Below are 111,741 nucleotides of genomic sequence, written 5' to 3'. Positions count from 1 at the left end.
CGGTGCCGGCGCGAAGCTCTCCATCGCCTTCGCCGATGGCGCGGTCGGCGCCACCGCCGATGGCCCCGCCGCCAAGGCCCCGCGCGCGAAGCCCAGGCCGCCCGCGCAGGAGAGCCTGCTGTGATCACCCGTCGCCTGCTGCTGGCCGCGCCCGCCTTGCTGCTGGCCCGGGCCGCCCAGGCCGTCACCTGGACCATGCCGGCGCGGCAGGGCGCGCTGATCGTGGGCGATGCCGCCCCCGGCACGCGCCTCGCCCTCGATGGCCGGCCCGTCCGCGTCTCGACCTCGGGAAAATTCGCCTTCGGCTTCGGGCGGGACCATGCCGCGACCTCCACGCTGCTCATCACCCATCCCGGCGGCCGCGCCGAAACCCGCGCCATCGCGGTGGAGCGCCGGCAATGGGATGTGCAATCCATCACCGGCCTGCCCCCCGCCCAGGTCACACCGGACGAGGCGGCGCTGCGCCGCATCCTGGCGGAGCGAGAGAAGCTGGCCGCCGCCCGCGCCACGGACAGCACGCTCACCGATTTCGCCGACAGCCCGGCCTGGCCCGCGCGCGGCCGCATCAGCGGCATCTTCGGCAGCCAGCGGGTCCTCAACGGCCAGCCGCGCCAGCCGCATTACGGGCTGGATGTCGCGGGCCCCGTCGGCACGCCGATCCACGCCATGCTGGGCGGCCGCGTGACGCTCTCCGACGAGCATTTCTTCTTCGGCAATTTGCTGGTGGTGGATCACGGGCATGGGGTGAACACCCTCTACGCCCATCTCTCCCGCCGCCTGGTGGAGGTCGGCGCCACCGTCACGCGGGGCGAACGCATCGCGGAGATGGGTGCCACGGGCCGCGTCACCGGCCCGCATCTCCATTTCAGCCTGTCCTGGTACCAGACCTGGCTGGACCCGCAGCCGGTGCTGCCCGCGCAGCAACAATAGGCGCGCCGCCGCGTTGGCTCACCGCATCGAGGAACCGCCCATGGCCGACACCCCCTACGCCCGCTACCCCAGCCTCTCCGGCAAGGTCGTGCTCATCACCGGCGGCGCCTCCGGCATCGGGGCGGAGATGGTGCGCGCCTTCGCCGGGCAGGGCGCGAAGCCGGCCTTCCTCGATTTCGACGATGCCGGTGGCCGTGCGGTGGCGGCGGAGACGGGCGCGATGTTCGTCCCTTGCGACCTGCGCGACATCGCGGCGCTGCGCGCCGCCATCGCGACCGTCGCGGGGGCGCTCGGCCCCGTGCAGGTGCTGGTGAACAACGCCGCGCGGGACGACCGGCATGGGCTGGAGACGGTGGAGCCCGACTATTGGGACGAGCGGATGGCGACCAACCTCCGCCACATGTTCTTCTGCGCGCAGGCCGTGGCGCCGGCGATGCGCGCCGCCAAGGCGGGGTCCATCATCAACATGGGCAGCGTCAGCTGGATGGGCGGCCAGGGCGGCATGCCCGCCTATACCACCGCCAAATCCGCGGTCCGCGGCCTGACGCGCGGCCTGGCGCGGGACCTCGGCGTGGATGGCATCCGCGTCAACGAGGTGGTGCCCGGCTGGGTTTTCACGGAACGCCAGGAGCAACTCTGGGCGACGCCGGAAGCCGTGGCGAAGCACCTGGAGGGCCAGTGCCTGAAGCGGAAGGTCATGCCGCCGGATATCGCGCGCATGGTGCTGTGGCTGGCCGCCGACGACAGCGCGATGGTGACGTCGCAGTATTTCGTCGTGGATGGCGGAAAAATCTGAAGACGGTCCAGGGGCGGCACGCCCCTGGCGGATGGGGTCCGGGGAAGGCAGCGCCTTCCCCGTCTCAACCCACCCCGAAATGCCCCGCGAACTGCTCCCTGAGTTTCGTCTTCAGGATCTTCCCTGTCGCGGTATGGGGAATCTCCGCCACCACCACGACATCGTCGGGCATCCACCATTTCGCCACATGCGGCGCGATGTGGTCCAGCACCGACTGCTTCTCGATCACCCTCCCCGCCTTCGGCACCAGGATCAGCAGCGGCCGCTCATCCCATTTCGGGTGCCGCGCCGCCACCACGGCGGCCTCCGCCACATCCGGGTGCCCCACCGCCAGATTCTCCAGCTCGATGGAGGAAATCCATTCGCCGCCGGACTTGATGACATCCTTGGTGCGGTCGGTGATGCGCATGTAGCCATTGGCATCGATGGTGGCGACGTCGCCCGTCTCGAACCACCCATCATCCGTCAGTGAATCGCGCGGCGCCTTGAAGTAGCCCTTCGTCACCGTCGCCCCCTTCACCTGGAGGTTGCCGAAGGTCTCCCCATCCCAGGGTTTCTCGAGTCCATCATCGCCGACGATCCGCATGTCCACGGTGAAGGGCGGAAAGCCCTGCGTCTCCTGCAGATCGAGCATCCCTTCCGCGTCCCGGTCCGCCACCGCCGGCTTGATCCCGCAGATGGTCCCGATGGGGGAGGTCTCCGTCATGCCCCAGGCGTGCATCACCTTCACGCCGCGATCCGCGAAGGCTTTCGTGATCGCGCGCGGGCAGGCGCTGCCGCCGATGATGACGCGCTGCAACGCACCGAGCCCCGCGCCCGTCGCCTCCAGGTGCTGCAACAGGGAAAGCCACACCGTCGGCACGGCGGCGGTGAAGGTCACGCCTTCCTGGGTGATGACCTCATGGATGGAGGCGCCGTCCAGCTTCGGCCCCGGCATCACCAGCCCCGCCCCCGTCAGCGCCGCGCTGAAGGGCAGGCACCAGCCATTGGCGTGGAACATCGGCACCACCGGCATGACCTTATCCACCGACCGCAACCCGAACATGTCCGCCGCCGTGCTCGCCATGGCATGCAGCACGTTGGAGCGGTGGGAGTAGAGCACCCCCTTCGGTTCCCCGGTGGTGCCGGAGGTGTAGCAGAGCCCGGCCGCGTCATTCTCCTCGCCTGCGACCCAGTCGAAATCCCCATCCGCCTCGTCAAGCCAGCTCTCGTAATCCACCGCCCCGGGCAGCGCGGTTGCGGGCATATGCGCGGCATCGGTCAGCAGGATGAAGCGCTTCACATGCGGCAGGCTCGGGAAAAGCTTCTCGGCCAACCCCACGAAGGTGAGATCGAGAAACATCAGACGGCTTTCGGCGTGGTTCAGGATCCAGGCGATCTGGTCCGGGAACAGGCGGGGGTTCAGCGTGTGGTAGACGCCGCCCGCGCCGGTGATGCCGTACCAGGCCTCGATATGCCGCCAGGTGTTCCAGGCCAGCGTCGCCACCCGGTCCCCCGGCACCACCCCCTCCCGCACCAGGCGCTGCGCCAGACGGAGCGACCGCGCGCGGATCGTCCGGTAATCCGTACGGTGGAAGGGCCCCTCCACGCTCCGGCTCACCACCGCCTGGCCGCCATGGTGGCGCGCGGCATGGTCGATCAGCCGGTGGATCCTGAGCGGCCAGTCCTGCATCAGCCCGAGCATCCGCATCCTCCCCTTCGCCTTGGTTGGCGGGAGTCTTGGACGAAGCCGCGCCCTGCGCAACCTCTCGCCATGGCGCCGCCACGGAGATCGGCGCTACTCTGGCTGACGCGACGGAGAGATTGGCGAAAGATGCCGGATGCCGGCGGCGCCCCCGCCCTGCCCACGACGGAACGCAAGCCGCGGCGCTGGCTCTCGCCCCTGCTGCGCCGCATCCTGCTGCTCAACGCGCTGCCGCCGGCGCTGCTGGCGGCCTCGCTCCTCTACCTCGACCAGTACCAGAACGGGTTGCTGGCGGCGGAAGTGGAGGCGCTGCGCACCCAGGCCCGCATCTATGCCGCCGCCATCGGGGAAGCCGCGACGCGCCCGCGGGACGACCGCACCATCCTGGTGCCGGAAGCCGCCCGCCCCCTGCTGCGCCGCCTGGTGGAACCATCGCCCAACACCCAGGCCAGGCTCTTCGACAATACCGGCCTGATGGTGGCCGACAGCCGCGTGCGGGAAGGCCCGGGCGGCGCCATCGTGACCGAACCCCTGCCCCCGCCGGAACCCCGCGGTGCCTTCGCGGGCACCGTCGCCGGCCTCTATGACCGGCTGCTGACCATCCTGCCCCGCCAGGCGCGGGACGAGGTGGTGGTGGATGTGAACCCCGACGCCCCTTCCTTCGACTGGCAGCCCGAATTCGGCGGCGGCCAGGCCGGGAGTGATCGGCGGGAGGAGTTGCGCCTGGCCCTCGAAGGCGGCGTGCGCCCCTATATCCGCCGCACCGCCGATGGCCGCCTGCTGGTCTCCGTCGCGGAACCCGCCCGCCGCGGCGCCGCTTCCGTCGGCATCGTGCTGCTGACGCGGGAGGCGCGGGAGGTCGATGCCCGGCTGCTCGACATCCGCGTCTCCGTCCTCGCGCTGTTCTCCACCGCGCTGGTGCTCACGGTCCTGCTCTCCACCTACCTCAACCGCACCCTCGCCACGCCGATCCTGCAGCTTGCCCGCGCGGCGGCCGCGATGCGCGAAGGCGAGGGCCGTGGCGGCAGCGTGCCGAAGCCCCTGCTGGAACGCCCGGACGAGATCGGCGTGCTGGCGCGGGACCTGCAGACGGCGGCGCGCGCGCTCTGGGCACGGATCGACGCCAATGAGCGCTTCGCCGCCGATGTCGCCCACGAACTCCGCAACCCCCTGACCAGCGTGCGCAGCGCGATCGAGACGCTGCGCCGGATCGAGGATCCGGTGAAGCAGCGCCGGCTGCTGGCCATCATCTCCGACGATGCCGTGCGCATGGACCGGCTGATCAACGACATCGCCGACAGCTCCCGCGTCGATGCCGAACTGTCCCGCACCATCGCCCAGCCCGTGGATTGCGCGCCGATCCTGGCGGCACTCGGCGAACTCCACGCCGCCACGCGGGATGAGGAGGACCCCGCCGTCGAGATCGAGGCCCCGTCGGAGGGCCTGATCGTCCGCGGCGTCGAAGGCCGCATCGTCCAGGTCTTCCGCAACCTCATCGGCAACGCCATCTCCTTCAGCCCGGAGGGCGGGCATGTGATGGTCCGCGCACGCCCCACCGGCCACATGGTGGAATTCATCGTGGAGGATGAGGGCCCCGGCATCCCCGATGCGAAGCTGGAGAGCATCTTCGACCGCTTCTATTCGGAACGGCCGAGCGGCGAGCGCTTCGGCCAGCATTCCGGCCTCGGCCTGTCCATCTCCCGCCAGATCGTGGAAGGGCTGCGCGGTCGCATCAGCGCGGAGAACAAGCGCGATGCGGCCGGCACGATCACCGGTGCCCGCTTCATCGTGACGCTGCCGGCGGCCTGATCCCAACCTGATCGATCAATGACCTGCGGCCGGCGCCTGAGGGCCTGGCATGAGCGCCGCGAGGCAGCCGCAACGGAGCCTCCTCGCGAAGGCCGGCGGACGGCGGCAGGAAGGCCGCCATCCGCCCGCCCATCGGCTGGTCATGAAAAAGGCCGGGGCCCTGAGGCACCCGGCCCTGTTCACGCCGTCCGGCAGAATTCAGGCGGCGTCTTCGCGCCGGTCTCGCGCCTTCACATAGGCCACGGCGGCATGCTGGGTGCAGTAGGGTTTGCCGGACGTCGCCTCCGCCGTGCAGAAGCGGAAATCGGGGGTGCCGGGCTCCCCGATCGGCCAGCAGCAGGTCCGGGCGGAGCCCAGGCGCGGGAAGGCGCGCACCACCGCCGTCGGCGCGGCGGGGGCCGTCATCGCGGCCACCGGGGCGGGCGCAGGCACAGCTGCTACCGGGGCAGGGCTCGGCGACAGGGTGCTGCGCGGCGCCGGGCTGGCGGGGCGGGCGGCGCGCACGGGCGCGGCGGCGGGCTTCTCGGCCACCGCCTCGCGGCGGATCGGGCTCGGCCGCGCGGGCAGGTTCAGGCGGTGCGCCTTGCCGACCACGGCATTCTTGGACACACCCATCCGGCGCCCGATCTCGGCCGTCGAATGGCCTTCCGCCCAGAGCGCCCGAAGCCGCTCGATCGCTTCCGCAGACCAATCCATCGAAGTCTCCCGCTGCGCCCCAGACACAAGATAGGGTAGTGCAACGCAGGGGGGGGCCACAAGTTGTGGAGTGGTCAACGGCGCATGAATCCTGTGGACAGAGCGGGACGAATCTCCCGCCCTGCCATCAGCCTGGGCAGAATCTCAGAACAGAAGACCCTTTCTTAGCAACCCATGAACGCCCTTCTCCCCGTTCACGGTTTGCGTCACCCGGAAATCCACCGCCAGCGAACACAGCTGGTAGGCATCGGCGGCGGAGACGTTCATCCGCGCCACGATGAAGGCGATCATCTCCCTGAGCGCCTGCTTCATGGCGAGGTCGAGATCCTCGTTCATGCCCATGGAGACGTAGTGGGTCTTCGTCTCCGCCTTGGGGAACTTCAGGATAGGGTCCTTGGCGCCGCCGCCCTTTTCCAGGGTCAGGCGGAAATGGCCGGTCAGGCACATCTCCAGCGCGTTGATGCAGACCTCGCCATCGCCCTGCACGCCATGGCCGTCACCGGCCGAGAAATTGGCGCCGGCGACATGCACGGGCAGCCACAGCGTGGTGCCCGCCGTCAGTTCCTTGTTGTCGAGGTTGCCGCCATGGGCGCGCGGCTCCTTCGTGCTGATCGCCCCCCATTCCCGGGGCGGCGCCACGCCCATCACGCCGAAGAAGGGGCTGAGGGGCAGCGTCACGCCGGGGCCCACGGGCACCTTCCCCGTCATCGTCTCCTTGTCCACGGGAATGTGCAGCATGCGGTGGTAGGGAAAATCCTCCGGCAGCGTCCCCCCCAGCGGGCGAAACCCGCAAAAACCCCAGTCGCAGCCAAGGTCGATGCGCTCGATGTCGATGCGCAGCGCATCGCCGGGCTCGGCGCCCGCCACCGCCACCGGGCCCGTGAGGATATGCGGGCCAAGGCGCGGCGGCTTGCTGGCATGGATGGCGGCCAGCGCCGCCGGCGGCACCAGGCCGGAGGAAGCCGGGGGCATCACCTCCGGCGCGCCGGAGACGCATTCCAGGACGACGAGGTCGCCCGACTGCACCGTCGCCACCGGGGCGAAGCTGGCATCGAAGGCGCCCCAGCGGATGGATTCGGGTGTGGCGGCTATGCAATGGATGTCGGGCACGGACGGACCTCTGGCGGTGTCTGGCGTCAACCAAGCCCGGTCAGGCCACGCGGGTCAATCCGGGGCCGGTCGCGCTTTCGCGCCCCTCCCCGCGGCATTGCCCAAGCCGCAGGCATATGGCCCCGTCAATGCGCCCCGAAGGTGAAGCGGATGCGGCGCTGGTCGCCCGGGCAGACCCGGCCGAGGCGGCGGTATTCCTCCGGCGAGTCGATCTGGGCGTGCTGCGCGGCGCGGGCCTGGCGCAGCCGTTCCAGCACCGGCTCCACCGCCGCCGCCAGCTGGTCCTGCAGCAGCAGGGCGGCGGCGCCGACATCCGGCGCCCGAGCCTCCGCCCGCGCGGCCCAGGCCCGCGCAACGGCGCGCAGCCCGTCCGCGGCCTCCCGCAATGTGCGGCGATTGACCTCGGCATGGCGGCGCTCATGCGCCAGCACCTCCCCGGCCAGGCAGCCGCCGCGGGGAATCTCCCGCGCCAGGCGGATGATGTGCTCGGCATGCAGCAGCGTCACCCGCACCTCCGACGGCACGGCGCAGACCGCGCCCGCGGCGGCCGCGCCGCTGCGCACCGTGATCTCGCTCCGCCATTCCACGCGGGACAATGTCAGGCCCAGGTGATGCAGCGGCGGGCCGATCTCCGCCTCCTCCCCCTCCGCGATCTGGCGCAACTGCCAGGCCGGCAGGGGCGGCAGCACCCGCGGCTCGGGGTCGGAGAGGCTGACATTCAACGCCGGCGTGCCGCGGGGCGGGCAGGCGGGCTGGGCCAGCGCCGCGCCGGCCGAGAGCAGCAGGACCGCCGCGAGGAAGGCCAGCACCAGGTTCAGAGCCAGCCCTTCCGCTTGAAATAGAGGATCGGCAGCGCCGCGGAACACACCATCAGCAGCAGCGCCGCCGGGTAGCCGAAGGTCGAATCCAGTTCGGGCATGTGCCGGAAGTTCATGCCGTAGATGCTGGCGATCAGCGTCGGCGGCATCAGCGCGACGGAGGCAACGGTGAAGGTCTTGATGATCGCGTTCTGCTCGACATTCAGGATGCCGAGCACGGCATCGAGCAGGAAGTTCGCCTTGCCGTTCAGGAAGGCCGCGTGGTCCACCAGGCTGCGCACGTCCCGCACCAGGGTCTTCAGAAGGCTCTGGTTCTCCTTCCGCACCGCGGTCGCCTTCTCAGCCCCCACGAAGGACAGGATGCGCGTCAGGCCCAGCAGCGTCTCATTCGCCCGCGTGGTCACTTCACCCACCTGCCCCAGGGTGATCAGCGCCTCCCGCAAATCATGGTCGCGCGTCGTCGCCTTCACCTTGCTGCGCGCGGAGCGGAAGGAGGCGGCGGAGGCGCGGTCCATGTCGCTGCCGACACGCTCCAGGATATCCGCCAGGCGATCCACGATCTGTTCGAACAGATGCAGCATCACCGCATCGGGCGTCGCCAGCAGGCCGGGGCTGCGCTGGCAGCGCAGCGCGAAGCTGCTGAAGGCCTTGGGCGTCGCGTAGCGCACGGTGACCAACGCGCTGTTCGACAGCACGAAGGTGATCGGCGTCGACCCGTATTCGCCGCCCTCCACGCCGTAAAGGAAGTTGGCGGTGAGGAAGAGGGCGTCATCCTCCCGGTAGAGGCGCGAGGAGCTTTCGATCTCCTGCATCTCCTCCCGCGTCGGGATTTCGAGCTTGAGCGCGTCCTTGACCGCGCGGCCTTCTTCCGGCGTGGGGTTCAGCAGGTCGATCCAGACAGCACCCGCCAGATCCCCCACGGGCAGGATGCCGTCCCGCATCGCGAGGCGGCCATCCGCGACGGTGTAGGTCGTCATCATGTCGCGTACTCCCGCCCCGGGCCTACCCGTCTCGAGCCGTCGGCATCTAGCGCGCCCTGGCGGCCGATGTCACCCGCCGGGATGCTGCATTGCGACAGAGGCTGTCAGGGCGTGGCAGGAAGGCCGCAAAGCGCCGCGACGGCGGGAAAGTCGGGCGCTTCCCGGTGACGGCCGGAAGGCACCGCCGCATCGGCCGGCCGGACCAGCTGGCAGGTGCCGAGGCCGCTCGCCGCCGCCGCATCCAGCTCCTCCGCCACGTCGGACAGGAACAGGATCGAGGCCGGGTTCGTGCCCAGCGCGGCGGCGATGGCGGCGTAGGAACTCGCCTCGCGCTTGTGCCCGACCTTCGTGTCGAAGAAGCCGGAGAACAGCGGCAGCAGATCCCCCGCCTCGCTATGCCCGAACAGCAGCTTCTGCGCCGCGACGGAGCCGGAGGAATAGACCGCGAGCCGCAGCCCCGCCGCGTGCCAGGCGCGCAGGCAGGGCGCGACGTCGGGCCAGAGATGCCCGCGCAGCCGCCCATCCCGGAAGCCCGCTTCCCAGATCATCCCCTGCAGGGTCTTGAGCGGCGTCGCCTTGACGTCATCCGCCATCCAGCCGCGCAGCGTCGCTGCCGGGTCGGCGCCCGGGACCTCCGCCAGGATCGCCGCGACCTCGGCATCCCCGCGCCGGGCTTCGAGAAACCCGTCCAGCGCCTGCTCCGCGAAGGGGAACAGCGTCTCCTTCACGAAGGCGATGGCGCTGGTCGTGCCCTCGATATCCGTCAGGACGGTGGTGATGGTCACGCCGTCGCCGCGGGGAAACGCTCCGCCATGTCGGTGCCGGTGTAGTGCGGCGTCCAGCCGGTGGTGTCGGTGAAGACGCGGACGACGGCGAAGTTCGGCTCCGTCCCCGCATCGAACCAGTGCCTGGAATTGGCGGGGACGCTGATGAGGTCGCCTGGGCCGCAATGCGCGTCGAAGACCTTCCCATCCACATGCAGCACGAAATTGCCGGTACCGGCGTGGAAGAAGCGGACCTCGTCCTCGGTATGCGTGTGTTCCGACAGGAACTTGGCGCGCATCGCATCCTTCATCGGGTGGTCCGGCGTCAGCTTGATGACATCGGCCGTGCCGGCGCCGGTGCTGGACAGGAAGGCATCCAGCTGCGGGCGGTAGGCGGCCAGGATGGCGTCCGCATCCGCATCCGCCGGCAGGTCGGCCCTCGGCCATTGCTCGAACCGCACGCCGATCGCCTTGAGGTTGCCGGCGATCTCGGCGGGGTCCTCCGTCACCAGGACCTGGCTGTTGGACGAGGCGTCCCAGATGGTCAGGCGGCTCATCGCATCCTCCTTTCCTGCATCTCGCAGGCCAGCATGAATTCCAGGGCTTCGAGGCGCGCCAGCGCCCCCGGCATGTCGGCGGCCCAGACATAGGAGCCATGGCCGCGGATCAAGTAGCCCGGGGGCGGCTCTGCCATGCCGTCCCACAGCAGGTCCAGCCCCTGCTGCATGCGGGGAATATCCTGGTCGTTCTCCACCACCGGGACAGCGATTTCCGCCTCATGCGTCGGCAATCCGGGGAAGGCTTTCAGCAACTCGTATCCCGCCAGCGTGATGGATTCACCCTCCGCCGCGCGGGACATGACGGTGTTGGCGATGGAATGGCCGTGCAGCACGGCGCCCGCTTCCGGGAAACGGCGGTAGATGCCGCAATGGAGCAGGGTCTCGGCGGAGCTGCGCTTGCCCGCCGTCAGCGGGCGGCCGTCGATGTCCACCACCATGACGTCACCGGGGCGCAGAAACCCCTTGTGGCGGCCGGAGACGGTGACAGCGAGCGTCCGCGCATCCAGCCGGATGGAGAAATTGCCCGCCGTCGCCGGCACCAGCCCCTGCCGGTCCAGGCGGCGGCCGACCTCGATGATGGCGACCTCGACATGGTCAGGAATCAAGCCAGCCGCTCCTCCGGGAAGGTCCGGCGCTGCCAGAAGACCAGGCCGGCGCAGATGGCAAGCCCCGCGACATCCGTGATGCCTTCCGGGATCATCAGCGCGAGCCCCCCGGCGGCGGCGGCCAGGCGGAGCGGCAGCGGCAGGTGGCCGTTCATCATCCAGCCCTCGGTCGAGCACGCCAGCAGCCAGACGCCGAGGCCGGCGGTGACGAAGGATTGCAGGATGGGCAGCAGATCCCCCTGCGCCAGCAGCGCAGGGGACAGCCAGAACATGAAGGGCACGATGAAGGTGGCGAGCCCGAGTTTCACCGCGATGACGCTGGTACGCCACATGTCGGCGCCCGCCATGGAGGCGGCGGCGAAGCTGGCAAGCGCCACCGGCGGCGTGATGGCCGACAGGATGGCGAAGTAGAAGATGAACATGTGGGCGACGAGCGGATCGACGCCGATCCGGATCAGCCCCGGCGCCACCACGGCGGCGGCGATGGCATAGGCCGCCGTGGTCGGCACCCCCATGCCGAGGATGATCGCCACCACCATGGCGAAGAGCATGGCGAGGAAGACGGAGGCGCCGGCGATGTCGAGCAGCATGGTGGCGAAGCGGCCGCCCACGCCGGTCAGGCCGATGACGCCGGCGACGATGCCCGCCGCGGCGCAGACAGCAATCAGCTGCATCGTCTCCTTCGCCGAACCGCTCAGCGCGGCCTCGATGGCCTTCAGCGTCTCCCACGCCGCGCCGCCGATGGCGCCGCCGATCCCTTCGCCACGCAGCGCCATGCGGTGCACCAGCGCGGTGCCCAGCATGATGACGATGGTGGCGGCGATGCCGATGGCGGCGGCGCGGAAGGGCGAATAGCCCATCAGCAGGATGACGATCAGCAGCACCAGCGGCGCCGCCATGTAGGCACGGCGGCCGAGATCGACCCAGCGCGGCAACTCCTCCCGCGGCAGGCCGCGGATGCCGGCCTTGCGGGCGTTCAGGTCGCAATGGATGTAGTTGGCGAGGTAGAAGAGCAGCGCCGGGATCAGCCCCGCCAGCGCGATGTCGGCATAGGCGCGGCCCAGCACCTCCGCCATAATGAAGGCGCCCGCCCCCATGACGGGGGGCGTGATCTGGCCACCTGTGGAGCTGGTCGCTTCCACCGCCGCCGCCGTTTCCCGGTCATAGCCCACGCGCCGCATCATCGGGATGGTGAAGGCGCCGGAGGCGACGACATTGGCCACCGCGCTGCCGGAGATGGTGCCGAAGAGGATGCCGGACACCACCGTGACCTTGGCCGGCCCGCCGCGGGCGCGCCCCACCAGGGCCAGCGCGAAGTCGTTGAAGTAGTCGCCGGCCTTGGAGGCCTGGAGGAAGGCGGCGAAGGTGACGAAGAGGATGATGAAGCTGGCCGAGACCTGGATGATGGTCCCCAGCACGCCGTTGTTGCCGAACAGCTCCACCAGCACCTGATCCCAGGCGACGCCGCGGTGGTAGAGGATGCCGGGCATCCAGGGGCCGACGAAGCAATAGGCGATGAAGACGATGGCGATCAGCGGCATCACCGCGCCCGCCGTGCGGCGCGCGAATTCCAGTACCAGCGCCATGCCGACGCCACTCGCCAGCAGGTCCTGCCAGTTGGGCCCCATGAAGGACCGCATCTCGATCCCGTCCGCGTCCAGGATGTAGTGGGCGGGCACCAGCAGGCACGGGATCATCAGCGCCCAGTCATACCAGGGCACCCGGCGTTCGACCTCGCCGGCACCGACGGCGCGCGGCGCGAACAGCGCGAAGCCCAGCGCCGCGCCCAGGAAGACATGCACGGCGCGGGAGATGGTGGGATCGACCGGATCGACCAGCAGGATCCAGAGGTGCCAGAGCACGAAGCCCGCCGCCGCCGCCCGCCAGGCCAGGCCCTGCCAGCCCGCCAGGTCCCGGCGGGCGGAGGCGAATTCCATGTCGTCGATGGCGACCACACCCTCCGCCGAAGCGGGCGCAGCCTGCCCTTGGCCGTTCGTTGCCGGCGGATTGACCATGGAAGACCCCCCAAACGCGACGCGCCGGCCCCGGCGACGGGGTCGGCGCGCGGCCCCGCCATCGGACGGGGCTCGTCATTGCGCCGGCACCCTAGGGCCGCCGGCGGCTATCATCAACCACGCCCCGGACCGGGGCTGCGCCTGGGCGTTGCCCGGGCGCCCGCCGATCAGGCGGCGGGGCGGGACGGGTTGGCGGCCTGCGCCGTGCCGGTCGTCTGCGCGCCTTGCGGGGCGCCCGGCGCGGCGATGGAGCCGGCCGGCTGCGCGGGGGTCTGCGCCGCCGGGTCGGCCGCCATGGAGGCGTCCTTCACGTCGTCTTCCTTCATGTTCTGCTTGAAGGACTTAATGCCCTTGGCCAGGTCGCCCATCAGGCCGCTGATCTTGCCGCTGCCGAAGAGCAGCAGGATGACCAGCAGCACCACGAGCCAGTGCCAGATGCTGAAGGAACCCATCGTGACGCCTCGATCCCAAAGGGGCCTGCCTCCAGGGTGAACCCCTGGGGCGGGCCGGACAATTTCCAGGCGGGAGACTAGTGCGCGTCCCCGCCCGGCGCAAACAGACACATGGCGTGTCCGTCATCTTCACACAACGGGGGGGATGCCATTTCGCTGCAACCCCGGCCTCTCCTGCCCGGCACGACGCCGCGCTGCCCGCCACACCCAGCAGCGCCCGGCATAGGGGTGCGGTTAACCTTTTGCCCGCATGATGCCGGCATAGGGCCGGAATCCGAAAAGTGACCCGCGTTCGAGGCCGATTTTGATGGATCAGGGATTGCTTACGCGTAATGCCTCCCCTATCACGGCGCCGATCCGGGCCCCTCTGGCGTTCGGGCGCCGCGCGCCTTAGGCCCGCCGCGCCCGCCGCGATGTCGGATCGCCAGAGAACAACGCACGACCCGGCCCGGATCGTGTCCGCGCCGGGACACCCCAATCACGCCTTGCGGCCATCCCCACGGGTTGGCCCCATCGGTCCGGAGCGATAGAGCATGGAATTCCTGATGGCCGAGTGGATCGGCAAGCCGGTCTGGATGTGGGCCGGTTTCTTCACCATCGTCTTCACGCTGCTCGCCTTCGACCTGGGCGTGCTGCACAAGGACGACAAGGAGATGGGGATCGCGGAAAGCCTCAAGCTCTCCGCCTTCTACATCGGCTTCGCCATGATGTACGGCGGCGCGATCTGGTGGGCCTATGATGCCGGCTACATCACCACGGAAGACGGCACCCATGCCGGCCTGACCTACTTCACCGGCTTCTTCATCGAAAAGGCGCTGTCCATCGACAACGTCTTCGTCATCAGCCTGATCTTCGGCTTCTTCGCCATCCCGCGGAAGTACCAGTACCGCGCGCTCGTCTGGGGCATCATCGCCGTCATCGTGCTGCGCGGCATCATGATCGGCATCGGTGCCGCCCTGGTGCAGGAATACAGCTGGATCCTCTACGTCTTCGGCGCCTTCCTGATCGCGACCGGCATCAAGATGCTGGTGGTGCCGGAAGGCGACCAGGACGTGTCCAAGAACCCGGTCGTGCGCTTCCTCAAGAAGCGCATGCGGGTGACGGACGAGCTGCATGGCGAGAAGTTCTTCGTCCGCCAGCCCGACCCGAAGACCGGCAAGGTCGTCGCCTGGGCGACGCCGCTCTTCCTGGCGCTGGTCGTCATCAACATCGCCGACCTCGTCTTCGCGGTGGACAGCGTGCCGGCGATCTTCGCGATCACGACCGACACCTTCGTCGTCTACACCGCGAACATCATGGCCATCCTCGGCCTGCGCGCCCTGTACTTCGCGCTGGCCGCCATGGTGCACCGCTTCCACTACCTGAAGTTCGCGCTCGCGATGGTGCTGGTGTTCATCGGCGGCAAGATCTTCTGGAACCAGATCTTCGGTAAGGTGGACCCGGCCATCTCGCTCGGCGTCACCCTGGCAATGATCGCGGGCGGCATCTTCTACAGCCTGTGGAAGACCCGCAACGATCCGCCGGTCGCCCCGGCCGCCTGATAGCGCGGACCCCCGCAGGGTCCGAGACACGGGGGGCCGGCCGGCAGCAATGCCGGCCGGCCCCTCTGCATTCCACCCCCTGGCGTTCCGCCAAGGAAAGCCCGCGCCGCCTCCTGCCCGCCGGCGACAGCACGATGGCAACGCGACGGACGCGTTCGGTATTGATATGAATTTTCCTTCATTAAACCGCCCCTTAATGTTACACGCAGCTCATGACCAAACCGCCGATCCTGCTGGTGACGCAGAACTTCCCGCCAGACACGGGCGGCATCCAGGCCCTGATGGGTGCCCTCACCCAGGCGCTGGTCCAGTCCGGCCATCCCGTGGAGGTCTTCGCGGACCGCATCCGCGGTGACGGTGCCGATATCGAATCGCGGGACTTCGCGCTCCGCCGCTTCGGCGGCCCGCGGCCCCTTCGCCGCCTCGTGAAACGCCTGGCCGTCGCCCGCGCCGTGGCGCGGCACCGCCCGCAGGTCATCCTCTGCGACAGTTGGAAAAGCGTCGAGACCCTGCCCAGCAGCCCGACGCCCATCCTGGCGCTGGCGCATGGCATGGAATTCCCGGCCTCCCCCTCGCCCCGCAAGGAAGGCCGGATTCGCCGCGCGCTGGCGCGCGCCACCGCGGTCGCCCCCAATTCCCGCTACACCGCCGGTCTCGTGCAGCCCTACCTCTCCCCGGGCACCGCCTGCGTGCCGATCGGGCTGCCCATCCCGCCCCAGCCGGCCCCCGGCAGGGCCGAGCAGCTGTATCTCCGCGATCTCGCCGGCGGGCGCGCCCCGCTGCTGCTGACCATCGGCCGCCTCGAACCCCGCAAGGGAATCGACGCCGTGCTGCGATCCCTCCCCGGCCTCGTCGCCCGGCATCCCGGCCTGCAATACCTGATCGCCGGAGAGGGACCGGACCGGCCCCGGCTGGAAGCGATGGCGCGGGCCCTCGGCGTCGCCGACCGCGTGCATTGGCTGGGGCGGGTGGAGGAGGCGATGAAGGCCGCGCTCTTCAGGGCCGCCGACCTCTTCGTCATGCCGACGCGGCGTGAGGGCGATTCGGTGGAGGGCTTCGGCCTGGTCTACCTGGAAGCCGCCTGGCATGGCCTGCCCGCCCTGGCCGGGATCGATGGCGGCGCCGCCGATGCGGTCGAGCACGGGGTGACGGGCGCCCTGTGCGACGGCGCCGATCCCGCCGCGGTGGAGGCCGCGATCGCTGACCTCCTGGCGGCGCCCGACCGCCTCAAGGACATGGGCGCCCAGGCCGCGGCGCGGGTCCGGTCCGACTTCGCCTGGGACCGCACCCTGCCGCGCTACCTGGAACTGGTCGGGCTGTAGCGCTCAGCTTTCCGGGCGCACGCCCAGGCGGCGGATCAACCCGCCCCAGCGCTCGATCTCCGCCTTCTGCAAGGCGGCGAAGTCGGCCGGGCTGCTGCCCACCGGCTCGAACCCCGCGGTTTCCAGGATGCGGCGCTGGTCCGGATTCTCCAGCGCGATGCGCGCCTCCGCCGCCAGGCGGGCGACGCGGTCCGTGGGCATGCCCGCGGGGCCGAACAGGCCGATCCAGGCCACCACCGGCTCCCCGGTCGCGCCGGCCTCCCGCAGCGTCGGCACCTCCGGCAGTTGCGGCATGCGGGCCGGCCCGGTCACCGCCAGCGCGCGCAGCGTCCCTTCCCGCACATGGCCCGCCACGCCGGCCAGCGGCGCCATGAAGACCTGGATGCGCCCCGCCACCAGGTCCAGCACCGCCTGCGCGACACCGCGGTAGGAGACATGCTCCGCCTGGAACCGCTCCGACGCCGCCAGGTCCTCCGTCGCCAGGTGGGACAGCGTGCCGGGGCCGGTGGAGCCGTAGTTGAGCTTGCCGGGATTGGCGCGGCCGTATTCCGCCAATTCCCGCACCGTCCGCGCGGGGACCGAGGGATGCACCACCAGCACGAAGGGCAGGCGGGCGAGGAGGGAGATGGGCGCCAGGTCCGTGGCGGGATCATAGCCCAGCGCCGGGTTCAGCACCTTGGCCGTGCTGCCCGGGCCGCCGATCGTCACGCCGATCGTGTGGCCATCGGTCGCGCGCACGATCGCTTCCGTGCCGATATTGCCGCCGCCGCCGGCGCGGTTGTCCACCACGAAGGGCTGGCCGAAGACGGTGGCGAAATGCCCCGTGACGGCGCGGGCCGCCATGTCCGGCGTCGACCCGCCGGGGAAGGAGACGATGACCCGCACCGGCCGGTCCGGCCAGGCAGTCTGGGCGGCCCCTTGGGCGACAGACCATCGCGGTGCGGCGACCAGGGCGGCGGCGGAGGCGGCGGCCAGGCCGCGGCGGGTCAGGTGCATGGAGAATCCTCCCGGGATGTTGGGCGGGAGAATGCCTGACTGCGGCCCCCGCCTCAACGCGCCGCCGTGTCAGCGTCCGGCCATCGCCATCTGGGAATGCACGAAACCCCGCGCCGGAAAGGCCGTGGTGCCAAGGTCGTTGATCCGCGGATACCAGACCCGGACCAGCGACCAGTCGTTGCGCGGCGATACATCGACCACGCGCTGATCCGTCGCGATCCGCCCCCGCGCGGCGCCCGACGCCCAATTGGCGTGGTCCACCGTCACTTCCCGGCTGTTCACGACGCGGGAGACGACGGCCACATGCCCCGATGGCATCCGCGCGGTGCGGTTGATGACCAGCACGCTGCCCGGCCGCGGCGCCCGCCCCCGATCATACCGCCCGGCCGCCGCGTCCCACCACTGCCAGGCATCCCCCGCCAGGCTGATGCCCGACCGGGCCCGCGCATAGGGCACGCAGGAAATCGGCTCGCCGAGTTCCCCCCGGTGCGGCGCCAGCGCGCCCGTCGCCGGGCCCGCCTGGCGGGAGGACCCGCAGGCAGCCAGGCCGAGCAGCAGCATGGCAAGGACGGCACGCATGCGCTTGTTCTAGCGCCGCAATCATGGCGGCGCCACGGCGTAATCAGGCTGCGCGCGCCGCCGGCACCGCCCGCATCCGCCCGCCCGGCAGCGCGCCCGGGATGGCGGCGGCGAAGTCGGCAGCCTCCAGCAGCGCCTTCCAGTCGATGCCCGTGCCCACGCCCATCCGGCGCATCAGCCAGGCCACATCCTCCGTCGCCACATTGCCCGTGGCGCCCGGCGCGAAGGGGCAGCCGCCCAGGCCACCGGCCGCGCTGTCGATCACGCGGCAGCCCACCTCCCACGCCGCCGCGCAATTGGCGACGCCCAGGCCGTAGGTGTCATGCCCGTGGAAGGCCATGCGCGGCTTGCCATCCGCGCCGGGCCAGGACCGGATCGCATGGCCGAAGACCCGCCCGACCTGGTCCGGCGCCGCATTGCCGGTGGTGTCGCAGATCGCGATCTCGATGGTGGGGTCCAGCGCCACGACGCGCTCCACCCAGTCCAGCGCGTCATGCTCCGGCACCACGCCCTCGAACGGGCAGTGGAAGGCGCAGGAGAGGTTGAACCGCACCTTCATCCCCGATGCCACGGCATCCCGCACGATGCCGGAGAGATCGGCGAAGCTTTCCTCCCGCGTGCGGTTCACATTCGCCTTGTTGTGGCTCTCGGTCACGGACATGAAGACGCCGACGCGATGCGCCCCGGCATCCCGCGCCATCTCGAACCCGCGGCGGTTGGGGGCGAGCACGGTGCTCTCCAGCCCCGGCAGGGCGAGCGCCGCCTTCAGCACCGCGCCCGTATCCGCCATCTGCGGGATCGCCCGGGGGCTGACGAAGCTGCCGATCTCCATCCGCCGCAGCCCGGCGGCGTGGAGCTTCCGCACCAGCTCGATCTTCGTCTCGGTGGCCACGAAGGGGCCGATGGATTGCAGCCCGTCGCGCGGCGCGACCTCGCTGATGATGGCTTCCATCGCGGTCATTCCTCCCCGAGCAGTTCACGAAAGACATGGTCGTTGTGCGCGCCGACCGCCGGCCCCGTCCAGCGCACCATCTCCCGCGGCGCGATACCGTCGAAGCGGAAGGGTGCCGCGGGATGCAGCAGCGTCTCCCCCACCAGCGGGTCCGCCACCTCCATCACCGTCTGCCGCGCGCGGAAATGCGGATCCTCCGCGCAGTCGCGCATGTCGAACAGGCGGGAGCACGGGACATCCACCGCCTCCAGCCGCTCCTGCGCCTCCGCCGCCGGCAAAGTGCGGGTCCAGGCGCCGATGGCGGCGTCGAGTTCGCGCGCATTGGCACAGCGGCCGCGATTATCGGCCATGCGCGGGTCGTCGCGCAGATCCTCCCGCCCGATCAGCGTCATCAGCCGGTGGTAGATCAGGTCCGAATTGCCTGCCACGCAGAGCCACTTCCCATCCGCGCAGAGATAGGTGTTGGTCGGCGCCGCCGTCAGGATCGCCGATCCCGCGGGCTGCCGGATCGCCCCCGTCAGCCCGTATTCCGGCAGCATCCCCTCCATCAGGGAGAAGACGGAGGAGACGAGGTCGACATCGATCACCCGCCCCTTCGCCGCCGGGTCGCCCTTCACGCCCCAGCAGGCGGAAGCCACCGCCAGCGCCGCATACATCCCCGCGAGGTCATCGCTGATCGAAACGCCGCAGCGCGGCGGCGCGTGTTCCGTGACGCCGGGCGTCGCCGTCAGGTGACGCAGCCCGCCCATCGCCTCCCCGATCGCGCCGAAGGCGGGCTTGTCGCGATAGGGGCCGTCCTGCCCGTAGCCGGAGACGCGGGCGATGATCAGGCGCGGATTGGCCTGGTGCAGCGCCGCCGGCCCCAGCCCGACGCGCTCCAGGTAGCCGGGCCGGAAATTCTCCACCAGCGCATCGGCCCGCGCGCAGAGCTTGCGCAGCCGCTCCCGCCCCTCCGGCTTCTTCAGGTCGAGCGTGACGGACAGCTTGTTGCGGCCATGGATGCTGAACCAGACGGGATGGCCATTGTGCCGGCTGCCCCAGCCGCGGATCGGGTCGCCTTCCGGCGGCTCCACCTTGATGACCTCGGCGCCCAGATCGGCCAGCAGGCGCGTGGCGAAGGGCCCGGCGATGTAGTGGCCGAGTTCCACCACCTTCAGCCCCTCAAGCGGCAGGTTCCGCGGCGTCGTCATGCTGTATCCCGTCCCGGCGTGGTCCCGGCCCTCCCTTACCGCAAAGCGGGCGGATCGCCAGCCAGGGGCCGCTCACGCGAATTCGATGGCCGCAAGCGAAAAGTTGGCCCCCCGGAAAGGATCGGGAAACCTCGCTGCGCGATAACACCCATGGGTTGCCGATCTTCGCAGCCCGTCTCTCCCTCCCGGGTGCTGGCCACTTCCCCCCGATCTTGCCGGCACCCACCAACTTGGCCGGGGCTTCCGAAAGGGGGCCCCGGCTGATTTTTTCTCAGCCCTTCCGGCCCATCCAGGCCACCAGCAGCGCGGCCACCGACAGCGCCAGCCCCGCGCCGAACACCGCCGCGTGGCTTTCCGCCGTCGCCGCGAACAGCGCCGCCAGCGCGAAGGCCGTGCCCGCCTGGGCAATCGCATAGCCCGCCGTCGCCCGCACCCAGACGATGGTGGCCTGCACGCCCGCAACCTCCCGCGCCGCCGCCAGCGTCACCGCCGTGGCGCCGACACCGGCAAAGCCGCCCAGTGGCGCGGCCAGCAGCAGCGCCGGCCACCACGGCACCAGCGCCGCCGACAGCGCCGCCACCTGCACCACCATCCAGGCCGGCAGCGCCCGCCGCCCGCCGATCCGCCCCGCGATCCGCCCGCCGAGCAGCGTGCCCGCCACCGCACCCGCGCCGAACAGCACCCAGACCAGGCTGCCCGACATCACCGCCAGGCCCCTGCCCCGCACCGCCAGATCCGCCAGGTAGACCATCGGCGCCACCATCCCCGCGCCGGACAGCCCATAGGCCAGCAGCAGCCGCACCGCCCGGGGCACGGCCTCTCCCACCCCCGGCGCGGGCACGGCGGCGGGGTTCGGCCACCAGGGGCGCACCGCCAGCCAGATGGCCAGCACGGCGACCGACAGGCCAAGCCAGGCCACCGCCAGCCCACCCTGCAGCAGCAGCGGCACCAGCAGCCCCGCCAGCATCACCCCGGTGCCCGCCCCGGCCATCACCATGCCACCCGCGAGTCCCCGCGCCTCCGCCGGCACGCTCGCCTGCACCGAGGGCCCGGACAGCGCCATCAGGAACCCGCCCGCCACGCCGGCCAGCGCCCGCCAGAGGCAGAACCAGGCCAGCCCGCCCTGCACGGCACAGGCCGCGAAGGACAGCGCCGCCAGCGCCATGCCCGCATCCAGCGCCCGCGGCACGCCGACGCGCCGCGCCAGCCCCCGCCCCGCCAGGACACCCGCCAGGTAGCCCGCCAGATTGGCCGCCCCCAGCAGCCCGCCGCCCCCGCCATCCACCCAGCCGGCGGCGACCATGGCCGGGAACAGCGGCACATAGGCGAAGCGCGCAAGCCCGATGCTGGCGCAGATCGCCCCCCAGCCCGCGACCGCCGGCCGCCACCACTTCATGGGAAGAAGCGGGCCCTATCCCCGGCCCTATCCCCCCTGGGCGTGGGCCGCCCGCAGCGCACGGCGCAGCTTGGCGATGCCAGTCCGGATATGCCCGCTGTCGCAGAGCCGAAGCCCCTCCGCCGCCAGGGCCATGGCCTGCTGGTCCGCCCCCTGCTGGGCCGAAAGCCGGGCGGCGAGCAGCCCGCAATACTCCGGACTGTCGGTGGTGACGCGCAAGGGCTGGTCCGCGATCGCGGGGGCGGCAAGGGCAACACCGAAGAGCAGGGACGGCAAGCGCATGCCCGGATCATGGCAAATCTCACCCAGGCCAACCCGTGGCCTGCCCGTGAAACCGGCGTCATGCGGCAATTCGCAGGCGCAACGAACCGGCCCTTGGCATCATCCCGACGGCAGGCGCAGCCGCACCGTCAGCCCCGGCGGCTCCCGCCCCCGCACCGTATCCTCCAGCACCACATCCCCCCGATGCAGCGCCACCACGGCGCGCACCAGCGACAGCCCAAGGCCGGAACCCGGCGTGTTGCGGGAGGTATCGGCCCGGAAGAACCGTTCCCCGGCGCGGGCGCGATCATCCGGCGCCAGGCCGGGTCCGCTATCCGCGACGGCGATCTCCACCACCCCGTCCAGCACCCGCGCCGACAGCGCGACGCGCCCGCCATCCGGCGTGAACTTCAAGGCGTTGTCGAGCAGGTTCGCCACCGCCTGCAGCAGCAGGTCGCGGTCGCCCACCAGGTTCAGCGCCTCCGGCAGGTCCACCGCCAGCACCTGCTCGCGCGCCTCCGCCGCGGCGCCGTAGAGGTCCGCGGCATCGGCCAGCGTCGGCACCATGTCCACCGGCGCGAAAGCGGCGCGCCGGGCGCCGGCCTCCACCTCAGCGATGCGCAGCACCGCCTTGAAGACCCGCGCGATGCCGTCGAGGTCCGCGATCCCCTGCTCCACCGCCGCGCGCAGCGCCTCCTCATCCGCCGCGTCGCCCAGTGCCTCCTCCAGCTTCGCGCGCGCCCGCGCGATGGGAGTGCGGAGGTCATGCGCGATGGCGTCGGACACGCCACGCACGCCCTCCATCAACTGCGCGATGCGGTCCAGCATGGCGTTCATCGTCATGCCGAGCCGGTCGAATTCATCCTGCCGGTCGGACAGTGGCACGCGGCGCGACAGGTCGCCCGCCCCGATCGCCGCCGCCGTCCCGTAGACCGGCATCAGCCGCCGTTCGAGCGACCGGCGCAGCAGCCAGGCGCCCAGCAGCGCAATGGCGGCAGAGGATGACGCCGCCCAGGCGATCCCCTCGCTCAGCAGCCCGCGAAGCCGCAGCTTCTCCGCCACATCGCGCCCGACCAGCAGCCTGTGCTGCCCCGCGAGTTCGACGCGCAGCATCCGCGCCTCGCTTTCCGTGCCGTCGCGCAGCAGGGGCATGCGGATCCAGGGGGCATCGACATCCGCCTCCCCCGGCCAGACCGCCAGATTGCCCGCCAGCACGCGACGATCCGGGGCGAGCAGGAGGTACAGGCTCTCATTCTGCACATCGAGGGCGAGGCGATCCTCGATGGCCGCGACCAGGCCGGTCAGCCCGGCATCCCGCTGGCGTTCAACCAGCGCGGTGGCGTCGGCGCGGATCGCGGCATCGGTCTGCCGGTCCAGCGCGCCCGCGGTGTTCCACCACAGCACCACGGCCGCCGCGGTGGCGGCGGCGGCGAACATGGCGGTGAACAGCAGCGCGAAGCGGCCCGATGCGCTGCGCAGCAGGCCGATCAGCGGCAGATTGGCCGGCGACGTATTCGGCATCACGCCATTCCCGGCCGGCGATCCGGCGTCCGGCGGTTCAGGCTTCCGCGCGGATCATGTAGCCCGCGTTGCGCACCGTATGGATCAGCGGCTTGTCGAAGCCCTTGTCCAGCTTGTGCCGCAGCCGGCTGACATGCACGTCGATCACGTTGGTCTGCGGGTCGAAATGATAGTCCCAGACCTTCTCCAGCAGCATGGTGCGCGTCACCACCTGCCCGGCATGGCGCATCAGGTGCTCCAGCAGCCGGAACTCCCGCGGCTGCACATCCACCTTCCGCCCGCCCCGCGTCACGGTGCGCGACAGCAGGTCGAGCTCCAGGTCCGCCACCTTCAGCCGCGTGGTCGGCACCTCGGCCGCCGGGCGGCGGCCCAGCGCCTCCACCCGCGCCAGCAATTCGGCGAAGGCGAAGGGCTTCGTGAGGTAGTCGTCGCCGCCGGCCTTGAGGCCCTTCACCCGCTCATCCACCGCATTCAGGGCGGAAAGGAACAGCACGGGCGTGCGGTTGCCCTGGCCACGCAGCGTCTCCACCAGGCGCACGCCATCAACGCCGCCGGGCAGCATGCGGTCGAGGACCAGCACGTCGAAGCTCTCGGACGCGGCCATGAACAGCCCGTCCCGGCCATTCGGCGCATGTTCCACCGTATGCCCCGCCTCCTGCAGCCCCTTCTTCACGAAGCGGGCCACCTCGGCGTCGTCCTCCACCAGAAGGATTCTCATGCCGTTCGCACCAATCCAGAGAGATCGCGGACACTAGTCCTGGGGCGGGCCAGCGGCAACGCCCCCGAAAGCAAGAGCTTACACCGGGCTTTCACCCGGTCTTGGAACGCCGCGGCGGCACCGCGGGCGCCGCCGTCGCCGGCAGCGGCGGCAGCACCAGGTCCCGCAGCCCCGCGCCCAGATGCGCCGCGGGCTCGGAGGGCGGCGCGACGCGGCGGCGCGTCTCCTCCGCCTGCACGCAATCCCGCGTGCGTTCCCGGATGCCCGCCACCGGCCCGCCCTGCGCCAGGGATTGCAGCAGGCAGTCGTCGAAGACCGTCAGCTCGAACCCCGCCCCGCAACCGAAGGAGGACCGGTCCGGCCGCGCCGCCGTCAGCACCACCCGGTTGTCCCGCGCCATCGCCCCCGTGGCGAAGGACCCTGTGTAGCAGCCGGAGGCAACCACCAGCGTCGGCGCGTTCCCGCAGCCGAGTTGCAGCACCTTGTCGAGCAGATTGGGCGTCAGCACCTGGTTGCCCGGCACGAAGACCAGCCCCGCATCCTGCGCGCCATGCATGGTCAGGAACACCAGGCATCCCTCCCCGGCGGCGGGGCGCAGCGACTGGATGGCCTCGATCGTGGCGGGAAGGCCGCCCGGCCGCGCGCCGGATGCCGCTTCCTGCGGCCGGGCGGAAAGCCGCGTGACCTGGCCGGGCACGACGATGCCCGCGGCGGTCAGCCGTTCCGCCAGGGCCCGCGCGGCATTGTCCCAGACGGGCAGCGTGGGATCGCCCGCCACCAGCACCGCCCGCCAGCGGATACCCGCCTGCTGCGCCCCCGCCGGCTGGGCGGCCGCAGGCAGGCCGGACATCGCCAGCACGGCCAGCAGGGCCAACAGGGCTCTCATCCTCATGCGGCACCTCTCATCCCGGACCCGCAGCCTGCCAGGGTACCGGCGCCGCTTCAAATCATCCCTGCGGCTGCGCAGGGCGGCGGCCGACCTGCACGGGCAGCTCGCTCGGCCGCCCCTCCCGCAGGATGGACAGCCGCACGGTCTGGCCCGGCGGGATGGCCGCGATGCCGCGCACCAGGGCCCGGGATGTCTCGACCTTGTCGCCATTGATGGCCAGCACCTGGTCCCCGGGCCGGAGCCCCGCCCGCGCCGCCGGGCTCCCGCGCTCCACCCCCGCCACCAGCACGCCACGCGGCGTGGCGGCCGCGGCGGGCGCGCCGGCTCGCCGCGGCGCCTCCTCCGGCCCGCCCACATCCTGGACCGACACGCCGAGCCAGCCGCGTTCCACCCGCCCGCTGGTGCGCAGCTGGTCGATCACGCCCCGCGCCAGGTCGGACGGCACCGCGAAGCCGATGCCGGCGGAGGTGCCGGAGGGTGAATAGATCGCCGTGTTGATGCCGATCACCTCCCCCGCCGTGTTGAACAGCGGGCCGCCGGAATTGCCGGGATTGATCGGCGCATCGGTCTGGATGAAGTCGTCGAAGGGCCCCGCCCCGATCTCCCGCCCCCGCGCGGAGACGATGCCGGAGGTGATGGAACCGCCGAGCCCGAAGGGATTGCCCGCGGCCAGCACCCAATTCCCGACGCGCATGGACGCCGAGCTTCCCCAGGGCACGGATGGCAGCGCGCCCCGCGCCTCCACCCGCAGCAGCGCCAGATCCGTCAGGTCATCCACCCCGACCAGCCGCGCCTGGTATTCCTGGCCATTCTGCAGCGCCACCACCACGCGGGTCGCGTTGCCGATGACGTGGTTGTTGGTGACGACGAGGCCGGAGGGATCGATGATGAAGCCCGACCCCGCCCCCTGCACCGGCTGGCCGCGGCCACGGAAGCGGTCGCGGAAATAGCGCTCGAAGGGCGTGCCGCGCAGCTCTTGCGGGATCTCGCCCCGCTGTTCGGAGGTGACGGCGATGTTCACCACCGCCGGCAGCACGCGTTCCGCCAGATCGGCGAAATCCGGCAACAACGCCCCCCGCTGCGCCCGGGCGGGCGGGACGGCGCAGCCGACCACGGGAACCAGGGCAAGGCCGGCCAGGGCACGACGGCTGATCGAGGAGGGCATGCGAGCTCCGGCTAGGTAGGACGCGAGCAAGGGCGAGCGTCGATATAGGCACTTTGCCGCCTCGCGCCATGCTGGCCGACCCATGCGCGGGCCGGCACGCCGATTTGGCAGTGCTGCCCAGCGTTACACCAGCGCTCCAGCGGACCAGGCGACGCGTCCCGACACTTCCCGAAGTTCGTTCCACTCCACAATAGTCTTCTGTTCTAAGCCTACTTATTTTCCAGCCGTATCACATAGTTGCGAGGCGTAGCGGCGTGCAGCCCGTTGGCCCGCAGCGCGCAGAATCCAGTCGAGACAGCGCCGCGACCCGCCGCCGGCAACCAAGCGAACGCGGCGCAACGCGGATTGCGTGGCGGTCCTGAGGACCCTGATGCATCTGCACGCCCCCCCTTATCCGACAGCCGCCCCAATCGGCGTGCCGGGCATGCCTTCCTCCCCGCGCCGCGGAATCGTGGCAGGTGCCCTTGCCGCACTCTCCCTGGGCCTGTCCGGCTGCTGGTCGGGTCCATCGACCCAGCCGAACGTCGCGCCGCTGCGGGAAGGGGTCCGCTTCATCGACGACCTGTCCTACGGGCCCGCCGAACGGCACCAGGTCGGCCTCTATCACCCCGTCGATACGCCACCGGTCGGGGGCTGGCCCGTCATTGTCGCCTTCCATGGCGGCTTCTGGCAGACCGGCAGCCGCGACGAATGGCAGATGCACCTGTGCGCCCGCCAACTGGCGGAGCGCGGCACGGTCGTGATCCTGGCCAACTACAGGCTTTACCCGGAGGTGACCTTCCCCGGCTTTGTCGAGGACGGTGCTCGCGCGGTCGAATGGGCAAGCCGCAATGTCGCGCAGTTCGGCGGCAACCGCGACGCGATCTTCACGGCCGGTCACTCCGCGGGCGGCCATATCGCGGTCATGCTCGCCATGGATGACCACTTCCTCACCGCCCACGGCATCCGCCTGGCTGGTGCGATCGGCATTGCCGGCCCCTACGGCACATGGTTTCAGGAGAACTTCCTCGTCTCCGGCGTATTCCCGGTGGAACTGCGCCGGGAAAGCTCCCCGATCGCGCTGGCCCATGCCTCGGCGCCCCCGCTGCTGCTGATCGGGGCGGGCCTCGATGTCATCGTAAGGCCCAGCGATTCGACGGAGCTGGCGGAGAGGGTCCGCCACGTCGGCGGGCAGGCGCGCAGCATCATCTATCCGCTTGCCAGTCACACATCGATCATGATGCCGCCGCCGTTCGGCCCCGACGGCGTCGTGGCCGATGTGTGCGACTTCATCCAGGCCGCGCTGGGCCGGAAGACGCCCGCCCCCTGACGGGCCCCGGCACCGGCCGCGTCAGGCCCGGCCGCGCCGGGCGAGGCGTGCCAGGGCCCGATGCCGCCCGGCAGCGGGATCAGGTCCTGGGCACCGGCGGCTCCGCGGCCCAGGGCTCCTCCGGCCAGGGATGCTTCGGGTAGCGCCCGCGCATGTCCTTGCGCACATCCGCCCAGCCGCCGCGCCAGAAGCCGGCCAGGTCAGCCGTCACCGCCACCGGCCGCCCAGCCGGCGACAGCAGCGCGACATTCAGCCTCACCCGCCCCTCCGCCAGCGGCCGCAGGGTGGCCACCCCGAACAGATGCTGCGCCCGCGCCTCCAGGGTCGGCGTCTCCCGGTCATAATCGATCGCGGCACTCCGGCCGGCCGGCAGATCGAGCCGGGCGGGCAGCGCCGCATCCAGCCGCCGCGCCTGCGCATGGGGCAACATCCCGCGCAGGATGGCGACGAGGTCCAGCCCCTTGGCCTCCGACAGCTTCGTCCGGCCATGCAGATGCGGCGCCAGCCAATCCCCCGCCGTCGCCGCCAGCACGGAATCGGACAGGTCCGGCCACTCCCCCGGCTCCACCCGCGCCATCCAGCCGATTCGCGCCCGCAACTGCTTCGCGCCCTCCGACCAGTCGAGGTCGCGGAACCCCCGCTCCGCGATCGCCGTGGCCAGCGCCGCCGCGACGGTCGCGGCATCGGGGGTCGCGAGGATGTGTTCCTCCAGCACCAGCGGCCCGAACATCAGGCGGCGCCGGGCGAGCACCGCGCCGGCCCGCTGGTCGAAGGCCGCTTCCTCCCGCCACCGCAGCCGGTCGGGGAAGCGCGCCTCCAGCGCCGCGCGGTCCAGCGGCGCCGCCATGCGGATTCGCGCCTCCGTGCCTTGCAGTTCCAGGTCCGCCACCGCCAGCAGCGGTGCCTTGCCCAGCCGGTCCGTGGCGGGGAGCCTCGCGCCCTGGCCCGAGGCCAGGCGGAAGGCGCCCTCCATCGTGCCGCGCCGCGCCGCGATCCGGTCCGGGAACCCCGCCGCCAGCAGCGGCCCGGCCTCTCCCCCCGGCAGGGCATTGCCATGCAGCCGCAGGCGGCGGCGATGCAGCGCGGCCGCACGGGCGATGCGGTGGATCGTCGCGCGGTCCGCATCCCGATGGTCCCCGCCATGCAGCAATTCAAGGCGCAGGTTGATGTCCGCCGGCGCCTCCCGCCCCCGGATCGGGTCGCGTTCCTCCAGCAGCGCGGCCAGATCCGCCGCCAGCGCCTTCTCCCCCTCATCCGTCGCGGCCAGCAGCATCCGGGCGAGCCGGGGGTGGGTGCCCATGCGCGCCATGGCCCGGCCCATCGCCGTGATGCGCCCCGCCTCGTCCAGCGCATCCAGGTCCCGCAGCAGCGCCCGCCCGGCGGCCAGCGCGCCAGCCGGGGGCGGATCGGGGAAGGAGAGCTGCGCCGGTTCCGCCCCCCAGGCCGCGCAATCCAGCGCTAGGCCGGACAATTCGGCCTCCAGGATTTCCGGCCGGTCCTGCAGCGGCAGGCCGCGATGCAGCGCCTCCGTCCACAGCCGAATCGCGACACCAGGCGCGGTGCGCCCCGCGCGCCCCGCCCGCTGGTCCGCCGCCGCGCGGCTGATCCGCACCGTCACCAGCCTGGCGAGGCCCGAGGCCGGATCGAGCCGCGGCGTCCGCCGGAACCCCCCATCCACCACGATCCGCACGCCGGGCACGGTCAACGAGGTCTCCGCGATCGAGGTCGCGAGCACCACCTTCCGCCGGTCGGAGGGGTTCAGCGCCCGGTCCTGCTCCGCCGGCGGCATCTCCCCGTGCAAAGGCAGCACCTCCGCCGCGATCCCGGACAGGCGCTCGGCCGTCCGGCGGATCTCACCCCAGCCCGGCAGGAAGGCCAGCACATCGCCGGGATGGTCGGCCAGCGCGGCCCGGATGGCGCTTGCCATCGCCTCCGGCAGGTCGCGTGCCTCGGTGATGTCGCGCATCCGGTAGTCGGTCGCGACGGGGTATTGCCGCCCCATGCTTTCGACGACGGGGCAATCGCCCAGCAGCGCCGCGAAGCGCCCCACATCCAGCGTCGCGGACATCGCCAGCAGCCGCAATTCAGGCCTGAGTTCCTTCTGCAGGTCGAGGCAGAAGGCCAGCGCCAGGTCGGTATCCAGGTTCCGCTCATGCGCCTCGTCGAACAGCACGGCGGCGACGCCATCAAGGCCCGGGTCCGATTGCAGGCGCCGCACCAGCAGCCCTTCCGTCACCACCTCCACCCGCGTGCGGTCCGACACCAGCCGGTCGAGCCGCGTGGCGAGGCCGATGGTCCCGCCGGGCTGCCCCTCCCCGATCAAATCCGCCATGCGGCGCGCGGCGGCGCGGGCGGCGACGCGGCGGGGTTCCAGCACCAGGATCTTCCCACCCTCCGCCCAGGGCTCCGCCATCAGCGCGATCGGCACCAGCGTCGTCTTGCCCGCGCCTGGTGGCGCGACCAGCACGGCGTTGCTGCCGGCGCGCAGCGCCTCGGTAAGCCGCGGCAGGGCCTCGGTGACGGGAAGATCGGGCAGGTCCATGGGGCCAGGGCGTAACGCCCCGCGAAACAGATGTCACATGGCATGAAACGCACGAAGCGGCGGCGCAACCCCGCGGCATGGCGCGAAGTCGCCCCGTGCGTGGCCTGGTGCAGAAGGGCGCGACGAAGGCGGTCGTGACCGCCGCACCACCAGGAAGACCAGGATCATGCGTATCGCCAGCCTCGCCGCCGCTTTCTGCCTGATGGCCCTGCCGGCCCTCGCCTCCCAGCAATCCAGCCGCGCGCCTGGCCCGCACCGGGACACCGCCGCGCTGTGCCGCGCCGAATGCCTCGCGACCGCGGCCTCCCGCCCCGGCGGCGCGGCGCCGAATGCGGCCCAGGCCTGTTCCGTGCGCTGCGATGCCGCCGTCTCCTACCTCCGCAGCCAGGCGGAGCGCGGCACGGCGGAGGCGACGGGGCGCGGGCGGGATGCGGTGGTGCAGCCCGTGGCCACCGCCCGCATCGCCCGCCCGGCCGCGACGCATGGCGTGGTCTATGGCGCCCGCACCCCTTCCCCGGCCTTCGGCATGGTGGTGGGTGAAGCCGACCGCCTGGCCGCGCATCGCAGCGCGGAGCGCGCCTGCACCACCGCGGGCCCGGGCTGCCGTGTGCTGGCCGAGTTCACCGAGGCCTGCGGCGCGGTGGCGCAAGGCTACAAGCGCAGCCAATGGGCGCTGTTCATCAGCAGCGACCCCAATTCCTATGTCGTCACCAGCCTCTCCGCCGGCGCGGGCCCGCGGCAGGACCAGGCGGAGCGTGCGGCGCTGGCGGAGTGCCGCTCCCGCGACCCCCAGGCGAATTGCCGCGTCGTGGCGGCCGCCTGTGCCGGCCAGCGCGGCTGACGGCTGACGGTCCTGGGGCGTCACGCCCCTGGCGGGGGGTGCGGCCTCGTTACACGCCGAAATGCTCCCTCGCGCTGCGCTGGGCGCATTCCATGCTAGACACCTCCCCATGTCGCGCCTCCCGGCCCTCCTGCTCGGCCTGACCCTGGCTGCCCTGCCCCTGGCCGCCCAGGCGGTGGAAAGCGCGCCTGCCCGTTCCCCCCGCGCCACCGTCACCCTCGCCGCGGATGTCGCCGCCGTGGCGCCGGGCGAGGCGTTCCGCCTCGGCCTGCGGCTGCGCCTGGCGGAGGGCTGGCACACCTACTGGCGCAATGCCGGCGATGCGGGCGCGCCGCCGGAAGTCACGCTCACGCTGCCGGAAGGCGTTTCCGCCGGCGCGATCCAGTGGCCGATCCCGGACCGCATCCCCTACGGCCCGCTGGTGAACTACGGCTACAAGAACGAGGTCCTGCTGCCGCTGCCGGTCAGCCTGCCCGCCGGCTTCACCGGGGATTCGCTGGCCTTACGGGCGGAGGCCAGCTGGCTGGTCTGCGCCGATGTCTGCATCCCGGAGGAGGGGGTCTTCACCCTCACCATTCCGGTCGCGCCGCGTGCCGTGCCCTCTCCCATCGCGGCACCCTGGTTCGAGGCGGCGGAGGCGCGGCTGGCGCGCCCCTCCCCCTGGCAGGCCCGCGCCGGCGCGGGTGGCGGGCGGGCGAGCCTGACGCTGGCGGGCGCCGGCATCGGCCCGGCCGCGGTGAAGGATGCGCTGTTCTTCCCGGCGGAGCCCGGCCTGCTGGACAACACCGCGCCCCAGGCCGTGACGGTGCGGGACGGGTCGCTGACCATCGGCCTGACCCTGGCGCAAGGCGTCGCCACGCCCGGATCGATCGACGGGACGGTCGTGCTGCGCGATGGCGGCGGGCAGCGCGCGGGCTTCGATGTCTCCACCGGCGTTGGCGGCCCGCCGGAGGCCGCGGGCGGCCTTGCGCTGTGGCACGCCATGCTGCTGGCCCTGGCCGGCGGGCTGATCCTGAACCTGATGCCCTGCGTCTTCCCCGTGCTGGCGATGAAGGCCATCGGCCTCGCGCGCCTGTCCGGCGGCGCGGCGCGGGAGGTGCGGCTGCATGCCGCCAGCTACACCGCGGGGGTGCTGGTGTGCTTCGCGCTGGTCGGCGGCGCGCTGATCGCGCTGCGGGCGGGCGGCAGCGCCGCCGGCTGGGGCTTCCAGTTCACCGAACCCGCCTTCGTCGCCGTCATGGCCTGGCTGATGCTGGCGGTGGGTCTGAACCTGTCGGGCGTCTTCGCCATGGGCGCCACGGTCGGCGCGGGCCAGTCGGTGGCGGGGCGCGGCGGGCATCTCGGCGCCTTCGCCACGGGCGGCCTCGCGGTGCTGCTGGCCACGCCCTGCACGGCGCCCTTCATGGCGGCGGCGCTCGGCGCCGCGCTGGTCATGCCGCCGGCGGGGACCATGGCGGTGTTCCTGGCCCTCGGCCTCGGCCTGGCGCTGCCCTATGCGCTGCTTGGCGTCTTTCCCGGGCTGGCGCGGCGGCTGCCCCGTCCCGGCCCCTGGATGGAAAGGCTGCGCCAGGGCCTCGCCTTCCCGATGTATGGCGCGAGCGCCTGGCTGGTCTGGGTGCTGGCGCAGCAGGCGGGGCCGGATGGCGTGCTGTTCGGCCTCGGCGGCGCGGTGGTGCTGGCGGCCGGGCTCTGGGGCCTCGGCCTGGCGCAGCAGGCCGGCGCGCCGCGCGGACGCGTGGCGGGCGCCATCGGCATGGGCCTTGCCGTCATCGTCGCCGTCGCCCTGCTGCCGCGCCTCTCCGCCGCCCCCGCCGCGGCCGCCGCCGCCGATCCGGGCGCCGAGCCCTGGTCCGCCGCGCGGGTGGAGGCCCTGCGCGCGGAAGGCCGCCCCGTCTTCGTCAACGCCACCGCCGCCTGGTGCATCACCTGCCAGGTGAATGAACGGGTCGCGCTCCGGGCCTCCGCCGTCCGGGACGCCTTCGCGGCCCGGGGGGTCGCCTACCTCAAGGCGGATTGGACGCGCGGCGACCCCGCCATCACGGCCCTGCTGCGCGACCAGGGGCGGGATGGCGTGCCGCTGTACCTGTTCTGGGCGCCCGGCGCCGCCGCGCCCGTGGTGCTGCCGCAGATCCTGACCGAGGGCGTGGTCCTCGAAGCACTGGGTGGGGGCGCGTAAACACTCCGGTCATGCCTCCCGCGCAGGGTGCGGCGCATGATCCGCGCATTGTCCGTGCTTCTCGCCCTGGCCGCGTCGTCCCTGCCCGCCATCGCCCAGCAGCCCCCGGCCTGCGGGCCGCAGCGCGCGGGCACGGTCGCCTGCATGTCGGGCAAGCTGTGCGAATGCCGGTATGAGCGTGGCGGCAGCATCACCGGCGTCCAATCCGGCCACCGCTGGGATTGCGGCATCCTCCGCCCCTCCTGCGGCGAGGCCCTGGCCGCGCCCACCCTGCCCAACCAGCAGATGTCGCCCATGCCCTTCCAGCCGCAGATCCTGATCGACCCGCGCCAGCCGCGGGGCGGCTACCCGTACCGCTGAATTGCGCCGGCTCGCGGAGCACCCCTAGCATCCGGGGTGATGCCATCCCCCGCGCCGCGCGACCGACCGAGCAACCACGCGTGGATCATGCTGGGGGGCGCCTTCCTGGCCTTCAGCATCGGCGCCAGCCTGATGCACGCCTACACCGTCTTCCTGCTGGCCTTCATCGCGGAATTCGGCTGGACGCGGGCGGAAGCCAGCCTGGCCTATTCCGTCGCGCAGCTCGTCGCCGGGCTCAGTTCGCCCCTGGTTGGCTACCTGGTGGACCGGATCGGCCCGTCCCGCATGGTGCTGCTGGGATCGGGCCTGCTGATGACGGGCCTCATCGGCACCTCCCAGGCCGGGGCGCTGTGGCAGGTGGTGCTGCTGTATGGCGTGGTGATGACGGTCGGCGCCAATTGCCTCGGCCTGCTGGTCTTCGTCCCCCTGGTGGCCGGGCTGTTCCCGGGGCGGCGAGGGATGTCCATCTCCGTCCTGCAATCCGCCAATGCCTTCGGCCGCGCCGTCTCCGCCCCCGTCGCGCAGATGCTGATCAGCGGCATCGGCTGGCGGATGGCAACGCTGGTGGAGGCCGCGGCGCTGGCTGCCGTCACCCTGCCGCTGGCCGCGCTGTTCCGCCGCAAGCCGCCCGCCACGGATGGCGCAGCGCCGGCGCCGCCCGCCGCCACCGGGCCGCAATGGACCCTGGCCGCGGCCGTGCGCACGCGGCGCTTCTGGGTGCTGTTCCTGGTCTACATGCTGACCAGCGTCGGCAGCTTCCTCGTCTCCCTCCACCAGATCGCCTTCGCGGTGGATGCGGGGTTCGACCCGCTTTATGCCGCGGGCGTCCTGGGTGCCGGCGCCTTCCTGGCGCTGCCCGGCGTGATCCTGACCGGCACGCTGTCCGACCATATCGGGCGGGAGATGTCGGCCCTGCTGGCCTACGGCATTTCCATCATCGGCTGCCTCTGCGCGCTGGCCATTACCGGGCCGGGCGACCATGCGCTGCTCTGGCTGCACGCCGTGCTGTTCGGGCTGACCTGGGGCGCGCGGGGCCCGGCCATCACCGCCAAGACGGCGGACCTGTTCCCGGGCCCGAGGCTCGGCACCATCCTCGGCGTCATCACCGTGGGGTCGGGGCTGGGCGCGGCGCTGGGGTCCTGGGGCGCCGGCCTGGTCTTCGACCTGTCGGGCAGCTACCGGCTCGCCTTCCTGCTTTCCATCGCCGCCTATGCGGCGGGCGCGGCCTGCTTCTGGTCGCTCCGGCGGTGGCCCAGCAGGGCCACCGCCTGAAGGGCGACTACTTGCGCCCGCGCGGCGCGGGCGCGGCGGCAGGCGCCGGCGGCAGGTCTTCCTCAAGAATGCTCAGCGTGACGGCGTAGGAGACCTCGCCCTCCTCGTCATCGCGGTGGACGGTGCCGATCACCTCGCCCTCCACCGCGACCTCCACCGTCAGGCCCGCCCGGGGCGGGGCGATCAGCGTGATCCGGTCCGAACCCAGGATGCGGCGCAGATAGGCCTGCACGCGCGCGATTTCGGTCGGCTTCATCCCGGTAACACTCCCATGACAGCGATCGGGCGCCCCTATGCACCGCCGAACGCCGCCGGTCGAGGCAGCCGCCGCCGCGGGAAGGTTAAGCAGCGTTCAGAAAGCGGGCTTGCCGGTCATCTTCGCGAAGACCATCCGGTCCCGGTTCTCCTGCATCAGCATGGTGAAGCCGGTGATGGTATCGAGGCCGAGGCCCTTCGGCAGGCCGGTATCGGGGTCCGGATGCACGTCGCCATAGGCGGCGCCCGTCATCTTCTCCCACTTACCCGCGGGCTTCTTCACCTCGACATTCACCACCGTCGCCTTGAGGACGAGGCGCACGATCGCTTCCTTGGGCGATCGCGGCTTGGTCAGGCTCGGCATGCCCGCCATCATCGTCCAGCCATTGGACAGCGCCCAGGCCGTGAGTTCTTCCTTGGTCATGGCGCGCGGCCCCCGGTGGTGAACCACCCTCATGGGCCGCGCGGCCCCACGCGGTCAATCGGCCCGGATGTTCCCTTGGCGCACCACGTCCCGCCAGCGGATGCGCTCCGCCGCCACCAGCGCGGCATAGTCGGCCGGCGGGCCGCCCCGGGCCTGCGTGCCGCGCTCCGCCAGTTGCCGTACGAAGCCCGGATCGGCCAGCGCCGCGCGGGCGGCATCCGCCATGCTGTCCACCACCGCATCCGGCGCGCTGCGATGGGCGTGCAGGCCGAACCAGGCTTCCGCCTCGAAGCCCGCCAGGCCGAATTCCTCACCCAGTTCGGACAGCGCCGGCACATCGGGCAGGTCCGGCAGCCGCGCCCGCGATGTCACCGCCAGCGCCACCACCGTGCCGGCGCGGATCTGCGGGATGGCGGTGGGCAGGTTGTCGATGAAGGTATCGACCTCCCCGCCCATCACCGCCGCCATGCCGGGCCCGGCGCCGCGATAGGGCACATGCTGCATCGGCGCGCGCGCCAATTGCGCGATCAGCTCCCCGGTCAGGTGGGTCGAGGTGCCGTTGCCGGCGGAGGCGAAGGTGCGGATCATCGGCCGCGCGCGGGCATCGCGCAGCAGGGCGCGCACATCGCCGCCCGGCACGTTGCGCGCATTCGCCACCCAGACATTCGGCACCGTCACCACCAGCGTCACCGCGCGGAAATCACGCTCGGGGTCGTAGGGCAGGTTGGGGAACAGCGCGGGGCCGATCGCGTGGGACGCGATCTGCGACAGGAACAGCGCATGGTCATCCGCTTCGCGTGCGAATCGCCCGGCGGCCGTGGTGCTGCCCGCGCCCGGCTGGTTCTCCACCACCACGGCGCGGCCGATCCTCTCCCGCATCGCGCCCGCCAGCATGCGCGCGACCACATCCGTGGTGCCGCCCGGCGGAAAGGGCACGATCAGGCGAAGGTCGCGCTGCGGCCAGGCCTGGGCACGGGCGATGCCCGGCAGGGCCAGCAGGGCGGGGGCGGCAAGCAGCACGCGGCGAAGCATTGGTTCGTTCTCCCGTTGTCGTTGCCCGGATGCTCGTCTGTGTCGCGCCGCCTGTCGAGGCTTCCGGCGATGCGTCCGCGCCGATAGCCTGCGCCCAAGCACCGAGGAACGCCGCCATGCACGACCTGCCCCCCACCCATCCGCCGCACGATGCCGGCGGCCGCTACGACGGCCCGGTGGAGCGGGAGGAGCATGAGGCCGCGCATTGGGAGCGCGAGGCGGACGCCATCCGCATGCTGCTGGCCGACGGCAGGCGGCGGCTCTTCACCACCGATGAGAGCCGGCGCGTGCAGGAACAGCTCGATGACGCCACCTACTGGGCGATGCCATACTACGAACGCTGGATCCTCGCCTTCTCATCCCTGCTGCTGGAGAAAGGCACGCTGACGATCGCGGCGCTGGAGGCGGAGGAGGCGCGGCTGCGCGCCGAGGGGCTCGACCGCGTGGAGGACGAGGCCGCCGGGCACCACCATGGTCATGACCACGACCATGACCACGACCATGACCATGACCATGACGACGATCATCCCTACCAGGCGGATCACGATGCCGGGGAGACGGTGCTCTCCCCCCTGCGTCTCCGCGGCATGGCGGTCCGCAACCTCATCGTCGCCAAGGGCGTGCTGACACCGGAGGAAATCCGCGCGGAGATCGAGCGGATGGATGCCCGCAGCCCGCATGACGGCGCCGCGGTGGTGGCGCGCGCCTGGGTTGATGCGGATTTCGCCGCGCGGCTGGCGGCGGATGCGCCGGCGGCGGTGAAGGAGTTGGGGCTGGACGCGGCGGGGACGAAGCTGGCGGCGCTGTTCAACACCGCGGATCGCCATCACCTCGTCGTCTGCACGCTCTGCTCCTGCTACCCCCGCACCATCATCGGCCGCCCGCCCGCCTGGTACAAAAGCCGCGCCTACCGCGCCCGCGCGGTGCGGGACCCCCGCGGCATCCTCCGCGAATTCGGCACGGAACTGCCGCCGGGCACGGAGTTGCGCGTCCATGACAGCAATGCGGAGCTCCGCTACCTCGTCATCCCCGCCCGTCCGGCGGGCACGGAGGGCTGGGAGGAGACGCGCCTCGCCACGCTCGTGACCCGGGATTCGATGATCGGCGTCACCACCGCGCGCGCGCCCTGAGATCAGGCGATCGGGCGCAGGCCTGCCTCCATCGCGGTGGCGATCACCTGCGCCTGGTGCGCCACGCTGCCGCGGCCCAGGCGTTCCATCAACCGGTGCTCCACCGCGGCACCGGCCAGGATGCCGGGCGCCAATTCGCCGGAGAACGCCATGCTCCGTCCCGCGAAGCGGCGGGATGCGATGGGGACGAATTCCAGCAGCCGCACATCCCGGTGCCGCGGGTCCAGCAGGATGCGGTCGAAAGTGTCCAGCACCGCGGGGCCCGGGCCTTCCAGCACCTGCGCGAAGCATCCGTCACCAAGGCAGAGCGCCCCGGTGAGGCAAACACTCCCGTTGCGGGCGCCGGCATGTTCCGCGATCTCCCGCGCCACGCGATGCAGACTGCCGCTGTCAGGTTCCACCGCGCGGCTGACATAGGACAGCGCGAACAGCCCGCCGCGGCCGCCGCCGCCGCCCTCGTGGGGCATCATCAGCGGCGCGGCCCGGCGCCACCCGCTGCCATCACTCCGCCGCGCGGGGCAGCGCGAACCGCGCCGTCAGCTCCCGCTCCACATAGTCCAGGCTCTCGACATCCGCGAATTTCATGTCGAGATCAAAAAGATTGGCGCGATGCGCGCTCGGGCTGCGATCCCCGCAGGCATCCTCCACCAGCACCGTGCGGAAATTGTGGGAGAAGGCGTCCATCGCCCCCGCGCGGACGCAGCCGGAGGTGCTGATGCCGCAGATGATGACGGTATCGACCTCGTCGTAGCGCAGGAACGCCTCCAGCGGCGTCGCGAAGAAGCAGGACGGCTTGTTCTTCATCACGACCCGGTCCTGCTCCCGCGGTGCATAGGCCTCCGGCCATTCATCGGCGCGGGGATCGCGGCTGTATTGGTAATCTCCGGCGGTGCCGAGCTTGAGGTTCCAGATGCCGCGATAGCTGGGATGGGTGCGGTCGTCGCGCCGCGAATAGTAGATCGGCAGGTCCAGCTTGCGGAACAGTGCCGTCAGCCGCGTCAGGGACGCCAGCAGTTCCGGCATCTCCCGCCCGCATTGCGAATAGGCGGGATCGACGAACATGTAGGTGGTATCGATGTTCAGCAGCGCCGGTCGGCGACCGATCCCGATGCGCCGCGCGAAACCGCCCTTGCGATAGGTCTCCAGTTCCTCATCCGGCACGAAGCCCCGCCATTTCGCGAGCTTTTCCAGGTCTTCCGCCATGGCACGTCCCCCTTGGTTGATTGGGGACAGCATAACCCAGCGCGGCGGCGCGTGAAGTCGTGGGTTTGGTCGTCAGAAGGCGCGCTTCAGCCCCACCATGCGCTCGATCGCCAGCACCCCGATCACGGCCGCGATAACGGACAGCGTCGCCGCCGCGGCCGCCGTGGGGTCGAAATCGTAGGTCAGGAAGTCGAACAGCGCGAGCGGCAGCGTGTTCCCGCCAACCGGCTTCAGCAGCAGGGAAATGGTGAACATGTCGAAGCTGACGATGAAGGCGAAGAGCCCCCCCGTCAGCATCCCCGGGCGGATCAGCGGCAGCAGCACGCGCCGGAAGGTGCCGAACCCGCCGGCGCCGAGGCTGGCGGAAGCCTCCTCCATCGCCGGGTCCACCTGTTCCAGCGCCGCCACGATGGCGAGGAAGGCGAAGGGGAAGGCGATGACGACATGCGCGATCTGCAGCCCCGTCAGCGTCTTGCCCAGCCCCAGGCCGTTCAGGAAGAACAGCAGCCCGATCGCCGTCAGCAATTCGGGCAGCAGCAGCGGCAGCGTCATCGCCACGCGGTAGGTGGCGGCCAGGCGGCGCGACAGCGCGCGGTGGCACAGCGCCGCCAGCGTCGCCAGCACCACCGTCACCACCACCGTCGTCACCGCGACCTGCAGCGACAGCAGCAGCGCCTCCCGGAAGGTCTCGCTCGCCAGGAAGCGGGCGAACCATTTCAGCGACAGCCCCTGCGGCGGCACGCGCATCAATTCGCCCGCCGTCAGCGACGCCGCCACCACCGCCACCAGCGGCAGCAGCAGGAAGGCGTAGATCACGCCGAGCACGGCGGCGGAAAGCGCCCGCATCATCCGCGCGTCCGTTCCGCCAGCCGGTGCGTGGCCAGGGTGAAGACCGTGACGACCGCCAGCGTGGATGCTGCCATGATGACGGCCAGCGCCGCGCCGAAGGGCCAGGCGAAGGACCCGATCAATTCGCGCACCACCACCGCCGGCATGTAGGCGATGCCCTGCCCGCCCAGCAGCGCCGGCGTCACATAGGCGGCGACGGACAGCACGAAGACCAGCGTGACGCCCGCCTGCACGCCGGGGAAGGACAGCGGCAGCGTCACGCGCCGGAACGTCTCCCACCCCCCCGCGCCGAGCGAGGCCGAGGCATCGCGCAACTCCGGCCGGACATTGCGCAGCGCCGTCGCGATGGGCAGCACCATGAAGGGCGTGAAGACATGCACCAGCGCCATCACCACCAGGCCCTGGGTGAACAGCACGCGGAACGGGCGCTCGATCAGCCCCGCCGCCAGCAGCCAGCGGTTGAACGGCCCATCCACCGCCACCAGTACCATCCAGCCGAAATTGCGCACCAGCACGCCGATCAGCAGCGGCGACACGATGCAGGCATAGAACACCACATGCCATCGCCCCTGGAGGCGGGAGAGATGCAGCGCCAGCGGGAAGGAGATCACCAGGCAGAGCGCCGTGATGAGCGCCCCCGTCAGCAGGCTGCGCAACAGGGCGCCGGTATAGATCGGGTCGCCCAGCGCGCGGCCGTAATGCATCAGCGTATGGCCGCTGCCGAAGGGCTGGCCGAAGGCCGGGGCCCGGAAGCTCATCGCCACCATCTCGACATAGGGCAGCACGAAGAACAGCGTCAGCAGCGCCACCGCGGGCAGGCCCAGCAGCAGGCGGGGCAGCAGCCGCCTCACTGCGGCCCGCGCGGCAACGCGCCCTTCATGACAGGACATCCGGCATCAGCCAGGCATGGGCGGTATCCACCCGCAGCCCCACCGTCATCCCCGGCTGCACCGGCGCATGCGGGCTGGCCTGCAGGCGCAGCCGCGTGCCATCGGCCAGCGACACCTCGCAGGCCAGGGCGGCGCCCAGGAAGGCGGTGCCGAGCACCAGCGCGGGGATGACGCCCTCCGCCCCCGGATCGATGAGGGAGAGTGCCTCCGGCCGCAGCATCAGCATGGCGGGATCGCCGGGGCGGATGCCATCCACCCCCGGCACGGGCAGCATGACGCCGCCGAAGGGCACGTGGAAGCCGCCATCCGCCGTGCGGTCCCGCGGGCGGGCGGGAATGATGTTGGCATCCCCCGTGAAGCGGGCGACATAGGCTTCCGCGGGGCGCTGGTAGATCTCCCGCGGTGTGGCGAATTGCGCGACGCGGCCGGCCTTCATCACCGCGATGCGGTCGGACAGCGCCATCGCCTCAGCCTGGTCATGCGTGACGTAGAACGCCGTGATGCGGGATTGCTGCTGCACGTCGCGGATCAGCCAGCGCACCTCCTCCCGCAGCCGGGCATCGAGGTTCGCCAGCGGTTCGTCCAGCAGCAGCAGCCGCGGCCGGATGACCAGCGCGCGGGCGAGTGCCACGCGCTGCTGCTGGCCGCCGGACAGGGCGCGCGGCAGCCGGTCCTCCAGCCCCTGGAGGCGCACCATCGCCAGCGCATCGGCCACGCGGGCGCGCTGTTCCGCCTTCGGCAGGCGCCGCACCGCCAGGCCATAGGCGACGTTGTCGAAGACGCTGAGATGCGGGAACAGCGCGTAGTTCTGGAACACCACGCCGAAATTGCGCTTCTGCGGCGGCAGGCGCGTGACACTGGTGCCATCCACCAGGATGTCCCCGGCATCGGGGTCCATGAACCCCGCCATGCAGCGCAAGGTCGTCGTCTTCCCGCAGCCCGACGGGCCGAGGAGGGAGACGAGTTCCCCCTCCCGCGCCTGCAGGCTGACCCCATCCAGCGCCAGCGTGGTGCCGTAGCGCTTGGTGAGGCCGACGACATCGATCTGCGTCACGCCGGCGCCCCCCGCGCCGCGATGCCGTCAGATCGCCCGCGCCCAGCGCTCATTCATCTGCGTCGCCATACGCGCGGCCAGGCCCCAGTCGAAGGTCAGCGTGCGGCGCAGCGCGTCCTGCGTGATGGGCAGGGCATCGGCCAGGTCCTGCGGGATGGCGACGGTGGAATTCACCGGCGCCACGAAGAACTCCCGCGCGAGCTGCAGCTGCAATTCGGGCGAGAGGATCAGGTCGATATACTTCGCCATCGCGTCCCGGTCGGCGGCATTCGCGCTGGCGGCGATGCTGAAGGTCTGGTCGAACATCATCAGCCCGTCCTCCGGCTGGATGATCTCGATCGGCACGCCGCGGCGCTTCAGGGGAATGACCTCCCCGTAGTCCAGCGGCGCGATGGCGACCTGGCCCTGCGCCAGCAGCGGCGCGATCTGGCCGGAGAAGGCGACCTGCGGGAAGGGCTTCAGCTCCGCCATCTTGGCGATGCCCGTATCGAGGTCGTCCGGCCCGCGGCCGAACATGGTGCCCGCCTGCATCAGCAGCATGATCGCCGCGGAATTGGTGATGGAATAGAGGCCGAGCTGCCCGCGGTAGCGCGGGTCCCACAGCTCCCGCCAGCTCCTCGGCGGCACGCGCACCATGTCCGTGCGATAGGCGATCCCGATGGGGGAGATCATGCCGATCACCCCCATCCCCCCCGCCGTGCGCGCCACGGGCAGCACATTCGCCAGGTTCGGGATGGCCGCCGCCGGCAGGGCGGAGAAGAATTCCTCCTGCCGCAGCAGCACGGCGAAGCGTTCATTCGTCATCAGCCCCGGGAAGGGCGGCGTGCCCCGGCCGGCGGCGCGGAAATTCGTCACCCAGCCGCTGCCGACCCCGATGTCGAGCCGCACGGGACGGCCGATGGCCTGGGTCAACCGCGGCACGATGGCGCTGCGCCAGAACTGCTCCCACCGCCCGCCATAGGTGTTGATGACGAAGGGCGCGCCGGATTGCGCCTGCGCGCCCTGGCTTGCGGCCAGCGCCGCGATGCCGCCGAGGGCGGCGCGTCGGGTGAGGTTCATGGCGGGCGATCCTTGGGCGTCGTGACGGGGCGTGGTGGGGCGGGGCATGTCAGGCGTGGCGTCAGGCGGCGGGGGGCTGGCGATAAGCGTAGTTCTTGTTCAGCCGTTCCAGCAGATAGTCGCCATAGAGCACGGGCGGGAAGCGCGGCGGGTTCCCGGCATCGGTGCAGGTGGCCAGGCATTCCACCCGCGCATCCATGTCCATGTCGAAGAAATAGGGGCAGGAATAGCGATCCCCGCCCGACAGGTTCTTCACGCGGTGCGGCGTGGATTGCCAGCGGCCATTGGTCCAGCGCGCCAGCATGTCCGCCACATTCACCACATAGGTGCCGCGGATCGGCGTGGCCTTCAGCCAGGCGCCATCCTTGCGCCGCACCTCCAGCCCGCCCGACATGTCCTGCAGCAGGATGGTCAGGAAGCCGTAGTCGGTGTGCGGCGCCGATCCGAATTCGTCATCCGCGCTGTCCGGCGCCTGGGGCGGGTAGTGCAGCAGACGCAGGAAGGTGGTCGGCTTCTCGAAGAAGGGCAGCAGGAAATCCGGCGCCAGGCCGAGCGCGATGGCGACGGGCCGCAGCAGCCGGCGGCAGAAATCCTCCATGGCGGCCTGGTAGGCCAGCACCGCGTCGCGGAATGCCGGCAGTTCCGCCGGCCACCGGTTCGGCCCCTGCAAGGGCAGGCCGAAGCGCGGATCATCCGGGGCCACCTCATGCATGAACATGAAGCTCTCGGAGTAGTTGGGCTTCGTGACCTTGGCGACCGAGGAGGTGGCGATGACGGAGGTCTTGGGCGCCATGTAGCCCCGGTGGAATTCGTTCATGTCGATGGCGCGCTTGGCGGCATCGGGCAGGGCGTGGAAGGCGCGGGACGCCGCGACGATGGCGTCCTGCTGCGCGAGGGTGATGGGCGTATTGGCGAAATAGGCGAAGCCGATCCCACCGAAGGCCGCGTCCAGCTCCGTCGCGATGGCCTGGTCGCCCTCCGGCGTACCAAGCGCCGAGAGGTCCACCAGGGGAAGCCTGTCCGGAAGCACGGCAGCCTCTGCCACTGTCATGTGCAACCCCTTCGCTGGCCTTAACCGCAAATGCGGTGGGCAGCATGCATCCCAGCGGGCCATGCCTCAAGCTGGGGGTGCGTTCAGCAAACGCCGTGCCGTGGTGCCGTCATTGACCGGGAGGGAAGGCGGAACCCCCCTGCTCATCCCCCGCGCGATCAGTCGCTGCCTTTCGCAACCCAAGGGAAGAATGGTAAACGGACCCGGCAACGGCCTGGGCGAGCCATGATGCGACCTCTCCGCGACCACGCCAGCGAACTCCACGACATGGAGCGGCCGGAAGGCACGGGGGCCGTCGCGCCGGCGCCGGTCCCGCCCGCAGGCGAGGATGCGCGGCCCGGCGCGGCGCCCGTCCCGGGGCGATTCCGCAACATCTCGCTCGCGGAGCTCGCCGCGCAGGGGGTGCAGCCGCCGGAGGCGAGCTTCGATTCCGTCCTGCTGGCCCATGCCGGCGCCCGCGCCCTCGCGGAGATCGAGCAGGCCGCCGCCCCGGCCCTGGCCCGGCTCTCGGCGGCCGCAGCGGGTGAGCCCGCTGCCATGCTCGACGCCATGCGCGCCGTGATCGACCTGCAGAACCGCAGGATCGCCAGCCTCACGGGCCTCGTCTACCTGCTCGACCGGCAGCTGAACGCCCATCACCGCCCGCTGCACGAAGTGCTGCGCATCGATCCCCTGCCCATGGCGCATCTGCCGGGCGAGGAGACGGCGAAGCCGGAGCCGCTGGCCGTGCTCTTCGCCTCCGACCGCCAATTCATCGGTCGCAACTGGCACCCGCGGGAGCAGCAGGGCGCGGTGACGCTGCGCTGGTCCGGCCCCGGCCCGGTCTCCACCGTGCTGGTGCCGAACCTCCGCGGCGGGCGCCTCCGCTTCACCTTCCAGATGTGGTCGCCGCCCTGGATCGATATCCGCTTCCACCTCTCCGCCCGCATGGGCCGCGTCGCGCTCGACCTGGCGCGGGGGCAGGAGGACGGGCTGTGGGAAGCCGTGGTCGATCTGCCGAAGACGGCGGATGAGGAATACGAAGTCCTCTCCTTCACCCTGAAGATGATGGAATCCCCGGCCTCCATGGGCACAGGCGCCGATACGCGGAAGCTCGGCATCGCGATGTCCAGGATCGAGATCGCGAGGGCCTGACCGCCGTGGATGTGGTCTTCGTCACGGATGTCGCCTTCTGGGAACGCTCGCTGGGCAGCGAGGAGCGGATCCACCAGCTCGTCACCGCCCTCGCCCCTTCCGCCAGCGTCGGCGTCTTCTTCATCAACAGGACGCAGCGGGAGGTGCCGAAGGGCACGCCCGTGCCGGTCTTCTCCTCCACCGCGATCGCGGTCCCGCCCACCCAGAAGCCGGAGCAGCCGAAGGGGATCGAATTCGGCTTCGATGCGGCCACCGCGTCCGCCTTCGCCGCCTTCTGCCAGGAACACCGCCCGCAGCTCGGCATCTACGAATACGTCACCACCGCCTATCTCGCGCTCTGCTCCGGCGCGCCGCCCTTCAAGGTGCTGGACACGCATGACGTGATGTCCCAGCGCGCCAGGACCTTCGCGCGCTTCGGCAAGAAGCACCACATCACCATCACCAGCCAGGACGAACTCCGCATCCTGCATCGCTTCGACTGCATCCTGGCCATCCAGCGCGAGGATCTGGACCATCTCGGCCGCGCGCTGGGGCGGGCCCGCGTCCTCTACCTCCCCCTCATGGTCGCGCCGCCGCCGCCGCGCCGCTATCGCAGCCGCCCGGTCTCCGTCCTGTTCGTCGGCGGCAACAGCCCGATGAATGCGGACGGCATGCGCTGGTTCTGCCGCGAGGTCTGGCCCCTCGTCCGGCAGGGCGACCTGCGGCTCGACGTGGTCGGCGCCGTCGGCGCCTCCATCCCCGCGGAGGCGCAGGGCGTGGTGCGGCATGGCCGACTGCAGCGGGAACAGCTGGAAGCCGCCTATCTGGACGCCGACATCGCCATCAACCCCGTCTATTACGGCGGCGGGCTCAAGGTGAAGACGATCGAATATGCCGGCTTCGGCATCCCGGCCGTCGTCACCGGCGAAGCCCTGCGCGGCGTCCCGCACGATCCCGCCACCGCGCCCTTCCTGCTGGCCCGGACGCGGGAGGAATTCGTCCTGCATCTGCGCCGCCTGCTGCACGATCCGACCGCGCGGCTGGAACTGGCGGAACGCGCGCCCGCCTTCATCGAGGCGCGCTACAGCACGCGCCACGCCACGACCATCCAGCGCCTCGTCGCCTGCGTCACCGGCGTCGCGGCATGAGGATCGCGATCTCCGGCGACGTCCTTCGTCCCTATGACCATGGCGGGAACGCCGCCAAGCAGAACGGCAACATCCGCTGGCTGCACACCATCGTCGGCTGGGCGATCGCGGAGGCCGTGGGCGCGCCGGTCGAGCCCATCCTCGGCCAGCCGGAGCACTTCTCCCTGTGGGACGCCTATTCGCGCTTCGACCGGGAATGCAGCGTGCGAAGCTGGGCCGCGCTCTACCACGCGGAACCGACGCCCGCCTTCCTCGACTACGTGCAGGCGATCTACGGCGATGCCGATTTCGTCGTGCTGTTCGAGGGTAACCAGCTTCTGCTCCGCAGCCTCGATCTCCTCGGCATCCCGTTCATCGACGTGGTGCTGCACCCCGTGCGATTCCTCGAAGACGTGGTGCTGGGCTTCCGCAGTTCCGACCCCGATGTGCAGCACCGCCTGACGGAATTCGCCATCGCGGAGGAGATGTTCTTCCGCGAGGCCGCGCTGCTGCGCGGGGGCTTGATGAAGGACACGATCGGCATCCCGAAGGATGTGAGGGTGGTCTTCTTCGGCCAGACAGCCGACGACAAGGTGCTGATCCATGACGGGGCGCTGGTGGACCTCGCCACCGCGCCCCTGCCCTACGACACCAGGCGCTTCCAGACCTTCGAACGGGCGGGCTTCAAGCCCCACCCCTTCAACCACGACGATTTCGGCATCTTCGCGCGGGTGCCCTTCCACCGCGTTGTCCCGGTGGAGGAGAATTTCTACCGGATCGTGTCGAGCGACCAGATCGCCGAGATCGTCTCCGTCACCTCCAGCGTCTCGGTAGAGGCGAGGTATTTCGGCAAGCGCGGCACCCATCTCGGCCGCTTCCCCTATGAATTCTGGCCCGGGTCGCAGGGCGGCGGCGCCTATGTCCCCCTGGCGCATGAATACCTGCATGTCGCCTTCTGGCAGCGCCTGTTCGCCGGCCATCTGCCGGGCGGGGCCGTCCCGCGCGGCTTCCTGGGCCCCAGCAAGATCCGGCTCTCGCTTCGCAGCTTCTGGGGCTTCAACGAGGTGACCCAGCGCGTCGCGGCCGGCATCGCCTGACGGCCGGCGGCCGGACGGCACGATGGCAGGAGGACAGGGTGGAGCGGGCGATGGGAATCGAACCCACGACATTCAGCTTGGGAAGCTGACGTTCTACCTCTGAACTACGCCCGCAGCACTGAGGTGTCCCCCTTCATACCGCGCCCGCCGCACACCCCGCAAGCCATGCCTTGACCCCCACCGCCCCCGCGCCTATCCGTCATGGCGGCGCCCTGGCGCCCCTCGCGATTTGTCCGGCCTGATTGCGGCGAGGTCCCGGTGATGCGGGCGGCGGGCGTTCCGCCGAAAACAAGCGCGCTAAAGGGCCGCCGGGTGGGCCGTGCGCCGCCCGACGTGCCCCGAAAGGGGGGCCGGACGCCGCGTTTCGGCAGCCAGGCTGCCCAGAAGGTGTTCCGATGGCCAAGTCCCTGCCTGACCGTCCCCTCCGCCCCGCGACCCTGCTGGTCCGCGGCGGCCAGATGCGCTCCAACCATGACGAGACGTCGGAGGCGCTCTACCTGACCTCCGGCTTCGTCTATGAAAGCGCCGGCCAGGCGGAGGAAACCTTCCTCGGCACCGTCCAGCACTACCAGTATTCCCGCTTCGGCAACCCGACCACCACCATGCTGGAGGACCGGCTGGCGGCGCTGGAGGGGGCGGAAGCCTGCCGGCTGACGGCGACCGGCATGGCCGCCGTCCATGCCTCCATGCTGTCGCACCTGAAGGCGGGCGACCGCGTCGTCGCCTCCCGCGCCCTGTTCGGGTCCTGCCACTGGATCTGTTCCACCCTGCTGCCGCGCTACGGCATCACCTGCGAGTTCGTGGATTGCGGGGACCTCGGCCAGTGGAAGGCCGCGCTGTCGAAGCCGGCCAACCTCGTGCTGCTGGAAACGCCGTCCAACCCGATGCTGGAACTGGTGGACATGGCCGCGGTCTGCGACCTGGCGCATGCAGCCGGCGCCATCGTCGTGGTGGACAACGTCTTCGCGACGCCCCTGCTGCAGAAGCCCATGCAGTTCGGCGCCGATGTCGTCGTCTATTCCTGCACCAAGCACATGGACGGCCAGGGCCGCGTGCTGGGCGGCGCCGTGCTCGGCCGCAAGAAGTGGGTGGATGAGGTGCTGCAGCCCTTCATCCGCAACACCGGCCCCTCCATCAGCCCGTTCAATGCCTGGGTCATCCTGAAGGGGCTGGAGACGCTGCACCTGCGCCTGCCCGCGATGTGCCGCAGCGCCGCCGCCATCGCCGATTTCCTGGCGGAGCGCAGCGAGATCTCGCGCGTTCTCTACCCCTTCCGCGTGGACCATCCGCAGCATGCGCTGGCCAAGGCGCAGATGGCGGCCGGCGGCAGCCTGGTCACCTTCGACGTGAAGGGCGGCAAGGAAGCGGCGTTCCGGTTCCTCGATGCCCTCAAGCTCGTCGACGTCTCCAACAACCTCGGCGATGCGAAGTCGCTGGTGACGCATCCCGCAACGACGACGCATATGCGCGTGGGCGCGGAGGAACGCGCCAAGCTCGGCATCACCGACGGCACCATCCGCTTCTCCGTGGGGCTGGAGGATGTGGCCGACCTGATCGCCGATGTGTCGGAGGCGCTGGACGCCATCGCCCCAGCCCCCGCGCCGACCCGCCGTGTGCCGATCGTCGAGGTCGAGCCGGTGCCTGCGCCGGAAACGGCTGCGGAAGCCGCGCCGAAGCCGAAGAAGGCCCCGAAGCCCAAGGCGGCGCCGAAGGCCGAGGCCCCCGCGGATGCGACGCTGTTCGAACTGACGGCGCCGCTGCCGGAAGCCCCGAAGCGCAAGGGCGGATAGCGCCGTGGAGCTTTCCACCTGGCTCGCCTTCTGCGCCGCGGCGGCGGTGATGGTGCTGATCCCCGGCCCCACCATCCTGCTGGTCATCGGCCAAAGTCTTGGTGGAGGTAGCCTGGGTGGGGGGCTCCGCAACGCGCTGCCACTGGCGGCCGGGGTGGCGCTGGGCGACCTGGTGGCCATGGTGCTGTCCCTGGCCGGGCTCGGCGCGCTGCTGGCGGCCTCCGCCACGCTGTTCACCGCGGTGAAATGGGGGGGCGCGGCCTATCTGGTCTGGCTTGGCGTCCAGATGTGGCGGGCGCCGGTGACGGCGGAGGCAGCGCCACCGCTGCCACCCTCCCGCGCCTTCCGCCAGGCCTTCATCGTCACGGCGCTGAACCCCAAGGGCATCGTCTTCTTCGTGGCCTTCGTGCCGCAGTTCATCGATGCCCGGGGCGGTTTCGTGACGCAGGCCGCGATCCTGGTCGCGACCTTCGTCACCATCGCCGCCATCAATGCCCTGTCCTACGCGATGCTGGCGGGCAAGCTCTCCGGCGCGGTGCGCCGGCCTTCGGTGCGGCGGCTGCTGAACCGGGCGGGCGGTTCGGTGCTGGTGGCGGCGGGGCTGGCGGTGGCGCTCCGCCGGGCCTGACCATGGCTGGACAGCGCCCGGCGCCGCGTCCAGGATTCGGCACGGGGGAACAACGCCATGGCTGACGATTACAGCGAAACCACGCGGGATATCCGCGTCTCCGTCCGCAGCTTCTACCTGGCGGACCAGTCGGAGCCGGATCGCAGCCACTTCGTCTGGGCCTATCGCGTCACCATCGAGAATCGCGGCCGGCACACCGTGCAACTGCTCAAGCGCAGTTGGCGCATCACGGATGCCCAGGGCCGCACGCAGCAGGTGCATGGCGAAGGCGTGGTCGGCGAACAGCCGGTGCTCGAGCCCGGGCAGAACTTCGAATACACCTCCGGCACGCCGCTCTCCACGCCATCGGGCTTCATGCGCGGCGCCTACCACATGGTCGTGACGGCGACGGGAGAGGCCTTCGACGTGGCGATCCCCCCCTTCAGCCTGGACAGCCCCCACCAGCCCACCAGCCGGGTGCACTGAACCCCGCATCCCACGGTTGCGCCCCGCCCCCCGGTCGGGCATACGCAGGCCATCCCGTCGATACCGCGCGGGAGAGAGCGGGCGAATCGCCCCGGGTCATGTCCCGGACGCGATCATCACCGCCGCCGAAGGCGCAACCGGCCCCCGGAAACGCTCAGGCAGAAGGAACCGCGCGGAGAAGGGACCTCTGGAAAGCCTGCATCCCGAACGGGGTGTGGCACCGACGGAGTAAGGCACCCCCGGAACGGGTCGGGCCGAATCTCTCAGGTCACGGGACAGAGGGGGGCCACGGATCAACCCACGCCACTTCGGCGGGGGCAACGCCTGTGGGGGCACCGTGGCCGAAAACACAAGCAGCGAAACGCTGCTCGAGACTCCGTTGGCATCGCTGCATCGCGAATTGGGCGGCCGCATGGTCCCCTTCGCCGGCTATTCCATGCCCGTGCAGTATCCGCTCGGCATCATGGGGGAGCATCTGCACACCCGCGCCGCCGCCGGGCTGTTCGACGTCTCCCATATGGGCCAGGCGGAGCTGGTCGGGGAAGGCGCGGCTGCGGCGCTGGAAAAGCTGACGCCGGCGGATGTGCAGGCGCTGAAGCCTGGCCGCCAGCGCTACGGCGTGCTGATGACCGAAACGGGCGGCATCCTGGATGATTTCATGGTCGCCAATCTCGGCGACCGGCTGTTCCTGGTGCTGAACGCGTCGCGCAAGCACCTCGACATCCCCGCGATCGAGGCCGTGCTGCCGACGGGCGTCCGGCTCAACCCCCTGCCCGACCGCGCGCTGATCGCCCTGCAGGGCCCGGCTGCCGTCGCCGCCATCGCGACCCTCGCGCCCGGCATCGCGCAGCTCACCTTCATGGGCATCGGCCAGTTCACCATCGCCGGCATCCCCGCCATCGTCAGCCGCAGCGGCTACACCGGGGAGGATGGGGTCGAAGTCTCCGTCCCCGCGGACCAGGCGGAAGCCTTCGCCCGCGCCCTGCTGGCGCTGCCCGGCGTGCAGCCCGCCGGCCTCGGCGCCCGGGATTCCCTGCGGCTGGAAGCCGGCCTCTGCCTCTACGGCAACGACCTCGATGAGACGACGAGCCCGGTCGAGGCCAATCTGGTCTGGTCCATCGGCAAGCGCCGCCGCATGGCGTTCGACTTCCTCGGCGCCGAACGCGTGCGGGAGGAGCTGGACAACGGCCCGAAGCGGCTTCGCGTCGGCATCCTGCCGGAAGGCCGCCAGCCCGCCCGCGGCCACACCCCCGTCCATGCACGTGGGGGCGAGGCGGTGGGCGAGATCACCTCCGGCGGCTTCGGCCCCTCCGTCAACGGCCCCGTCGCCATGGGCTACCTGGCCCGCGCCGCCGCCACGGACAATGCACCGCTCGACCTGATGGTGCGCGGCAAGGCCCTGCCTGGCCGCGTCGCCGCCCTGCCCTTCACCCCCCACCGCTACGCCCGCTGAGAAGGACCCGGACAATGGCCGAACTGCGCTTCACCAAGGACCATGAATGGGTGCGGCTGGAGGGCGATGTCGCCACCATCGGCATCACCGACCATGCGCAGAACGCGCTGGGTGACGTCGTCTTCGTGGACCTGCCCGAGGCCGGCCGCGAGGTCGCGGAAGGCGAGGCCTGCGCCGTCGTCGAGAGCGTGAAGGCCGCCTCCGACGTCTATGCCCCCGTCGCCGGCCGCGTCGTCGAATCCAATGCCGGCGTCGCGGAGAATCCCGCGCTGATCAACAGCGACCCGACCGGCGATGGCTGGTTCTTCAAGCTGACCGCCGTGGACGAAGCCGCCATCGCCGCCCTGATGGACGAAGCCGCCTACGCCGCCTTCCTGGAGACGCTGGCATGAGCGTCCTCTCCGACCTGACCGCGCTGGAGGACAAGGGCGAATTCGCCCGGCGCCATATCGGCCCCTCCGAGGCCGAGATCGCCACGATGCTGGAGACGGTTGGCGCGGAGAGCCTGGAAGCGCTCGCCGCCCGCACCGTGCCCGCGGCCATCCGCAGCACCGCCGCGCTCCCCCTGCCGCCGCCGGCGACGGAAGCGGAAGTGATCGCGGAACTGCGTGGCCTGGCCGCGAAGAACCGCGCCGACATCAAGTCCCTGATCGGCATGGGCTACCACGGCACGCTGACGCCGCCCGTCATCCTGCGCAACGTGCTGGAGAATCCGGGCTGGTACACCGCCTACACGCCCTACCAGGCCGAACTCGCCCAGGGCCGTCTGGAAGCGCTGCTGAATTTCCAGACGCTGGTGACAGACCTCGCCGGCCTGCCCGTCGCCAACGCCTCGCTCCTCGATGAAGCGACGGCGGCGGCGGAAGCCATGGCGCTGGCCCACGCCGCGACCAAGGGCAAGTCGGACACGCTGATCATCGCGTCCGACGTCCACCCGCAGACCCGCGCGGTGGTGGAAGCGCGCGCGGAGCCGCTGGGTTTTCGCGTGACCATCGCGACCCCTGCCGAGATCGTCGCCGCGGCAGCCGCGCAAAAGCCCTTCGCGCTGCTGCTGCAATATCCCGGCACCACCGGCGAAGCCCGTGACCTGACGCGGGAAATCGCGGCGGTCCATGGCGCCGGCGGCCTCGCCATCGTGGCGGCCGATCCGCTCTCCCTCGTGCTGCTGAAGCCGCCCGGGGAGATGGGCGCCGACGTCGTCATCGGCTCCACCCAGCGCTTCGGCGTGCCGATGGGCTATGGCGGCCCGCACGCCGCCTACATGGCGGTGAAGGACGCCCATAAGCGCCTGATGCCGGGCCGCCTGGTCGGCGTTTCCCTCGACGCCGCCGGCCATCCCGCCATGCGCCTGGCCCTCCAGACGCGCGAACAGCACATCCGGCGAGAGAAGGCGACAAGCAACATCTGCACCGCGCAGGTGCTGCTGGCCGTCATGGCCTCCATGTACGCCGTCTGGCACGGCCCCGAAGGCCTGACCCGCATCGCGAAGCGCATCGCGCTGCAGGCCCGCCTGCTCGCCGGTGCCGCGAAGCGCGCGGGCTTCAAGCTGCGCCATCACGACTTCTTCGACACCATCACGATCGAAGCCGGCGCGAAGGCCGATGCGCTGATGGCCGCCGCCCTCAAGCGCGGCTTCAACCTGGCCCGCCACGCGGACCAGGGCATCGGCATCGCCCTCGATGAGACGGTGACGCGCGACGACCTGCTCGCGCTCGTTGCTGCCATCGCGGAAGCCGCCGGCACCGCGGCGCCCAGGCTGGATGCGGTGGATGCCGAAGGCGGCATCCCCGGTTCGCTGACCCGCGCCAGCGCCTTCCTGACCGCGGAGGTCTTCCGCAGCCACCACGCCGAACACGCGATGCTCCGCTACCTCAAGAAGCTGGAGGACAAGGACGTCGCGCTGAACCGCAGCATGATCCCGCTGGGGTCCTGCACCATGAAGCTGAACGCCACGGCGGAGATGATCCCCGTGACCTTCCCCGGCTTCGGCGCCATCCACCCCTTCGCGCCCGTGGACCAGGCGACGGGCTACCTGGAGATGATCAAGCGGCTGGAAGGATGGCTCTGCGCCGTCACCGGCTTCGCCGCCGTCTCCCTCCAGCCCAATGCCGGCAGCGCCGGTGAATATGCGGGGCTGCTCGCCATCCGCGCCTATCACCGCGCCCGTGGCGATACGCAGCGCGATGTCTGCCTGATCCCCTCCTCCGCCCATGGCACCAACCCCGCCTCCGCCGTCATGGCGGGGATGAAGGTCGTCGTCGTCGGCTGCGACCGGGACGGCAATGTCGATCTCGACGACCTCCGCGCCAAGGCGGACCAGCACGCGGAACGCCTCTCCGCGCTGATGGTCACCTACCCCTCGACCCATGGCGTCTTCGAGGAAGCGATCCGGGAGATCTGCGCCCTGATCCATGAGAAGGGCGGCCAGGTCTACATGGACGGCGCCAACATGAACGCGCAGGTGGGCCTGACCTCACCGGCCGCGATCGGCGCCGATGTCTGCCACCTGAACCTGCACAAGACCTTCTGCATCCCGCATGGCGGCGGCGGTCCCGGCGTCGGCCCGATCGGCGTCGCCGCGCACCTGGCGCCCTACCTGCCCTCCCACCCGCTGCTCGCGGAAGCGGGGCCGCAGGCGACCTCCCACGGGCCGGTCAGCGCCGCGCCCTTCGGCAGCGCCTCCATCCTGCCGATCTCCTACGCCTACATCCGCATGATGGGGCCGGAAGGCCTCAAGCGCGCGACGGAAGTCGCCATCCTCAACGCCAACTACATGGCGGTGAAGCTGGCGGAACACTACCCCGTGCTCTACCGCGGCCGGCAGGGCATGGTGGCGCATGAATGCATCCTGGATTGCCGCGGCTTCCAGCAGAATGGCGGCGCCTCGGTCGAGGACATCGCCAAGCGCCTGCAGGATTACGGCTTCCACGCCCCCACAATGTCCTGGCCCGTCACCGGCACGCTCATGGTGGAGCCGACGGAATCCGAGACCAAGGGCGAACTCGATCGCTTCATCGAAGCCATGGTCTCGATCCGCGCCGAAATCCGCGCCATCGAACAGGGCCGGATGGACGCGAAGGACAACCCGCTGAAGAACGCGCCCCACACCGCCGCCGAAGTCACGGCGGAGGCATGGACGCACCCCTACAGCCGCCAGCAGGCCGCCTTCCCCCTGCCCTACGTCGCCCGGCAGAAATACTGGCCGCCGGTCAAGCGCGTGGACAACGTCCACGGCGACCGCAACCTGGTCTGCACCTGCGCACCGCTGGAAGCCTACGCGCAAGCGGCGGAATAGGGGTTTCGCGGGGGCGGCGCCGGTTGCCGCAGGGAGGGCTTTGCCCTCCCCGCACCCCACCCACCAAGGGCCAGCGGGCCCTTGGAACCCATGAGATACAACGACGAAGGGGGAGGGGGCACTTCGGCCCCCTCCCCCTTCGTCGTTATGCCCGCGGTCCAGGGTCCCGCTGGACCCTGGCGGGGGGTGCAGGGGGGCAGCGCCCCCCCTGCGAGGCAACCCGCGACGACCTACGAAGGCCCCATCGCGCGCATCGCGCGGGCGCCCCAGCGCTTCGCCAGGAAGGTCACCAGCGCCACCGATCCGCCGTGCCAGATCAGCACCATCGCGGCCGCGTCCAGGTGGTGCACCAGGGACAGCCCGACGGAGGCGATGGCGGCGGCGGCGAGGCCCGCCAGCGCCGCCACGGGCCCGGGTCGCAGCGGCGCGGCGTGGCGCGTCATCCACAGCATGCCGAGGGTCAGCGGGATGCCGAAGCCGATGATGAAGCGCATGCAGCCGAAGCTGGTGCCGAGTGCCGGGAAGCCCTGGTCCACGAATTCCTGGATGCAGCCCCAGCCGAGGCCCGAGACCCAGAAGGCCGCGAAGGGCAGCGGCAGCAGCGCCCAGCGGTCGCTGCGGTCCGGCAGGGCCAGGTGGAAGGCGGCGATGGCGGCCGCCGTGCCGGTCAGCAGCGCCGCCGCCAGATTCACCTGTTCATGCATCAGCATCAGGCGCTGTTCGATGTCGTGCCGGAAGCCGGAGACCGCGACGCCGAGTGCCACCACGGCCGTCGCCATCGCCAGCCAGCCGAGTGCGGCCAGCAGCGGCGGGGCCACGCGGCGCACCGGCGTCAGCCCGGCGGAAAGCCGGCTGATCAGGTCATCGGTCCGCATCACTCATCCCCCTTCACGCCGAAGCGCTTGCGCAGCGACTGCATCGCGCGATGGGTCGCGACCTTCAAGGCACCGACGCTGAGGCCCGATCGCGCCGAGGCTTCTGCCAGCGACAGATCCTCCAGCTTCGCCAGGCGCAGCGCCGTGCGCTGGCTTTCCGGCAGCGACGATACCGCGTCGCGCAGGTTGCGCGCGGCGATCCGTTCCTCCGCCACCGGCGCGACGGAAGCAGCACCTTCCGGCAGGTCGTCGATGTTGGATTCGCGCCCCGCGCCACGGCCCCGCCGGCGCAGCCGGTCCACGGCCCGGCGCGTCGCGATGGTGGTGAGCCAGGGGCCGAAGGGGCGTTCCGGGTCGTAGGTATGGCGCAGCGCGTGGATGGTCATCAGCGCGTCCTGCACCGCGTCCTCGGCCTCCGCCGTATCGCGGATGCGGGCGCGGCACAGGCTGCGGAGCCGCGGCGTGATCTCCCGCAGCAGCGTGTCATAGGCACGGGCATCGCCGGCCTGCGCGGCGGCCAGCAGGCCACCCCAGCGGGCTTCCTGGGTCGCGCGGGTGGGGGCGGCGTCGCTCATGGGGGTGTAGCCGGCCGAGAGGCTGGCAGCGTGCATGTCACGCCTCGGCCAGGCGGGGCCAGTTCGCCGCTGCCCGCGCGATATGGCCGGGAATGTCGCGCCGCCATTGCCGTTGCACGCCCCGATCGTAGTTGAGGTAGAGCACGCCGGCTTCGATGTGCCACGCCTCCGGGTCGATATCCACCTTGTAGCCGCGGGCGACGCCGAAGGCGCAGTAGCCGCCGAAGGCGGGGGCGAAGGCGGCGGGATCGGCCTCGAACCGCGCCAGGTTGGCGGCGGAGGCGAAGTGCCAGGCGACGCCGGCGTGGTCCGCCTGGAAGGCCGCCTGGCCGCGGCGCGGCCGGCCCTCGGTGAACCAGGCGACCGGGTCATGGCCGCGCAGCGCCACGCCGCCGGCGTTGTTCACCGCGCGCACCCGCGGCGTGGCGAGGGCCGGCTGCACGAAGGGGATGACGGCCAGGGTGAAAAGGCTGCGGCGCAGCATGGCGGGGATCTTCCAATGACAAGGATGCCAGGCGCTTCGTCAGGCGCGGGCCCCTGGTTACGGCCCCTTGCGCGCCCCTGCATCCCAGCGCCACGCTGCCGCATGAATGAAACGCCCCCCTGGACCACCACGGCGTCGGAGACGCTGGTGGAGGATCGCTGGATCAAGCTGCGCGCGGACCGCCTGCGCACCCGTGCCGGCACGGAGATCGCGCCCTGGTACGTGCTGGACTACGCCGATTGGTGCTGCGCCGTGGCCATCACCCCCGATGGCCGCGTCGTGATGGTACGCCAGTGGCGCCATGGTGCGCAGGCCTGGTCGCTGGAACTGCCAGGCGGCGTGATGGACCCCGGGGATGCGGATGCCATCGCCGCCGCGCGCCGCGAATTGCGGGAGGAGACGGGCTATGACGCCCCCGAATGGCGCTTCCTGTACGCTGCCCACGCCAACCCCGCCATCCAGACCAACCGCCTGCATATCGTGCTGGGCACCGGCGCCGTACCCGTCGCCGCCGCGACGCCGGAGCCGACGGAGGAGATCGCCGTGGTGCTGATGACGGTGGAGGAGGTGCTGGCCGCGGTGGCCGGCGGCCGCATCGGGCAATCCATGCATGTGGGCGGCATCCTCGTCGCCCTCGCCGCCGCCGGGCGCATCCGGCAGGAGATCGCGTGATGAGCAGCGTGAACGTCGTCCGCCTGGCGCCGCACCACCGGGAGGCGTGGGAACGCCTCTATGCCGGCTATGCCGCCTTCTACAAGGTGGAGCAGACGCCGGAGATGCGCGCCCGCGTCTGGGGCTGGATCATGGACCCCGCGCATGAGGTGAAGGCGCTGGTGGCGGAGAACGAGTCCCGCGCGGTGCTGGGCCTCGCCCATTACCGCCCCTTCGCGCGGCCGCTTTCGGCCAGCGTCGGCGGCTACCTCGATGATCTGTTCGTGGACCCCGCCGCGCGCGGCCAGCGCGTGGCGGATGCGCTGATCGACGCGGTGGCGGAGGAAGGCCGCCAGCGCGGCTGGACCGTGATCCGCTGGATCACGGCCGACGACAACTATCGCGGCCGCGGCGTCTATGACCGCATGGCGACGCGCACGATGTGGATCACCTACGACCGCAAGCTGGGCTGAGAACGCTCCCTCCCCCGCGCATGCGGGAGAGGGCGGCGCCTCTCAGTTGCCGACGCGCACGAAGCGCAGCGGGAAGTAGTTGTCCGCCAGCTGCTGGAGCTGGATGTTGCTCCGCGCCGCCCAGATCACGGTCTGCTGGTGCAGCGGCAGGTGGCCCACCGCATCGGTGTGGATCTTCAGCGCTTCCTCGATCATCGCCTGGCGCGCCTGCGGGTTGGTCTCCACCGCCATGCTCGTCACCAGTTCATCGAAGCGGGCATTGCTGAAGCCGCCCACGTTGAACAGCCCGCGGTCGCCCCGGCGCGACGCCATCAGGTTGAAGAAGGCGTTGTGGGCGTCATAGGTGTTGGGTGTCCAGCCCAGCATGTAGAAGCTGGTGTTGTAGCGCGGGCCCAGGATCTCCGCGAAGTAGCGGGCGCGGGTCTGCGCGTTCAGCGTGACGCGCACGCCGATGCGCGCCAGCATGGAGACCACGGCCGTGCAGATCGCCTCATCATTCACGTAGCGGTCGTTCGGGCAGTCCAGCGTCACGCCGAAGCCCTGGGGATAGCCGGCTTCCGCCAGCAGCCGCCGCGCCAGGTCCGGGTTGTAGGCCGCCACCTGGTCGCCGGCCGTGGTGTGGCCGTTCACCCCCGGCCCGATCATCAGCCCCGTCGGCCGCGCCTGGCCGCGCATCACGGTCCGCACGATGGCCGCGCGGTCGATCGCGTGGTTGAAGGCCTGCCGCACGCGGATGTCCTGGAACGGGTTGCGCCCCCGCACATCGGATTTCAGCAGTTCCGGCCGCATCTGGTCGAAGCCGAGGTAGATGGTCCGCAGTTCCGCCTGCTGGTGCACGCGGATGTTGGGCGTGCGGGACAGGCGGTCCGTGTCCTGCGGCGGCACGGTATAGACCATGTCCACCTCCCCGCTCAGCAGGGCGGCGATGCGCGTCGCGTCATTGGCGATGACGTTGAACTCGACGCGGGTCAGGTTGTGTTCCGGCCGGTCCCACCAGCCCGGATTCGGCGCCAGCACCGTGCGGCGGTCGGGCTCCCGCGACACCAGGCGGAAGGGGCCGGTGCCCATGGCGTTGCGGGTCGCGAAATTCTCGGCGCCCGTGGTCAGGTCGGCGCTGCGCGTCGCGTTGTTCGCCTCCGCCCAGCGGCGGGACATCATGCCGATGCCGGTGATCTCCTCCAGGAAGATCGGGTTCGGCGCATGGGTTTCCACATCCACCGTATGGTCGTCGACGCGCCGCGCTTCCTTCACGCTGGCGAGCGACCCGCCCACATTCGATCCCTGCGCCTTCGCCCGCACGATGGAGAACACGACATCATCCGCCGTGAAGGGCGTGCCATCCGTGAAGGTAACGCCGCGGCGGAGGTGGAAGCGCCACACAGTCGGCGCGGTCTGCTCCCAGCGCTCGGCCAGCGAGGCTTCGACCTGCAGCTGCCGGTTCCGCCGGACCAGCGGCTCATACACATTCTGCATGAAGCTCAGCAGGAAGGTCTCCTGCCGGGCATAGGGATCCATGGAGTTCACATCACCGTCATTGGCCCAGCGGAACAGATTGGCCTGGGCCGGCGGCGCGGCGAAAGCGGTCGCCGCAAACAGGGCGGCCGCCAGGAAACTGCGCTTCATGTTGCTTCTCCGACATGATGTTGCGGCTAAGTTATCCCGCGCCAGGGCCGGCGACCAGCGCGCACGGCTTGAAGAGACGAAACCGCCACGCCATTAATGTCGTTAACGTTATGTAAGGGCAAAGCCATGGGTCGTTTCATCATCGCCCGCAACAGCGCGATCAACCCGCTGACCGCGCTGAGCAGCATGGAGAATACGTCGCTCCGCACGTTGAACACCGGCACCTTCATCGTGGACGGCACGCTGGGCGGACGCCCGGGGAGCATCGAGATCTATGGCATCGGCTTCGGGGCCAACGGGCAGAACCTCCTCCAGCCCAATGGCGGCGCCATCGTCACCAGGGTCTATGTGGTCGTCGACGGGGTCCGGCTGGTCGACATCAGCGATGTCAGCATCAATGGCAACAACCTCTATCGATGGCTGGCGCTGGGCGACGGCAACGCCTTCGACGCCGCCATCATGTCGGGACCGTCGGAGGTGCGCCTGTCGGACTTCAGTGAGGCCCAGGGCGGCCGCGAAGGCCACGACAGCATGTTCGGCTACGGGGGCAACGACACGCTGCAGGGCGATTCGGAAAACGACAGCCTCTGGGGCGGCGATGGCGATGACGTCCTGACCGGCGGCACGGGCAATGATCTGGTGCTGGGGGAGGCAGGCTTCGACGTCGCGCGCTTCGTCGTCGGCCGTGCCAGTGCGGAGTGGGCGCTGCTCGCCGATGGATCCTGGCGCGTCACCGCCAGCACCGAAGGCACCGACATCATCAGCGGGATCGAGCGGATCGACTTCATCGGCACCTCCGTCATGCTGGGCAACACCGCCCGTCCTCGGGACCTGAATGGCGACGGGCGGGCTGACCTGGCGTGGCGGGGCGCCGATGGCACGGTCGCGCTCTGGACGATGAGCAACCTGTCGATCACCGGTGGCGGCACGGTCGCGCGGGTCGGCAGTGACTGGACGCTGCTGGGCCTGGCGGAGACGGACAGCAATGGCCGCGCCGACCTCGTGTGGCTGTCCAACGCCGGCGCGATCCAGGTCTGGAGCATGAACGGCACCAGCGTCGGCCTCGCCAACGTCCCGGGATCGCGGCCTCTCGGCACCACCTTCCAGGGCATGGCCGACATGACCGGGGACGGCAACGCGGACCTGCTGTGGCGCGACCTGTCGACGGGTGCGGTCAGCATGCAGCGCCTCGACGGCGTCTATGGCGTCAGCGGCTCGCGCAGCGTCGGCACGGTGACGACGGACTGGACCATCGCCGGCCTCGGCGACTTCAACGCCGATGGCCGCGCGGACATCCTGTGGCGCGGGGCGGCCGGGCAGGTCGTTGTCTGGGCGATGGATGGCAACACTGTCATCGGCGGCGGGCAGGTGGCGAATGTCGGGCTGGACTGGCAGGTCCGCGGCCTGGCCGACTTCAACGCCGATGGCCGCGCCGACATGGTCTGGCGCAACAGCACCACGGGCGATGTCGTGGTCTGGCTGATGAATGGCACCTCCATCATCGGTGGCGGCGCGGTCGCGCAGGTTGAGACGTCCTGGAACATCCGCGCGGTGGGCGACGTGAACGGCGATGGCCGCGCGGACCTGATCTGGCGCAGCGGTGGCGGCACGGTGGTGAACTGGTTCATGGATGGCGCGACGGTCCGCGGCGGCGGCGTGGTGCTGGATGTCAGCACCGATTGGCAGATGGTCTGACGCCAGGCGTATCCGCCGATCCTGGAACTGCGGGAGGAGGGGGCCGAAAGGCCCCCTCATCGTTTCGGCCTGTGCGCCGGGGAAGGGCAGCGATGTGAGCCCCCAGCGGCGGGCACGACCAGCGGCGGGCACGAAAAAAGGGGGCCTTGCGGCCCCCTTCTGTCATGACCAGTCGATGAAAGGGGCCGTCAGGCCGCCTTCAGCGCCCGCGGCAGATCCGCAACCGCGGCGTCGATCAGCGTGGCGTCGGCCTGGGCGTCCACCGTCTGGGCCAGCACTTCCCGCGCCGCGACCACGGCGATCTCGGCGGCGGCGTTGCGGACTTCCGCGACGGCACCGGCCTCGGCGGCCGCAATGCGGTCCATCGCCATCCGCTCGCGCCGCCTGGCGGCGGTCTCAGCGTCGGCCGCCGCGGCCTGGGCCAGGCGCTCGGCCTCGGCACGGGCACGGGCGATCATGTCCTCCGCTTCCGCCAGCGCGGCGGCGCGGTCGGCGATCGCCTGCTGGCGCATCGCCTCCGCTTCCGCGCGAAGCTGGGCGGCTTCCGCCAGTTCGGCGCGGATCCGCTCACCGCGGCCATCGAGGCGCGTGGTGATCTGCGCCCAGGCCGTCTTGGCGACCAGCAGGACGAAGAGGACGAAGGAGACCGCGACCCAGAACTTCGGGTCGAGCCAGAAATGCGCGTAGTGGTGTTCCATGGCGCCCTGTCTCCTCAGCCCTGGCCGCGCGCGGCGAGCGCACGGTCCACGGCGGCACCCAGCGCCGCCTGGTCGCTGCGGCCGGTCAGGCGGACCATCAGCGCATCCGCCGTCTCGGTCGAGACCTGGCGCAGCGCGCCCATGGCGGCGTCGCGGGCACGACCGATGCGGGCTTCCGCCTCATCGATCTGCTTCGCCAGCCGGGCAGCCAGCGCATCGGCGCGGGCCGTCGTTTCCGCCTGGGCCGATTGCATCGCTTCCGCGATCGCGGCCTGCGCTTCCGCCCGGGCCTTGGCCGAGGCTTCGCGATAGGCGGCGGTGGCCGCATCGGCTTCCGCCTTGGCGGCGCGCGCGGCTTCGAGGTCACCCTCGATCCGCTGGCGGCGATCCTCCAGCACTTCCGCCACGCGCGGCAGCGCGTAGTTGGAAAGCACGAAGTAGAGCACCCCGAAGATGATCAGCAGCCAGACGATCTGGGCGATGATCAGCGGATTGCCGAACTCGAGCTGCGGCATGGTGTGTCGGGTCTCCTCGGTCTGTCCGCCGGCGCGCCACCGGCAAGGCCACTGGCTAGGATGATGGCGCGCTGTAATCCCTCAGGCCGCAGGCGGGGTGGCCATGGCCACCCGCGCCCCGGCAGGCGGGATCAGGTGAACAGGATGAGGAACGCGATCAGCAGCGCGAAGAGCGCGACGGCTTCCGTGAGCGCGAAGCCCAGGATGCCGATCGGGAACACCGCATCGCGAGCCGCCGGATTGCGGGCCACGCTGGTGATCATCGCGGAGAAGATGTTGCCGATGCCGAGGCCAACGCCGAACAGCGCGATCACGGCGATGCCAGCCCCGAGGGCCTTCGCGGCAGCCACTTCCATCTGTGTATCCTTCCGTCTTGTGTGAACTGGGGTGGGATTGGTCTGAACGGACGCCAGGCCTGCGGATCAGTGCAGGTGCACGGCGTCGTGCAGGTAGATGCTGGTGAGGATGGCGAAGACATACGCCTGGAGGAACGCCACCAGCACTTCGAAGCCGACCAGCGCGATGTTCACCCCGAGCGGCAGCACCGCCACGAAGGGACCGACGGCGCCCAGGCCACCGAGCAGGACGATGAAGGTGGCGAACACCTTCAGCATCACGTGGCCGGCGACCATGTTGGCGAACAGTCGGATGGACAGGCTGACCGGGCGCGAGAGGTAGGACACGATCTCGACCGGGATGATGATCGGCGCCAGCCAGATCGGCGCGCCTTCCGGGAAGAAGTATCCGAAGAACTTCCGGCCATGCAGCATCAGCGCCACGACCGTGATCAGCACGAACACCACCGCGGCCAGCGCGAAGGTCACCGCGATGTGGCTCGTGAAGGTGAAGGCGTAGGGCAGCAGCCCCAGCAGGTTGCCGAACAGCACGAACATGAACAGCGTGAAGACGAAGGGGAAGAAGCGCTTGCCCTCATCCCCCACCTGCCCCAGCACCAGGTCATGCACGAATTCGTAAGAGGATTCCGCCAGGCTCTGCAGCCGGCCCGGCACCACCGCGCGCGCCGACATGCCGAACATGATCAGCGCCGTGATCAGCCCCGCCGCCAGCAGCATATGCGCATTGGACTGCGAGAACCCGACCGAGGAGCCGATCGGGCCCAGCACGGTCGCGAGCTCGAACTGGCTCAGCGCGTCGATCGTCTTACCTTCGGCGGCCACTCTCGATTCCCCCGGTCGCCGCATCCGCGGCAGCCTCGATCCCTACCCAGCCCGCCAGGGACAAGTCCCCGGGGCCTATTTCCGTGCCGCATCGCGTGGCTTGAACAGCCGGTAGACGTTCAACACGCCCGCGACGCTGCCGAAGACGAAGAACAGCAGGAAGAGCCACGGCCAGGTGCCGAGCCAGCGGTCCAGGAACCAGCCAGCCGCCACGCCGACGACGAGTGCCGAGACGACCTCGACCCCCGCGCGAAACCCGATGCCCCAGGTGCTGCCCGGCGGCAGATTTCCCGTTCTGCCGGGCTCGGGATCCATCCCTCGCCGCGACCGGGCCTGCCGGAGCCGATCCTCGAAGCCGTCTGGTTTCGTCACGCCTGCTCTCCCCCGCGGTGCCCCGCCCGGAAGGCGCGCGCTCCCTACGATGTGGGGTTAGCAGTGTCAAGGCGATGGCTGCGGTGCAGCATGGCCGGGATGAAGGATTCGTGACGCGCGCGCCACCAGGAACGCCCGGTGATCACCCCGGTTTCAGACGCCTGCCAGGTCCAGCAGCCGCTTCATGGCGGTGGGCATCGCGGCCCTGGCGGCGGCGGCGTCCCACCAGGCCAGGCCCTCCGGCGCCAGCCCCCCCGGCGCCTCAGCCCGCCACAGCGCCATCCGCAGCTCGAAATGGGTGAAGCCATGCGTCGCCTCCCCGTTCAGCGGCTGCCAGTCCATCCCAGGCAGCGGCGCATGGGTCGCGGCCTCCGCGGCGCCCCACCCTTCCTCCCGCCACGGCGTCCCCGGCACCTCCAGCATCCCGCCGAGTAGCCCGGAATCGGGCCGCCGCCGCAGCAGCAGCCGCCCGTCGCGGTCGCGCAGCAGGAAATGCACGCCGAATCGCGTCGGCCTCGCCTTCTTCGCGGCCTTGCGCGGCAGGCCGGCCTGGATGCCGGCCTTCTGCGCCGCGCAGCCATCCCGCCAGGGGCAGATCGCGCAGGCGGGGTTGCGGGGCGTGCAGACCGTGGCGCCCAGGTCGAACAGCGCCTGCGCGAAATCCCCCGGCCGGGCGCGGGCGGCCGGGTTTTCCATCCAGCCCTGGGCGAGTGCCGCCAGGCGCGGCTTGGCCGCCGGCAGGGGGGCATCCACCGCATGGATGCGGGCTGTCACCCGCTCCACATTCCCGTCCGCCGGCACCACCGGCCGGTTGAAGGCGATCGCTGCGACCGCCGCCGCGGTATAGGCGCCGATGCCGGGCATCGCGCGCAGCCCCTCCACCGTGGTCGGGAATCCGCCCGCCGCCAGCGCCTTCGCCCCGGCATGCAGGTTCCGCGCGCGGGCATAGTAGCCGAGCCCGGCCCATTCCTCCGCCACCTCCTCCCAGGATGCGGCGGCCAAGCTTGCCACATCCGGGAAGCGGGCCAGGAACCGGGCATAGCGCGGGCCGACCGTCGCGACGGTCGTCTGCTGGAGCATGACCTCCGACAGCCAGACGCGGTAAGGATCGGCGGCACCTGACGGCATCCGCCAGGGCAGGGTGCGCTTGTGCCGGTCATACCAGGCCAGCAGCAGCGCGGGATCGGGAAAGGGGGTCATGCGTGGCGAAGGATGGGGGCGACCGCCGATTCCCGACAGGCCCCCTGCCCGTGGGCTCCATGATCGCGCGCCTGGCGCGCCCCGTCTTCCGCAAGCGCAGCCCCGCCGGCGCGCAGTTGATGGCCGACTGGCCCGATGTGGTCGGCCCGGCCCTGTCCGCCGTGACGCAGCCGCTGCGCCTGTCCGCCGGCAGCCTGACGATCGGCTGTTCCGGCCCGGTGGCCATGGAATTGCAGCACCTGGCCCCCGAACTGATCGGCCGGATCAACGCCCATCTCGGCAAGACGGCGGTGGAGCGCCTGCGCTTCGTCCAGCAGGCCCCCGCCGGCGCCGCCCCCGCCCGCCCCCGCCCGAAACCCGTCGCCCTGCCGCCGGAGCTGGAAGCCCGCATCGCCGCCATGCCGGAGGGCGAGTTGCGGGATGCACTGGCAAAGCTGGCGCTTGGCGTCTATCGGAAGCGATGACTGGCCGGGGGATTCCCGGCCCCCCGCCCGCTTTCAGGGCCTGTCCTCGGAGTCTGCCCGGATGACCGACCGCCGTTCGCTCCTCGCCTTCGCCGCTGGCCTCCCCCTCGGCCTGCCCTTCGCGGGCGCCGCCCTGGCCCAGGCCCCCGCCGCCCCGGCACCGCTGGCCGCCGATGATCCCCGCATGACGGAACGCAGCATCGGCCGCGCCGGCGCGCCCACCGTCATCGAATACTTCTCCCTGACCTGCGGCCATTGCGCGTCCTTCCACAAGGACACCATGCCGCGCGTGAAGCGCGAACTGGTGGATACCGGCCGCGTCCGCATCGTCTTCCGCGACTTCCCCCTCGATGCCGTGGCGCTGGCCGCCGCCCAGGTCGCCCGCAGCCTGCCGGCGGAACGCTACGAGCCCTTTGTCTCCACCCTGTTGCAGCAGCAGGATCGCTGGGCCTTCGCCCGCGGCGCCAACACGCAGGAGGAACTGTTCAAGATCGCCGCCATCGCCGGCATGACCCGCGCCCAGTTCGACGAGGCCATCGGCAACCAGGCCCTGGCGCGCGGCATCCTGGAACAGCGCGTCGCCGGCCAGCAGCAGCACAATGTGAACTCCACGCCGACCTTCGTCTTCGGGAACCGCACGGTCCCCGGCAACATGGCCTTCGACCGCTTCGCCGCCCTGGTCGCCGAGATCCGGTAAGGCCGGCCGGGGCCACAGCGCATGGAGGCCGTGACCCCCGAGGCGGAGGGCACCCCGCCGGAGGACCCCGCGCGGACCGAGGCGCAGGCCGAGGCCGCGCGCCATGCGCGGCTGACTCGGCTGCGCATCGCCGGCTTCAAATCCTTCGCGGAGCCCACGGTGGTGGAGGTGATGCCCGGCCTGACCGGCATCGTCGGCCCCAATGGCTGCGGCAAGTCCAATGTGGTCGAGGCCCTCCGCTGGGCGATGGGCGAGACCAATGCCCGCTCCATGCGGGGCGGGGAGATGGACGACGTCATCTTCGCTGGCACCGCCACCCGCCCGGGCCGCAATTTGGCGGAAGTCACCCTCTCCCTGGAGGAAGCCGCCGGCCTCGCGCCGCCGCCCAACGCCGAAGCGGCGGAGCTTGAGATCGTCCGCAAGATCGCGCGCGGCGAAGGCTCCTCCTTCCGCGTCAATGGCCGCGAACTGCGCGCCCGCGACGTGCAGACCATGTTCGCCGATATCGGCTCCGGCGCCCGCTCCTCCGCCATGGTCAGCCAGGGCCGCGTCTCCTCCCTGATCCAGGCGAAGCCCGAGGATCGCCGCGCCGTGCTGGAGGAAGCGGCGGGAATCGCCGGGCTGCGCGCCCGCAAGCACGAGGCCGAGCTCAAGCTCCGCCAGGCCGAGAACAATCTGGCCCGGGCCGAGGATCTGATCGGGCAGATGGAATCCGGCCGCCAGAACCTGCAGCGCCAGGCCCGCCAGGCCGCGCGCTATCGCAACATCTCCGGCCTGGTGCGGCAGGCGGAGGTCGAATGGCTCGCCATCCTCCGCGCCCGCGCCCAGGCCGCCCTCACCCACGCCCGCGACGCCTTCGCCAATGCCAGGCGCGCGACGGGCGATGCGGAAGCGCAGGCCGAGGCCGCCGCCCGCCGCGCCTTCGCCGCCGAACAGGGCATGCCCGGCCCGCGGGAGGCCGAGGGCGCCGCCCGCACCGCCCTCGAACGCCGCCGCGTGGAGGCGGAGACGCTGGGCGCCGAGGAAGCCCGGGCAAGGGAAGCCCTGGCCGCCGCCGAGGCCCGCCACGCCGCCCTGGCCCGGGACCTGGACCACGCCGCCCGGGTCGATGCCGATGCCGGCGCCGCCGAAAGCCGGCTGCTGGCGGAGGCCGAGGAACTGGCCGCCATGGCGGCCGCCCTTCCCGCCCGCGCGGCGGAAGCGGAAAGCCTGGAAGCCCAGGCGACTGCCGCCGTCGCCGCCGCGGCCGAGGCCGCCGACCGCGCCACCGAAGCCGCCGCGGAGGCCGCCGCCGCCGCGGGCGCGCTGGCCACGGCGGAGCAGGAAGCCGCCACCCGCGCCAGCCGCCTCGCCCAGGCGCAGGCGAAGCTGGACCAGGACACGCGCGCCGCCCGCGCCGCCATGGTGCCGGATGCCGACCGCGCCGCCGCCGCCACTGCCGTGACATCAGCCGAATCGGCCCTGGCGGAGGCCGAGCAGGCCCTCGCGGCGGCCGAATCCGCCCGCGCGCAGGCCCAGGCCGCCCATGAAGCCGCCCGCCGCGCGGCGGCAGAAGCGGAAACCGCGGAATCCCGCGCCACCAACGCCCTCCAGGCCGCGGAACAGACCGCGCGCCGCACTGCCGACCAGCACGCCCGGCTCTCCGCCGAACGCGACCAGGCCCGCGCCAGCGCCGTGCCCGCCGCGGAACTCGACGCCGCCCGCGCCGAGGCCGCGCGCACCGCCGCCGCCCTCACCGACGCACGCCGCGCGCTGGAAGGGGCGGAGGCCGCCCGCACCAACGCCCAGTCCCGCCACGAACAGGCCCGCGCCGCCGCCAGCGAGGCCGAGGGCACCCGCGCCCGCGCCGCCGCCGAGGCCGCGGCCCTGACCGAAGTGCTCCGCGCGCGGGAGGCCGGCAGCGCCCTGCCGCCCGTGCTGGACAGCATCACCGTCCCTCCCGGCCTGGAAGCCGCGCTGGGCGCCGCGATCGGGGAGGCGCTGGACTCCGCGCTGGAGGAGGAGGCGCCGAAGCATTGGCGCGCCCTCCCGCCGCTCGATCCCCTGCCCGCTTTGCCCGCCGGCGCCACCCCCCTCTCCCGCCTGGTGGAGGCGCCACCCGCGCTGGGCCGCGCCCTGTCCCAGGTCGGCCTGCTGCCCAAGGGGCTGGATGGCGCGGCGCTGATGGCGCTGCTCAAGCCGGGCCAGGCGCTGGTGACGGAGGAAGGCGCGGTCTGGCGCTGGGATGGCCATTGCCTGCGGGCGGGCGCCCCCACCCCCGGCGCCGTCCGCCTCGCCCAGCGCAACGCGCTCCGCGCCGCCGGCATCCGGCAGGACCGGGCGGAGGCCGCCGCCGCCGCCGCCGCCGAGGCCCGCAAACAGGCCGCCACCGACGAGACCCATGCCCGCGCGGAGGAAGCCGCCCGGCGGGAGACGCGCGCCCAGGCCGAACGCGCCCAGGCCGCCGCCGCCACGACGCTCGACCGCATCACCGCCCGCGCCCAGCAGGCAGAGCAGCGCCTGGCCGCCCTGGCGCCGGAGATCGAGCGGCTGGACCGGGAGCGGGAGGCCGCGAATGCGGCGCTGGCCGCCGCGCGGGAAGCCCGCGCCGCCGCCCCCGATGCCGCCGCCGCCCGCCAGGCGCGGACGCTGGCCGCCAATGACGAACAGGCCCGCATCCGCGCCGAATCCGCCGCCCGCGATGCCCGCCGTGGCGCCGAACAGCGCCTGGCCGCCGCCCGCGACGCCGCCCGCCGCCTGGAGGCCCGCGCGGCGGAAGCCGCCGCGCGCCTCGCCGCGCTGGAACCCGAACTCGCCCGCGTGACGGCGGAGCGGGAGGCGGCGGACCAGGCGCTGGCCCAGGCGCAGGAAGCCCGCGCCGCCGCCCCGGACCTCGCCGCGCTGCGGGCCGCCGTGGACCAGGCCCGCGCGGCGCTCGCGGATGCCCGGGCCAACGAAGCCGGCTGCCGCGACACCCGCGCCATGCTGGCCGCCGAGGCCACGCGCATCACCACCCGCCAGGCCGCCATCGGCCCGGAGCGGGAGGAATGGGCCCGCCGCCGCGCGGAAGCCGCCGCCCGCCGCGCCGAACTCGCCGCCCGCGCCGCGGAAGCCGCGGCCGAACGCGAAGCCCTGTCCGACGCCCCCGAAGCCGCCGCCGCCCGCCGCGCCGCCGCCGGCCGTATCCTGGCGGAGGCCGAGGCCACCCACGCCGCCGCCGCCACCACCCTGACGGCCGCCGAGCGCGAGGACCGGGAAGCCGCCCTCGCCCGCCGCACCGCCGACGCCGCCTTCGCCCAGGCGCGAGAGGCGCAGCTCCGCACCGAAGGCGCCGCCTCCCAGGCCGAGGCCGCCGCGCTCGCCGTCGAGGAACGGATCGTCGAACGCCTCGGCGAAGGCCACCCCGATCTGCCGGAGGAGGTCGGCGAGCTGACCGACCAGGCGGAGGAGAAGGCGCGCCGCAAGGTCGATCGCCTGACCAAGGAACGGGAGGAGATGGGGCCCGTGAACCTGCGGGCCGAGGTGGAGCTGAACGAACTCGACGCCGCCCGCGCCAAGATCGAGCAGGACCGGCAGGAAGTCGCCACCGCCATCGCCAAGCTCCGCGGCTCCATCGGCCATCTGAACCGGGAGGGCCGGGAACGCCTTCGCGTGGTCTTCGACAAGGTGGATTCCGAATTCCGCGGCCTCTTCACCCGCCTCTTCGGCGGCGGCCGCGCGCATCTCGCCCTCGTCGGCTCGGACGATCCGCTGGAGGCGGGGCTTGAGATCTATGCGGAGCCGCCGGGCAAGAAGCTGTCCTCCCTCGCCCTGCTCTCGGGCGGGGAACAGGCGCTGACGGCGCTCTCCCTCGTCTTCGCCGTCTTCCGCTGCAACCCCGCCCCCGTCTGCGTGCTGGACGAGGTGGATGCGCCGCTGGACGACGCCAATGTGGAGCGCCTGTGTGACCTGCTGGAGATCATGGCGAAGCCCGTGGAGGAAGGCGGCGGCGGCACGCGCTTCCTGATCGTGACGCACCACCCCCTGACGATGGCTCGGATGCACCGCCTCTATGGCGTGACCATGCAGGAACGCGGCGTGTCGCGCCTGCTGAGCGTCGATCTGCAGCGGGCGGTGGAGCTGGTGGACGGCGCCGCGCCGGCCTGAGCGGCCTCGCGATTATGTTCCCTTATTGTTCTTGAAATGCCGCCTCGCAGGCGCGCATCCTCCGACGACGCCAGGAGGAACCGCCATGTCCGTGCAGCCCATCCCCGCCGACTATCCCCGCATCTCCCCCTATCTCTGCGTCAAGGACGCGGCGCGCGCGCTGGCCTGGTACGTGGCGGTGCTGGGGGCGGAGGAGATCATGCGCATCCCCCGCGACGACGGCGCCGTGATGCATGGGGAGATCAGGATCGGCGGCAGCGTGGTGATGGTGGGGGAGGAAGCGGCGGATTACGGCGCCTTCGCCCCCGGCCATTTCGGCGGCACCGCCGTCTCCCTCATGCTCTATGTCGGGGATGTGGACGCCGCCTTCGCCCGCGCGCTCGACGCCGGGGCGCGGGAGGAACGGCCCCCCGCCGACCAGCCCTTTGGCGACCGCGTGGGCACGCTGCTCGACCCCTTCGGCCATCGCTGGCACCTGGCCAGCCGGGTGGAGGAGGTATCGGTGGAGGAAATGGTGCGGCGGATGTCCGGCGGCTGATGCCCGGCCCCCGCGCGGGGCCTACGCTGGCCGCGATTATGAATTCGGCAATGCCACCACCGGTAGAGACGTGTCCTCGGCTACCGATGGATGTCCCATGCGCATCAAGGTCCTCTTCTCGCTCGTCATGCTCGGGATCGCCGGCCTTGGCGGCGGCATTGCCACCATCGCCGGGCTGGAGCAGTGGCGGACCAGCAGCGCCGCGGCCGACGCCGTCCGCACCACCGAAGCCGCCGCCACCCTGATGCGCCTGACGGAGCGCCTGGTGATCGAGCGCGGCAACTATGTGATCCGCATGAATGCCTCCAACGCCGCGGAGGCCGACACGATCGCCCGCCTGACGGTCATCAAGGCGGATACCGATGCGGCGCTCGCGACAACCATCGCCAGCCTGCGCGCCTCCGGCACCGGCGGCGCCCATGCGGAGCGCCTGGAAGCCGCCATCCCGACCCTGCGGCAACTCCGCCAGGCGATGGATCCGGCCGCGGTGTTGCCGCTGGCGCAGCGGGACCCCGCCATCCGCGGTCGGCCGCAGGCGGTCTATGACCAGGTGCTGGGCCTGGTCACCGCCGCACTGGATGACAGCCACCGCGCGCTGACCCGCACCGACGGCTCGCTCGGCGACCTGATGCTGGTGGCTCGACTCACCTGGGACCTGCGGGACCAGGCCAGCCGCCGCATCGTCGCCATCGCCACCGCGCTGAACAGCGGCCGCGCCATGACGCCGGCCGAGCTCGATACCGTCTCCGGCGCATCGCGCCTGGTCGATGCGACCTGGGCGCGGGTGAAGATGGTGGCCGGGCTGATCGACGACACGCCCCGCCTGACCGCCGCCATCACGGCGGTGGAGGCCCGCTACTTCGGCGACATCACGCGCCAGACCCAGGTGCTGATCGATGCCGGTCGTGCCGGCGCCGCCTACCCCATGACCCCCGCGCAGTTCACGGAATTCGCCACCCCCGGCCTCCAGGTCCTGCTGCAGGTGCGCGACGCCGCGCTGGCGGAAGCCACGGCCCAGGCCGTGGCGGCGGAAAGCCGCGCCGACACGCTGCTCGCCATCGTGCTGTCCACCGCGCTCTTCGTCGGCCTGGTCCTGGCGGCGCTGGGCCTGCTGCTGGTGCGCCGCGTGGTGGTGCCGGTGGAGCGCCTGACCGGCGTGGTCCAGCGCCTGGCGCAGGGGGAGAACGACATCACCGTCCCCGACCAGGCCCGCGCGGATGAGATCGGCGCCATGGCCGGGGCGGTGGAGGTGCTGCGCCGCAACGCCCTGGAATCCGTCCGCATCGCCGCGGAGGCCGCCGCCGAACAGCAGGCCAAGGCCGCCCGCGCCGACGCCACCGCCGCCCTGGTCCGGCGGTTCGAGGCGGAGGTGGCCGATGTGCTCGGCGCCGTCGCCGGTGCCGCCGCGCCACTCGATGAGACGGCGGGACGGATGAGCGAAGCGGCCTCCGGCGCCCGCGCCCAGGCCGATGCCATGACCCGCGCCGTGGACACCACCGCCAGCCACACCCAGACCGTCGCCAACTCCGCGGAGGAACTCTCCGCCAGCATCGCGGAGGTCGCTCAGCAGGTGACGCAATCCGCCAGGCTCGCCCAGCAGGCCTCCCGCGACGCGCAGGAGAGCAACCAGGCGGTCGCCGGCCTGGCCGATGTCGCCAGCCGCATCGGCGACGTGATCGGCCTGATCAACTCCATCGCCGGCCAGACCAACCTGCTCGCCCTCAATGCGACGATCGAGGCCGCGCGCGCCGGCGATGCCGGCAAGGGCTTCGCCGTGGTGGCCGGGGAAGTGAAGGCGCTGGCCGCCCAGACCGCGACGGCGACGGAGCAGATCAGCACCCAGATCGCCGCCATGCAGGCGGAAACCAGCCGCGCCGTCGCCGCCATTCGCGGCATCGGCCAGACGATCGAGGAACTCTCCTCGATCGCCACCCAGGTGGCCGCCGCCGCCGAACAGCAGTCCGCGGCCACGCAGGAAATCGGCCGCGCCATCGCGGAAACCGCCGCCAGCACGCAGGAACTCACCAGCCAGACCGCGCAGGCGCGGGAGGGGGCGGAAGCGTCCTACGCCGCCAGCGCCGGGCTGCGCGACGCCTCCGCCGGCCTGTCCCGCCAGGCCGATGTGCTGCGCGCCAAGGTCGATGGCTTCCTGGCGGAAATCCGCCGGGCGGCGTGACCCCTCAGGCGGGTCGCGCCCGACCGGGCGCGACTACGCCCCGCGCGCCCGTCCGGGCGGGCTATGCCCCGCGCGCCCGTCCGGGCGGGCTATGCCCCGCGCGCCCGTCCGGGCGCGACCCGCAGCACCAGCCAGCCCAGCACCCCCGCCACCAGCGACCCCAGCAGGATGCCGATCTTCACGCCATCCTGCAGCGCGGCGTTGCCGGGGAAGGCCAGCATCCCGATGAACAGGCTCATCGTGAAGCCGATGCCGCAGATCAGCGCGATCCCGGCCATCTGAGGCCAGGTCGCGCCCGCCGGCAGCGTCGCCAGCCCCAGCCGGATGGCGATCACCGAAGCGCCCAGCACCCCCACCACCTTGCCCACCACCAGGCCGAGCGAGACGCCCAGCGTCAGCGGCTCCGCCAGCACCCCCCAGCCCAGCCCCGTCAGCGCCACGCCCGCATTGGCGAAGCCGAAGATGGGCACGACGACGAAGGCGACGGCATGGTGCAGCCCGTGTTCCAGCCGGTGCAGCGGCGACTGCGCCAGGTCCTCCGTCGCCCCCGGCTTCATGCGCAGCGGGATGGTCAGCGCCAGCAGCACGCCCGCGATGGTGGCATGCACCCCGGATCGCAGCACGAAGAACCACAGCAGCGCCCCCAGCAGCAGATAGGGCAGCAGCCGCAGCACCCCCATCCGGTTCATCACGGCCAGCCCGGCCAGCACCGCCGCCGCCAGGGCCAGATCCACCAGCGACAGCGACGCCGTGTAGAACAGCGCGATGATCGTCACCGCGCCGAGGTCGTCCAGGATCGCCAGCGCCGCCAGGAACACCTTCAGCGACGCCGGCACCCGCTTCCCCAGCAGCGACAGCACGCCGAGCGCGAAGGCGATGTCCGTCGCCGCCGGAATCGCCCAGCCCGCCCGCAGCACCGGATCCTGCCAGGTGAAGGACAGGTAGATCGCCGCCGGCACCGCCATGCCCCCCGCCGCCGCCAGGCCCGGCAGGGCGCGGCGGGACCAGGTGGCCAGCTGCCCGTCCAGCACCTCCCGCTTGATCTCGAGGCCGACGAACAGGAAGAACACCGCCATCAGCCCGTCATTGATCCAGTGCAGCAGGCTCAGCGGGCCGAGATAGGTCTTCAGTGCGCCGAGATAGGCCGGCGCCAGCGCCGAATTGGCCACCAGCAGCGCCAGCGCCGCCGCCGCCATCAGCACCAGCCCGCCCGAGGCCTCACTGTCCAGGAAGCGGCGGAGCTGCGATGTCGGGCGGCGCTGGGCCATTCGGGAACACTCCGGTCGGGGTCGCGCGCGTCTATGAAGATTTCTTCATTAATAGCCATCCCCGCCCGCCATCCCGCCATGGGCAGCACGGCGAAAGGGCAGTCTCGGCAACAGGTTACGCGGCGCTTCAACTTGCCGCCATGAACGCCGCGGAGCGAATCATTGACGACCGCGGCGCATCGGCGCGTCCTGCCCCCATGCTCCCCTTCCGGCTGTTCGAACGCGCGATCGACCCCGTCACGCCCCCCGGCACCCCCGCGGCCCGCTGGCTCGGCGTCCCGGTGCCGGAGGAACCACCACCGAAATCCCTCCTCGGCTTCTACTGGTACTTCGCCCGCCAGGCGCGGGCGCTGTTTCTCCTGCTCTTCAGCGCGGGCCTCACCGTCGCGCTGCTGGACCTGCTGATCCCCATCTTCGTCGGCCGCGTGGTGGGGCTGTTGGAACAGCACGGCCCGGCCCGCATCTGGGCCGATGCGGGCTGGACGCTGGCGGGCATGGCGGCGGTGCTGCTGGTCTGCCGCCCCATCGCCATCCTGGCGCAGAATTTGGTCACCCAGCAGGCGATCATCCCCGCGGTCACCGGCATGATCCGCTGGCAGAGCCACTGGCAGGTGATCCGCCAGGGCTGGTCCTTCTTCCAGGAGGATTTCGCCGGCCGCATCGCCAACCGCGTCATGCAGGGCGGCCCGGCGCTGCGGGAAAGCGTGGTCCAGTCCGTCAACGCCGTCTGGTACATCCTGGTCTATGGCACCGGCGCGGTGCTGGTCCTGGCCTCCACCGACTGGCGCCTGGCCATCCCCATCCTGGTGTGGTTCGCCCTCTACGCCACGCTGCTGCGGCTGATCGTGCCGCGGATGCGCGACCGCGCCCGCAAGGCCAGCGAGGCCCGGTCCCTGCTCACCGGCCGCGTCGTGGACAGCTACACCAACATCGTCACCGTGAAGCTCTTCGCCCGCGCGGCGCAGGAGGATGCCTGGGTGCGGGAAGCCGTGCAGGGGCTGAACGAGAAATTCGCCGCCCAGACGCGCCTCGTCACCCTCAACGGCCTGCTGCTCTCCACCCTCAACGCCTCGATGCTGACGGCCACGGCAGGTATGGCGATCTGGCTGTGGTCACGGGGGGAAATCCCGCTGGCGATGGTGGCGGCGGCGCTGCCCATGGCCTGGCAGATCGCCAACATCTCCGGCTGGGTCGCCTTCAACGTCGCCGGCATCTTCGAGAATATCGGCACCGTGCAGGAAGCGATGGGCAGCATCGCCGTGCCCCCCACGGCGCCCGACCCGCCCGATGCGAAGCCCATCGCGGTGCCGCGGGGCGAAATCCGCTTCGACCAGGTGCGCTTCGGCTATGGCCGGGAAGCCGGGGTGCTGGAGGGCTTCGACCTGACCGTCGCCCCCGGCGAACGCGTCGGCCTGGTCGGCCATTCCGGCGCGGGCAAGACCACCGCCATCAACCTGCTGCTGCGCTTCTTCACGCCGGAGGAAGGCCGCATCCTGGTCGATGGCCAGGACATCGCGACCGTCACGCAGGAAAGCCTCCGCGGCGCGATCGGCGTCGTCACCCAGGACACCGCCCTGCTCCATCGCTCCATCCTGGAGAACATCCGCTACGGCCGCCCGGATGCGACGCTGACGGAAGTCGAGGAAGCCGCCCGCCGCGCGGAAGCGCACGACTTCATCATGGACCTCGCGGATTGGCGCGGCCGCACGGGCTATGACGCGCATGTGGGGGAGCGCGGCGTGAAACTCTCCGGCGGCCAGCGCCAGCGCGTCGCCATCGCCCGCGTCCTGCTGAAGGACGCACCCATCCTGGTCCTCGATGAGGCGACGAGCGCCCTCGATTCCGAAGTGGAGGCCGCGATCCAGGAAAGCCTGGAACGGCTGATGGCGGGCAAGACGGTGATCGCGGTGGCGCACCGGCTGTCGACGCTCGCGCGCATGGACCGGCTGGTGGTGCTGTCGCAGGGGCGCGTGGCGGAAGCGGGGACGCACGCCGAACTGCTCGCGCGGGACGGGGTCTATGCGAAGCTGTGGAAGCGGCAATCGGGGGGGTTCATCGGGGAGTAGGGCGCGCTGGGGAAGGCGCTGCCTTCCCCAGACCCCATCCGCCAGGGGGCAGAGCCCCCTGGACCATCGTCAATCAAAGCCCCTGCGTCGCAATCTCCGTCCTGATCTCATCGATCAGCCTGAGGCGCCCGTCCCGCCCCTCGATGTGCCAGAACGTCCACCCATTGCACGACGGCGCCTGCTGCAACTCCGCCCCCACCTTGTGGATGGACCCCGTCGCCGCGCCACAGCGCAGCGTGCCATCGGCGCCGACCACCGCGCGCCAGCGCTTGTGCCGATCCGTCAGCGTGGTTCCCGCCGGCACCAGGCCGCGTTCCACCAGCAGCCCGAAGGCGACCCGCGGCTGCTCCCGCTTGTTCGGCAAAGCGAGCGCAGCGCTCTCCGGCATCGCCTCCACCGCCTCGATCCGGGCGCGGGCGGCGGCGGCATAGCCCTCGTCCCGCTCGATGCCGATGAAGCGCCGGCCCAACCGCTTCGCGACCGCCGCCGTGGTCCCGGTGCCCAGGAAGGGGTCCAGCACCACCTCCCCCGGCTGGGTGCAGGACACCAGCACGCGGTGCAGCAGCGCCTCCGGCTTCTGGGTCGGGTGCAGCTTCTTGCCGTCCTCGCCCCGCAGGCGCTCGGCCCCGGTGCACAGCGGGAAATACCAGTCGCTCCGCATCTGCACGTCGTCGTTCAGCGACTTCATGGCGGCGTAGTTGAAGCGGTATCGGGACTCGGCGCCGCGGGCGGCCCAGATCAGCGTCTCATGCGCATTGGTGAAGCGCCGGCCGCGGAAATTCGGCATCGGGTTCGCCTTGCGCCAGATCACGTCGTTCAGGATCCAGAAGCCGAGGTCCTGCATCGCCGTGCCCAGCCGGAACACATTGTGGTAGCTGCCCACCACCCACAGCGTGCCGTCCTTGCGCAGCACCCGGCGGCATTCCGTCAGCCATTCCCGGGTGAAGGCGTCATAGGCCGCGAAATCGCTGAACTGGTCCCAGGCGTCGTCCACGCCATCGACGATGCTGTCATCCGGCCGGCGCAGCTCGCCCTTGAGCTGGAGGTTGTAGGGCGGGTCGGCGAAGACGGCGTGCACGGAGGCCGGCGGCAGGCGCCGCAGCATCGCGATGCAGTCGCCGACCATCACCTCATCCAGCGGCAGGTCGAGACCGGTGCCCATCGTTACGCCAGCAACCTCTTTGCGAATCGGGCCCCCACCATGCGCGGCGCCGAGTCGCGCCGTCAACCGACCGTGACCGGAAGCAGCAGCGATGCCTGGTCCACGGGCGCAAATCCCCGGCGATGGTGGCGCGTGGGACCCACCATCGCCAGCCGCGCGCGATGCGCCGCCGTCGGGTAGCCCTGGTTGCGGGCGAAGCCCCAGCCGGGGTGCCGCAGGTCGAGCCGCGCCATCGCCCGGTCCCGCGTGACCTTGGCGAGGATGGAGGCCGCGGCGATGGACAGGCTCACCCCATCGCCGCCGATCACGCAGCGCACCGGGCAGGGCAGCGGCGGCGCCAGGTGGCCATCCACCAGCGCGAGCCCCGGCACCACCGGCAACCGCGCCAAGGCGCGGGCCATGGCCAGGTGGCTGGCGCGCAGGATGTTGATCCGTCCGATCTCGGCGGCGGAAGCCGCGGCGATGGCGAAGGCCATCTCCCCCCGCCCCTGCGCCGCGACCAGGGCGGCAAAGGCAAGGTCGCGCCGCGCGGCGCTCAGTTTCTTGCTGTCATCCAGCAGGGCGGCGAGGGCCGGCGCCGGCGGCACCAGGAACACCGCGGCCGCGGCCATCACCGGCCCGGCCAGCGGCCCGCGGCCGACCTCGTCCAGCCCCGCGACCAGGCCCCCCGCTTCCGATTCCAGCGCGTAATCCGGCATCCCCGATCCATACCGCCCCCCGCAACCCCGCGCCATCGCGCCGCGTTCGCGCCCCGACGAGACGGGGAGAGCGACGCTGCACCAGGACAGCCTGAGGCTGGCGGCGGAGAGCGTGGAGCCCACGCCCTTCGTGATTCCGGGCGCCACCGGCGGCAGCTTCCGCATCCAGATCCTGAACGAGGATACCGGCCGCGGCATCGTGACCAGCATCGTCCACATCCCCCCGGGCGGCGTCATCCCCGCCCATTGCCACCGCGCGGGGGCGGAGATGCATTACCTGCTGGAAGGCGACCTGACCGATGGCGGCCACGCCCTGCCCGTCGGCGGCTTCACCACCCAGGCCGCCGGCGTGGTGCATGGCCCGCATGAAAGCCGGGGCGGCGCCCGAGTGCTGACAGTGCAGTCCTGGCAATCCGCCGATGGCGATTTCGATTTCGAACCTGCCGCGGAGGCCACGGAGGCGACGCCGACCGGCGCGATGCAGGATGGCCGGCTGCCCGAGGGCAAGCTGGAGACGGTGGACCAGGGCGCGCAGGAGGAAGCGCGCCAGCAGGCCGCCAGGCCCGGGGGCAAGGGCTATGCCTGACGCCATCCCCGGCGCTTTCCGTCGCGCTTTTCCCTGGCCTCCGTCCGATTTTCACGATACGTTCCAGTCATCGTCGGCGGAGCCATGCCCGACCCGCCCGAAATTTCTTATTTGAGACACCCTGGGGCGACGGCGCCCCGCCGCGGCCGGTTCGGCCAGAGCCTTGATATCGCTCGGTACCGGCCCGGCGGTGGTCGCCGCCGAGGCACGCGGAATCGCGACTAAAGACGCATAAATCGGCTAATCGGCTAAAACCGCCTTAACCCATAAATCGCCTTACCCCGACCGCCGCTCCGCCATCCGCAGCGCGCCGGTCAGGCGGGAGAAGGCGTACCAGAAGGCCCCATGCCCCGGCGCCCCCTGCCCCGGCACGGCCTCCGGCCCCGCGGGGTCGCCCCGCCTCAGCAGGGCGAGGCGCGCTTCGTAGCGGCCGCGCATATTCTCCAGGAAGGCGCCGGTCGCGGCCATGTACTGCTCCAGCATCTCCGCCGCGATCTCGATCTCCGCCTGCGGCCGCCCTTCCAGCGTCAGCGCCTTCAGGGACCGGCTGTCGGTCGCCAGTTGGATGTGAAGCCGATGGAGTTCCGCCAGGTGCCGGGCGATGGCCTGCCGCAGCTCCTTCGCTGTGTCGGTCTCGGTCATCCCGGGATGCTGCGCCAGCAGGGATGAAGGCGGCGTTAAGAACCGCCCGTGCCGGCATCAGCGCCGGCCAGGGACGGCAGGGTGGCCAGCGCCTCCCCGGCCGCGGCGCGGGCGGAGGCCAGGTCGGCGCCTTCCTCCCGCACCATCGCCATGGCTTCGGACACCTCCTTCGCCGCGGTCTGCCAGGCCGCCCCGCGGCGGGAATCGGCGGGCAGGCGCAGCATGGCGCGCTCCACCTCATTCAGCGCCTGGCGGAGGCGCGACGTGGCGGCGGAGGGCGTGATGGCCCCCTCCTCCAGCCGCTTGAGGACCTCCCGCAGCCCGTCCTCGGCCTCCCGCAGCGTGCGCATCGCCTCCGCCGTCGCGGCGCTGGTGGCGCCCGGGGGGCCGGGTGGGGAGGCAGGTGGCGACTGGGCCAGGGCGGGGGCCACGGACAGGCTGGCAAGCAGGGCAAGCGCAATCGGTCGGTGCATGGGGTTTGCACTCCTTCCGCCGCCCGAACGCCGCGCCACCCCGCCGGTTGCCCGCCCCCCTTTTCGTCCCCCCCAAAGATCGCAGATGATGGGGCGCAGAAGATCTGGGGAACGAGAGCCATGGCGAAGTTCGGGTTGAGCCAATCGGTGCGGCGCGTGGAGGATCCCCGCCTGCTGACGGGGCGCGGATGCTACACCGATGACATCGCCATGCCCGGCGAAGCCGTGGGCGTCGTGCTCCGCAGCCCGCATGCCCATGCCAGGATCACCGGCATCGACACCAGCGCGGCCAAGGCCGTGCCGGGCGTGCTGGCGGTGATCACGGGGGCGGATCTGCAGGCGGCGGGCCTGGGCGAAGTGCCCTGCATCATCCCGCTGAAGAACAAGGACGGCACGCCGCGGGCCAATACCCCGCGCCTGGCGCTGGCCACCGACACGGTCCGCCATGTCGGCGACCCCGTCGCCTTCGTCGTGGCCGAGACCGCCCAGGCCGCGCGGGACGGCGCGGAAGCGGTGATGGTGGAGTATGACGTGCTGCCCGCCGCGACGGATCTGGCCACCGCCTGGGAAGCCGGCCAGCCGCAGGTCTGGGAAGGGGCGGCCAGCAACGTCGCCTTCGACTGGGAAGCCGGCGACAAGGCGAAGACGGAAGCCGCCTTCGCCCGTGCCGCGCATGTCACGCGCCTGACCGTGGTGAACAACCGCGTCGTCGTCGCCAGCATGGAAACCCGCGCCGCCGTCGCCGCCTGGGAAGGCGACAAGCTGACCCTGCACACCAACACCCAGGGCTCCTGGCTGGTGAAGAACCTGCTGGCGGGCAATGTCTTCAACATCCCGCCGGACAATGTCCGCGTCATCACCCCCGATGTCGGCGGCGGCTTCGGCATGAAGCTCTACCTCTACGCCGAACACGTCCTGGTGGCCTTCGCCGCGAAGCAGGTCGGCCGCCCGGTGAAGTGGACCAGCGAACGCTCGGAAGCCTTCCAGTCCGACACGCATGGCCGGGACAACATCACGCTGGGCGAACTCGCCACCGACGCCAACGGCAAGTTCCTGGCGCTGCGCACGCGCAACTACGCCAATATGGGCGCCTACCTCTCCACCTTCGCGCCCTTCATCCCGACCGGCGCCGGCACCAAGGTCCTCGCCAGCGTCTATGGGTTCGAGGCGATCTACGCGAATGTGATCGGCGTGCTCACCAACACCGTCCCCGTCGATGCCTATCGCGGCGCCGGCCGGCCGGAGAGCAACTACCTGGTCGAACGGATGATCGACGCCGCCGCGGCCGAACTGAAGATCGACCGGATCGAGCTGCGCCGCCGCAACATGGTGACGCAGGCGGCGATGCCCTTCGTCTCCGCCATGGGCCAGCGCTACGACAGCGGCGATTTCCTCCAGTTGATGGACAGCGCGCTCGCCAAGATCGACTGGGCCGGCTTCCCGGCGCGGCGCGCGGAGGCGGAGAAGCGCGGCAAGCGCCGCGGCATCGGCCTCGCCTACTACCTGGAGGCCACCGGCGGCGGCCCGACGGAGAACGCCAAGGTCGTCTTCGCGGAGGACGGCTTCGTCGATGTCTATGTCGGCACGCAATCCACCGGCCAGGGGCATGAGACCGCCTACGCCATGCTGACGCAGCATGAGCTCGGCGTGCCGATGGAGAAGATCCGCATCAGGCAGGGGGACAGCGAGACGCTGCCCTCCGGCGGCGGCACCGGCGGCGCGCGCAGCCTCTACTCCGAAGGCCAGGCCATCCTCGTCACCACTGCCTCGGTCGTGGAGAAGGGCAAGCAGGCCGCGGCGGAGCATCTGGAAACCTCGGTCGCCGACATCGAATTCACGCCGGCAGCCGGTCGCTTCGATGTGGCGGGCACGGACAAGGGTGTGGGCATCCTCGAACTCGCCGCCATCCAGCGGAAGCGCGTGGCGGCCGGGCAGTCCACGTTGCTGCTGGACGCCATGGAGACCGCGAAGATCGAGGCCCACACCTTCCCCAATGGCTGCCATGTGGCCGAGGTGGAAGTGGACCCCGAGACGGGCATCGTCTCCGTCCCCCGCTACATCGTGGTGGACGATGTGGGCCATGCGCTGAACCCGCTGATCGTGCGCGGCCAGGTGCATGGCGGCGTGGCGCAGGGCCTCGGCCAGGCGCTGCATGAGCGCACGGCCTATGACAATGCCAGCGGCCAGCTGCTCTCGGCCTCCTTCATGGACTACACGCTGCCCCGCGCCGATGACCTGCCGGACATCGATGTGGACCTGATCGAGGTGACGTGCGAGACCAATCCGCTCGGCGTGAAGGGCGCGGGCGAGGCCGGTGCGGTGGGCTCCCCGCCCGCCGCGATGAACGCGCTGGTGGATGCGCTGACGCCTGTCGGCATCACGCATATGGACATGCCCGCCACGCCGGAGACGGTGTGGAAGGCGATCAACGCGGCGAAAGCCGCCTGACGACGGTCCAGGGGCGTCACGCCCCGGATCTTCCACAGGCGGCGGATGGGGTCCGGGGAAGGCAGCGCCTTCCCCGGTTCACCACTCTCCGTAGAAGACGCCCGCCGCCTTGTGCCGGTCCGTGCGCAATTCCGCCTCCGCCCAGGTCAGCGTCGTCCGCCGCTTGAGGCGCACGAACCATTCCAGCAGCCTCTCCCGCGCCGCCTGGCGCACGCCTTCCAGCGCAGGATCGGCGCCGAGGTCGTGGAACTCCTCCGGATCGGCCTGAAGGTCGAAGAGCTGCGGCCGGTGCCCGCTGGTCCAGTGCACGTATTTCCACCGCGCATCCCGCAGCATCCACGCATGATGCTGCCCCGTGGGATGGCCGAGCCGCCGCCGCGCACCGCGGAAAGTCCAGTCCAGCTCGCTGACCACCGCATCGCGCCATGCCGTCGCGATGCCGCGCGTCAGCGGCAGCAGCGACCGCCCCTCCACCCGATGCTCCGCCGCCGGCAGGCCGAGTGCGTCGAGGATGGTGGGCACCACGTCGATCGCCTCCACGAAGCGCTCATCCACCGTGCCGCGCGTGCCATCCGCCTCCGCCGAGGGATCGAACAGCAGGAAGGGCACGCGCTGCACGCAGTCGTGGAACAACTCCTTCTCACCCAGGAAATGGTCGCCGAGGTAGTCACCATGGTCGGAGCAGAAGACGACCATCGTGTCGCGCCAGCGCCCCAGCCGCTCCATCGCGTCCCAGACGCGGCCGAGATGGTCATCGAGCTGCGTGATGAGCCCCTGATAGGCGGGCCGCACCGTCGCGATGCAGTCATCGTTCTGGAAGCTCTCGCTCACTTCCTCCCGCTGCCATTCCCGCAGCAGCGGATGCGCGCCCGCCTCGCGCTCCGCGGGATGGCGTGACACGGGCAGGCATTGGTTGGGCGAATACATCGCGTGGTAGGGCGCGGGCGCGATGTAGGGCCAGTGCGGCTTCACATAGGACAAATGCAGCACCCAGGGATCGTCGCCCTGGCGGTCCATGAAGCCGATCGCCTGGTCGGTGGTGTAGGCGGTCTCGCTATGCTCCTCCCTGACGCGGGCCGGCAGGCGGGCATTGCGCATCTTCCAGCCGCTGCGGATCTGCCCCTGCTCGTCCTCCACCGCGATGACGTAGTCGGTCCATGGATCGGCGCTGTCATAGCCCTTCGCGCGAAGCCAATCGGCATAGGCGCTGTCGGGCTCCGCATGGTGGCCATCGTGCCGGTCCACCAGCGTGAACCAGCCTTCCTTCAGCAGCGCCGCCAGATCGTGCTGGCCGTCCAGCTGCAGGCGCTTCATGCCATGCGCATCCGGCAGCATGTGCGTCTTGCCGGCCAGCGCCAGCGCCCTCCCGGCCTCCCGCAGGTGCCAGCCCAGCGTGACTTCGCCCACGGACAGCGGCACGCGGTTATGCGTGGCACCGTGGGAGGAGACGTAGCGGCCGGTGTAGTAGGACATGCGCGAAGGGCCGCAGATGCCGGATTGCACATAGGCCTGCGCGAAGCGCACGCCGCGCGCCGCCAGCGCGTCGATCTGCGGCGTCCGCAGGAAGGGATGGCCCGCGCAGCCGAGGTGATCCCAGCGCAGTTGGTCCACCATGATGAAAAGCACGTTGCGGATGGCGGTCATGCGGCGCGGTTCCCCCAATCATCGCCGCGCATCCTGCCCGCTTCCCCGCTTGCGCGGGAGGGTCCGGCCGGGGCCTCATGCACGGCAAATGGGGAGGATCACGACCATGCCGAGACGGCGCCAGCTGCTCGCCACCGCCGCCGGCCTGCTGGCGGCCCGCCAGGCGGCGGCGCAGGCGGAAGCCACGCGCATCATCGTCAACTTCACGCCCGGCGGGTCGCTCGACGGCACCGCGCGCCTGCTGGCCGAGCATGCGATGCGCGACGGGCGCGGGACGGTAGTGGTGGAGAACCGGCCCGGCGCCGGCGGCAATATCGGCGCCGCCGCGGTGGCGCGCGCCAGGCCGGATGGGCGGACGCTGCTGGCGGCCCTCGACACCGGGCTGACGGTCAATCCGCATCTCTTCCGCGACATGGGCTTCGACCCGCTGCGGGACCTGGTGCCGGTCGCGCATCTCGGCAGCTTCCAGCTGGTGCTGCTGGTCCACCCCGCCCACCCCGCGACCGACCTGCGATCCTTCCTGGAGGGTGCACGGCGGAGCCCGGCCTTCTACGCCTCCGGCAGCGTGGGATCGCCTGGGCACCTCGCCATGGAGCACCTGCGCCAATCCGCGGGGCTCCCGACCACGGCGCTGGAACACGTGCCCCAGCGCGGGAATCCGGAAGCGCTGACGGCCATCGTTTCCGGCACGGTCCCGGCGGGCTTTCTCGCCATCGGCGGTGGGCCGGACCTGGTGCGGAGCGGCCGGTTGCGGGCCCTTGCAGTCTCGGGCGCCGAACGGGCGGCCGTGCTGCCGGAGGTGCCGACAGTGGCGGAAAGCGGCTTCCCCGGCTTCGAGGTCCGCGTGGCGAACCTCCTGCTGGCCCCGCGCGGCACGCCGGATGCGGTGCTGGCGGAATGGGCCACGGTGTCCCAGGCCGCCATGGCCGGGGAGGCGGCGCGAGGGCGCCTGCCGGGCTGGGGCATCGATCCCTGGCCGGGCGGCGACCTGCCCGCCCTGCTGGCCGCCAACAACGCCCGCTGGGGCCGGGTGGTGCGGGAGGCCGGCATGCGCCTCGATTAGGGCAGCGCCGGACTCATGATCTCCCAGACCGCGCGCTCGATGTAGCGGGCGGAAATCGCGCCGTAGCCGCGGCCCGGCACCACCGGGTCCCGCACGCTGTCATCCGGCGCATCAGTGGCCCAGCGGGCACCCAGGCTGTTGCGGAAGACGAACCAGCCGCCATCCAGGTCCCGGTCGGGGTCCGGGCGGAAGCCCAGGATGCAGACCGCGTGGCCTGCCCCGGCGGCGGGCCAGTCCGGCGGCGGGTCCTGCACGAAGCCATCCGCCACCACGGAATCAAGCCACCAATTGTCGGTCGAGCCCGGCGGGCTGCCCGGCGGCAGGAAGACGGGCAGGGAAACGGCGACGGGCCGCCCTTCCTTCAGCAGGTCCAGCACGGCGCGCGCGATGTTGGGTGGGCGCCTGGCGGTGCCGAGGTCCCAGTAGGCCACCGGCGCGACCTTCCGCGCCCGTGCCAGGACCTCATCCGGCGGATCGGCATCCGGCGCCGATTCATCCGGCCAGTCGGCCTCGGGCGGCACGCCTTCCTGCTGCATCACCGCCTGCGCGGCACCCAGCTTGGTGGCGCCCCGGTCGAAGCCGAGCGGCATGAACAGCGGCTTCGGATCGCGCTCCGCCAGCCTGCGCATGCGGCGGTAGAGGAAGATCGCGGAAAGCCGCGGCGGGCGCTGGCCCGGCGGCGCCAGCACCCGTTCGGCGGCGGCGGCGGCGGCGAATCCCACGCAGGTGCCATCCGCGCCCTGGTCGCGCAGCGTCCAGTCGCGCAGCACGGGGCCGATGAGGTCCACCCGTTCCTCCGCGCCCAGTGCCGGCGGGCGGTCGAAGGCGGGCCAGCCGGGCGGGAAGTTGTTCAACACCTGCCCCGGCTGGATCGGGGGCGGCCGCAGCACGCCGCCCACCGGCGGGCGCAGCGGAGGCTCCATCATCTTCCGCCGATAGCGGTCGGAGAGGTAGCCGCCGGCCTCGATCGCGGCGAGCAAGGCGGCGCGCCGGATCTCGCCCGCCTGGTCGAGATAGGCGCTGGCGGCAAGGATCGCGTGCAGCGCGTCCCACCCGCGCGGCGCGGCGGCGCGCACCCAGTCGCGCTCCACCGGATTGAGGCCGAGGGTCTCCGTCGCGACGATCGAGAAGGGCGCGTTCACGGGCCGCCTCCCTTCTTCACCCCGGCTTCCACCGCATCCGTCACCAGCGCCTTGAAGCGCGCCTCATCCAGCACCGGCGCCAGTTGCGGCTTGTCCGGCTTCGGGCCGGCGGAGACCGCGCCGAGTTCGGCCGCCGCCAGCGGCAGCAGCTTCTTCACGCGGTCGAGGCCGAGGACGAGGTCCTTGATGTTGCGCGCGATCGCCTGGCCGGCCTCACTGTCCTGCCGGAAATGAACGCCGGCGATCTCCCGGTTCTGCGCCTGCCGGTCGGCCAGGCGTTCGAATACCTTGCCCATGGCCTTGTTCACCGCATCGTCCGTGAAGATGGCCTGGAGCAGGAAGGCGACGAGGCGCGATTGCAGCGCGTGGTTGCTGGGGTAGGAGGGATGGGGCGGCGTCGGGATGCTCGGCATCAGCGCCGGATAGACCTGCACCGGGCGCGGCATCTTGTGCTCGGCCTTCCAGTACATGCCGACCATCTGGCCGATCAGCACGCCGGATGCGATCAGCGTGGTGCAGGCGGGGTGGGAGGCGGGGCTGGCCATCAGCGCCTGCAGCCACACATCGCCCAGCGCGTCCGACTGCGCCACGATCTCCGCCTGCCGGCGGGCACGCAGCGGCACCTTCTCCAGCAATTCCTTCACGCCGGTGCGGTAGGCCTGTTCGTCCTTCAGCGGGGCCGGGCAGATGGCCGGCGCCTTCCAGTCCTGCGACACGAAGTCGCCGAGGATCAGCTGCGCGCGCAGCACCGGGGCGAAGGCGGCGACGGGGAATTCGGCCCCGAGGATCAGCGGCAGGTCGCCTGGCGCCGGTTCGAGGAAACTGCCGGGATCGAGGATGCCGCCGAAGCCGCCACCCACGCCGCCATTCACGCCGCCGTTGACGCCACCATTGACGCCACCATTCACGCCGCCGTTCACACCGCCATTGCCGGCACCGAAGGTGAAGGACATTTCCGTGTTCCCCCGCTGATGGCGGCGACGCCAGCGCGCCGCCGCTCGTTACGAAAAACGCTCTGTCACGCCGGCAGCCCGGCCTCCACCAGTCGGCGCGCATAGGCGCGGCGCACCCCCTCATCCCGGAAGGCCTGGCGTTCGATGAAGGGCGTGACGCGGAAGTCCGGCTCCAGCGCCCGCACGCGCGCGGCCATGTGGCGCGCTTCCTCCGCGGCCCCGATCTCCATCAGCGCACCGATGCCGATGCGCAGGCCGGAGGTGTAGTTGGGATTGGCGGCGACGGAGCGTCGCGCCCAGGAGGCCGAACGCTCGAAATCCTCGGCGGCGTAATGCGCGATCGCCGCGAAGCACTGGTAGCGGAAGCGCAACGGATCCTCGGGTGACAGCGCGATGGCGCGCTCCGCCCGCCGCACGGCCTCGGTTGTCTCGCCGAGGAAGGCGTAGGTCGGGCTGCTCCACATCCAGGTCTCGGCATCGTTCGGCGCCGCGTCCAGCGCGCGGTCGAACAGCTCCACCGCCTTGTCGTAGCCCCGGTCGAGGATGGCGCGGTTGTGGCCGAGCATCGCGAGCGCGCGGGGATGCCGCCCATCCAGCGCCAGCGCCGCCTGCGCCGCTTCCTCCAGCCCCGCGCGATCCCCCTCCGGATCGTCCGACCACCCCTGGCCGAGCCGCAGGCTGTGCCAATCCGCCAGCGCCGCCAGGGTGGAGGGCGCGCCGCGGTCGAGCGCCACGGCCCGGCGCAGCAGCCCGCCCGCATCCTCGAAGGCCCGGCGTTCCAGCCGGAACACCAGCTGCCGCGCCTCCAGCAGCAGGTGATAGGCGCCGAGGTCGCCGGGCCGGGCGCGGCGGGCCTGGGCCAGCTCCGCCTCCCGCACCCGCGGCGCGATGGCCTGGGCGATGACGGAGGCGACCTCGTCCTCCGCCTCGAAGGTATCGACGCCGGCCAGGTCCCATTGGCGCTGCAGCAGCACGGTGGCGCTGGCGGCCTCCGCCAGTTCCAGCGTCACCCGCAGCCGGTCGCCCCGCTGGCGCAGGCTGCCGCTGGTGACGTAGTGCGCGCCGAGCCTTCGGGCGGCCTCCTGCACCGGCGCATCCGGCGCCAGGCCGCGCGTGGAGTTGCCGGAGATGACGATGGGCTCCCGCAGCGTGGCCAGGGCGCCGACGATGCCATCCAGCAACCCCTCCCCCACCAGGGCCAAGGCCGGGTCGGGCTGCACCTGGCGGAAGGGCAGGACGGCCACGACCGGCACGCCGCCGAAGCCCGGCACCGGCAGCAGCGCCGGCGGGCCGGCCGGCGCCGAAACCGGCGTCGCTTCCAGGATGTAGCCCCGGCGCGGCACGGTCTTGAGCATCGCCATGCCCTCCGCGCCCATCGCGCGGCGCAGTTCGACGATGCATTGCGTGATGCTGTCATCGGTGACGGTGACGTCGGACCAGACGGTGTCCAGGATCTCGTTCCGCGTCACCAGGCGGCCGCGCTGGCGCAGCAGCAGCAGCAGCAGGTCGAGAGTCTTGGGGCGGAGCGTCGTGGCCTCCCCATCGGCACGGCGAAGCACGCCCCGCTCAGTGTCGAGCGACACGCCACCGAAGCGCACGATGCCGGCAGCCGGGTCCATCCGCCTTCGCAGCCCCTCCTTGTCCTGCCCCGCGGCCACCATAGCCAGCGCCCGAAGCGCCGCCGAGTCCGTTCCCGCGCCGCAGCATTGCGCGTGTTTCGCGGAAGCTTCGGCGGCCCTTCGGCCCGGTTTCGGGACCGAAAGCCCCCGCCCCTGCTGCCCTGGCGCCGCCCGGAACCACCGGGCCTCACCAGGGAGCCACCCCGATGCGCACCACCCGCGCCTGCCTTCTCGCCGCCGCGCTGGCCCTGCCGGCCGGCGGCCACGCCCAGACCCTTCCCGTGGACCACGCCCTGCCCGCCCCGGCCGGCACCACCCGCCTGACCATGCCCGCGAGGGGCGCGGAAGGCGTGCCGATGGTCCTGGTGCTGCCGGACAGCCTCGGCGACCAGGGCCGGTCTGATGCCTATGTCGAGGCGCTGCTGGCACGCGGCCTCGCGAGCCTGGTCATCGGGCTCGATGCCGCGGGCCCGGGCGGGGATGTGCGGCAGACCGCCCGCGCCGCCGCCGTGGCACGGGACTGGGCGGCAGCGCAGCAGCCGGCGCTGAAGCCCGACCTTATCGGGCTGATCGGCTTCGGGACGGGCGCCCGCGCCGCGCTGCTGGCGGCGAATGGCGCGCCCGTTGTCGCGCTCGATCCGGGCTGCGAGGGTCTTTCCCTGCCGGCCTACAGCCCGGTGCTGCTGGTGCATGGCGCCGCGGCGTCGGACGCCGCCGCCTGCGCGGCGCTGCCGGAGCCCGCCGGCACCGCGATGCTGGCCCTGCCGGGCGCCAGCCATGCCTGGGACCTGCCGCCCGCCCTCGCCCCCGGCGGCGCGCTGGTCCCCTCGCCGAGCGGCGAGGGACGGCAGCGCGCCCGGCCAGACCTGGCGGCGACGGCGCTGGCCGCGGACGCCACGGCGGCGTGGCTGTTCCGGCAGCTGACGCCCCCGCGGGACGTGGGCCGGAGCGCGGGGCGGTGACCCCGGCCGCGCACCGTGCCGCGCTGCACCGCGCCACGCGCAGCGGGGAGTGGGAGATGGCGGAGCGCGCGACGCGCGCCCTCGCCTGGCGATGGCTGCTGCAAAGCCTCGCCCGCGCCTGGCGGCTGGCGGGGCGGGGCCGATGAGGCACCAGGATGCGCGCCGGGAAGCCCCCGCCGAAACCGATGGCTTTCCCGGCTGGCTCGTGGTCGTCGGGGCCTTCCTGGTGCTGATGGTCGGCTTCGGCGCCATCTACTCCTACGCCGCCTTCGCGGAGCAGATCGCCGACAGCTTCGGCGCGCCGCGCGGTTCGGTGGCGCTGGTCTATGCGTTGAGCGGGAGCACCTGCTTCTTCGTCAGCGCGCTGTCCGGCCGGCTGGCGGACCGAATCGGGCCGCGCGTGCCGGCGATGGTGGGGATGGGGCTGGTCGGGCTCGGCCTGATGGTGGCCGCCACGGCGCGCAGCCTGGCGGAGGTGCTGGCGGGCTACGGGCTGCTGATCGGCATCGGCACGGGCTTCGCCTATGTCCCGGCCATGGCGGCGGTGCAGGGCTGGTTCAGCACGCATCGCGGCCTGGCGTCCGGCATCGCGGCCAGTGGCATCGGCGTCGGCACCGCGCTGGTGCCGGCGGGAGCGGATGCGATGCTGGCGATCGGCGACTGGCGCGGTGCCTTCGTGGCCTTCGGCGCGGTGTCCGTGCTGGTGGGTGGCGCCGGTGCGCTGCTGCTGCGCCGCCCGCCTGGGCGGGGCCGCGGCGCCACGACGGAGGCGCTGCCCCCGGCCCGGCCCTGGGCCACGCGGCGCTTCGCGCTGGCCTATGCGGGCACGCTGCTCGTCTCCATCCCCGCCACGCTGCCGCAGGCGCTGCTGGTCGGCACGGCGCGGGACCTCGGCATCGCGTGGCATGAGGCGGTGTCGCTGCTGGGGCTGATCGGGCTCGGCACCATCGCGGGGCGTTTCCTGCTGGCGGCGCTGGCCGATGGGCTGGGGCGCAGGGCCACCTTCCTCGGCTGCTGCATGGGCATGGCGGCCAGCATGGCGGTCTGGGCCCTGGCGGAGGGCATGGCCTCGCTGCAGGTCTTCGCGCTGGTCTTCGGTGCGCTCCAGGGCGGCTTCGTCGCGCTGCTGCCGGCCTTCGCGGCGGACAGCTTCGGCAACCGCGCCCTGGGGGGCGTGATCGGGCTGATCTATACCGGCCGCGGCATCGCGCTGCTGCTGGCGCCGCCCCTGGTGGCAGCGGCGCAGGCGATGCTGGCGGGGCCGCTGCCCATCCTTCTGGTGGCGCTGCCGGGGCTGGCGGGCGCCGCGCTGCTGGCCGCCGTGCGGGCCGCGCCACGATGACCGCGCAGCCGGGCTGGCAGCCGCCCCTGCCGGGAGGAGGAGGGCGGGGCGCGGGCCCTGCCCCGCACCCCGCGCCCCGCCGGTCAGATCTCCGCGTAGCTGCCGTTGCGCCAGACGTAGAAGACGTAGTCCGGCACGGTCACGTCGCCCTTGCCGTCGAAGCCGATGTCGCCCAGCACCGTCTGCCACGGGCCGCCCGACTTCAGCAGCGCGGCGATGCGGCGCGGATCGACGCCGTTGTTGCGCGTGGCCGCCGCGGCCCAGATCTGGATGGCGGCATAGGTGTAGAGGACGTAGCCCTCCGGATCGATGTTGCGGGCGCGGAAGGCCTGCACGACGGAGGCCGCCGTCGGGCGCTTGCGCGGGTCGCTGCTGAAGGTCATCAGCGTGCCCTCGCCGGCCGCGCCGGTGATCTGCCAGAACTCGTTCGTCACCAGCGCATCGCCGCCGATCAGCGTGATGTTCAGCCCCCGCTCCTTCGCCTGGCGCAGGATCAGGCCGGATTCGGTGTGGTAGCCGCCGACATACACGACCTGGACATTCGCCTGCTGCAGGCGGGAGACGATGGCGGAATAGTCACGCTCCCCGGGCGTATAGGCGCTGAAGAGCGCTTCCGTGACGCCCGCGCCGTTCAGCGCCTTCTTCGTCTCCTCCGCCAGGCCGCGGCCATAGGCGGAATTGTCGTGCAGGATGGCGATGCGCTGGCCGCGCATGTTCTGGGCCATGTAGCGCCCGGCCACCTGGCCCTGCTGGTCGTCCCGGCCGCAGACGCGGAAGGTGTTCCAGCCGCCCTCATCCGTGAAGCGCGGGTTGGTGGAGGCGGGGCTGATCTGCAGCACGCCTTCCTCCGCATAGACCTTGCTGGCGGGGATGGAGCTGCCGGAGCAGAAATGCCCCGCCACCAGCGCCACGCGGCGCGAGGACAGCTGGTTGGCGACGGAGACCGCCTGGCGCGGGTCGCAGGCATCGTCGCCCACTTCAAGCGCGAGCTGCCGGCCCAGCACGCCGCCCGCGGCGTTGATATCGGCCACGGCCTGTTCGGCGCCGGCGCGCATCTGGCCGCCGAAGGCCGCGTACTGGCCCGTCATCGGCCCCGCCGTGGCGATGCGGATCGGGCCCGACTGCGCGATCGCGCCGCCCGTCCCCGCCAAGAATGCCGGCGCGGCCAGCGCCCCGCCCAGCATCGTCCTGCGCTTCAGCATCCCGTCTCTCCCTTGCAACGCCGGCGCCCGAGGCGCGGTCCGACAGCCTAGGCGAGCCTGACGGGGGAAGGCCAGCATCCTTCGCGGCGCCAGGCGGCACGCTCACGCACCCGGCGGGGGCTCCGCCGGCAGCAGCGCGTCGATCGCCCGCGCCAGGGCGACGTCGCGATCGGACAACCCGCCGGCGTCATGGGTGGTCAGCAGGATCTCCACGCGGTTCCACACATTGCTCCATTCGGGGTGGTGGTCCTGCTGCTCCGCCAGCAGGGCGACGCGGGCCATGAAGCCCCAGGCATCGTTGAAGTCGCGGAAGCGGAAGCGGCGCGTGATGGCGTCGCGCCCCTCCGCCATCCGCCAGGCGGGCAGGTCGGTCGCCAGGGTGGCGCGGGCTTCGAGGGACAGCTTCAGGGGCTTGGACATGCGGCGGGCTCCGGGTTCGGCTTGACGTGGGCGGCGGGGCGGGCTGGAAGGCGGCATGACCCGATTCAGCCACCCGCCGACCCTGGAAGACATCGTGGAGATGGCCGAACAGGCGTTTTCCGCCATCCCCAAGGAATTGCGCGACCTCGTCCGCGGGGCCGCCATCATGGTGGAGGATGTGGCGGATGAGGAGACGGCGGCGGAGATGGGGTTCGAAAGCCCCTGGGCGCTGACCGGCCTCTACCGTGGCGTGCCGATGACGCAGAAGAGCGTCTTCGACACGCCGTCGGAGCCCGACAGCATCACGCTGTACCGGGAGCCGATCCTGCTGGAATGGGTCGAGACCGGGGAGGACCTGTTCCGCCTGGTCCGCAACGTGCTGATCCATGAGATCGCGCATCATTTCGGCTTCTCCGACGATGACATCGACCGGCTGGAAGGCGGCGACTGAGCGTTTTCGGCGCGAAGATTAAGCCTCTCCAAGATCACGATTTTTCGCCTTTCGGCGTAACGACGCCGCGGCATTAACCGCGCCGTTACCCGCCACCCGGCAGAACCTGCCCAGCCGACATGGTCGGCATGGGGAATGGCAGGATGTCTCGCTGGGGTTCGGGTGCAGGATGCGCCGGGCCGGGCTTCGCGGCCCGGGATGATGCATCGCAAGGCGACGCATGGGGGGGCTGATCGAACAGCTCCGCGCGCTGGGCACGCTCCGCCTGGCCGCCATGGCGGGTGTCGGCCTGGCCGTGCTGGGCCTGGTGGCCTGGCTGGCGCTACGGGCAGCGGAACCGCCCATGGCGCTGCTCTACGGGGACCTCGACCCGCGCGACGCCGGGCAGGTGGTGCAGGCGCTGGATCGCGCGCGGATTCCCTATCGCCTGGCCGCCGGCGGCGCGCAGGTGATGGTGCCGGAAGCCGATGTGCCGCGCGTGCGGCTGATGCTGGCGCGCGATGGCCTGCCGGCCGGGGGATCCATCGGCTATGAGATCTTCGACCGTGGCGAGAGCCTGACCACCACCCCCTTCCAGCAGGACATCAACCGCGTCCGCGCCCTGGAAGGCGAATTGTCCCGCACCATCCGCGGCCTGTCCGGCGTGCGCACCGCGCGCGTCCATCTGGTGCTGCCGCGGCGCGAACCCTTCTCCCGCGAGCGGGGGGAGGCACAGGCCAGCGTCGTCATCGCCATGCAGGGCGCGCAGCGGCTGGACCGGGAAGGCGTGCAGGCGGTGCTGCACCTCGTCGCCGCGGCGGTGCCGGGGCTGCGGCCGCAGAACGTCTCCATCGTGGACAGCCGGGGGGAGCTGATGGCCCGCGGCGGCCAGGCGCTGACCGGCCCCGCCGCCGCCCAGACGGGAGAGGAGCTGCGCCGCGCCGCCGAACAGCGCCTGGCGCGTGGCGTGGAGGATCTGCTGGAGCGCACGCTCGGCCCCGGGCGGGTGCGGGCGGAGGCCTCGGTCGAGATGGATTTCGACCGCGTGCAGACCACCGAGGAACGCTTCGACCCCGAGAACCAGGTGCCGCGCAGCACGCAATCCACCAGCGAGAGCAGCCGCAGCGGCGAAGCGGGCAACGTCTCCGTCGCCAACCAGCTGCCGGGGGCGGAGGCGCAGGCCGGCGGCAACCAGACCCAATCCTCGCGGTCCGAGGAGACGACAAACTTCGAGATCGGCCGCACCACGCGCAACACGATGCGCGAACAGCCGGCGGTGCGGCGCCTGTCGGTCGCCGTGCTGGTGGATGGGGTTTGGGAGCCGCAGGCGAATGGCCCGCCGCAGTTCCGCGAACGGTCGGCGGAGGAATTGCAGCGCATCGCCTCCCTCGTCCGCTCCGCCGTGGGCTTCAACGAACAGCGTGGCGACCGCGTGGATGTCGTGAACCTGCGCTTCGCGGAACCGCCGCCGCTGGATGCCGCGTCGGATGGGTTCACCATCCTCGGCCAGACCATCCCGCCGGCGCTGCTCGCGCGGTTGACGGAAACCGCGATCCTGGCCCTGGTGGCGCTGGCCGCGATCCTTCTGGTGGGCCGGCCGATGGCGAGCCGCCTGACCGTGGCGCTGATGCCCCAGCCCGCGCTGGCGGGCGCGGGCGGGGGCGCGGGCGCGGGCGAAGCCGGCACCACGATCGGCCCGGATGGCACGCCCATCGCCCTTCCCGCCGGTGCCGCCGCCGCGCCTGATGGCACGCCGCTGCTGCCGGGCCAGGCCGCCAACCCCGGGGAGCCGAATGCGGAGGGCATGGTGGATGTGGCGCGGATCGAAGGGCAGATGCGCGCCTCGGCCCTCGCCGCGCTCGCGCAGCTGATCGACCAGAATACTGATGCCAGCGTGCAGGTGATCCGCCGCTGGCTGGCGCCGGAGGATGCATCGTGAGTGGTTCGCTGACCGGGCCGCAGAAGGCCGCGACCTTGATGCTGGCCCTGGGGGAGGACCAGGCGGCCAAGATCTTCGGCCGGCTGCATGAGGATGAGATCCGCGACCTGTCGCTGGCCATGGCCGCGCTCGGCAATGTGGATGCCGAGGTCGTGGAGGAGGTGGTGCGCCAGTTCCGCACCCAGCTCGGCCAGGCCGGGCACCTCGTCGGTTCCTATGAGAGCACGGAACGCCTGCTGCTGAAGACGCTGCCGAAGGAGCGCGTCATGCAGATCATGGAGGAGATCCGCGGCCCGGCGGGCCGCACCATGTGGGACAAGCTGGGCAACGTGAACGAGGCGGTGCTCGCGAACTACCTGAAGAACGAATACCCGCAGACCGTCTCCGTCGTGCTGTCCAAGGTCCGTCCCGACCATGCCGCGCGCGTCCTCGCGCTGCTGCCCGAAGGCTTCGCCATGGAAGTGGTGATGCGCATGCTGCGCATGGAAACCGTGCAGAAGGAGGCGCTGGAAGGCGTCGAGCGCACGCTGCGCATGGAGTTCATGTCCAACCTGGCGCGCGGTTCGCGCCGGGATGCGCATGAAGTCATGGCCGAGATCTTCAACAACCTCGACCGTGCCGCCGAAGGACGCATCCTGTCGGCGCTGGAGGAGCGGTCGCGCGAGAGTGCCGAGAAGATCCGCGCGCTGATGTTCACCTTCGACGACCTCCAGCGCCTGGACCAGCAGGGCATCCAGGCGCTGCTGCGTGCCGTGCCGAAGGACAAGCTGACGCTGGCGCTGAAGGGCGCGTCGGAGACGCTGCGCGACCTGTTCTTCCGCAACCTGTCCGAACGCGCTTCCAAGCTGCTGAAGGATGACCTCGCGGCGCTCGGCCCCGTCAAGCTGCGCGACGTGGATGAGGCGCAGGCGGCGATCGTCGCCATGGCGAAGGACCTGGCGGCACAGGGCCAGATCCAGATCGCCGACGGCCGCGATGACGAGATGGTGGCCTGATGCTCGCCCTTCGCCTGCCGGACCTGTCGAAGCCGCCACCCCCGCCGGCGCCACCGCCCCCGCCGCCACCGCCCGATCCCGCGCTGCTGGAGGCGATCCGCGCGGAGGCGGAGGAGGCGGGCCGCGCGATCGGCCATGCGGAAGGGCTGGCGGAGGGCCGCGCGATGCAGGCGGCGGCGCAGGAGGCCGCGATGCAGCGGGCTCTGGAGGCGATGGCGCGCGCGATGGAGCAGGCGGCGGAGGAAGGGCGGCGGGTGGCGGAGGAAACGGGCACGGCGCTGGCCTCCCTGCTGGCGCGCATGCTGGATCACCTGCTGCCGGGGGCCTGCGAACGCGCGGGGCCCGACATCGTCGCGCGGCTGATCGTGCCGCTGCTGCCCGCCATCGCCGACCGGCCGGAAGCGGTGCTGCATGTGGCGCCGACGCTGGTCGATCCGATCGCCGCGCGGATGCCGCCCGGCGGGCCCGCGGTGGTGGCGGATGCGGCGGTGGCGCCGGGCGATGCGCGGCTGGCCTGGCGGGATGGCGCGCAGCTGGTGGAACTGGCGATGCGGCGCGGGGCGGTCATTGATGCGCTGCGCGCGGCAGGGGTGTGGGATGATGAGCAGGGAGAGAGCGCATGAGCGCCGATGATGGCTTCGAGGCCGTACCCGCGACAGAGGCGCAGCAGGGCGCCGGCAATGTCGGCGGGCCGCGCGACCTGGATGCGGTCTACGACATTCCCGTGCAGGTCAGCGCCGTGCTCGGCCGCGCCACCATGCAGGTGTCGCAGCTGCTGAAGCTGGGCCGCGGCGCGGTCGTCGAACTGGACCGCAAGCTGGGCGAGGCGGTGGACATCTACGTCAACAACCGCCTGGTCGCGCGCGGGGAAGTCGTGATGGTGGACGACAACCGCCTGGGCGTGACGATGACGGAAATCGTCAAGTCGGACCGGGGCGGCTGAGGCCATGGCAAGGCTGCTGATCGTCGGTTCCCTGGAAGGGGAGCTGGGCTCCGCCGCCCGCGTCGCCATCGCGCGCGGCGCCAAGCTCGGCCATGCCGAAGGCGTCGCGGCGGGGCTGGAACGGCTGCGGGCGGAAGGCGCGGACCTCGCGCTGGTCGATCTGCGGCATGACGTGGCCTGGCTGGTCCAGGCGATGGCGGCGGAACGCATCGCCTGCCCCGTCGTCGCCTGCGGGCGGGCCGAGGATGGCGATGCGGCGGTGCGCGCGATCGAGGCGGGGGCGCGGGACTTCCTGCCGCTGCCGCCGGATGCGGACCTCATCATTGCCATGCTCCAGGCCGCCGGCGCGGCGCCGTCGCGGGACGGCCCCATCGCGCGCGACCCGGCGATGACCGCCCTGCTGGCGCGCGTCGCACAGGTGGCGCGGGCGGAGGCTTCCGTGCTGCTGACGGGGGAAAGCGGCACCGGCAAGGAGATTCTGGCGCGGCACCTGCACGCGGTGTCGAAGCGCGCGCGCGGGCCCTTCGTGGCGCTGAACTGCGCCGCCCTGCCGGAGACGCTGCTGGAGAGCGAGCTGTTCGGGCATGAGAAGGGCGCCTTCAGCGGCGCCGTCGCGATGCGCAAGGGCAAGTTCGAACAGGCGGAAGGCGGCACGCTGCTGCTCGACGAGATCGGGGAGATGGACCCGCGGCTGCAGGCCAAGATCCTCCGCGTGATCCAGGAGCGGGAGGTGGACCGGCTGGGCGGCGGGGCGCCGATCAAGGTGGATGTCAGGCTGCTGGCGGCGACGCATCGCGACCTGGCGCAGGAGGTCGCGAAAGGCCGGTTCAGGGAGGACCTGTTCTTCCGCCTCAACGTCATCGCGCTGCGCATCCCGCCGCTGCGCGAACGCCCCGCCGACATCCTGCCGCTGGCCGAGCATTTCGCCCTGCACTACGCTCGCGCCAACGGCCTGCCGGAACGCGGGCTGTCGCTGGTGGCGCGCCAGGCGCTGCTGTCCCATGCCTGGCACGGCAATGTGCGGGAGCTGGAGAACACCATCCATCGCGCGGTGCTGCTGGCGGAAGGGCATGAGATCGGGCCGGAGGCGATCGAGCTGACGCAGCGCGCGGTGGTGGAGGCCGTGGCAGTGCCCGCCGCGCCCGGCGCAGCCACCGCCGCGCCGCCCGCCAACCGCGTGGCCGCGCTGGTCGGGCGGAAGATGGAGGAGGTGGAGCGGGATCTGATCCTGGAGACGCTGTCCCACTGCCTCGGCAATCGCACCCGGGCGGCGGAAATCCTCGGCATCTCCATCCGCACGCTGCGCAACAAGCTGCAGGACTACCGGGCGGCCGGGATCGCGGTGCCAGCCGCGCCGGGCCAGGTGACGCCGCCGCTGCCGGTCGCGGTCTGACCCTTGGCAACCATCACGCTGCCTTCCTGGTTGGGGCGTGCGCGGCCTTCGGGCGATATCGCGCTGGGCCTTGGCGTCGTCATGCTGGTGGCGGTGCTGGTGGTGCCGCTGCCGACCTGGCTGCTGGATGCGGGGCTTGCCGTGTCCATCACGGCCTCGGTCCTCGTCCTCATGGTCGCGCTGTTCATGAAGCGGCCGCTGGACTTCACCAGCTTCCCGACGGTGCTGCTGCTGACGACGCTGCTGCGCCTGTCGCTGAACGTCGCCACCACCCGCGCCATCCTGACGCACGGCCATGAAGGGCCGCAGGCGGCGGGGCATGTCGTCTCCGCCTTCGGCGGCTTCCTGATGGGCGGCGACGTGCTGGTCGGCCTGATCGTCTTCGCCATCCTGCTGATCGTGAACTTCGTCGTCGTCACCAAGGGTTCCGGCCGCATCGCGGAAGTCGCGGCGCGCTTCAGCCTGGACGCCATGCCGGGCAAGCAGATGGCGATCGATGCGGACCTGTCCGCCGGCGTGATCACGGAGGAACAGGCCCGGCTGCGGCGGAAGGAGCTGGAGGAGGAAAGCGGCTTCTACGGCGCCATGGATGGTGCCGCGAAATTCGTCCGCGGCGACGCCATCGCGGGCCTCATCACCACCCTCATCAACCTGCTGGCCGGCATCGCCATCGGCACGCTGCGCCAGGGGCTGCCCTTCGGGGAGGCGGTGACGACCTTCTCCGTCCTCACGGTCGGCGATGGGCTGGTGGGGCAGATCCCGTCGCTGCTCGTTTCCATCGCGGCCGGTATCGTGGTCACCAAGGGTGGCGTCGAAGGCCGCGCGGACCAGGCGCTGGCGCTGCAGCTCGGCGGCGCCAAGCCGATGGCGATGGCGTCCGGCGCGGCGGTGCTGATGGGGCTGATGCCGGGGATGCCGCTGCTGCCCTTCCTGGCGCTGGCCGGCGCGGCGGCCTGGGGTGCCAGGGCGCAGTACCTGGCGGAGCGCGCGGCGGATGCGCGGGCGAATGCGCCGCCGCCCCCGCCGGGGGAGCCGCCGGCGAGCGATGCGCTGAAGATGGATTTGCTGCGGCTGGAACTGGGCTACGGGCTGCTCTCGCTCGCCGCCGGGGACGCGCCGCGACTGTCGGAACAGATCCGCACGCTGCGCAAGACCACGGCGCAGGAGCTGGGCTTCGTGCTGCCCAGCGTCCGCATCCAGGACAATCTGCAACTGCCGCCCGACACCTATGTGATCCGGGTGAAGGAGATCGAGGCCGGGCGCGGCGCGCTGAAGCCGCCGCTGCACCTGGCGATCGATCCCTCCGGCAATCCCCCCGCGCTGCCCGGCGAACGCGTGCAGGAACCCACATTCGGTCTTCCTGCTGCCTGGATCGAGGAGATGCGGCGTGAGGAAGCACTCGCCATGGGCTGCACCGTGGTCGATGCCGCGGGTGTGCTGGCGACGCACCTGACGGAGGTGACGCGCGAGAACATGGCGGAGATGCTGTCCTTTGCCGAGACGCAGAAGCTGATCGATGAGTTGGCGGTGGAGCACAAGCGGCTCGTCTCCGACCTCATTCCCGGCCAGGCCAGCCTCGGCACCGTGCAGCGCGTGCTGCAGGCGCTGCTGGCGGAACGCGTCTCCATCCGCGACCTGCCGACGATCCTGGAGGGGATGCAGGAAGCGGTGGCGGGCGGGGCGCGCAGCCTCGGCCCCATGCTGGCCATGGTGCGCACGCGGCTGGCGCGGCAGATCAGCGACGCCGCGCGCGGCCCCCAGGGCTACATCCCGATCATCGCCCTGGCGAATGAATGGGAACAGGCCTTCCAGGAGGCGCTGATCGGACCGGGGGAGGAGAAGCAGCTCGCCATGGCGCCATCGAAGCTCTCGGCCTTCATGGGGGCGCTGCGATCGGCCTTCGATGCGGCGAGCAATGCGGGTGAACCGGCCGTGCTGGTGTGTTCCGGCACCATCCGGGCGCATGTCCGCGCGGTCGTCGAACGCTTCCGCCCCTCCACCAGCGTGCTGGCGCATACGGAGATCCACGCCCGCGCGCGCATCCGCACGATCGGCACGGTGCAGGCCAGCCCGGCGACGGTGCAGGCATGAGGCTTCGCGTGATCCGCGCCGCGCGGATGTCGGACGCGATGGCGCAGCTGCGCGCGGAGATGGGGGAGGATGCCGTGCTGCTGTCCACCCGCCGCGTGAATGGCGGCGTGGAGATCACGGCGGCGCAGGAACAGGATGACGAACCGCTGGTGATTCCGCCGGAAGCGGCGGCGCCATCCCGCGCCATCCCCGCGGAGCTGGCACGGCACAACCTGCCGCCGGAGCTGGCGGCGCGGCTGTCGGAGGGCCGGCTGGCAGGGGCGCTGGCGCAGGTCCTGTCCTTCGCGCCGCTCCCGGGACTCGGCGCGCCGCTGCTGCTGGTGGGCCCGTCAGGGGCGGGCAAGACGCTCAGCGTGGCGAAGCTGGCGACCCGGCTGGTGATGGCGGGCACGCCGCCGCTGCTGGTGACGGCGGATGGCAGGCGGGCCGGCGCCACGGAACAGATCGCCGCCTATGCCCGGGTGCTCGGCCTGCCGCTGGCGGTGGCGAGCGGCCCGGCGGCGCTGGGCAAGGCGCTGGGGCGGCGCGCGGAGCGCCAGCCGGCATTGGTGGACATGCCGGGCTGCGACCCCTTCAGCCCGGCTTCCGCCCGCAGCCTGGCCGCGCTGCTGGCCGCCGCGCAGGGCACGCCCGTGCTGGTGCTGCCCGCTGGGATGGATGCGGAGGAGGCGGCCGAGACCGCCCATGCCTTCCGGCTGCTGGGCTGCCGGCACCTGCTGCCCACGCGCCTCGATGCCGCGCGGCGGCTGGGCGGCGTGCTGGCGGCGGCGGCGGCGGGGCTGGCGCTGACGGAGGCCGGCATCGGGCAGGATGCCGTGGGGGGGCTGGAACCCCTGACGCCGGAACGACTTGCCGCGCGCCTGGCGGCGCCGGCCAATGGGGAGAATGCGCCATGAGTGCGGCGCTGGTGACGCAGTCGGGACGAGTGCCGGGGCGGGTCATCGCCATCGCCTCCGGCAAGGGGGGCGTGGGCAAGACCTGGCTGTCCATCACGCTGGCGCAGGCGCTGGCGCAGGCGGGGCGGCGGGTGGTGCTGATGGATGCCGATCTCGGGCTCGCGAATGTCGATGTGCAACTCGGTCTGAAGGCGGGGGCGGATCTCGGCAGCGTGCTGGCGGGCACGGCGCCGGAACAGGCGGCCATCGCCCTGCCCGCCGGCTTCCATCTGTTGCCGGGACGATCGGGCACGGGGGCGCTGGCCGGGCTCACGGGCGCGGCGCTGGAGGCGGCGACCGCCCTGCCCCGGCGCCTGGCGGCGGGGTGGCAGGAGGTGGTGGTGGATATCGGCGCGGGGGTGGAGGCGCCGCAGCGCCGCCTCGCCGCGCGCGCCGACCTGCTGCTGGTGGTGGCGACCGAGGAGCCGACGAGCCTGACCGATGCCTACGCCGTGCTGAAGCTGCATGCGCAGGATGCGTCGGGGGGCGATGCGCGGCTGGTGGTGAACCTGGCCGGCAGCGCCGCCTCCGGCCAGGCCACCCATGCGACGCTCGACGCCGCCGCGCGGCGCTTCCTCGGGCGGCCGCTGCCGCTGGCGGGCATCATCCGGCGCGATGCGAAGGTGCCGGATGCGATCCGCCACCAGACGCCGCTGCTGACGCGCCATCCCGGCAGCGCGGCGGCGAGGGACGTGGCGGCGCTGGCGCGGGGGCTGGGTTAGCGGGCGTCAGCGCGTGGCGGCGATGAAGGCTTCCGCGATCGCATCCCGCCGCGCGACCCAGATGCGATCCCCCAGCCCGGCCAGATGCGCCAGCACGCGGTCCATCGCGGGGAAACGCCCGGGGCGGCCACTGATCCGCAGGTGGTAGCCGATGTTCAGCAGCCGCGGCCGGCCGGCCTCGGCCTCCGCCAGCAGCGTCTCCAGCGCATCGGCGACGTAGTCCACCATTTCCTGCGCGCGCACGAAGCCGTTGGGGTGGAAGAACTTGCTGTCGTTGCTGTCCAGCGCATAGGGCAGCACCAGCAGCGACGGGTGCTGCGGGTCGCGATAGGGCAGGTCGTCGTCGAAGGCGTTGGAGGTGTAGAGGAAGCCGCGCTCCGCCAGCAGCGCGCGCGTCCAGACGCTTTCCGACCCCCGGCAGAAGAAGCCGCGCGGCGTGGTGCCGCAGGCATCGCGGATCACCGCCATGCAGCGATCGAGGTCACGGCCCTCCGCCTCGGCCGAGGCATAGTCGGAGTGCGGCCGCCAGAGCCAGCCATGCACCGCGGCCTCATGCCCGCGCGTCGCGATCGCGGCGGCCAGGCTGGGGGATCGTTCGACGGCGCGGCCGCACATCAGGAAGGTGGCAGTGATGCCGTGCCGGTCGAGCCCATCCAGCATCCGCCACAGGCCGGCGCGCATGCCATAGGCGAAGATCTGCTCCTGCCCCATGTCGCGCGTGCCGGGGGCGACGACGCTCATGAACTCGCCCATCGGTTCGGAACGCGGGTCGCCGTCGCCGACCTGCTGCTCCGCCCCTTCCTCGAAATTCACGGCGACCGAGACGGCGAGCCGCGCGCCGTTGGGCCAGCGGAAATCCGGCCAGGTGCCGCCATAGCCAACGAGATCGCGCATCGCCATTCCTTTCCGGTTCCCGCCCGCGCGGGACCGCGCTAACTAGGGCCTGGGAAACGCCTGTCCACCCTTCAGTGGCAGGAGCGAAACGCATGTTCATTCCACGCCGCGCGGTCATCGCCGCGGCCCCGTTGCTGGCCTATCCGCTATCGTCGGAGGCCCAGGCGGTTTTCCCGACGCGCCCCTTGCGGGCCATCCTGTCCTTCCCGCCCGGTGGCGCGATCGACGCCGTGACGCGGCTGATCGCGCCCCGTGTCGGTGAATTGCTGGGCCAGCCGCTGGTGGTGGAGAACCGCGGCGGCGCGGTGGGCAGCCTGGCGGCCGGGACGGTCGCGGCCTCCCCGGCCGATGGGCACACGTTGCTGTTCGACGCATCGCAGCATGCGGCCGCGCCGTTTCTGCTGAACAATCTCTCCTTCAGCTACGACAGCTTCGCGCCGGTGACGCAATTGACCTCGGTGCCGCTGCTGCTGGCGGCGCATCCCGGGCTGCCCGCCCAGACCCTGGCGGAGTTCCTGGCGCTGGGCCGCGCCCGGGCGGCGGCGGGGCGGCCATTGACCTATGCCTCCGGCGGCAATGGTGCCTCCACCCACTATGCCGGCGTGCTGTTCCAGAACCTGGCAGGGTTCGAGGTGCTGCACGTGCCCTTCCGCGGCGGCGGCCCTGCGGTGCAGGCGCTGCTCGCCGGCACGGTGGATTTCCACATCGGCACGGCCGGCAGCACGGCGGCGATGGTGCGGGAGGGGCGGCTGCGCGGCCTGGCGGTTTCCACCGCCGCGCGTCTGCCCGCCTTCCCGGAACTGCCGACCCTGCAGGAAGGCGGGCTGGCCGGCTATGACTGGAACGAATGGGGCGGCGTCTTCGCCCCCGCCGGGACGCCCGCGCCGATGATCGACCGCCTGCACGCCGCGCTGCGGGAAGCGCTGTTCCAGCCGGTGGTGCTGGAACGGCTCTCGACCATCGGCATGGTGCCGGTGGCCAGCACGCCCAACGACTTCGCGGCCTTCGTCAGGGACCAGAAGGCGCTGACCGGCAGGCTGACGCGGGAAGCGCGGGTGACGATGGACTGAGGCGCGCGCGGGGGAGGAGGCGCGCTACGAGCGCCGGAACACGAAGAGCACGCCCGCCACCGGCACGCCCTTCTCCTCCCGCAGCACCGTCTCCTCCCGCGCCACCAGGGCCAGGCCGGCGGCGGCGGCAAGCGCCTCCACATGGCCGGCTTCGTGGCGGTAGCGCAGGCCGGTGCCGAGGGCGTAGGGCTTGTCCTCGCCACGCTCGATGCTGAAGGCGGCCAGGCCGCCGGGGTGCAGCGCGGCGGCGATCCCCCCGAGCGCCGGGCCGAGGTCACCCAGGTAGTTCAGCACATCCGCCGCCGCCACCAGGTCGAACCCCGCGCGCCGCGTCGGCAGGAAGGCCAGCAGGTCGGCCTCATGCAGCGCGTCATAGAGGCCCCGTTTCGCGGCCTCCGCCAGCATGCGCGGCGACAGGTCCAGCCCCTCCAGCCGCGCCGCCATGGGCTTGAGGGGGATGCCCGAAAGGCCGGTCCCGCAGCCGAGGTCGAGCACCCGTCCCTTGGCGAAGCCAGCCCGCACCACCAGCGCCGCCAACAGGCCGGGGGTGCGATAGCCGAGCCGCCCTTCCAGATCCTGGTCGAACCGGGGCGCGTAGAGGTCGAAGAGGTCCCGCACATAGGCGGCCGGCGCGCGGTCCGGCACCGCCTCCGCCCCCAGCGCCGCCAGCAGGAAGCGCGCCTGGCCGGCCAAGGCGGGGTCGAGGTCCGGGATCGCGAGGGCGCGGCGCGCTGCCGCCGCCGCGCCGTCCTGCCCCGCCTCCCGCAGCGCATGGGCCAGCGCGATCCAGGGCTCCGGCGTCCCGGGGGCCAGTTCCGTCGCGCGCCGCAGCGGCGCGATGGCGGCGGCGGCGTCCCCCAGGGCGCAGAGGACCTGGCCGAGGTTGCGCAGCGCCACCGGGTCTCCGGGGCGCAGCGCCAGGGCGGCGCGCAGCGCCGCGGCGGCTTCCTCCAGCCGCCCGGCCTCGGCCAGCGTGCCGCCGCGATTGGCGAGGAAGACCGGGCTTTGCGGTTGCCGTGCCAGGGCCTGGGCGGAATAGGCGAGGGCCGCCGGCAGGTCACCCCGCTGCCGCGCCGCCACGCCCAGCAGGTTCAGCGCATTCGCATCCTCCGGCCGAAGCTTGAGGACGCGGCGGTACAGGCGCTCCGCCATCGCGATATCGCCGCGCGCATGGCGGGCGGCGCCATCGCGCAGGAGTTCATCGGCCGATGCTTGCGCCAAGGCCCCGTCCCCCGCGATGCTGTGGGCACATGTTCACATCCATCCATTCGCTCGTGCGGCCTGGCCGGGACCTCCGGGTGGATTTCATCCGCGGCCTCGCGCTCTGGTTCATCTTCATTGACCACACGCCGGGCAATCTGCTGGGCCAGATGACATTGCGCAACGTGGCCTTCTGCGACGCGACCGAGGGCTTCGTCCTGCTGGCGGGCTACGCCGCCGGCATCGCCTATGGCCGGGCGATGGAGCGGGAGGGCTGGGCCCATGCCGCCGCGCGGGTCGCGGGCAGGGTCGGCACGCTCTATGTCGCGCATATCTTCCTGTTCGTGGTGTTCACCGCGCAGGTAGGCTTTTCCGCCGCGGCGCTGGACCAGGCCGCCTATCTCGACGAATTGCAGCTGGATCCCTTCGGGGCGGAGCCCTATCGCGCGATGCTGGAGGCGCTGCTGCTGCGCTACCAGCCGGCCTTCCTCGACATCCTGCCGCTCTACATCGTGGTGCTGGCGATGTTCGCCCTGGTGCTGCCGCTGATCGGCCGGCCCGGCTGGCTGCTGGCGGCATCGCTCACGCTCTATGCCGCGGCGCGGCTGCTGGATTGGGCGCCGCCGTCCTGGACGGGCTCCGGCTGGTTCTTCAACCCGCTGGCCTGGCAGCTGCTGTTCGCCATCGGCGTGGTGCTGGGGCGGGCGGACCCGCAGGCGCTGGCGCGGCGCTTTCCCTGGAACCGCTGGCTGGCCGCGCTGGCCGTGCTGCTGCTGCTGGCGACGGCGGTGCTGCTGAACCTGACCTGGCATGGCCCGGCCCGGGGATGGGAGGTGCCGGAATGGCTCGCCGCCTGGCTCTCCGATGTGGACAAGACCGGGCTGCACCCCGTGCGCGTGGCCTCCGTGCTCATCATGGCCTGGCTGGTGGCGCATTGGCTGCCGGCCGGCGCCCGCTGGCTCAACGGGCCGCCGGCCGCGCCCTTCGTGCTGATGGGGCAGCAGGGGCTGGCGGTCTTCTGCGCCGGCATCTTCCTGTCCTTCCTGGGCCGGCTGGCGCTGGAACTGGCTTCCGGCGGCTGGGTGCAGGCGGCGGTGAACCTGGCGGGGCTGGCGGCGCTGGTCGCCATCGCCGTCGTCTCCGCCTGGTATGGCGGGGATGGCAAGCGCCGGCGCGCCCCCGCCTTGCCGGCCTCCGCGCAGGGGGCTACGCCTTGAGCCCGATGGCCCGCCTGAGAGACCTGCTGCGGCCGGCGCTGGTCCTGGCCGCGATCCTGCTTCCGCCCGGCATGGCCCGCGCGGAACCGGCGGGCTGTTCCGCGCCCCCCGACGCGATGGAAGCCGCGCCCCTGCCCGGCTCCGTCGCCGCGCTGTCGCGCGGTGCGCTGCGGGTGATGGTGGTGGGCAGCGCCTCCACCCAGGGGGGCGGTACCTCCGGCCCCGCCGCCACCTGGCCGGAACGGCTGGAGAAGGTGCTGGGCACGCGGGTCGCGCCGGCCACCGTGCAGGTTTCCGTCTTCGGCGGGCGCGGCACCACGGCGGCGGACCACGCGCGCATCATCGCCGAACAGGCGCCACGGCTGCGCCCACACCTCATCATCTGGCAGCTCGGCACGGTGGAGGCTGCGCGCGGCCTGCCGCCGGACGAGATGGTGGAAGCGGTGCAGGACAGCGTCGCGAAGCTGCGCGCCAGCCGGGGCGAACGCACCGACGTCGTGCTGGTGGACCCGCAATTCAGCCGCTTCTTCCGCGCCAATGCGGATGTGGAGACCTATCGGGACCGGATGCGCCTGGCGGCCGCCGCATCGGGGGCGCAGATCTTCAGCCGCTGGACCATCATGCGGCACTGGGCGGAGACCGAGCGGCTGGACCTGGAACGGGCCCCGCGCGCCGGCCGCGTGGCGATGGCCGATGAGTTGCATGACTGCCTCGCGCGCGCCCTGACCCAGTTCATCCTCCAGGGCACGCTGCGCGGCCCCGCCTCGGCCCCCCGTGATCGCCCCCCTGGGTGAGACGCCATGACGTCCCGCTGGACCAGGGGGTGATCCCGCGCCGGGGAAGCCCAGGCCGTGGCACGCGCCGGCGGGCCATCGGACTGGCATGGAGGGGGCGACATGGCCGGGCCGCGTAGGGGCGGGGCGAAGGAACCCGGCGCCACGCCGGACGCTTCCAGGGACATGAGCGCCCATCTGCAACCCTCTGCCGCGCCTTCGAGGCCCCCTTCCGCCATGCCAGGCGCGCGCACCGATGCCGCCTTCGACCGGTGGCTGCGCCAGGAATTGTCGCGGCTGTACGATTCCGCCCTGTCGGAGCCGGTGCCGCCGGAACTGCTGCGCCTGCTGAAGGAAAGCGACGGGGGCTGATCCCGCGCTATTCCAGCGCCGCTCGCAGCGCATCCCGGGCGCGGGACAGGCGGGATCGCACGGTGCCGACCGGGATACGCAGCACGGAAGCCGCGGCGGCGTAGCCCATGCCCTCCACCACCACCAGCCACAGGGCTTCGCGCTGCGTCGGGGGCAGGCGCAGGAAGGCCGCCGCGACATCCGTCATCGCGTGCCGTTCCTCCTGCCCGCCGGAGACGGGGATCGCCCGGCCGGCCTCGTCATCCAGGGGCGCGAAGCGGCGCAGGCGCCGCAGTTCGGCGTTGCGGGCATTGCGGAGGATGACGAAGAGCCAGGCGCGGAGGTTGGTGCCGGGCGTGAACTGGCTTCGGGCGGCGATAGCGCGCAGCACCGTTTCCTGCACCAGATCGTCCGCCGCCTCCGCCGGCCGGATCAGGACGCGCGCGAAGCGCCGCAGGCGGGGGATCTCCGCCGCAACCGCCGCGGCGAAGACATCGGGCGCCGCCTCACGCTCCTGTTCACCCACAGCCACTCGCCCCAGCCTCCTCGGTCCGCGGGGTCAACGCGGAACGAGGGCGGAAGGGCCATCAACGGATGCGTGCGATGGAACAACGTTTTGTCACCGCAAACCGAATCAAGGCGTAACGTCAGAACAGACCGTCGATCCGGCCCTCGGCATCCAGGCCGATCGTCTCCGCCGCCGGGCGGCGGGGCAGGCCGGGCATGGTCATGATCTCCCCGCACACCGCCACGACGAAGCCGGCGCCGGCGGAAAGCCGTACGTCGCGCACCGGCAGCACATGGCCGGATGGCGCGCCGAGCGCGGTGGGGTCGGCGCTGAAGGAATACTGGGTCTTGGCCACGCAGACCGGCAGGTGGCCGAAGCCCTCCGCCTCCCACCGCGCCAGTTTCTGCAGCACCGCCGCGGGGAAGGAGACGTCGGCGGCGCGATAGATCTCCCGCGCAATCGTCCGCAGCTTGTCGGCCAGCGGCATGGCATCAGGGTAGAGCGGCTGGAAGCGCGCGGCGCCGGCAGCGATGCGCGCCTGCACGGCGCGCGCGAGGTCCTGCGCGCCGGCCGCGCCATCGCCCCAATGGGTGCAGAGGATCGCCTGGGTGTCGAGCCGCGCCATGGCGGCGCGGATGGCCTCCACCTCCGCCGCCGTGTCGCTGGTGAAGCGGTTCAGCGCGACGACGACGGGGACGCCGAATTTGTGCACATTCTCGACATGGCGGGCCAGGTTCACCACGCCGCGCTCGACGGCCGCCACATCCTCCCGCCCCAGGTCGGACTTCGCCACGCCGCCATGCATCTTCAGCGCCCGGACGGTGGCGACGATGACGCAGCAGGCGGGGCTGAGGCCGGCCATGCGCGCCTTGATGTCGAAGAACTTCTCCGCGCCGAGATCCGCGCCGAAGCCCGCTTCCGTGACGACGACGTCGGACAGGCCGAGGCCGAGGCGAGTCGCGACCAGGCTGTTGCAGCCATGCGCGATGTTCGCGAAGGGCCCGCCATGCACCAGGGCGGGCGAACCCTCGATGGTCTGCACGAGGTTCGGCGACAGCGCATCGCGCAGCAGCGCCGCCATGGCGCCATCCGCCTTCACGTCGCGCGCCGTCACCGCCGTGCCGTCGCGGCGCCGCCCGACGATCATGCGGCCGAGGCGGTCCTGGAGGTCCTGGAGGTCCTTCGCGAGGCAGAAGACGGCCATGACCTCACTGGCCACGGTGATGTCGAAGCCATCCTCCCGCACCACGCCCTGGCTGGCGCCGCCCATGCCGACGACGCAGTCGCGGAGGTTGCGGTCATTCATGTCCATCGCGCGGCGCCAGGTGATGCGGCGCGGGTCGAGGCCGAGTTCGTTCCCCCAATAGAGGTGGTTGTCCACCATGGCGGAGAGCAGGTTGTTGGCACTGGTGATGGCGTGGAAGTCACCGGTGAAATGAAGGTTGATGTCCTCCATCGGCAGCACCTGGGCATAGCCGCCGCCGGTCGCGCCGCCCTTGACGCCGAAACAGGGGCCGAGCGAGGGCTCCCGCAGGCAGATCATCGTCCGGGTGCCGAGGCTGTTCAGCGCATCGCCGAGACCGACCGTGGTGGTGGTCTTGCCCTCCCCCGCCGGGGTCGGGCTGATGCCGGTGACGAGGACCAGCGCCCCGGGAGGCCGGGCGGAGGCTTCGGCCACGAAGGCCGTGCCGATCTTCGCCTTGTACTTGCCATAGGGTTCCAGCGCGTCGTCGGGGATGCCGGCGCGGGCGGCGATGTCCTGGATCGGGCGCAGCGTCGCCTTGCGGGCGATCTCGAGGTCAGAGGCCATGGTCTGGCGATTCCCCCTGGGGTGGCGACCCGCGCGTGATGACGCGAGTGTGGATTGGCGGCAAGACGGCGACGGACCATCTGGGGGCGATGTCCAGCCCCTGCATCGATGTCTGCCACCATGACGACGAAACCGGCTTCTGCCTGGGCTGCGGCATGACGCGCAAGGACTGCAAGCACTGGAAGCGGGAGAAGGAGCAGCGGCCGGCCATCCGCGCCGCCCTGCCCGGCCGCCTGTCCCTGCTGGCGGCAGCGGGCAACCCCGTGGGGGAAGCGGCGCGGAAGAAGAAGCGCAGGTAGATCAGCGATCGACGACGATCAGGTCCTGGAAGCCTGCCGTCAGGCGTTCGCCGCCGCCGGGGCGGGCCACCACCACATCCTCCGTCCGTGCGCTGAAGCTGGTGGGCTGCAGGATGCTGGGCTCCACCGTGAACATCATGCCCTCCCGCAGCACGGTCGTGTCGCCCTTGGTCAGGAAGGGCGGTTCATGCACGTCCCAGCCGATGCCATGGCCCAGGCGGTGGCGGAAATTGGGACCGTAGCCCGCATCCTCGATCACCTGGCGGGCGATGGCATCCACCTGTTCGCAGGTGGCCTCCCCCACCTTCAGCGCCGCGATGCCGGCGCGCTGCGCGGCGATCACCAGCGCATGCACCTTGATCTGCTCGGCGGAGGGTTCACCGAAATGCACGGTGCGCCCGTAATCGTAGCAGAGCCCGCCATGGGAGGCGCCGAAATCGAACAGCACGGAGACCGGTGATTCGATCTTCCGCTTCCAGGAATCGAGCCGCCTTCCCAGCATCAGCGGGTGGTTCGGCCCGCTGTTGTAGAGCGTGGTGGTGAAGGTGGGGCCGAGGCTGTCCTGCCGCTTCATCTGGTAGTCGATCTCGGCGACGACATCGAGCTCCGTCATGCCGAAGCGGAGCTTCGGCAGCATCGCCGCGAAGGCGGCTTCCGTCCGCCGCCCGGCCTCCCGCATCAGCGCGATCTCTTCATCCGACTTGATGAGGCGGAGTTCGCGGATGATGGCGGTGGCGGAGCAGAAGACGGCATCCGGCAGCAGTTGCTGGATGTGCACGACGCTGTCGGCATGGGCGCGGTCGCTGACGGCGATGCGCGGTTTCGCGGGCAGCCTGAAGCGGTCGATCAGTTCCCGCACCAGGGCCGCCGGATCGTCCCAGTCGCCCAGCACGCGTAGCTCCGTGCCGGGCGGCGCGCCGCGGCCGCCGAATTCCGCCGTCATCCGCGGCAGGGCGAGCACCGGCGGATGGCCCGGCGCCACCCAGGCGCCTTCCAGCCAGTCGCCGGGATGCAAGGTCACGCCGTACTTCGGAATGTCCCGGGCGATGCCGAAAAGGTAGTGGAGGTCCGTGCTCAGCGGGATGAAGGCAAGGTCCGCGCGGCCGCCCAGCAAGTCCTGGAAGGCGGCGACACGCTCCGCGGCGATGGGCATGCGCTCAATCCACCGTGGCGCCGGAGGCGATGACGAGCGGCCGCCAGGTCTCGACCTCCTGCGCCACGAAGGCCTGCGCCTCCGCGCCGAAGCGCGTGCCGGGATCGATCGCGAGCTGGCGGTAGCGTTCGACGATCTGCGGCAGTGCCAGCACTTCCTTCAGCACCGCGGCGAAGCGTTCCTGGACGGGCCGCGGCGTGGCGGCGGGCATGGCCATGCCGGCCCAGCCTTCCGCCACCAGGCCGGGGAAGCCGTGCTCCACGAAGGTCGGCATGTCCGGGAAGAGGGGCTGGCGCGTCGGGCCGGTGATGCCGATGCCCTTGATCTGGCCGTTGCGCATCAGGCCGACGGAAGACGCGATGCCATCCAGCGTGACGGGCACGACACCGGCCACCACGTCATTCACCGCCTGCGCGCCGCCGCGATAGGGTATGTGCTGCATCTCGATATTGGCCGCCTGGCAGTAGCGCAGCATGAAGAGATGCGGCAGCGACCCGACGCCGGAGGTGGCATAGGCGATGCCCGGCCGGGCGCGGGCGGCCGCCGCCAACTCACCGGGATTGGCGAAGGGCGCGGCGTTGTTGGCCATCAGCGCGTAGTAGCCGGACTGGATCATGCCGACATGGGCGAAGCTGCGGACCGGGTCCCAGGTGATGCGGCCGCGATAGAGCGTGCTGCCGACGGAGAAGGCGCTGATCGCGGAGAGCAGCACCGTATAGCCATCCGGCGCCGCATCGGCGACGACGCCGGTGCCCAGCGTGGCGCCGGCGCCGGGCCGGTTCTCCAGCACGAAGGGCTGGCCGAGGCGGGGCGCCATCTGTTCCG

General features: G+C 71.6%; 107 protein-coding genes, 1 tRNA gene, 1 pseudogene and 2 riboswitches (2 of these 111 running past the window's edge). Of the genes and pseudogenes, 50 read left to right on the top strand and 59 right to left on the bottom strand.

From position 1 onward, the window contains the following. The 3 genes in view from xseA to BM041_RS04315 are tightly spaced (at most 40 nt apart) and all read left to right on the top strand, a layout consistent with a single transcriptional unit that may run on beyond the window. Positions 1-124, top strand: the 3' portion of a protein-coding gene (xseA, locus tag BM041_RS04325) for an exodeoxyribonuclease VII large subunit (protein WP_092955945.1). Its footprint begins 1,340 nt before the window's first position; only the last 124 of its 1,464 coding nucleotides appear in the window; the start codon falls outside the window, past its left edge; the stop codon is at positions 122-124. Beyond that, positions 121-930, top strand: a complete 810-nt coding sequence (locus BM041_RS04320; RefSeq protein WP_092955942.1) for a M23 family metallopeptidase — start codon at positions 121-123, stop codon at positions 928-930. The genes xseA and BM041_RS04320 overlap by 4 nt, the downstream gene beginning before the upstream one ends. Positions 931-970: 40 nt before the next feature. Beyond that, a complete protein-coding gene (locus BM041_RS04315) occupies positions 971-1,726 on the top strand; it encodes an SDR family NAD(P)-dependent oxidoreductase (protein ID WP_092955939.1) in 756 nt (251 codons plus the stop codon). A 64-nt stretch (positions 1,727-1,790) separates the two neighbouring features. Here the strand turns inward: BM041_RS04315 and BM041_RS04310 are convergent, their stop codons facing one another. Next, entirely contained in the window at positions 1,791-3,410 is a 1,620-nt protein-coding gene (locus BM041_RS04310; RefSeq protein WP_092955936.1) for a long-chain-fatty-acid--CoA ligase, read from the bottom strand. Positions 3,411-3,539: 129 nt separating this feature from the next. Between BM041_RS04310 and BM041_RS04305 the strand changes: the two genes are divergently transcribed. Then, positions 3,540-5,219: a stimulus-sensing domain-containing protein gene (locus BM041_RS04305; protein WP_092955933.1), complete on the top strand. Its 1,680-nt coding sequence runs from the start codon at positions 3,540-3,542 to the stop codon at positions 5,217-5,219. Positions 5,220-5,417: 198 nt separating this feature from the next. Here BM041_RS04305 and BM041_RS04300 read toward each other — a convergent pair whose 3' ends face one another. From BM041_RS04300 to BM041_RS04260, 9 genes are all read right to left on the bottom strand, one after another. Further along, on the bottom strand, positions 5,418-5,915 hold the full coding sequence (locus BM041_RS04300; RefSeq protein ID WP_092955930.1) for a GcrA family cell cycle regulator: 498 nt from the start codon (positions 5,913-5,915) through the stop codon (positions 5,418-5,420). Positions 5,916-6,059: 144 nt separating this feature from the next. Further along, complete coding sequence (locus tag BM041_RS04295; RefSeq protein WP_092955927.1) at positions 6,060-7,025, bottom strand: acetamidase/formamidase family protein; 966 nt, start codon at positions 7,023-7,025, stop codon at positions 6,060-6,062. A gap of 125 nt (positions 7,026-7,150) precedes the next feature. Next, on the bottom strand, positions 7,151-7,834 hold the full coding sequence (locus tag BM041_RS04290; RefSeq protein WP_092955924.1) for a hypothetical protein: 684 nt from the start codon (positions 7,832-7,834) through the stop codon (positions 7,151-7,153). A 5-nt stretch (positions 7,835-7,839) separates the two neighbouring features. After that, positions 7,840-8,823, bottom strand: a complete 984-nt coding sequence (gene corA / locus BM041_RS04285) for a magnesium/cobalt transporter CorA (RefSeq protein ID WP_092955921.1) — start codon at positions 8,821-8,823, stop codon at positions 7,840-7,842. A 104-nt stretch (positions 8,824-8,927) separates the two neighbouring features. After that, a complete protein-coding gene (gene mtnC / locus BM041_RS04280; protein WP_092955918.1) occupies positions 8,928-9,608 on the bottom strand; it encodes an acireductone synthase in 681 nt (226 codons plus the stop codon). Then, positions 9,605-10,144: a 1,2-dihydroxy-3-keto-5-methylthiopentene dioxygenase gene (locus tag BM041_RS04275; RefSeq protein WP_092955915.1), complete on the bottom strand. Its 540-nt coding sequence runs from the start codon at positions 10,142-10,144 to the stop codon at positions 9,605-9,607. Before BM041_RS04275 ends, mtnC begins: the two co-directional genes overlap by 4 nt. Next, positions 10,141-10,752, bottom strand: a complete 612-nt coding sequence (locus tag BM041_RS04270; RefSeq protein WP_092955912.1) for a methylthioribulose 1-phosphate dehydratase — start codon at positions 10,750-10,752, stop codon at positions 10,141-10,143. The genes BM041_RS04275 and BM041_RS04270 overlap by 4 nt, the downstream gene beginning before the upstream one ends. Beyond that, complete coding sequence (locus tag BM041_RS04265; protein ID WP_217648609.1) at positions 10,749-12,689, bottom strand: TRAP transporter permease; 1,941 nt, start codon at positions 12,687-12,689, stop codon at positions 10,749-10,751. The genes BM041_RS04270 and BM041_RS04265 overlap by 4 nt, the downstream gene beginning before the upstream one ends. 245 nt (positions 12,690-12,934) lie before the next feature. After that, positions 12,935-13,219 carry a twin-arginine translocase TatA/TatE family subunit gene (locus BM041_RS04260; protein WP_092955906.1) on the bottom strand — a complete coding sequence of 95 codons (285 nt, stop codon included), beginning with the start codon at positions 13,217-13,219 and terminating at the stop codon, positions 12,935-12,937. A 533-nt stretch (positions 13,220-13,752) separates the two neighbouring features. On the opposite strand from BM041_RS04260, the gene BM041_RS04255 reads away from it, so the two are divergent. Together BM041_RS04255 and BM041_RS04250 are read left to right on the top strand one after the other, a co-directional pair. After that, positions 13,753-14,760, top strand: a complete 1,008-nt coding sequence (locus BM041_RS04255) for a TerC family protein (protein ID WP_092955903.1) — start codon at positions 13,753-13,755, stop codon at positions 14,758-14,760. Between the two features lie 212 nt (positions 14,761-14,972). After that, complete coding sequence (locus BM041_RS04250; protein ID WP_092955900.1) at positions 14,973-16,082, top strand: glycosyltransferase family 4 protein; 1,110 nt, start codon at positions 14,973-14,975, stop codon at positions 16,080-16,082. Between the two features lie 3 nt (positions 16,083-16,085). Here the strand turns inward: BM041_RS04250 and BM041_RS04245 are convergent, their stop codons facing one another. The 10 genes from BM041_RS04245 to BM041_RS04200 all read right to left on the bottom strand — a co-directional run bounded on the left by BM041_RS04245 (position 16,086) and on the right by BM041_RS04200 (position 25,749). Beyond that, the gene (locus BM041_RS04245) at positions 16,086-17,078 is read right to left on the bottom strand and encodes a Bug family tripartite tricarboxylate transporter substrate binding protein (RefSeq protein ID WP_092955897.1); all 993 of its coding nucleotides are present in this window, start codon (positions 17,076-17,078) and stop codon (positions 16,086-16,088) included. A gap of 69 nt (positions 17,079-17,147) precedes the next feature. Continuing rightward, entirely contained in the window at positions 17,148-17,657 is a 510-nt protein-coding gene (locus tag BM041_RS04240; RefSeq protein WP_092955894.1) for a CHAP domain-containing protein, read from the bottom strand. Between the two features lie 43 nt (positions 17,658-17,700). Then, a complete protein-coding gene (locus tag BM041_RS04235; protein WP_092955891.1) occupies positions 17,701-18,609 on the bottom strand; it encodes a hydroxymethylglutaryl-CoA lyase in 909 nt (302 codons plus the stop codon). 5 nt (positions 18,610-18,614) lie between these two features. Next, positions 18,615-19,799 (bottom strand): CaiB/BaiF CoA transferase family protein, encoded by a 1,185-nt coding sequence (locus BM041_RS04230; RefSeq protein WP_092955888.1) that lies wholly within the window; start codon positions 19,797-19,799, stop codon positions 18,615-18,617. A gap of 271 nt (positions 19,800-20,070) precedes the next feature. Further along, positions 20,071-21,195, bottom strand: coding sequence for a YbfB/YjiJ family MFS transporter (locus tag BM041_RS04225; protein WP_092955885.1), 1,125 nt, complete (start codon positions 21,193-21,195; stop codon positions 20,071-20,073). A gap of 27 nt (positions 21,196-21,222) precedes the next feature. Then, positions 21,223-21,477, bottom strand: coding sequence for a hypothetical protein (locus BM041_RS04220; RefSeq protein ID WP_092955882.1), 255 nt, complete (start codon positions 21,475-21,477; stop codon positions 21,223-21,225). A gap of 99 nt (positions 21,478-21,576) precedes the next feature. After that, positions 21,577-22,977: a HAMP domain-containing sensor histidine kinase gene (locus BM041_RS04215; protein WP_092955880.1), complete on the bottom strand. Its 1,401-nt coding sequence runs from the start codon at positions 22,975-22,977 to the stop codon at positions 21,577-21,579. Positions 22,978-23,014: 37 nt separating this feature from the next. Continuing rightward, entirely contained in the window at positions 23,015-23,695 is a 681-nt protein-coding gene (locus tag BM041_RS04210; protein WP_092955877.1) for a winged helix-turn-helix domain-containing protein, read from the bottom strand. A 91-nt stretch (positions 23,696-23,786) separates the two neighbouring features. Then, entirely contained in the window at positions 23,787-24,587 is an 801-nt protein-coding gene (locus BM041_RS04205) for a C13 family peptidase (RefSeq protein ID WP_092955874.1), read from the bottom strand. Positions 24,588-24,642: 55 nt separating this feature from the next. Continuing rightward, positions 24,643-25,749, bottom strand: coding sequence for a trypsin-like peptidase domain-containing protein (locus BM041_RS04200; RefSeq protein WP_092955871.1), 1,107 nt, complete (start codon positions 25,747-25,749; stop codon positions 24,643-24,645). Positions 25,750-26,119: 370 nt separating this feature from the next. Between BM041_RS04200 and BM041_RS04195 the strand changes: the two genes are divergently transcribed. Further along, positions 26,120-27,058: an alpha/beta hydrolase gene (locus BM041_RS04195; protein WP_092955868.1), complete on the top strand. Its 939-nt coding sequence runs from the start codon at positions 26,120-26,122 to the stop codon at positions 27,056-27,058. A gap of 79 nt (positions 27,059-27,137) precedes the next feature. Here BM041_RS04195 and hrpB read toward each other — a convergent pair whose 3' ends face one another. Next, on the bottom strand, positions 27,138-29,600 hold the full coding sequence (gene hrpB, locus BM041_RS04190) for an ATP-dependent helicase HrpB (protein WP_092955865.1): 2,463 nt from the start codon (positions 29,598-29,600) through the stop codon (positions 27,138-27,140). A gap of 166 nt (positions 29,601-29,766) precedes the next feature. Between hrpB and BM041_RS04185 the strand changes: the two genes are divergently transcribed. From BM041_RS04185 to BM041_RS04170, 4 genes are all read left to right on the top strand, one after another. After that, positions 29,767-30,441 carry a DUF4189 domain-containing protein gene (locus BM041_RS04185; RefSeq protein ID WP_092955862.1) on the top strand — a complete coding sequence of 225 codons (675 nt, stop codon included), beginning with the start codon at positions 29,767-29,769 and terminating at the stop codon, positions 30,439-30,441. 109 nt (positions 30,442-30,550) lie between these two features. Beyond that, entirely contained in the window at positions 30,551-32,617 is a 2,067-nt protein-coding gene (locus tag BM041_RS04180) for a protein-disulfide reductase DsbD family protein (RefSeq protein ID WP_092955859.1), read from the top strand. A gap of 36 nt (positions 32,618-32,653) precedes the next feature. Then, positions 32,654-32,977 (top strand): hypothetical protein, encoded by a 324-nt coding sequence (locus tag BM041_RS04175; protein WP_092955856.1) that lies wholly within the window; start codon positions 32,654-32,656, stop codon positions 32,975-32,977. 87 nt (positions 32,978-33,064) lie between these two features. Continuing rightward, positions 33,065-34,249, top strand: coding sequence for an MFS transporter (locus BM041_RS04170; protein ID WP_175533723.1), 1,185 nt, complete (start codon positions 33,065-33,067; stop codon positions 34,247-34,249). A gap of 7 nt (positions 34,250-34,256) precedes the next feature. Here the strand turns inward: BM041_RS04170 and BM041_RS04165 are convergent, their stop codons facing one another. From BM041_RS04165 to BM041_RS04155, 3 genes are all read right to left on the bottom strand, one after another. Further along, entirely contained in the window at positions 34,257-34,505 is a 249-nt protein-coding gene (locus BM041_RS04165; protein ID WP_092955850.1) for a DUF3126 family protein, read from the bottom strand. Between the two features lie 96 nt (positions 34,506-34,601). After that, entirely contained in the window at positions 34,602-34,928 is a 327-nt protein-coding gene (locus tag BM041_RS04160; protein WP_092955847.1) for a hypothetical protein, read from the bottom strand. 54 nt (positions 34,929-34,982) lie between these two features. Next, positions 34,983-35,948, bottom strand: coding sequence for a Bug family tripartite tricarboxylate transporter substrate binding protein (locus BM041_RS04155; protein WP_217648608.1), 966 nt, complete (start codon positions 35,946-35,948; stop codon positions 34,983-34,985). Positions 35,949-36,076: 128 nt separating this feature from the next. Between BM041_RS04155 and BM041_RS04150 the strand changes: the two genes are divergently transcribed. Continuing rightward, positions 36,077-37,090, top strand: a complete 1,014-nt coding sequence (locus BM041_RS04150; RefSeq protein ID WP_092955841.1) for a nitrile hydratase subunit alpha — start codon at positions 36,077-36,079, stop codon at positions 37,088-37,090. 2 nt (positions 37,091-37,092) lie between these two features. On the opposite strand, the gene BM041_RS04145 is transcribed toward BM041_RS04150, so the two are convergent. The 7 genes from BM041_RS04145 to BM041_RS04115 form a co-directional block, all read right to left on the bottom strand. Beyond that, positions 37,093-37,560, bottom strand: coding sequence for a BLUF domain-containing protein (locus BM041_RS04145; protein WP_092955838.1), 468 nt, complete (start codon positions 37,558-37,560; stop codon positions 37,093-37,095). Positions 37,561-37,591: 31 nt separating this feature from the next. Continuing rightward, positions 37,592-38,293: an isochorismatase family protein gene (locus tag BM041_RS04140; RefSeq protein WP_175533722.1), complete on the bottom strand. Its 702-nt coding sequence runs from the start codon at positions 38,291-38,293 to the stop codon at positions 37,592-37,594. A gap of 72 nt (positions 38,294-38,365) precedes the next feature. Beyond that, positions 38,366-39,142, bottom strand: a complete 777-nt coding sequence (locus tag BM041_RS04135) for an ABC transporter permease (RefSeq protein ID WP_092955832.1) — start codon at positions 39,140-39,142, stop codon at positions 38,366-38,368. Further along, entirely contained in the window at positions 39,139-39,993 is an 855-nt protein-coding gene (locus tag BM041_RS04130) for an ABC transporter permease (RefSeq protein ID WP_217648607.1), read from the bottom strand. The genes BM041_RS04135 and BM041_RS04130 overlap by 4 nt, the downstream gene beginning before the upstream one ends. Before the next feature lie 25 nt (positions 39,994-40,018). Then, entirely contained in the window at positions 40,019-41,086 is a 1,068-nt protein-coding gene (locus tag BM041_RS04125) for an ABC transporter ATP-binding protein (RefSeq protein WP_092955826.1), read from the bottom strand. A 27-nt stretch (positions 41,087-41,113) separates the two neighbouring features. Then, entirely contained in the window at positions 41,114-42,145 is a 1,032-nt protein-coding gene (locus BM041_RS04120; protein WP_175533721.1) for an extracellular solute-binding protein, read from the bottom strand. A gap of 61 nt (positions 42,146-42,206) precedes the next feature. After that, on the bottom strand, positions 42,207-43,196 hold the full coding sequence (locus tag BM041_RS04115) for an isopenicillin N synthase family dioxygenase (protein ID WP_092955821.1): 990 nt from the start codon (positions 43,194-43,196) through the stop codon (positions 42,207-42,209). A 225-nt stretch (positions 43,197-43,421) separates the two neighbouring features. Between BM041_RS04115 and BM041_RS04110 the strand changes: the two genes are divergently transcribed. The 3 genes from BM041_RS04110 to BM041_RS04100 are packed head-to-tail and all read left to right on the top strand — an operon-like array spanning position 43,422 to position 46,533. Then, a complete protein-coding gene (locus BM041_RS04110) occupies positions 43,422-44,330 on the top strand; it encodes a hypothetical protein (RefSeq protein WP_139225947.1) in 909 nt (302 codons plus the stop codon). 5 nt (positions 44,331-44,335) lie between these two features. Next, positions 44,336-45,457, top strand: a complete 1,122-nt coding sequence (locus BM041_RS04105; RefSeq protein WP_092955815.1) for a glycosyltransferase family 4 protein — start codon at positions 44,336-44,338, stop codon at positions 45,455-45,457. After that, positions 45,454-46,533, top strand: a complete 1,080-nt coding sequence (locus BM041_RS04100) for a hypothetical protein (protein ID WP_092955812.1) — start codon at positions 45,454-45,456, stop codon at positions 46,531-46,533. Before BM041_RS04105 ends, BM041_RS04100 begins: the two co-directional genes overlap by 4 nt. A gap of 39 nt (positions 46,534-46,572) precedes the next feature. Here the strand turns inward: BM041_RS04100 and BM041_RS04095 are convergent. After that, positions 46,573-46,647: transfer RNA gene (locus BM041_RS04095), tRNA-Gly, on the bottom strand. 281 nt (positions 46,648-46,928) lie between these two features. Between BM041_RS04095 and metZ the strand changes: the two are divergent. The 6 genes and pseudogenes from metZ to gcvP form a co-directional block, all read left to right on the top strand. Continuing rightward, positions 46,929-48,122, top strand: a pseudogene (metZ, locus tag BM041_RS04090) (O-succinylhomoserine sulfhydrylase); the annotation flags it as partial. A 205-nt stretch (positions 48,123-48,327) separates the two neighbouring features. Beyond that, positions 48,328-48,951, top strand: coding sequence for a LysE family translocator (locus BM041_RS04085; protein WP_092955806.1), 624 nt, complete (start codon positions 48,328-48,330; stop codon positions 48,949-48,951). A 57-nt stretch (positions 48,952-49,008) separates the two neighbouring features. After that, on the top strand, positions 49,009-49,416 hold the full coding sequence (gene apaG, locus BM041_RS04080) for a Co2+/Mg2+ efflux protein ApaG (protein ID WP_092955803.1): 408 nt from the start codon (positions 49,009-49,011) through the stop codon (positions 49,414-49,416). A 58-nt stretch (positions 49,417-49,474) separates the two neighbouring features. Beyond that, positions 49,475-49,597, top strand: a riboswitch (glycine riboswitch). Continuing rightward, positions 49,598-49,705: riboswitch (glycine riboswitch) on the top strand. A gap of 48 nt (positions 49,706-49,753) precedes the next feature. Continuing rightward, the gene (gene gcvT, locus BM041_RS04075) at positions 49,754-50,869 is read left to right on the top strand and encodes a glycine cleavage system aminomethyltransferase GcvT (protein ID WP_281244497.1); all 1,116 of its coding nucleotides are present in this window, start codon (positions 49,754-49,756) and stop codon (positions 50,867-50,869) included. A gap of 14 nt (positions 50,870-50,883) precedes the next feature. Continuing rightward, on the top strand, positions 50,884-51,261 hold the full coding sequence (gcvH, locus tag BM041_RS04070; RefSeq protein ID WP_092955800.1) for a glycine cleavage system protein GcvH: 378 nt from the start codon (positions 50,884-50,886) through the stop codon (positions 51,259-51,261). Continuing rightward, positions 51,258-54,164, top strand: a complete 2,907-nt coding sequence (gcvP, locus tag BM041_RS04065; protein WP_092955797.1) for an aminomethyl-transferring glycine dehydrogenase — start codon at positions 51,258-51,260, stop codon at positions 54,162-54,164. Before gcvH ends, gcvP begins: the two co-directional genes overlap by 4 nt. Positions 54,165-54,394: 230 nt before the next feature. Here the strand turns inward: gcvP and BM041_RS04060 are convergent, their stop codons facing one another. Genes BM041_RS04060 through BM041_RS04050 form a run of 3 tightly spaced genes read right to left on the bottom strand, consistent with a single transcriptional unit; the run spans position 54,395 to position 56,098 of the window. Continuing rightward, positions 54,395-55,039: an NrsF family protein gene (locus BM041_RS04060; protein ID WP_092955794.1), complete on the bottom strand. Its 645-nt coding sequence runs from the start codon at positions 55,037-55,039 to the stop codon at positions 54,395-54,397. Continuing rightward, a complete protein-coding gene (locus tag BM041_RS04055) occupies positions 55,039-55,614 on the bottom strand; it encodes an RNA polymerase sigma factor (protein ID WP_217648606.1) in 576 nt (191 codons plus the stop codon). The genes BM041_RS04060 and BM041_RS04055 overlap by 1 nt, the downstream gene beginning before the upstream one ends. Before the next feature lie 37 nt (positions 55,615-55,651). Then, on the bottom strand, positions 55,652-56,098 hold the full coding sequence (locus BM041_RS04050) for a YHS domain-containing (seleno)protein (RefSeq protein WP_092957458.1): 447 nt from the start codon (positions 56,096-56,098) through the stop codon (positions 55,652-55,654). 102 nt (positions 56,099-56,200) lie between these two features. Between BM041_RS04050 and BM041_RS04045 the strand changes: the two genes are divergently transcribed. Together BM041_RS04045 and BM041_RS04040 are read left to right on the top strand one after the other, a co-directional pair. Further along, the gene (locus tag BM041_RS04045) at positions 56,201-56,770 is read left to right on the top strand and encodes an NUDIX hydrolase (RefSeq protein ID WP_217648605.1); all 570 of its coding nucleotides are present in this window, start codon (positions 56,201-56,203) and stop codon (positions 56,768-56,770) included. After that, the gene (locus BM041_RS04040) at positions 56,770-57,222 is read left to right on the top strand and encodes a GNAT family N-acetyltransferase (RefSeq protein ID WP_092955788.1); all 453 of its coding nucleotides are present in this window, start codon (positions 56,770-56,772) and stop codon (positions 57,220-57,222) included. Before BM041_RS04045 ends, BM041_RS04040 begins: the two co-directional genes overlap by 1 nt. Positions 57,223-57,264: 42 nt before the next feature. Here the strand turns inward: BM041_RS04040 and BM041_RS04035 are convergent, their stop codons facing one another. Next, entirely contained in the window at positions 57,265-58,845 is a 1,581-nt protein-coding gene (locus BM041_RS04035) for an ABC transporter substrate-binding protein (protein ID WP_092955785.1), read from the bottom strand. Positions 58,846-58,971: 126 nt separating this feature from the next. Here BM041_RS04035 and BM041_RS04030 point away from each other — a divergent pair, with 126 nt between their 5' ends. Then, positions 58,972-60,540 carry an FG-GAP-like repeat-containing protein gene (locus BM041_RS04030; protein WP_175533719.1) on the top strand — a complete coding sequence of 523 codons (1,569 nt, stop codon included), beginning with the start codon at positions 58,972-58,974 and terminating at the stop codon, positions 60,538-60,540. A gap of 188 nt (positions 60,541-60,728) precedes the next feature. On the opposite strand, the gene BM041_RS04025 is transcribed toward BM041_RS04030, so the two are convergent. From BM041_RS04025 to BM041_RS04000, 6 genes are all read right to left on the bottom strand, one after another. Continuing rightward, on the bottom strand, positions 60,729-61,238 hold the full coding sequence (locus BM041_RS04025; RefSeq protein ID WP_092955779.1) for a F0F1 ATP synthase subunit B family protein: 510 nt from the start codon (positions 61,236-61,238) through the stop codon (positions 60,729-60,731). 14 nt (positions 61,239-61,252) lie between these two features. After that, a complete protein-coding gene (locus tag BM041_RS04020; protein WP_092955776.1) occupies positions 61,253-61,753 on the bottom strand; it encodes a F0F1 ATP synthase subunit B family protein in 501 nt (166 codons plus the stop codon). A gap of 131 nt (positions 61,754-61,884) precedes the next feature. Then, on the bottom strand, positions 61,885-62,109 hold the full coding sequence (locus BM041_RS04015) for an ATP synthase subunit C family protein (RefSeq protein ID WP_092955773.1): 225 nt from the start codon (positions 62,107-62,109) through the stop codon (positions 61,885-61,887). A 66-nt stretch (positions 62,110-62,175) separates the two neighbouring features. After that, a complete protein-coding gene (locus BM041_RS04010) occupies positions 62,176-62,955 on the bottom strand; it encodes a F0F1 ATP synthase subunit A (protein WP_175533718.1) in 780 nt (259 codons plus the stop codon). 51 nt (positions 62,956-63,006) lie between these two features. Further along, positions 63,007-63,303 carry an AtpZ/AtpI family protein gene (locus BM041_RS04005; protein ID WP_245761915.1) on the bottom strand — a complete coding sequence of 99 codons (297 nt, stop codon included), beginning with the start codon at positions 63,301-63,303 and terminating at the stop codon, positions 63,007-63,009. 153 nt (positions 63,304-63,456) lie between these two features. Then, positions 63,457-64,503, bottom strand: coding sequence for an A/G-specific adenine glycosylase (locus tag BM041_RS04000; RefSeq protein ID WP_092955764.1), 1,047 nt, complete (start codon positions 64,501-64,503; stop codon positions 63,457-63,459). A gap of 59 nt (positions 64,504-64,562) precedes the next feature. On the opposite strand from BM041_RS04000, the gene BM041_RS03995 reads away from it, so the two are divergent. From BM041_RS03995 to BM041_RS03975, 5 genes are all read left to right on the top strand, one after another. Beyond that, positions 64,563-64,967, top strand: a complete 405-nt coding sequence (locus BM041_RS03995; RefSeq protein WP_092957455.1) for a DUF721 domain-containing protein — start codon at positions 64,563-64,565, stop codon at positions 64,965-64,967. Positions 64,968-65,028: 61 nt separating this feature from the next. Next, positions 65,029-65,664: a DsbA family protein gene (locus tag BM041_RS03990; protein WP_092955762.1), complete on the top strand. Its 636-nt coding sequence runs from the start codon at positions 65,029-65,031 to the stop codon at positions 65,662-65,664. A gap of 21 nt (positions 65,665-65,685) precedes the next feature. After that, entirely contained in the window at positions 65,686-69,789 is a 4,104-nt protein-coding gene (locus BM041_RS03985; RefSeq protein ID WP_092955759.1) for a chromosome segregation SMC family protein, read from the top strand. Between the two features lie 85 nt (positions 69,790-69,874). Beyond that, positions 69,875-70,327: a VOC family protein gene (locus BM041_RS03980; RefSeq protein WP_092955756.1), complete on the top strand. Its 453-nt coding sequence runs from the start codon at positions 69,875-69,877 to the stop codon at positions 70,325-70,327. Between the two features lie 97 nt (positions 70,328-70,424). Then, entirely contained in the window at positions 70,425-72,503 is a 2,079-nt protein-coding gene (locus tag BM041_RS03975; RefSeq protein WP_092955753.1) for a methyl-accepting chemotaxis protein, read from the top strand. Positions 72,504-72,592: 89 nt separating this feature from the next. Here BM041_RS03975 and nhaA read toward each other — a convergent pair whose 3' ends face one another. Then, positions 72,593-73,771 carry a Na+/H+ antiporter NhaA gene (gene nhaA / locus BM041_RS03970; RefSeq protein ID WP_092955750.1) on the bottom strand — a complete coding sequence of 393 codons (1,179 nt, stop codon included), beginning with the start codon at positions 73,769-73,771 and terminating at the stop codon, positions 72,593-72,595. 197 nt (positions 73,772-73,968) lie between these two features. On the opposite strand from nhaA, the gene BM041_RS03965 reads away from it, so the two are divergent. Beyond that, positions 73,969-75,837 (top strand): ABC transporter ATP-binding protein, encoded by a 1,869-nt coding sequence (locus BM041_RS03965; protein WP_092955747.1) that lies wholly within the window; start codon positions 73,969-73,971, stop codon positions 75,835-75,837. Between the two features lie 73 nt (positions 75,838-75,910). Here the strand turns inward: BM041_RS03965 and BM041_RS03960 are convergent, their stop codons facing one another. Beyond that, positions 75,911-76,999, bottom strand: a complete 1,089-nt coding sequence (locus tag BM041_RS03960; RefSeq protein ID WP_092955744.1) for a site-specific DNA-methyltransferase — start codon at positions 76,997-76,999, stop codon at positions 75,911-75,913. A 62-nt stretch (positions 77,000-77,061) separates the two neighbouring features. Next, positions 77,062-77,697, bottom strand: coding sequence for a ribonuclease HII (locus BM041_RS03955; protein ID WP_092955741.1), 636 nt, complete (start codon positions 77,695-77,697; stop codon positions 77,062-77,064). Positions 77,698-77,809: 112 nt separating this feature from the next. On the opposite strand from BM041_RS03955, the gene BM041_RS03950 reads away from it, so the two are divergent. Beyond that, a complete protein-coding gene (locus BM041_RS03950) occupies positions 77,810-78,283 on the top strand; it encodes a cupin domain-containing protein (RefSeq protein WP_175533717.1) in 474 nt (157 codons plus the stop codon). Positions 78,284-78,559: 276 nt separating this feature from the next. Here the strand turns inward: BM041_RS03950 and BM041_RS03945 are convergent, their stop codons facing one another. Next, positions 78,560-78,925 carry a hypothetical protein gene (locus tag BM041_RS03945; RefSeq protein WP_092955735.1) on the bottom strand — a complete coding sequence of 122 codons (366 nt, stop codon included), beginning with the start codon at positions 78,923-78,925 and terminating at the stop codon, positions 78,560-78,562. A gap of 35 nt (positions 78,926-78,960) precedes the next feature. Further along, positions 78,961-79,398 carry a hypothetical protein gene (locus BM041_RS03940; protein WP_092955732.1) on the bottom strand — a complete coding sequence of 146 codons (438 nt, stop codon included), beginning with the start codon at positions 79,396-79,398 and terminating at the stop codon, positions 78,961-78,963. A gap of 120 nt (positions 79,399-79,518) precedes the next feature. Between BM041_RS03940 and BM041_RS03935 the strand changes: the two genes are divergently transcribed. Further along, positions 79,519-81,846, top strand: coding sequence for a xanthine dehydrogenase family protein molybdopterin-binding subunit (locus BM041_RS03935; RefSeq protein ID WP_092955729.1), 2,328 nt, complete (start codon positions 79,519-79,521; stop codon positions 81,844-81,846). 78 nt (positions 81,847-81,924) lie between these two features. On the opposite strand, the gene BM041_RS03930 is transcribed toward BM041_RS03935, so the two are convergent. After that, positions 81,925-83,490, bottom strand: a complete 1,566-nt coding sequence (locus tag BM041_RS03930; RefSeq protein WP_092955726.1) for a sulfatase-like hydrolase/transferase — start codon at positions 83,488-83,490, stop codon at positions 81,925-81,927. 106 nt (positions 83,491-83,596) lie between these two features. Here BM041_RS03930 and BM041_RS03925 point away from each other — a divergent pair, with 106 nt between their 5' ends. After that, positions 83,597-84,553 carry a Bug family tripartite tricarboxylate transporter substrate binding protein gene (locus BM041_RS03925; RefSeq protein ID WP_175533716.1) on the top strand — a complete coding sequence of 319 codons (957 nt, stop codon included), beginning with the start codon at positions 83,597-83,599 and terminating at the stop codon, positions 84,551-84,553. On the opposite strand, the gene BM041_RS03920 is transcribed toward BM041_RS03925, so the two are convergent. The 3 genes from BM041_RS03920 to BM041_RS03910 all read right to left on the bottom strand — a co-directional run bounded on the left by BM041_RS03920 (position 84,550) and on the right by BM041_RS03910 (position 88,267). Beyond that, positions 84,550-85,695 carry a C1 family peptidase gene (locus tag BM041_RS03920; protein ID WP_092955723.1) on the bottom strand — a complete coding sequence of 382 codons (1,146 nt, stop codon included), beginning with the start codon at positions 85,693-85,695 and terminating at the stop codon, positions 84,550-84,552. The two genes, BM041_RS03925 and BM041_RS03920, sit on opposite strands and share 4 nt — an antisense overlap. Next, the gene (locus tag BM041_RS30430; RefSeq protein WP_175533715.1) at positions 85,692-86,648 is read right to left on the bottom strand and encodes a phosphatase PAP2 family protein; all 957 of its coding nucleotides are present in this window, start codon (positions 86,646-86,648) and stop codon (positions 85,692-85,694) included. The genes BM041_RS03920 and BM041_RS30430 overlap by 4 nt, the downstream gene beginning before the upstream one ends. A gap of 65 nt (positions 86,649-86,713) precedes the next feature. Next, positions 86,714-88,267: a winged helix-turn-helix domain-containing protein gene (locus tag BM041_RS03910; protein ID WP_175533714.1), complete on the bottom strand. Its 1,554-nt coding sequence runs from the start codon at positions 88,265-88,267 to the stop codon at positions 86,714-86,716. Positions 88,268-88,473: 206 nt separating this feature from the next. Between BM041_RS03910 and BM041_RS03905 the strand changes: the two genes are divergently transcribed. From BM041_RS03905 to BM041_RS03900, 3 genes are read left to right on the top strand one after another with little or no spacing between them, the layout of a single operon-like run. After that, positions 88,474-89,229, top strand: coding sequence for a dienelactone hydrolase family protein (locus BM041_RS03905; RefSeq protein WP_092955715.1), 756 nt, complete (start codon positions 88,474-88,476; stop codon positions 89,227-89,229). Then, positions 89,226-89,375: a hypothetical protein gene (locus BM041_RS30425; protein ID WP_175533713.1), complete on the top strand. Its 150-nt coding sequence runs from the start codon at positions 89,226-89,228 to the stop codon at positions 89,373-89,375. Before BM041_RS03905 ends, BM041_RS30425 begins: the two co-directional genes overlap by 4 nt. Next, positions 89,372-90,571 carry an MFS transporter gene (locus BM041_RS03900; RefSeq protein WP_175533712.1) on the top strand — a complete coding sequence of 400 codons (1,200 nt, stop codon included), beginning with the start codon at positions 89,372-89,374 and terminating at the stop codon, positions 90,569-90,571. Before BM041_RS30425 ends, BM041_RS03900 begins: the two co-directional genes overlap by 4 nt. Positions 90,572-90,654: 83 nt before the next feature. Here BM041_RS03900 and BM041_RS03895 read toward each other — a convergent pair whose 3' ends face one another. Further along, positions 90,655-91,773 carry a branched-chain amino acid ABC transporter substrate-binding protein gene (locus tag BM041_RS03895; protein WP_092955709.1) on the bottom strand — a complete coding sequence of 373 codons (1,119 nt, stop codon included), beginning with the start codon at positions 91,771-91,773 and terminating at the stop codon, positions 90,655-90,657. Positions 91,774-91,875: 102 nt separating this feature from the next. After that, positions 91,876-92,193, bottom strand: coding sequence for a 4a-hydroxytetrahydrobiopterin dehydratase (locus tag BM041_RS03890; RefSeq protein WP_092955706.1), 318 nt, complete (start codon positions 92,191-92,193; stop codon positions 91,876-91,878). A 55-nt stretch (positions 92,194-92,248) separates the two neighbouring features. Between BM041_RS03890 and BM041_RS03885 the strand changes: the two genes are divergently transcribed. The 9 genes from BM041_RS03885 to BM041_RS03845 all read left to right on the top strand — a co-directional run bounded on the left by BM041_RS03885 (position 92,249) and on the right by BM041_RS03845 (position 101,641). Next, on the top strand, positions 92,249-92,644 hold the full coding sequence (locus tag BM041_RS03885; RefSeq protein ID WP_092955703.1) for a metallopeptidase family protein: 396 nt from the start codon (positions 92,249-92,251) through the stop codon (positions 92,642-92,644). 220 nt (positions 92,645-92,864) lie between these two features. Further along, complete coding sequence (fliF, locus tag BM041_RS03880; RefSeq protein ID WP_092955700.1) at positions 92,865-94,562, top strand: flagellar basal-body MS-ring/collar protein FliF; 1,698 nt, start codon at positions 92,865-92,867, stop codon at positions 94,560-94,562. Further along, positions 94,559-95,557: a flagellar motor switch protein FliG gene (fliG, locus tag BM041_RS03875; RefSeq protein ID WP_281244496.1), complete on the top strand. Its 999-nt coding sequence runs from the start codon at positions 94,559-94,561 to the stop codon at positions 95,555-95,557. Before fliF ends, fliG begins: the two co-directional genes overlap by 4 nt. Beyond that, a complete protein-coding gene (locus BM041_RS30420; RefSeq protein ID WP_175533711.1) occupies positions 95,557-96,180 on the top strand; it encodes a hypothetical protein in 624 nt (207 codons plus the stop codon). The genes fliG and BM041_RS30420 overlap by 1 nt, the downstream gene beginning before the upstream one ends. Further along, entirely contained in the window at positions 96,177-96,500 is a 324-nt protein-coding gene (gene fliN, locus BM041_RS03865; RefSeq protein WP_226381979.1) for a flagellar motor switch protein FliN, read from the top strand. Before BM041_RS30420 ends, fliN begins: the two co-directional genes overlap by 4 nt. Before the next feature lie 4 nt (positions 96,501-96,504). After that, a complete protein-coding gene (locus BM041_RS03860; RefSeq protein ID WP_092955696.1) occupies positions 96,505-97,893 on the top strand; it encodes a sigma-54-dependent transcriptional regulator in 1,389 nt (462 codons plus the stop codon). 3 nt (positions 97,894-97,896) lie between these two features. Continuing rightward, entirely contained in the window at positions 97,897-99,984 is a 2,088-nt protein-coding gene (flhA, locus tag BM041_RS03855) for a flagellar biosynthesis protein FlhA (protein ID WP_245761914.1), read from the top strand. Beyond that, the gene (locus tag BM041_RS03850; RefSeq protein WP_092955690.1) at positions 99,981-100,880 is read left to right on the top strand and encodes a flagellar biosynthesis protein FlhF; all 900 of its coding nucleotides are present in this window, start codon (positions 99,981-99,983) and stop codon (positions 100,878-100,880) included. The genes flhA and BM041_RS03850 overlap by 4 nt, the downstream gene beginning before the upstream one ends. After that, on the top strand, positions 100,877-101,641 hold the full coding sequence (locus tag BM041_RS03845) for a nucleotide-binding protein (RefSeq protein WP_092955687.1): 765 nt from the start codon (positions 100,877-100,879) through the stop codon (positions 101,639-101,641). The genes BM041_RS03850 and BM041_RS03845 overlap by 4 nt, the downstream gene beginning before the upstream one ends. Before the next feature lie 6 nt (positions 101,642-101,647). Here the strand turns inward: BM041_RS03845 and BM041_RS03840 are convergent, their stop codons facing one another. Further along, complete coding sequence (locus tag BM041_RS03840) at positions 101,648-102,535, bottom strand: polysaccharide deacetylase family protein (protein ID WP_217648604.1); 888 nt, start codon at positions 102,533-102,535, stop codon at positions 101,648-101,650. A gap of 92 nt (positions 102,536-102,627) precedes the next feature. Here BM041_RS03840 and BM041_RS03835 point away from each other — a divergent pair, with 92 nt between their 5' ends. Further along, the gene (locus BM041_RS03835) at positions 102,628-103,605 is read left to right on the top strand and encodes a Bug family tripartite tricarboxylate transporter substrate binding protein (protein WP_092955680.1); all 978 of its coding nucleotides are present in this window, start codon (positions 102,628-102,630) and stop codon (positions 103,603-103,605) included. A 24-nt stretch (positions 103,606-103,629) separates the two neighbouring features. Here the strand turns inward: BM041_RS03835 and BM041_RS03830 are convergent, their stop codons facing one another. Beyond that, positions 103,630-104,826: a tetratricopeptide repeat protein gene (locus tag BM041_RS03830; RefSeq protein ID WP_245761913.1), complete on the bottom strand. Its 1,197-nt coding sequence runs from the start codon at positions 104,824-104,826 to the stop codon at positions 103,630-103,632. A 29-nt stretch (positions 104,827-104,855) separates the two neighbouring features. Between BM041_RS03830 and BM041_RS03825 the strand changes: the two genes are divergently transcribed. The 3 genes from BM041_RS03825 (at position 104,856) to BM041_RS31745 (ending at position 107,167) form a co-directional block, all read left to right on the top strand. After that, a complete protein-coding gene (locus tag BM041_RS03825) occupies positions 104,856-106,022 on the top strand; it encodes an OpgC family protein (RefSeq protein ID WP_175533710.1) in 1,167 nt (388 codons plus the stop codon). 5 nt (positions 106,023-106,027) lie between these two features. Then, positions 106,028-106,816 carry an SGNH/GDSL hydrolase family protein gene (locus tag BM041_RS03820; protein ID WP_092955671.1) on the top strand — a complete coding sequence of 263 codons (789 nt, stop codon included), beginning with the start codon at positions 106,028-106,030 and terminating at the stop codon, positions 106,814-106,816. A gap of 216 nt (positions 106,817-107,032) precedes the next feature. Then, positions 107,033-107,167: a hypothetical protein gene (locus tag BM041_RS31745; RefSeq protein ID WP_281244495.1), complete on the top strand. Its 135-nt coding sequence runs from the start codon at positions 107,033-107,035 to the stop codon at positions 107,165-107,167. 7 nt (positions 107,168-107,174) lie between these two features. On the opposite strand, the gene BM041_RS03815 is transcribed toward BM041_RS31745, so the two are convergent. Both BM041_RS03815 and BM041_RS03810 read right to left on the bottom strand, forming a co-directional pair. Beyond that, entirely contained in the window at positions 107,175-107,678 is a 504-nt protein-coding gene (locus BM041_RS03815) for an RNA polymerase sigma factor (RefSeq protein WP_245761912.1), read from the bottom strand. A gap of 115 nt (positions 107,679-107,793) precedes the next feature. Continuing rightward, positions 107,794-109,464 (bottom strand): formate--tetrahydrofolate ligase, encoded by a 1,671-nt coding sequence (locus BM041_RS03810; RefSeq protein WP_092955666.1) that lies wholly within the window; start codon positions 109,462-109,464, stop codon positions 107,794-107,796. Positions 109,465-109,502: 38 nt separating this feature from the next. Here BM041_RS03810 and BM041_RS03805 point away from each other — a divergent pair, with 38 nt between their 5' ends. Beyond that, a complete protein-coding gene (locus BM041_RS03805; RefSeq protein ID WP_139225977.1) occupies positions 109,503-109,763 on the top strand; it encodes a DUF1289 domain-containing protein in 261 nt (86 codons plus the stop codon). A 1-nt stretch (position 109,764) separates the two neighbouring features. Here the strand turns inward: BM041_RS03805 and BM041_RS03800 are convergent, their stop codons facing one another. Next, positions 109,765-110,916, bottom strand: coding sequence for a M24 family metallopeptidase (locus tag BM041_RS03800; RefSeq protein WP_092955663.1), 1,152 nt, complete (start codon positions 110,914-110,916; stop codon positions 109,765-109,767). A 4-nt stretch (positions 110,917-110,920) separates the two neighbouring features. After that, positions 110,921-111,741 carry the 3' portion of a Bug family tripartite tricarboxylate transporter substrate binding protein gene (locus BM041_RS03795; protein WP_092955661.1) on the bottom strand. It continues 184 nt past the right edge of the window, so 821 of the gene's 1,005 nt are visible here — the last part of the coding sequence; its start codon lies off the right edge, out of view; the stop codon is at positions 110,921-110,923.

The organism is Falsiroseomonas stagni DSM 19981 (assembly GCF_900114315.1).
In the GTDB taxonomy this organism is placed as follows: domain Bacteria; phylum Pseudomonadota; class Alphaproteobacteria; order Acetobacterales; family Acetobacteraceae; genus Falsiroseomonas; species Falsiroseomonas stagni.
This window is presented reverse-complemented; position numbering and strand designations above follow the sequence as displayed.

Coding starts and splice junctions, on each gene's coding strand:
- BM041_RS04315 (WP_092955939.1), top strand. CDS start 971: ATGGCCGACACCCCCTACGCCCGCTACCCCAGCCTCTCCGGCAAGGTC.
- BM041_RS04310 (WP_092955936.1), bottom strand. CDS start 3,410: ATGCTCGGGCTGATGCAGGACTGGCCGCTCAGGATCCACCGGCTGATC.
- BM041_RS04305 (WP_092955933.1), top strand. CDS start 3,540: ATGCCGGATGCCGGCGGCGCCCCCGCCCTGCCCACGACGGAACGCAAG.
- BM041_RS04300 (WP_092955930.1), bottom strand. CDS start 5,915: ATGGATTGGTCTGCGGAAGCGATCGAGCGGCTTCGGGCGCTCTGGGCG.
- corA (WP_092955921.1), bottom strand. CDS start 8,823: ATGATGACGACCTACACCGTCGCGGATGGCCGCCTCGCGATGCGGGAC.
- BM041_RS04275 (WP_092955915.1), bottom strand. CDS start 10,144: ATGAGCCGCCTGACCATCTGGGACGCCTCGTCCAACAGCCAGGTCCTG.
- BM041_RS04265 (WP_217648609.1), bottom strand. CDS start 12,689: ATGGAATTCGCCTCCGCCCGCCGGGACCTGGCGGGCTGGCAGGGCCTG.
- BM041_RS04260 (WP_092955906.1), bottom strand. CDS start 13,219: ATGGGTTCCTTCAGCATCTGGCACTGGCTCGTGGTGCTGCTGGTCATC.
- BM041_RS04255 (WP_092955903.1), top strand. CDS start 13,753: ATGGAATTCCTGATGGCCGAGTGGATCGGCAAGCCGGTCTGGATGTGG.
- BM041_RS04250 (WP_092955900.1), top strand. CDS start 14,973: ATGACCAAACCGCCGATCCTGCTGGTGACGCAGAACTTCCCGCCAGAC.
- BM041_RS04245 (WP_092955897.1), bottom strand. CDS start 17,078: ATGCACCTGACCCGCCGCGGCCTGGCCGCCGCCTCCGCCGCCGCCCTG.
- BM041_RS04240 (WP_092955894.1), bottom strand. CDS start 17,657: ATGCGTGCCGTCCTTGCCATGCTGCTGCTCGGCCTGGCTGCCTGCGGG.
- BM041_RS04235 (WP_092955891.1), bottom strand. CDS start 18,609: ATGGAAGCCATCATCAGCGAGGTCGCGCCGCGCGACGGGCTGCAATCC.
- BM041_RS04230 (WP_092955888.1), bottom strand. CDS start 19,799: ATGACGACGCCGCGGAACCTGCCGCTTGAGGGGCTGAAGGTGGTGGAA.
- BM041_RS04225 (WP_092955885.1), bottom strand. CDS start 21,195: ATGAAGTGGTGGCGGCCGGCGGTCGCGGGCTGGGGGGCGATCTGCGCC.
- BM041_RS04220 (WP_092955882.1), bottom strand. CDS start 21,477: ATGCGCTTGCCGTCCCTGCTCTTCGGTGTTGCCCTTGCCGCCCCCGCG.
- BM041_RS04215 (WP_092955880.1), bottom strand. CDS start 22,977: ATGCCGAATACGTCGCCGGCCAATCTGCCGCTGATCGGCCTGCTGCGC.
- BM041_RS04210 (WP_092955877.1), bottom strand. CDS start 23,695: ATGAGAATCCTTCTGGTGGAGGACGACGCCGAGGTGGCCCGCTTCGTG.
- BM041_RS04205 (WP_092955874.1), bottom strand. CDS start 24,587: ATGAGGATGAGAGCCCTGTTGGCCCTGCTGGCCGTGCTGGCGATGTCC.
- BM041_RS04200 (WP_092955871.1), bottom strand. CDS start 25,749: ATGCCCTCCTCGATCAGCCGTCGTGCCCTGGCCGGCCTTGCCCTGGTT.
- BM041_RS04195 (WP_092955868.1), top strand. CDS start 26,120: ATGCATCTGCACGCCCCCCCTTATCCGACAGCCGCCCCAATCGGCGTG.
- hrpB (WP_092955865.1), bottom strand. CDS start 29,600: ATGGACCTGCCCGATCTTCCCGTCACCGAGGCCCTGCCGCGGCTTACC.
- BM041_RS04185 (WP_092955862.1), top strand. CDS start 29,767: ATGCGTATCGCCAGCCTCGCCGCCGCTTTCTGCCTGATGGCCCTGCCG.
- BM041_RS04180 (WP_092955859.1), top strand. CDS start 30,551: ATGTCGCGCCTCCCGGCCCTCCTGCTCGGCCTGACCCTGGCTGCCCTG.
- BM041_RS04175 (WP_092955856.1), top strand. CDS start 32,654: ATGATCCGCGCATTGTCCGTGCTTCTCGCCCTGGCCGCGTCGTCCCTG.
- BM041_RS04170 (WP_175533723.1), top strand. CDS start 33,065: ATGCTGGGGGGCGCCTTCCTGGCCTTCAGCATCGGCGCCAGCCTGATG.
- BM041_RS04165 (WP_092955850.1), bottom strand. CDS start 34,505: ATGAAGCCGACCGAAATCGCGCGCGTGCAGGCCTATCTGCGCCGCATC.
- BM041_RS04160 (WP_092955847.1), bottom strand. CDS start 34,928: ATGACCAAGGAAGAACTCACGGCCTGGGCGCTGTCCAATGGCTGGACG.
- BM041_RS04150 (WP_092955841.1), top strand. CDS start 36,077: ATGCACGACCTGCCCCCCACCCATCCGCCGCACGATGCCGGCGGCCGC.
- BM041_RS04145 (WP_092955838.1), bottom strand. CDS start 37,560: ATGATGCCCCACGAGGGCGGCGGCGGCGGCCGCGGCGGGCTGTTCGCG.
- BM041_RS04140 (WP_175533722.1), bottom strand. CDS start 38,293: ATGGCGGAAGACCTGGAAAAGCTCGCGAAATGGCGGGGCTTCGTGCCG.
- BM041_RS04135 (WP_092955832.1), bottom strand. CDS start 39,142: ATGATGCGGGCGCTTTCCGCCGCCGTGCTCGGCGTGATCTACGCCTTC.
- BM041_RS04120 (WP_175533721.1), bottom strand. CDS start 42,145: ATGAACCTCACCCGACGCGCCGCCCTCGGCGGCATCGCGGCGCTGGCC.
- BM041_RS04115 (WP_092955821.1), bottom strand. CDS start 43,196: ATGACAGTGGCAGAGGCTGCCGTGCTTCCGGACAGGCTTCCCCTGGTG.
- BM041_RS04110 (WP_139225947.1), top strand. CDS start 43,422: ATGATGCGACCTCTCCGCGACCACGCCAGCGAACTCCACGACATGGAG.
- BM041_RS04100 (WP_092955812.1), top strand. CDS start 45,454: ATGAGGATCGCGATCTCCGGCGACGTCCTTCGTCCCTATGACCATGGC.
- apaG (WP_092955803.1), top strand. CDS start 49,009: ATGGCTGACGATTACAGCGAAACCACGCGGGATATCCGCGTCTCCGTC.
- gcvH (WP_092955800.1), top strand. CDS start 50,884: ATGGCCGAACTGCGCTTCACCAAGGACCATGAATGGGTGCGGCTGGAG.
- gcvP (WP_092955797.1), top strand. CDS start 51,258: ATGAGCGTCCTCTCCGACCTGACCGCGCTGGAGGACAAGGGCGAATTC.
- BM041_RS04060 (WP_092955794.1), bottom strand. CDS start 55,039: ATGCGGACCGATGACCTGATCAGCCGGCTTTCCGCCGGGCTGACGCCG.
- BM041_RS04055 (WP_217648606.1), bottom strand. CDS start 55,614: ATGAGCGACGCCGCCCCCACCCGCGCGACCCAGGAAGCCCGCTGGGGT.
- BM041_RS04050 (WP_092957458.1), bottom strand. CDS start 56,098: ATGCTGCGCCGCAGCCTTTTCACCCTGGCCGTCATCCCCTTCGTGCAG.
- BM041_RS04045 (WP_217648605.1), top strand. CDS start 56,201: ATGAATGAAACGCCCCCCTGGACCACCACGGCGTCGGAGACGCTGGTG.
- BM041_RS04040 (WP_092955788.1), top strand. CDS start 56,770: ATGAGCAGCGTGAACGTCGTCCGCCTGGCGCCGCACCACCGGGAGGCG.
- BM041_RS04035 (WP_092955785.1), bottom strand. CDS start 58,845: ATGAAGCGCAGTTTCCTGGCGGCCGCCCTGTTTGCGGCGACCGCTTTC.
- BM041_RS04030 (WP_175533719.1), top strand. CDS start 58,972: ATGGGTCGTTTCATCATCGCCCGCAACAGCGCGATCAACCCGCTGACC.
- BM041_RS04025 (WP_092955779.1), bottom strand. CDS start 61,238: ATGGAACACCACTACGCGCATTTCTGGCTCGACCCGAAGTTCTGGGTC.
- BM041_RS04020 (WP_092955776.1), bottom strand. CDS start 61,753: ATGCCGCAGCTCGAGTTCGGCAATCCGCTGATCATCGCCCAGATCGTC.
- BM041_RS04015 (WP_092955773.1), bottom strand. CDS start 62,109: ATGGAAGTGGCTGCCGCGAAGGCCCTCGGGGCTGGCATCGCCGTGATC.
- BM041_RS04010 (WP_175533718.1), bottom strand. CDS start 62,955: ATGCGGCGACCGGGGGAATCGAGAGTGGCCGCCGAAGGTAAGACGATC.
- BM041_RS04000 (WP_092955764.1), bottom strand. CDS start 64,503: ATGACCCCCTTTCCCGATCCCGCGCTGCTGCTGGCCTGGTATGACCGG.
- BM041_RS03995 (WP_092957455.1), top strand. CDS start 64,563: ATGATCGCGCGCCTGGCGCGCCCCGTCTTCCGCAAGCGCAGCCCCGCC.
- BM041_RS03990 (WP_092955762.1), top strand. CDS start 65,029: ATGACCGACCGCCGTTCGCTCCTCGCCTTCGCCGCTGGCCTCCCCCTC.
- BM041_RS03985 (WP_092955759.1), top strand. CDS start 65,686: ATGGAGGCCGTGACCCCCGAGGCGGAGGGCACCCCGCCGGAGGACCCC.
- BM041_RS03980 (WP_092955756.1), top strand. CDS start 69,875: ATGTCCGTGCAGCCCATCCCCGCCGACTATCCCCGCATCTCCCCCTAT.
- BM041_RS03975 (WP_092955753.1), top strand. CDS start 70,425: ATGCGCATCAAGGTCCTCTTCTCGCTCGTCATGCTCGGGATCGCCGGC.
- nhaA (WP_092955750.1), bottom strand. CDS start 73,771: ATGGCCCAGCGCCGCCCGACATCGCAGCTCCGCCGCTTCCTGGACAGT.
- BM041_RS03965 (WP_092955747.1), top strand. CDS start 73,969: ATGCTCCCCTTCCGGCTGTTCGAACGCGCGATCGACCCCGTCACGCCC.
- BM041_RS03960 (WP_092955744.1), bottom strand. CDS start 76,999: ATGGGCACCGGTCTCGACCTGCCGCTGGATGAGGTGATGGTCGGCGAC.
- BM041_RS03955 (WP_092955741.1), bottom strand. CDS start 77,697: ATGCCGGATTACGCGCTGGAATCGGAAGCGGGGGGCCTGGTCGCGGGG.
- BM041_RS03945 (WP_092955735.1), bottom strand. CDS start 78,925: ATGACCGAGACCGACACAGCGAAGGAGCTGCGGCAGGCCATCGCCCGG.
- BM041_RS03940 (WP_092955732.1), bottom strand. CDS start 79,398: ATGCACCGACCGATTGCGCTTGCCCTGCTTGCCAGCCTGTCCGTGGCC.
- BM041_RS03935 (WP_092955729.1), top strand. CDS start 79,519: ATGGCGAAGTTCGGGTTGAGCCAATCGGTGCGGCGCGTGGAGGATCCC.
- BM041_RS03930 (WP_092955726.1), bottom strand. CDS start 83,490: ATGACCGCCATCCGCAACGTGCTTTTCATCATGGTGGACCAACTGCGC.
- BM041_RS03925 (WP_175533716.1), top strand. CDS start 83,597: ATGCCGAGACGGCGCCAGCTGCTCGCCACCGCCGCCGGCCTGCTGGCG.
- BM041_RS30430 (WP_175533715.1), bottom strand. CDS start 86,648: ATGTCCTTCACCTTCGGTGCCGGCAATGGCGGTGTGAACGGCGGCGTG.
- BM041_RS03910 (WP_175533714.1), bottom strand. CDS start 88,267: ATGGACCCGGCTGCCGGCATCGTGCGCTTCGGTGGCGTGTCGCTCGAC.
- BM041_RS03905 (WP_092955715.1), top strand. CDS start 88,474: ATGCGCACCACCCGCGCCTGCCTTCTCGCCGCCGCGCTGGCCCTGCCG.
- BM041_RS03900 (WP_175533712.1), top strand. CDS start 89,372: ATGAGGCACCAGGATGCGCGCCGGGAAGCCCCCGCCGAAACCGATGGC.
- BM041_RS03895 (WP_092955709.1), bottom strand. CDS start 91,773: ATGCTGAAGCGCAGGACGATGCTGGGCGGGGCGCTGGCCGCGCCGGCA.
- BM041_RS03890 (WP_092955706.1), bottom strand. CDS start 92,193: ATGTCCAAGCCCCTGAAGCTGTCCCTCGAAGCCCGCGCCACCCTGGCG.
- BM041_RS03885 (WP_092955703.1), top strand. CDS start 92,249: ATGACCCGATTCAGCCACCCGCCGACCCTGGAAGACATCGTGGAGATG.
- fliF (WP_092955700.1), top strand. CDS start 92,865: ATGGGGGGGCTGATCGAACAGCTCCGCGCGCTGGGCACGCTCCGCCTG.
- BM041_RS30420 (WP_175533711.1), top strand. CDS start 95,557: ATGCTCGCCCTTCGCCTGCCGGACCTGTCGAAGCCGCCACCCCCGCCG.
- fliN (WP_226381979.1), top strand. CDS start 96,177: ATGAGCGCCGATGATGGCTTCGAGGCCGTACCCGCGACAGAGGCGCAG.
- BM041_RS03860 (WP_092955696.1), top strand. CDS start 96,505: ATGGCAAGGCTGCTGATCGTCGGTTCCCTGGAAGGGGAGCTGGGCTCC.
- BM041_RS03850 (WP_092955690.1), top strand. CDS start 99,981: ATGAGGCTTCGCGTGATCCGCGCCGCGCGGATGTCGGACGCGATGGCG.
- BM041_RS03845 (WP_092955687.1), top strand. CDS start 100,877: ATGAGTGCGGCGCTGGTGACGCAGTCGGGACGAGTGCCGGGGCGGGTC.
- BM041_RS03840 (WP_217648604.1), bottom strand. CDS start 102,535: ATGCGCGATCTCGTTGGCTATGGCGGCACCTGGCCGGATTTCCGCTGG.
- BM041_RS03835 (WP_092955680.1), top strand. CDS start 102,628: ATGTTCATTCCACGCCGCGCGGTCATCGCCGCGGCCCCGTTGCTGGCC.
- BM041_RS03825 (WP_175533710.1), top strand. CDS start 104,856: ATGTTCACATCCATCCATTCGCTCGTGCGGCCTGGCCGGGACCTCCGG.
- BM041_RS03820 (WP_092955671.1), top strand. CDS start 106,028: ATGGCCCGCCTGAGAGACCTGCTGCGGCCGGCGCTGGTCCTGGCCGCG.
- BM041_RS31745 (WP_281244495.1), top strand. CDS start 107,033: ATGCCAGGCGCGCGCACCGATGCCGCCTTCGACCGGTGGCTGCGCCAG.
- BM041_RS03810 (WP_092955666.1), bottom strand. CDS start 109,464: ATGGCCTCTGACCTCGAGATCGCCCGCAAGGCGACGCTGCGCCCGATC.
- BM041_RS03805 (WP_139225977.1), top strand. CDS start 109,503: ATGACGCGAGTGTGGATTGGCGGCAAGACGGCGACGGACCATCTGGGG.
- BM041_RS03800 (WP_092955663.1), bottom strand. CDS start 110,916: ATGCCCATCGCCGCGGAGCGTGTCGCCGCCTTCCAGGACTTGCTGGGC.